The following is a 113,613-nucleotide window of genomic DNA, read 5'->3' as shown; positions in this document are numbered from 1 at the left end:
CGAGACCGCCTGGGCGCCGCGGCCTGCGCGGCGGCGGCGTCCGTGGATTATCGCGGCGCCGGCACGGTGGAGTTCCTCGTGTCCGGCGACCGGCCCGACGAATTCTTCTTCATCGAGATGAACACGCGGCTGCAGGTGGAGCATCCCGTCACCGAGCTGGTGACGGGCGTGGACCTCGTGGAGCAGCAGGTGCGTGTGGCGGCGGGGGAGCGGCTCGGCATCGCGCAGCACGACGTGCGGCTGACCGGACACGCGATCGAGGCGCGCGTGTACGCGGAGGCGCCCGAGCGCGGCTTCCTGCCCGCGACGGGCGACGTGCTGCTGTGGCAGGCGGCGCCGCACGCGCGCACCGACAGCGCCGTCGAGACCGGCAGCGCCGTCACAGCGGACTACGATCCCATGATCGCCAAGGTCATCGCGGTCGGAGACGACCGCGATGAGGCGCTCCGCCGTCTCGACGACGCCCTCGCCGAGACGGTCGTGCTCGGCGTCGACACGAACATCGCGTTCCTCCGGACGCTCATCGCCCACGCCGACGTGCAGGCCGGTGCGATGGAGACCGGACTGATCGACCGCATGCCGCCCTTCGCATCACCGCCTCCCGACGACAGCGTCCTCCACGCCGCCGCCGCGGCGTGGGACCGCCTCGGCGGCGCGGCATCCGCGCAGTCGGAGGCCGGGGTCCGAGCGCACGGCGGCGCCGCGCACCACGCGAGCGCCCTCTGGCGCTCGCGCAGCGGATGGCGCCTGACCGGTCCCGTGCCGCCCGTGCAGCGGTTCGAGACGGATGCCGGTCAGCTGGTGTCCGCAGCTGCGCCGACGGGAGACGGCTCGGGCATCGGCGCGGGATCTGCGGCATCCGGCCCGCGCATGACAGGCGCGGCGCCCTCCGACGCGCTCACGACAGTCGACGCCGACGGATGGGTGTGGATCCATGCCGCCGGCCGCACCCACCGCCTGCGCCCGGTGTCGCGGCGCGCAGCGATGCAGCGGCGGCTCGCCGAGCGCGAGCGGTCGACCGCGGCCGCCGACCCCGAGCTGCGCGCCCCCATGCCGGGCGCCGTGGCCGCCGTCCACGTCGCCCCCGGCGACACCGTCGCGGCCGGCCAGCGCGTCGTCACCATCGAGGCCATGAAGATGGAGCACCCGGTCACAGCGCCGCACGAGGGCGTCGTCCGCATCGACGTCGCCGTCGGCGACCAGGTGCGCCGCGATCAGGTGCTCGCGCACGTCGCCTCGCACGAGGCATCCTCACCCGCACCCGCTGCCGACTCCGCCCACGAGGCGGCGCCGGCACCCTCCTGAGACCCCGAGGAGCATCATGGACACCTACGACCTCAGCGATGACGAGCGCGAGCTCGCCGCGATGGTGCGACAGTTCGCCGACGAGATCGTCGCGCCGCAGTCGTACGAGGCGGACCGCACGCACACGCTTCCGCTCGACGTCGTGGCGCAGATGGGGGAGCTCGGCCTGTTCGGGCTGCCCTTCCCCGAGGAGTACGGCGGGCAGGGCGGCGACTACTTCGCCCTGTGCCTAGCCATCGAGGCTCTCGGGCGGGTCGACCAGTCGATCGCCATCACGCTGGAGGCGGGCGTGAGCCTGGGCGCCATGCCGGTGTTCCGGTTCGGCACCCAGGAGCAGAAGCGTGAACTGCTGCCCGACCTGCTGGCAGGGCGGGCGCTGGCCGGCTTCGGCCTGACCGAGCCCGAAGCCGGGTCCGACGCCGGCGCGACGCGCACCACGGCGCGCCTGGATGGTGACGAGTGGGTCCTCAACGGCTCCAAGCAGTTCATCACCAACTCCGGCACCGCGATCACCCGCTTCGTCACCGTGACAGCGGTGACCGGCGAGCGCGAGGGCGCGAAGGAGATCTCCACCATCATCGTCCCCAACGGCACACCGGGCTTCACCGTCGAGCCGGGGTACGACAAGGTCGGCTGGCGCGCATCCGACACCCACCCGCTCTCGTTCCAGGACGCGCGGGTGCCCGCCGGCAACCTCCTCGGCGAGCGTGGTCGCGGCTTCGCGAACTTCCTGCACATCCTCGATGAGGGGCGTATCGCGATCGCCGCGCTGGCCACGGGCGCGGCCGAAGGATGCCTTGAAGCGGCCGTCGACTACGCCCGCAAGCGCACGGTGTTCGGGGAGGCGCTGGCCACCCGGCAGAGCATGCAGTTCCTCCTGGCCCGCATGCACGCACGCGTCCACAACGCACGCCTGGCCTGGCACCATGCAGCGCGCCTGCGGGATGCCGGCCGGCCCTTCAAGACCGAGGCGGCGATCGCGAAGCTCACGGCCAGCGACGCCGCGATGGACAACGCGCGCGACGCGACGCAGGTGTTCGGCGGCAACGGGTTCATGAACGAGTACCCGGTCGCCCGGCACTACCGCGACTCGAAGATCCTCGAGATCGGCGAAGGGACCACGGAGGTCCAGCTGCTCGTGATCGCGCGGGCACTCGGCGTCGCGTGAGGACGGTAGCGTGAGCAACGTGGACGACGACGGCGCGGAGGGCATCGTCCAACGCGGCCTCTACTACGACGAGCTGGACGTCGGGGCGCGGTATCTGCACCGCCCCGGCCGGACGGCGACCGAGGCCGACAACGTGCTGTTCTCCTCACTGACGATGAACGCGCAGGCCCTGCACCTGGACGCGGCCTACGCGCAGACCCAGCCGTTCGGTCAGCGGCTCATGAACTCGATGTGGACGCTGTCGACCATGGTGGGCGCATCCGTCACGCAGATCACTCAGGGGACCCTCGTCGCGCAGCTCGGGCTCTCGGACATCTCGTTCCCGGCGCCGCTGTTCCACGGCGACACCCTGTACACCGAGACGGAGGTCGTCGACAAGCGCCTGTCCGCCTCGCGGCCGGGGCAGGGGATCGTGACGCTCCGCCACACCGGACGCAACCAGCGCGGCGAGATCGTGGCCGTCGCGACGCGCGTGGCACTGATGTGGCGTGCACCGGACCGAAAGGACTCCGCATGAGCTTCGCACTCGGCCCGGCGCTGCTGTTCTGCCCGGCGGACCGTCCCGAGCGCTACACGAAGGCGCTCGAGCGCTCCGACGGTGTCATCCTCGACCTCGAGGATGCCGTCGCTCCGGCCGACAAGACGGCGGCACGCGGCCACCTCATCGAGTCCGAGCTCGATCCTTCGCGGGTCATCGTGCGGGTCAACCCCCTCGGCACCGACGACTTCACGGCGGACCTGGCGACGCTGTCGCAGACCGACTATCGGCGCATCATGGTCGCCAAGGCGGACTCGCCCAAGCGCCTGGCGCGGATCGACGCCCGGTTCGAGGTGGTCGCGCTGTGCGAGACGGCGAAGGGCGTCGCGCAGGCGGACCGGATCGCCGCGCTGGGCAACGTGGTCGCCCTGATGTGGGGCGCGGAGGACCTCGTGGCAAGCCTCGGCGGCACATCCAGCCGCAAGCCCAACGGCCGCTACCGCGACGTCGCGCGGTATGCCCGCTCGCGCGTGCTGATCGCGGCCGGCGCCCGCGGCAAGGCAGCGATCGACGCGGTGCATCTGGACATCGGCGACAGCAAGCGCCTGGCCGCCGAGGCCGCCGATGCCGCGGCATCCGGCTTCGCGGCGACGGCGTGCATCCACCCGAGCCAGGTGGCCGTCATCCGCGACGCCTATCGCCCTGACGACAAGGCGGTCTCGTGGGCGGAAGGCGTGATCGCCGCCGCGCGCGGTCAGCGCGGCGTCTTCGCGTATGAGGGCCGCATGATCGACGAGCCGGTGCTCCGTCATGCGCGCGTCGTGCTGGCGCGGGCGCGGCGGTGAATTCGAAGGATCCCTCGGCGAGGGGCGCGTCTTTCGCCGAGGGGATGGCGCCGGCTCAGGCGACGAGGCCGGCGTAGGCGACCAGGCGAAGCTCGTCGCCTTCGAAGACGAAGTCGTGCGCGGATCCGTTCGCCAGACGCTCGCCCACAGGCGGGAGCGTGCCGGCCGTGGCGTGGCGGATCACTTCGCGGATGAGCGCGCCGTGCGCGACCACGACCAGCGTGGTCCCAGGCGTCGATGCGGTGGCGCGGCGGTGTTCTTGCACGGCCGAAGCGAGCGCCGACAGGGCACGCGCCCGGAGGTCGGGCCACGATTCGGCGCCCGGCACCTCAGCGGTGTGCCAATCGCCCCAGCGGGCGCGGAAGTCCTCGACGTGCATGCCCTCCGCCTCGCCGTAGCGGCGCTCGCGCAGACCCGGGTAGACGAGAGGTGCCCCGGCCCCGAGCTCGGCGGCGATGATCTCGGCCGTCTCCCGCGCGCGGGCGAGGTCGCTGGAGGCGACCGTCAGGGGAAGCGTCCGGTCCAGACGCGCCCGCAGCGCCTCGGCGGTCTCGCGCGCCTGCGCACGTCCCGTGTCGTTGAGGGGGATGTCGGTGGTGCCCTGAATGCGCCGATCACGGTTCCAGTCGGTCTCGCCATGGCGGATGAGGATCAGCGCAGTCACCTCTCGAGCCTAGGGGCCGTCGCCTTGACGGACGCTGAGCCCCCACGCCGCGCGCGGCACGGGAAGGTCAGGCCGGCGCGGGAAGGACGTCGACGAGGGCGCTGAGGACCTCGCTGGCGCCTGCGTCGATCTTCACCGTCGCGCGGGCGTCGGCGCGCGTCGCACCCCGATTGACGATCACGACGGGCAGCCGGCGTCGACGTGCGCGCTCGAGCAGGCGGATCCCGGAGTTCACCACGAGCGAGGAGCCGGCGACGATGAGCGCGTCGCTGGTGTGCACGAGCTGCTCGGCCTCCCGGAACTTCTCCGCCGGGATGAACTCGCCGAAGAAGACGACATCGGGCTTGAGCATCCCTCCGCACACGGTGCACTCCGGGATGCGGAAGCCCTCGGTGGATTCGGGCAGCACGTCGCCGTCGGGACCCAGCGCGACGTTCTCGGGCACGCGGATCCACGGGTTGTCGCGCTCGACGCGCAGCGCGAGGTCGCGTCGATCGAACACCTGGCCGCAGTGCGTGCAGAACACCCGCCGCATCGTGCCGTGCAGCTCGACGACCCGCCGGCTCCCGGCGCGCACATGGAGGCCGTCGACGTTCTGCGTGATCACGCCGTTGGCGATGCCGCGGTGCTCGAGCTCGGCGATGGCGCGGTGACCGGCGTTGGGCTCGGCGGCCGCGAAGGCGCGCCAGCCGAGATGGCTCCCCACCCAGTAGCGACGGCGCGAGGCGTCGCTGGAGAGGAACTCCGTCACCGTCATCGGGGTGCGCACCGGCGCGCCCTTGCCGCGGTAGTCGGGGATGCCCGAATCGGTGGACAGCCCCGCACCGGTCAGCACGGCGACGCGGCGGCCCGCGAGTGCCTCCGCGGCCGCGGAGACCGCGTCCGCGGTCACCGCGTCGAAGGCGGTATCGATCGTCGTGGTCACGCGGCACACCCCTCTCGCGTCGAGTGTAGGCGTCGAGCATAGACCCGGCGCTTTTCGGGGATGTTTCCGCGCTCTGCGAGAGTGGGACGGTGAGGATCGAATGGATCGCATCTGCCGACGACGAGCGCCTCGGCGACTACCGGGACCTCACGGATGTCGCGCTGCGGCGCGTGCTCGAGCCCGAGGGAGGGCTGTACATCGCCGAATCGGCGAAGGTGATCGCGCGGGCCATGGCGGCAGGACATCGACCCCGCTCGGTGCTCGTCCAGGAGAAGTGGCTGCCCGATATGGAGGCGCTTCTGGTCGGTGCCGACGTCCCGGTCTACGTCGTGGATGCCGCCGTCGCGGAACGGCTGACCGGCTATGCCGTGCACCGGGGCGCCCTCGCGTCGATGCACCGCCCGGTCCTGCCGGAGGTGGCCGAGGTCGTCGAGGGCGCCCGGGTCGTCGTGGTCCTCGAAGACATCGTGGACCACACCAACGTCGGCGCGATCTTCCGGGCCGCCGCCGGCCTGGGCGCCGACGCGGTGCTGGTGAGCCCGCGGTGCGCCGACCCGCTGTACCGTCGCAGCGTGCGGGTGAGCATGGGCACGGTGTTCCAGGTGCCGTGGACACGCCTTCCGCAGTGGCGGCAGGCGCGCGGCATCCTGCACGAGAGCGGCTTCCACCTCGCGGGACTCGCGCTCGCCGAGGACGCCGTGCCGCTCGACGTGTTCGCCGCCGCCGGGCACGAGCGGATCGCCCTGCTGCTCGGAGCCGAAGGCGATGGCCTCACGCGCGCTGCGATCGAAGCCGCCGACACCGTGGTCACCATCCCGATGCACGGCGACGTCGACTCGCTCAATGTCGCCGCAGCCAGCGCCGTCGCGCTGTGGGAGCTGCGCGCCCGCTGAGGGGTCAGGCTCCGGGGCGCACGGTGAGCTCGGTCAGCTCGGCGTCGCGGGGAAGCTCGAGCGCGGCGAGGATCGTGGCAGCGACCGACCGCGGCTCGATCCAGCGCGACGCGTCGTACGCCGAGCCCTCCTGCTGGTGGACCTTCTCCTGCATCGGCGTCGCCGTCCGTCCGGGGTAGACGGTCGTCACGCGCACCCGGTTGGGGCGCTCCTCTTCACGCAGCGCGTCGGCGATCGCGCGGACGGCGAACTTGCTCGCGGCGTAGGAGCCCCATTCCGGGCTCGCGCGCAGACCCGCCCCCGAGTTGACGAACACGACGTGCCCTCGTGCGGCGCGCAGCGCCGGCAGCATCAGGCGCGTCAGCTCCGCCGGAGCGACCGCGTTGACGTTCAGCTGCTGCTGCCACGTCGCCACCGGCGTCTCGCCGACCGGGCCGAGCTCGACCACTCCGGCGACGTGCACGAGAGCGTCCACGCGCGGCGGAACGGGCTGGTGGCTGAAGGCCCAGGACAGCCGCGCGGGGTCGGCGAGGTCGCCCACCAGGGTGTGCGCGGTCGGGAAGCGCTCGCGCAGCTGCGCAGCGCGCCCGGCGTCGCGGGCGAGGAGCCAGAGCTCGTCGCCACGGGCGGCCAGCATCTCGGCGAGGACCGCGCCGATCCCCGATCCCGCGCCGGTCACCACGCTGCAGCTCACGAGTCCATCCCTTCACGCGTCTGCGACGCGGCATCCGCGCGGGGCGCCGACATGACCACCGGCAGGGGATCGGGCCGCTTGGCGGTGATGTGGTCGCCGGACGACTGCTGCCGCAGACGACGCAGCACCCAGGGCACGAGGTGCTCCCGCGCCCACACCAGATCGCTCGTGCGGGCCTTCCGCCACGTCCGATGCGGCAGCGGGTCGGGTTGCATCGGTCGCAGGTCGTTGGGCACGTTCAGGGCGCGCAGCACCATCCGGGCGATCTCATGATGGCCGAGGGCGTTGTAGTGCAGCCGGTCGTCGTCGAAGAAGCGCATGTCCTGCACCTCCTTGAGGGCCCACTGGTCCGCCACGATGCAGTCGTACCGGTCGGCGATGGCGCGGATGTTCTCGTTGTAGATCGCCACCTTGCCCCGGATCCCACGGAACACCGGCGTGAACGCGGTGTCGATGCCGGTGAAGACGACGACGGTCGCACCATCGCGGGACAGCCGCACCACGGCGTCCTCGAACTGCTGCGCGACGGCGTCGGGGTCGGAGCCCGGCCGGATGACGTCGTTGCCGCCGGCGGAGAAGGTGATGAGATCGGGCTTGAGCGCGATGGCCGGCTCGACCTGCTCGGCGATGATCTGCCCGATCAGGCGCCCGCGGATGGCGAGGTTGGCGTACGCGAAGTCGTCAACCTGCTGCGAGAGCACCTCGGCGACGCGATCGGCCCATCCCCGCAGGCCGTTCGGTGAGGAGGGCTCCGGGTCGCCCACGCCTTCGGTGAAGGAGTCGCCGAGGGCGACGTAGCGGCGCCAGGGGTGCGGACCCGCGTTGTCGACGAAGGGGCTGCGGTGATCGTCTTTCGTAGGCATCGTTGTTCCTCGGCTCGTGACCGAAGTCAGGCTACCGCGCCGCGCCGACACGCGCCGCGAGGCGGTCGCCCGAGCGCATCCGTCGGCACGGCGGCGTCCCCGGGATGACTTAGGGTGGTGACTCGTCGTCCACGGGGAGGAGTGCATTCGGTGACAGACGAAGCCGCGCTGGAAGCACCGCCCGCGCCGGAGCCGTCGACCCGACAGCACGCCGAATCGCCGCACGGCGGATCGCCCCACGGCGAACCTCACATCGGCAGCTTCGCCGCGGAGCATCTGAGCCCGTCCTACCCGCAGCGGGCGCCATGGGGCACCGCTCAGCGCCTGCGCGCGTGGCAGGCGGAGGCCCTGGATCTCTACTTCTCGCTCGACGGGCCCGACGGTCCCGGAGGCGGCCCACGCGACTTCCTCGCCGCCGCAACCCCCGGCGCCGGCAAGACGACGTTCGCGCTGCGCCTGGCGAGCGAGCTGCTGCGCCGCCGGATCGTGGACCGGATCGTCGTGGTCGCGCCGACGGAGCATCTGAAGACCCAGTGGGCCGATGCCGCCGCGCGCGTCTCGATCCGGCTCGACCCCGCCTTCAGCAACAGGCACGTCGCCCCCTCACGGCAGTACCACGGCGTCGCGGTCACGTATGCCCAGGTGGCGGTCAAGGCGTCGGTGCACCAGCGACTGACGATGGACGCCCGCACGCTGGTGATCCTCGACGAGGTGCACCATGGCGGCGACGCCCTCAGCTGGGGCGAGGCGCTGCGGGAGGCGTACAGCCGGGCGACGCGGCGGCTGCTGCTGTCGGGCACGCCGTTCCGCAGCGACACGGCGCCCATCCCGTTCGTGGAGTACCACCCGGATGAGAAGGGCATCCGCGTCTCGCGCACCGACTACGCCTACGGGTACCGCCGGGCGCTCGAGGACGGCGTCGTCCGCCCCGTGATCTTCCTGGTGTACGCCGGCAAGATGCGCTGGCGCACCAAGACCGGCGACGAGATGGAGGCCCACCTCGGCCAGGACAACACCAAGGACATCACGTCGCAGGCCTGGCGCACCGCCCTGGATCCGGAGGGGGACTGGATCCCCGCAGTGCTGCGATCGGCCGATCGTCGCCTGACCGAAGTGCGGGAGCACGTGCCGGACGCCGGCGGCCTCGTCATCGCGACCGACCAGACGGCGGCGCGCGCCTACGCGGCGATCCTGCACCAGATCAGCGGAGAGGCGCCCACGGTGGTCCTGTCCGACGAGGCGGAGGCCTCCAGCCGCATCGAGGAGTTCTCCAAGTCCACCACCCGCTGGATGGTCGCGGTGCGGATGGTGTCGGAGGGTGTCGACGTTCCCCGCCTCGCCGTCGGCGTGTATGCCACCAGCGCCTCCACACCACTGTTCTTCGCCCAGGCGATCGGTCGCTTCGTGCGCGCCCGGCGTCGAGGGGAGACCGCGAGTGTGTTCCTGCCGAACGTGCCGCAGCTGCTCGCCCTCGCCGGCGAGATGGAGCGACAGCGCGACCACGCGCTCGATCGCGACAGCGACGGCGAGGACGACTGGAACGCCGAGGAAGACCTCATGAACGCCGCGGAGCGCGAGGACAAGGCCTCCGACGCGCTGACCGAGGAGTTCTCCTATCAAGCGCTGGGATCGCTGGCCCACTTCGACCGCGTCCTGTACGACGGCAAGGAGTTCGGCCAGCTGGCCGTTCCGGGCACGCCGGAGGAGGAGGAGTTCCTGGGGCTTCCCGGCCTGCTCGAACCCGAGCATGTGCACGAGCTGCTGATGCAGCGCCAGGCTCGGCAGAGCCGGCATCGGCGCGCGCGCGAGGCCGAAGAGGCACAGGCGCCGCCGGACGAGGAGCAGGCCCTCCCGCCGGCGCTGCATCGCTCGCTGAAGGAGCAGCGCCAGCTTCTGAACAGCCTGGTCGGCCTCTACGCGCGCCAGACGGGGGAGCCGCACGGGCTGATCCACGCCGAGCTGCGCCGCATCTGCGGGGGGCCCGCGGTGTCGCATGCGACCGTGGCCCAGCTGCAGGCGCGCATCGACACGCTGCGCAAGCGGGTGCGCTCCTGACGGCGGCTTAGACTCCCGGCATGGCCGCGCACTACGCGTTCGTGTCGCGCTGGCGTCTGCCGGTGCCGGCGGCACGCGCGTGGGAGGAGCTCGAGGGGATGCTGCGGCCGCGTGCAGACTTCTCGTGGTGGCCGGGTGTGCAGGTCGACATGCCGCCACGACGCCTCGCTCCCGGAGAGCGTCTGGTGATGTCCGTGCGCACTCCGCTCGGCTACCGCCTCCGCATGCTGCTGACGATCACGGACGTCGATCCGCCGCGCGCGATCGCCGCGGCCGGCGACGGCGACCTCCGGGGCATCGGCCGCATCGTCGTCGCGGGCGACCCACCGGCGGCATCCGTCGTCACCATCCACTGGGATGTCGCCACACGCCGGAGGTGGATGAACGCCACCGCCTGGGCGCTGCGGCCCGCCTTCACATGGGCACACGCGCACGTCATGCGCCGCGGCGGGGAAGGGCTCGCGCGGAGGCTCGGCCCGGCCCGTTCGGATCTCCGAAATGCTGGCAATTCCGGGGTTCGGGACGTTTCGGGGGAGGCGGCTGACTAGCGTTGACGGGTTCCCGCATCGAATGGAGACCGTCGTGACCGCCCTCGCCGCCCCCACCGACCGTGATCGCCGGCGCTGGGCACAGTATCTGGTGAACGAGAGGGCGGAGGCCCGCGTGTACCGGGAGCTCGCCGCGCGGCGCAGCGGGGAGGAGCGGGACATCCTGCTGGCGCTCGCCGACGCGGAAGGCCGCCACGAGGCGCACTGGCTCGACCTGCTCGGCGGCGAGCCGACGCGCCTTCCGCGCCCCGACGTCCGCACGGTCCTGCTCGGCTCGATGGCCAAGCGCTTCGGCTCGATCTTCGTCCTCGCCCTCGCCCAGACCGCCGAAGCCCGCTCGCCCTATGACGACGAGCCGTTCGCGACCCCGGCGATGGCGGCCGACGAGAAGATCCATCACGAGGTGGTGCGCGGCCTCGCCGCACGCGGGCGGCGACGCCTGTCGGGCACGTTCCGCGCCGCGGTGTTCGGCGCCAATGACGGGCTCGTGTCGAACCTCGCCCTGGTGATGGGCGTCGGCGCGACGGGCGTCTCGCCGCAGTTCGTCCTCTTCAGCGGCATCGCGGGGCTTCTCGCCGGCGCCCTCTCCATGGGAGCGGGCGAGTTCGTGTCGGTGCGATCGCAGCGGGAGCTTCTCGCCGCGACGCGACCCAGCGACTACGCCGATCACGCCCTGCCGGACCTGGACCTCGACGCGAACGAGCTGGCGCTGGTGTACCGCACTCGCGGGATGGCGGAGGACGAGGCCCTCGAGCGCGCGCGCCGCGTGGTGTCCACCGCGCAGGCGGCCGACCGCTCGCAGCCGTACCGCCTGCCGGCCGAGCACGCGCAGGAGCACGATGTGGTCGGGAGCGCGTGGGGCGCGGCGCTGTCGAGCTTCCTCTTCTTCGCGTCGGGCGCCGTGATCCCCGTCCTGCCGTGGATGCTCGGGCTGTCGGGCCTCGCGGCCGTTGCGACGGCGCTCACCCTCGTCGGCGTCGCGCTCCTGGCGACCGGCGCCGCCGTGGGCGTCCTGTCAGGTGCCTCGCCGCTGCGACGCGGCCTGCGTCAGCTCGCGATCGGGTACGGGGCGGCCTTGGTGACCTACCTGCTCGGACTGCTGTTCGGGGTGTCCGTCGCGTAGCCCGCGGATTCGTTCGCGGGGCCCTGACGTGGTAGTGTCGTTCCTCGGTTGCGAAACCGGAAACCACCTGCGCGGGTGGCGGAATAGGTAGACGCGCTAGCTTGAGGTGCTAGTGCCCGTATAGGGCGTGGGGGTTCAAGTCCCCCCTCGCGCACAGTGAAGAAGGCCCCCGGAAGGGGGCCTTCTTGCGTACAGCCGTACCGGGCGCCGCGTCAGATCCACCCCCGTTCCTCTGCGAGCATGATGGCCTGCTGACGGGTCGCGACGCCGAGCTTGGTCAGAACAGCCGACACGTGGTTGCGCACGGTCCCCGGAGCGAGGGACAGCTTCTTGGCGATCTGCCCTGTCGTCTCACCGCGCCGGCCGGCGCGCAGGACATCCAGCTCCCGGTCGGTGAGCGGGGAGCGCTCGTCGCTGAGGGCGTCGGCGGCGACCTCGGGATCGACGTAGCGCGTCCCGGCGGCGACGCGGCGGATCACCGCAGCCACCTCCTCGGCCCCCCGCGACTTCGGGATGAACCCCGCGACGCCCGATGCGAGGGCGCGCCGCAGGACCCCCGGCCGTGCGTGGCGCGTCACGACGACGCATCGGGTGGCGATCGCGCGGTGAAGCCGATGGGCCACCTCGACCCCATCGAGGAAGGGCATCTCGAGGTCCAGCAGACACACGTCGGGCTGAAGCCGCATCGCTGCCGCCAGCGCGGCCTCTCCGTCGCCGCACTCGGCGACGACCTCGATGTCGCTCTCGAGCCGCAGGAGCGCGGCAAGCGCGGAGCGGATCATCGCCTCGTCATCGGCCACCAGGACGCGGATCACGAGGGCGCCTCCGCCGACGCCGGCACGGTCACGGTGACGGTGAAGGATCTGGCGTCCCGGCGCACCTCCGCCGCGCCCCCGGCGCTGGCCGCACGCCGACGGATGCCGTCGAGCCCAGCGCCGCTGCCCGTGCCTTCTTCCTCGCCCGATCGGGCGTCATTGGAGATGCTGTAGCGCCACAGACGCCCGTCGCGGGTCAGTGACATGCGCACCCATCCGCCGCCGCCGTGCCGGAGGATGTTCGTCGTCGTCTCCCGCACCACCGGTCCGAGTGTCGCGGCGGGCGCGTGCTCGAGCCCGGAATGCACGTGCGCGTCCACGCGCGCGCCGGCGGCGCGCAGGAGATCGACGGCGTTGGCCACTTCGTCCTCGAGAGCGACCGCTCTGACTCGTGTCGCCAGGTCTCGCGTGCCCTGCTGCGCGTCCCGCACGGTGGCGCGGGCGGCGCGCAACTGCTCGAGAGCACCCTCGGAGTCCTGTGTCATGAGACGCTCCGCGAGCTCGAGCTGCAACGCGATCACCTGCAGGTGATGCCCCTGCAGGTCGTGCACGTCCGTCGCGATGCGAAGGCGCTCCTGCGTGGCGGCCAGGCGCGCCTCCGAGACGCGCGCCCGGTTCAGGGCGATGAGCACATCCCACCACCACAGCGACAGCACGCTCATCGCGGGTAGACCGATGGAGTAGAACCCCGTCATCCACCAGCTGAGGTTCGGCCCCTCGGACAGTCCGGTGCCGGTGTCGACGGTCCACAAGGCGGCCAGGACGGTCGTGGCGGCCAGGACGACGCGGATGCGGATGCCGCTCGGCCAGTTCAGCAGCGCGAGCGACTGCACGAGCGGCAGCACTCCGAGGATCCACATGCCCAGCAGCGGGCCCGCGACGCACCCGTACGCGACGGCGATCAGCAGGGGCGCGATCGTGCGCCACGCCGCCACGGGTCCGTCGACCGGGCGGTTCCGGTACTCGAGGAGAAGCGGCAGCGTCGATGCCCACCAGAGGGCTCCGCCGATGCCGATGGGAGGTGCCGCGCTCTCCGCGATCGAGATGCTGCTTCCGGTCCACAGGAGCACCAGCATGCCCTCGAGGAAGAGCACGCCGGTTGCGGTGTACCACCACGTGGCCGTGATGCTGCGCGTCAGACGACGCGCCCCGAGGTCCGCACCGCCCCCTTGCTGCGCACGGGGCCGATGAGTCATCCGTCCACCCTACGGGCGTGACAGATGTCACCCGTCCGACGTGCGCATCGTCGTCCCAGCGCTGACACCCCGACACTTCCCGACGACGATCTGGACCGCTGGACTGGCTGAACCGAACGACAGGAGCACCGTGAGCCTCATCGACACCTTCCAGGATCTGGTCGCCCAGGTCCCCGACTTCGTGCAGCCGCTGATCGTCGCCGCGGCAGGGGCGGTGCCCTTCATCGAGGGGGAGGGCGCGGCGACCATCGGCATCGTCGGGGGCATCCACCCCGTCCTCGCCGTCGCAGCCGGTGCCCTGGGGAACTTCGTGTGCGTCGCCGTCCTCGTGCTCCTGAGCTCTGGCGCCCGCACCGCCGTGGTCACGCGGCATCGCGAGCGTGTACGGGTGCGCGCGGCCGCGGAGGACCAGCAGGGCGACGACGCGCAGTCCGGTATCCTCTCTGCGCCCGAGCCGCGCAACGGCGCGTCGGCGCGTCGTGCGAAGTTCCAGCGTGCGTTCGAGCGCTATGGCGTCCCGGGTGTGAGCCTGCTGGGGCCACTGCTCCTGCCGACGCAGTTCACGGCGACGATGCTCGCCGCCGCCGGAGTCGGACGCGTACGCATCCTCGTGTGGCAGGCGATCGCCATCGTCGGCTGGACCTGTGTCGTGGCGGTGCTGGTGAGCGGCGTCGTGTTCGCAGTGCGGTGAGCGCCACGCCCGGCGCCAGCCATCCGATGCGGCCACGGTAGGTTAGTCGGCATGTCTGTCCCCGACGCCGACCTCCCCGAGGTCGCCCGGATCGCACGAGATCTCATCCGGTTCGACACCACGAACCACGGCGGCGGACGCGCCGTCGGCGAGCGGGAGGCCGCCGAGTACGTCGGCGCCTACCTGGAGGGTCTCGGGCTGAGCCCGGCCTACTACGAGCCGATCGCGCGGCGCACCAACGTCTCGGCGCGCGTGCCGGGCCGCAACCCCGACAAGCCGGCGCTGGTCCTGCACGGGCATCTCGACGTCGTGCCCGCGATCGCGGAGGACTGGAGCGTCGACCCGTTCGGCGGCGTCGTGCGCGACGGGATGCTGTGGGGCCGGGGGGCGGTGGACATGAAGGACATGGACGCCATGATCCTGACCTCTGTCGCCGACATCCTCCGTTCGGGCGGCCAGCCCGAGCGCGATCTGGTGCTGACGTTCTTCGCCGACGAGGAGAACGGCGGGGTCGAAGGCTCGGCGCTGGTCGTGAGGGACCATCCCGAGTGGTTCGAGGGAGCGGCCGAGGCGATCAGCGAGGTCGGCGGCTACTCGATCACGCTCGCTGATCGACGCGCGTATCTGCTGCAGGTGGGGGAGAAGGCGCTCGTCTGGATCAAGCTCGTCGCGCGCGGTCGCGCCGCGCACGGGTCGAGCCTGCACGCCGACAACGCCGTGACGAACCTCGCCGCCGCGGTGGCGGCGCTGGGCCGCACCGCATGGCCGGTCACCCTGACCGAGACCACCCGTCAGATGGCCGAGCGCCTCGCCGAGCTCACGGGAGCCACCACTGACGACCCGGATGCCGTCGCTGCGGCCGCCGGCGCCGCATCCGGGTTCCTCCGGTCGACGCTGCGGACCACGACCAACCCCACCGGGCTCGTCGCCGGATACAAGCACAACGTCATCCCCGACCGCGCCGAAGCGCTCGTGGACGTGCGCGTCCTTCCTGGCACCGAGGACGAGGCGCTGGCCGACATCCGGCGGATCGTCGGTCCGGGCGTAGATGTCGAGGTCGTGCACCAGGACATCGGGTTGGAGGTGCCGTTCTCAGGTGACCTCGTCGACGCGATGGTGAGCGCTCTGGGCCGGCATGACCCGGGTGCGCCGGTCATCCCGTACCTCATGGGCGGCGGGACCGACAACAAGGCGCTCGCGACCCTGGGCATCGCCGGCTACGGCTTCGCGCCGCTGCGGCTTCCCGCCGATCTCGACTTCACCGGAATGTTCCACGGCGTCGACGAGCGGGTCCCCATCGACGCCCTGGTGTTCGGGCAGACGGTCCTCACAGACCTGCTCCGCACCTACTGACAGGTCCGAACCGAAGCGCGCCCTCCGGCGCGCCGGAATGAAAGGCGCCCATGCAGTTCATCGAGGCGATCATCCTCGGGCTCGTCCAGGGTCTCACCGAGTTCCTCCCGATCTCGTCGAGCGCGCACCTGCGCATCGTCGGCGAGTTCCTCCCCTCGGCGCAGGACCCGGGCGCCACCTTCACCGCGATCACCCAGATCGGCACCGAGGCGGCGGTGCTGCTGTACTTCTGGGGGACGATCGTGCGGATCATCGCCCGGTGGGCGCAGTCGCTCGCGGGCCGCGTGCCGCGCAACGACCCCGACGCGCGCATGGGATGGCTCATCATCCTCGGGACCATCCCGATCGGGGTGCTCGGGTTCCTCTTCCAGGACGTGATCCGCAACACGTTCCGCAACCTCTGGCTGGTGGCCGTCGTGCTCATCGTGTTCGGGCTGCTGCTGGGCGCCGCCGACCGATGGGGTCGGCGTACCCGCGAGCTGCCCGACCTGACATACCCGCATGGACTCGCACTGGGATTCGCCCAGGCCCTCGCGCTCATTCCGGGCGTGTCCCGCTCGGGCGCGACGACCACTCTCGGACTCGCGCTGGGCTACACCCGCCCCGCGGCAGCCGAGTACGCCTTCCTGCTGGCCGTGCCGGCGGTGTTCGGCAGCGGCTTCTACGAGCTGCTGCAGAGCTTCGAAGAGCCCGGCGGCCCGTACGGGCTCGCCGAGACGGCCGTCGCGACGATCGTCGCCTTCGGCGTCGGCCTCGCGGTGATCGCGTTCCTGATGCGCTACCTCAAGCGCGGCAGCTTCCTGCCGTTCGTCATCTATCGCGTGCTGCTGGGAGCGGTGCTCATGGTGCTGCTGGCGGTCGGCGTGCTGCAGCCGTACTGACGTCGGGGCCGCGACGCGGCCGGAGTCACCGGCGGGGGTCGTCGCGTCCGGGCTTGTTCGGTCCCTCTCCGCCGCGCCGCAGGTACCGCTCGAACTCCTGCGCGATGGCGTCGCCGGACGCCTCCGGGGAATCCCAGGTGTCGCGGGTGCGCTCCAGCTGGCGGATGTACTCTGTCATCTCCTCGTCGTCCGCCGCGGCGGCGTCGATGGATGCCTCCCAGGCGGCCGCCTCGGTGGCGAGATCGCCGCGGGGCACGGGCGCGCTCGTGAGGTCCTCGAGCCGGTCGAGCAGCGCGAGCGTCGCCTTGGGCGAGGGGGTGTGCCCCGCGACGTAGTGGGGCACGCTCGCCCAGAGGCTCGCCGCAGGGATGCCCGCGGCATCCGCGGCGCTGCTCAGCACGCTGAGGATGCCCACCGGCCCCTCGTAGGTGCTCCGCTCGAGGCCCAGCGAGCCGCGAAGGGCTTCGTTCTCGCTGCCGGCGAAGACGGAGATCGGACGGGTGTGGGGGACGTCGGACATCATCGAGCCGATCGCGACGAAGCCGGTGATGTCCTCCCTCAGCGCCACGTCGATGAACTCGGACGCGAACGCCTGCCAGGCGCGGGCCGGCTCGACGCCGGTCAGCAGCCACAGCTGGGTGCCGCGCGTGGCACGCGAGGGTCGCAGGAGCGTCGCCTCGGGCCACCGCAGCACGCGTCGGCCGTCGGCGTCCACGGCGACGTGCGGGCGGGTGTACTGGTAGTCGAAGTACAGCTCGGGGTCGACCGAGAACACCGGCTCGTAGGAGCCGGCGTCGCGCAGGTGGGCGATCGCCGACGAGGCGGCCTCGCCCGCGTCGTTCCAGCCGTCGAAAGCGGCGACGAGCACACGACGACCCAGTCCGTCCACGAGACCTCCTCCGCGCCTGCCGGCTTGTTCCAGGATAGGCCCGCGCCATCGCACCGGGCCCATCCGCGACCGTCGGGCACGTGTGACCGCTCGCCCCGAGAGCCGGAAGTCCGCTCGGTAGGATTGCACGGTGAACGCACCACGCCTTGCCGCCGTCCTGTGGGATATGGACGGCACCCTCGTCGACACCGAACCGTACTGGATGGCTGCGGAGACACCGCTGGTCGAGAGGTTCGGCGGCACGTGGTCGCACGAGCAGGCGCTGAGCCTGGTGGGACTGGCGCTGGAGGACTCGGCGCGGATCTTCCAGGCCGCCGGGGTGCGCATGAGCGTCGACGACATCATCGATCATCTGACCGACGAGGTCATGCACCGGCTGTCGACGACGGGTGTGCCGTTCCGCCCCGGAGCACGCGAGCTGCTCGCGGGCCTGCGCGCCGCGGGCATCAAGACCGGCCTCGTCACGATGTCCATGCGTCGGATGGCCCAGTCAGTGGTCGATCTGATCGACTTCGACGCCTTCGACGTCATCGTCGCCGGCGACGACGCCACGCGTCCGAAGCCCTTCCCCGACCCGTACCTGCAGGCCTGTGAGGCGCTGGGGGTCACGCCGGAGGAGACGGTGGCGATCGAGGACTCGCCGAACGGGCTGCGCTCCGCTGTCGCCTCGGGCGCATCGTCGATCGGGGTCCCGCTGATGGTGTCGCTGGCCGGCGCCGGTGCGCACGCCGTATGGCCGACGCTCGAGGGTCGCACCGTGGAGGATGTCATCGCCTTCCACGCCGCGCATCGCGCCGGCCTCCACCGTGAGGTCGTGCGATGAGCGGGCGGCCCAGCGGTCCCTTCCGCCTCGGAGACCGCGTGCAGCTGACCGGACCGAAAGGTCGCCTGCACACGATCACCCTGCGCGAAGGCGGCGAGCTCCACACGCACCACGGCGTCCTGCGACACGCCGACCTCGTAGGCCAGCCCGACGGATCGGTCGTCGCCAACAGCGGCGGCCACGAATACCTCGCGCTGCGTCCGCTGCTGCGGGACTTCGTGATGTCGATGCCGCGTGGCGCGGCGATCGTCTATCCGAAGGATGCCGCGCAGATCCTCGCGGAGGCGGACGTGTTCCCGGGCGCAACGGTCGTCGAGGCGGGCGTCGGCTCCGGGGCGCTGTCGCTGTGGCTGCTGCGGGCGATCGGCGCCGAGGGGCGCCTCATCTCGTTCGAGCGGCGCGAGGACTTCGCCGCGGTGGCGCGCGCGAACGTCGAGACGTTCGTGGGGGAGGTGCCGGCGAACTGGGACGTCGTGGTCGAGGACCTGGTCGAGGCGCTGCCGTCGGCGGTGGCGCCGGGAACCGTGGATCGGGTGGTGCTGGACATGCTGGCGCCGTGGGAGTGCATCGACGTCGTGGCGGACGCGCTGACCCCGGGCGGCGTGGTGGTGTGCTACGTCGCGACCGCGACGCAGCTCAGCCGTGTCGCCGAGTACATCCGCGGCACGGGACTGTTCACCGAGCCCGACGCCAACGAGACGATGGTGCGGGGCTGGCACGTCGAGGGGCTCGCGGTGCGTCCGGACCACCGCATGGTGGCGCACACCGGCTTCCTGGTGTGGGCGAGGCGGTTGGCGCCCGGTGCGATCCCGCCCGAGGTCAAGCGCCGCGCGTCGAAGTCCAGCTACTCCGACGAGGACGTCGAACTGTGGACGCCCGGTGCCGTCGGCGACCGCGAGATCACCGACAAGAACCTGCGCAAGCGCGTGCGGGAGGCCGAGCGCGCAGCCGAGGGCGCGCGGCTGGCGGCCGGGCGCACCAGCGACGACGCGCCGAACGCCTAAACTGATCCGGTGCGCAAGATCCCCGCTGCCCTCGCCGTCCTGGGCCTGACGACCGTCGGCCTGGCCGGCTGCTCGCTGCCCGGCTCCACCGACTGCTCGCGCCCCGCCGTGTCCGATCGCGAGGTGATGGACCTCATCGACGTGACGGGCAGCACGGACGCCGAGCCCGAGGTCGACGTCTTCACCCCGCTGCACGCCTCCACGCTCGCCTTCGAGGACGTCGAGCAGGGGAACGGCACCGTCATCACGACGGCCGACCAGCTCGTGGTGATCGACGTCGCGCTGTTCAGCGGCACCACGGGAGAGCCGCTCGTGTCCACGCCCTACGATGGCGACCTGTCGCGAGTGTTCCCGCTCTCGCAGTGGACCCAGGGCTTCCCCGGGTTCGAGGAGGCGCTGACCTGCGCCGCCGAGGGATCCCGCGTCGCGGTCGCGCTCGCGCCCGAGGACCTGACGCCGGAGTCGGCGGCGAGCCTGGGGCTCGAGCAGAACGACTCCGCCGTCGCGGTGATCGACGTCCGCAAGGTGTACCTCGCCGCGGCGGACGGGCAGGACCAGTTCACCGCCGGTCACGGGCTGCCCGCGGTGGTCCGCGCCCCCGACGGCCGTCCCGGCCTCATCGTTCCGGACGGCGCGCCGCCGCAGGACATCGCCGTCCAGACGCTGAAGAAGGGGTCGGGCCCCGCGGTCACCGGCGACGAGCCGGTGCGCGTGCACTACACCGGCGTCGTCTGGGGCGAGGACGACCCGTTCGACTCCACCTGGGGCGCAGAGCCGGCGTCGTTGACGCTCGACGGCGTCGTTCCGGGCTTCGCGCAGGCGCTCGAAGGCCAGACGGTGGGCTCTCAGGTGCTGGTCGTGATCCCGCCCGATCTCGGGTACGGCGATGAGGAGCAGGGTTCCATCCCGGCCGATTCGACGCTCGTCTTCGTCATCGACATCCTGGGCCTGGACGCCGAACCGCAGCAGTAGGCGGGGATCCGCGGCGGCGTGCAGACGGCGCTCTAGGATAGGCGGGTGCCTGCCAACCCGTCCGCGAAGATTCCGCCCGAGGAGCGGCTCGTCAATCTCGTCGTCGCGCTGATCGCGACCGATCAGGGGCTGACGAAGGACACCATCCTGACCTCGGTCGCCGGGTACCGGGAGCAGAGCGCGTCGGGCGCGTCGAAGGACGCCCTCGAGAAGATGTTCGAGCGCGACAAGGAGAGTCTGCGCGGGCTCGGTGTGCCGATCGAGACGATCGGCGACTTCGCCGATCCCGACGATCTGCGCGAGGCGCGATACCGGGTGCCGAGCGCGGAGTACGAGCTCCCCGACGACATCGAGTTCACGCCCGCCGAGCTGGCGCTGCTGAACCTCGCAGGAGGCGTGTGGAGCGAGAGCTCCATGTCGGACGACGCACGCAGCGGCCTGCGCAAGATCCGCGCCCTCGGCGACCTCGTCGACGAGCCGATCATCGGGTTCTCACCCCGGCTCAGCCTGCACGACCCCGCCTTCTCGCCGCTGCAGCAGGCGATCGAGCAGAGCCGCGTCGTCACGTTCCCCTACCTGAAGCCGGGGGAGGACCGGCCGCGCACCCGGCGGCTGCAGCCGCTGGCGCTCGTGGAGTACGAAGGTCGCTGGCACGTCTTCGGGATCGACCTCGACATCGGCGCCGACCGCACCTTCCTTCTCGCCCGCATCGTCGGGCCCGTGACCGTCACCCGCCACACCTTCGACCCGGCGCTGCGCGACGGGGCGGGGGAGCGGGCACTGTCAGGACTGGAAGCGGTGGCCGCGCGCAACACCGCGCTGCTCGAGGTCAACCCCGGGACGGAGGCCGCGCTCCGCCTCGCGCGACGTGCCCGTCCGGCCGAGCAGGGGATACACGTGTCGTACGTGGACGCGCACATCTTCGCCGACGAGCTGGCCTCGTACGGCCCGGAGGTCCGGGTCGTCTCCCCGGCGGACCTGCGCGACCGCGTCATCGAGCGCCTCGCGGCCACCCGCGACCTGCACCGGAGCGAACCATGACCGCCCGCCGCCCCCTCGTCGCGACCGACCGCGCCGCCCTCATGCTCCAGCTCGTGCCGTACCTCATCGGCAAGGGCGAGGTGTCGATCGCGGAGGCGGCCGACGAGTTCGACGTCACACCCGAGCAGATGCGGGCCATGGTCGAGAAGCTCACCGTGATCGGGCTCCCGGGGGACCGCGGCTACTGGCAGATGGCGAACGACCTGTTCGACATCGACTGGGACCTCCTGGACGAGCAGGACCTCATCGTCATCACCAATGCCGTCGGCCTGGAGCGGGCGCCCAAGCTCACCGCGCGCGAAGCCGCCGCCCTGCTCGCGGGCCTCCAGATGGCGCGCTCGATCCCCGGCGTCGGCGACACCGAGCTGTATGCCGGACTGCTCGCCAAGCTCGCGCGGGGCGCGTCGAGCACGCCCGCCGAGGTGATCCTCGTGCCCGAGCCGGTCGACGCCGTCCGCGACCGCGTGGCAGCGGCGGTGCGCCGCGGCGTCGCCGTCTCGTTCACCTACAAGGCGCCGGATGCCGCACCCACGACCCGCACGGTCGACCCGGTGAAGGTCCACATCGCCAGCGGCCAGTGGTACCTGCAAGGCTGGTGCCACCTGCGCGAGGCGATGCGGACGTTCCACCTGGACCGGGTGAGCGAGCTCGAGCTCACCGACATCCCCATCACCCACGCCGGCGAGCCGGAGCCCGGCTGGTTCGAGCCGTCCGACGCCGATGTGGTGGCCCGCGTCCGCTTCCCCGAGGCGGTCGCCCCGCTGCTGGGCGACTACCTCAACCGCGCCGAGCTCGAGACGCACGACGGGATGACGATCGCGACGATGCGCGTCGCCGACGAGCTGAGCCTGCGCCGACTGGCCGCCCGCCGCGGCGGCACCGTCGAGGTGCTCGAACCCGCGGGCGCCCGCCGTGCGGCGTTCGAATGGGCGGAAGCCGGTCTGGCGCAATACCGCTGACACCGGCGCGGCGGGTCCGACGCCGTGGTTAGACTGGAGTGACTTTCCGCTGACGCGACACGACGGAGCATCTCATGTTCGGCAATCTGACTGGCTGGCACCTGCTGATCGTGCTCGTGGTGATCCTTCTGCTGTTCGGGGCGGCCAAGCTCCCCGCACTGGCCAAGAGCATGGGCCAGTCCGCCCGTGTGTTCAAGGGCGAGATGAAGGCCATGAAGGAGGAGGACGCAGCGAGCACCACCGCGCCCGACACCACCTCGAGCACGGCATCCACGACGCCGAACACCAGCGACGGCACTCCCGACCGCAAGCCCTAGCGCATGGTCGCGACAGCCGGTTCCGCGCCCGTGAACGGGCCGGAGGCGCCGAAGCGCGACAAGCGCATGTCGCTGGGGCAGCATCTTCTGGAGCTGCGCAAGCGGCTGATCATCGCCGCGATCGCGCTGATTCTCGGCATGGTGGTGGCCTTCCTCATCACCGACCCGATCATCCACTGGATCACCGGTCCGATCCGCGAGATCGCCGAACGTCGAGGCGACGACTTCGCCAAGCTCAACTTCGGCACCGTCACCTCCGCCTTCGACCTGCGGATGAGGATCGCCTTCTCCATCGGCATCTTCCTGTCGGCTCCCGCATGGCTGTGGCAGATCTGGGCGTTCATCATGCCCGGACTGACGCGCAAGGAGGTCCGGTACACCGTCGGATTCGTCGCGGCGGCCGTGCCGCTGTTCTTCGCCGGATGCTACGTGGGCGTCCTGATCGTTCCGCACGTGATCGAGCTGATGTGGGGGTTCACGCCGGAAGGCGGTGTCAACTTCTACAACGCCGCCGAGTACTACGACTTCGTGTTCAAGCTCATGATCGTGATCGGCGTCGCGTTCGTGCTGCCGGTGTTCCTCGTGGCGCTGAACCTGGCGGGCGTCGTCTCGGGGAGAGCGATCCTCCGGGGCTGGCGGGTCGCCGTCCTGGTCGCGACGGCCTTCGCCGCCCTCGCCACCCCGGCCGCCGACGTCGTGAGCATGCTCATGCTGGCCGGCATGCTCGTCGTGCTGTTCTTCGCCGCCGCGGGCCTGTCGCTCCTGTTCGACCGCCGCAGAGCCAAGCGCGACGCCACGCTGCTGCCTCCCGGGGCCGGCTCATGAGCGAGCCCGGGCCAGCGGAGCGCTATGCGCGTGCGCGCGCGGCCGCGCAGCTGGACCGGAGCCACCCGATCACGGCGGAATTCGCCGAGTCCCAGCGGTTCTCGCTCGACCCGTTCCAGCTGGAGGGCTGTCGCGCCCTCGAGGAGGGTAGGAGCGTGCTGGTCGCAGCGCCCACGGGCGCAGGCAAGACCATCGTCGGCGAGTTCGCGGTGCACCTGGCGATGCGGGAACCGGGCGACAAGGCGTTCTACACCACGCCGATGAAGGCGCTGTCGAACCAGAAGTTCCGTGAGCTGCAGGACGTCTACGGTCCCGACGACGTGGGCCTGCTGACCGGCGACACCAACATCAACGGCGGCGCCCGTGTCGTGGTGATGACCACCGAGGTGCTCCGCAACATGCTCTACGCCGACTCGCCGGCGCTGCGAGGCCTCCGGTACGTCGTGATGGACGAGGTCCACTACCTCGCCGATCGCTTCCGCGGTGCGGTGTGGGAGGAGGTCATCATCCACCTCCCTCCGAGCGTGCGACTGGTGTCGCTGTCTGCGACCGTCTCCAACGCCGAGGAGTTCGGCGACTGGCTCGACACCGTCCGCGGCGACACCGAGGTCATCGTGTCCGAGACCCGGCCCGTCCCACTCGAGCAGCATGTCCTCGTGCGCGGCGACCTGCTGCCGCTCTTCGACGACCGCGCCGGCGTGGCCACGGCGAAGGTGAACCAGGAGCTCCTGCGTATCCGGTCGCTCCGAGGACCGACCTACGAGAACAACCGCCGCGCGCAGAGCCTGAACAGCGCCCGTCACGCGGGGTACGAGGCATCCCGGCGACGCCCCAAGAGGGGCGAGAGGCGACCGGTCCGCGCCGCGAACGTCCAGCGCATCGAGCGCCTGGACCGTCCGGACGTGGTGGAGCTCCTCGGCCGATCCAACCTCCTCCCGGCGATCTTCTTCATCTTCAGCCGCGCCGGCTGCGACGCCGCCGTCAAGCAGGTGCGGCGCTCGGGCGTGCGCCTGACCGATCAGGACGAGCGTCGTGAGATCCGCGAGATCGTCGAGGAGCGCACCCGCACGCTGCTCGAGGAGGACCTCGCGGTGCTGGGGTACTGGGAGTGGCGGGACAACCTCGAGCGAGGCATCGCCTCTCACCACGCCGGCCTCCTCCCGGCGTTCAAGGAGGTCGTCGAGGAGCTGTTCCAGCGCAAGCTGGTCAAGGTCGTCTTCGCGACCGAGACACTCGCGCTCGGCATCAACATGCCCGCGCGCACGGTCGTGCTGGAGAAGCTCGAGAAGTTCAACGGCGAGGCGCGCGTGGCCATCACCTCGGGGGAGTACACGCAGCTCACCGGGCGCGCCGGTCGCCGCGGCATCGACGTGGAGGGCCACGCCGTCATCCAGTGGACCGAGGGCCTGGACCCTCAGGCGGTGGCGGCGCTGGCGTCACGGCGCACCTACCCGCTGAACTCGAGCTTCCGTCCCACCTACAACATGGCCGTCAACCTCATCGACCAGTTCGGCCGGTCGCGGGCCCGCGAGATCCTGGAGTCCTCGTTCGCGCAGTTCCAGGCGGACCGGTCGGTCGTCGGCCTCGCCCGCGAGGTGCGCGAGAAGGAGGACTCGCTCGCCGGCTACGAGAAGGCGATGACCTGCGACCGCGGCGACTTCACGGAGTACTCGGCCATCCGGCGCGAGCTCAGCGACCTCGAGAAGCTCAACCGCAAGGACGCCGGAGCGTCCCGCCGCACACGCGACGAGCGGCTCGATCGGATCGCCGACCTGCGCACGCGCATGCAGCGTCACGCGTGCCATCGCTGCCCCGACCGTGAGAACCATGCACGCTGGGCGGAGCGGTACTGGAAGCTGAGGCGGAGCATCGACAAGGTGCGCGGTCAGATCCAGGCGCGCACCGGCACGGTGGCCCGTGTGTTCGACCGCGTCGTCGACGTCCTCTCCGAACTCGACTACGTCCGGATCGACGACGACGGGGTCACCGCGCTCACGCCCGCTGGGCGCACGATGAAGCGCATCTACGGTGAGCGCGACCTGCTCGTCGCCGAATCGCTCCGTCGTGGTCTGTGGGAGAAGCTCGATGCGCCCTCGCTGGCCGCGCTGGCGTGCTGTCTGGTCTACGAACCGCGCCGCGATGAAGCCGGCGTCGGGGAGCGCGGCCTGCCGCGTGGACCCTTCCGTCCGGCCTTCGAGGCCACGTCGGATCTCTGGCAGGCTCTGGATGACCGCGAACGCGAACATCACCTGCCCGGGTCGGAGCCGATCGCTCTGGGACTGGCCACGGCGATGCACACGTGGGCGCGCGGCGGGATGCTCGACCGGGTGCTGCTGGAAGCGGACATGGCCGCCGGCGACTTCGTGCGGTGGGCGAAGCAGACCATCGACCTGCTCGACCAGCTGTCGCTGGTCGCGGATGCGTCGGTGGCCTCGACAGCGCGCAGGGCGCTGGAAGCCGTGCGCCGCGGGATCGTCGCATACTCGGGCGTGTGAGAACGTCTCAAGCCGTCGTTCAGACACCGCCATCTAGGGTGGTGCTCGTGTCCTCCGCCGCCCGCGCGCGTCCGCTCCTCCCGCTGTGGGCAGCGGTGCCGGCATCGGCGATCGCGGGCGTCCTGCTCGACGTCGCGTTCCCGGCCGTGGGCTGGTGGCCGATGGCATTCGTCTCGGTCGCGGTGGCACTGGTCTGCCTGATCGGCCGGCGCTTCGGCGGCGCCTTCCTCGCGGGCCTGGCGTACGGTCTGGCGTTCTACCTCATGAACGTCGACTTCACGGCCGCCTGGGTCGGACCGGTGCCCTGGCTGGCACTGGCCGGTTTCGAGTCCCTGTTCGTCGCTGGTGGCGCCGCGCTCATCGCTCTGGCGTACCGCTGGGTGCCCCTCATCGTCCGCCGCCCGGGTGGGCGGATCATCGCGACGGCCCTCCTCGTCGCCGGACTGTGGACGGCCCGTGAGGCGGTGACCGGCGGCTTCCCCTACGGGGGCTTCCCATGGGGTCGCGTGGGCACCAGCCAGGTGAGCGGGCCGTTCGCGGAAGTCGTGTCGTGGACCGGGACCTCGGGTCTGACGTTCCTCGTCGTCGGCATCGCCGCCGCCGGGATCGAGCTGGTGCGCGGGGCCGGCCGATCGCGGCGCCGGATGAGATGGGCGCCCGCCGCGGCGCTGCTTGCGGCGGCGGCCGCCCTGGCGGTCCTTCCCGCGTGGGGCACCACGCCGACCGGCAGCATCCGGGTCGCCGGCATCCAGGGGAACGGGCCCGCGGGGTACTTCGACACGCGACAGGCCGGCGACATCCTGAAGTCCCAGCTGGATGCGACCCGTCCCGTCTTCGACGCCTCGGATGTCGATGTGGTGCTCTGGCCGGAAGGGAGCGTCGACCTCGACCCCCGCACGTCGCCCACCGCGGCCGCCGCGCTGGACCTGATCACCCGCGAGCTGGATGCGCCGCTGCTCGCCAACCGCATCGAGCAGCGCGGGGAGGCGTACTTCAACACCTCGTTCCTCTGGAACGACGGCATCGAGCAGACGTATGACAAGCGCAACCCCGTGCCGTTCGGCGAGTACGTGCCCGACCGCGCGTTCTACGCCGCACTGGCGCCCGACCTCATCGGGATGATCGGGCGGGACTACACGCCGGGGAGCAACTCGCCGGTGTTCGACGTGAACGGCGTGCGAGCCGGCCTGGCCATCTGCTTCGATGTCATCTACGACGCTCTGGTCTGGGAAGGCGCACACGCGGGCGCGGAGGTGTACCTCTTCCAGACCAACAACGCCGACTTCCGCGGCACCGACGAGAACCTCCAGCAGCTGGCCGTCGCACGACTGCGCGCGATCGAGACGGGCCGGGCCGTGGTCAACCTGTCGACGGTGGGGACGAGCCAGGTGATCGGCCCGAACGGGGCCACCATCCAGGGGCTCCCGGCCGACGAGCCGGGTCACCTGCTGACGGATGTGCCGCTCCGGGCAGGACTCACCCCCGCCGTGGTGCTCGGCGCCGGCATCGGCGCCGTCCTGTCGTGGGGGAGTGTGGCCGCGCTTGCCGCGGCGGGCGTTGTCGTGCGCATGAGGGCTTCCCGCGCCGGGAATGCGGAAACGCCGGCCCCGTAGGGCCGGCGTCGCATCGTCGGGGTTCGGTCAGGCGCTCATCTTGTCGACGGACATGTCCTCGCCGGCGCCGCGGCGGGCGCGGACGTAGGCGAGCCGCTCCTCGAGGAGCTCCTCGAGCTCGGGGATGGTCCGCCGCTCCAGCAGCATGTCCCAGTGGCTGCGAGGCGTCTTGTCGCCAGAGTGGTCGACCGTCTCGGTGCCCTCGCCGACGCGCCGCAGCGCCTCGCCGCCGCACGTGCGGCACTCCCACGACGGGGGCACCTCGGCGTCGGCCGCGAAGGTCAAGGTCGTGTCACGGCCGCATGCCGTACACGTATAGGTGTGCTGTGCGCGCTCATGGAACACGACGCCCTCTTCGCTCTGTAGGCTCTGGGCGCCGAGTCGGATGCCGCGGAGACTCCGGTCTGCCATTGTGTGGTCCTCTCGTCGCTGTACAGGTATAACCAAGCGACCTGTGCGGATCATCCGAGCGGCCCCCGCTGGACCCGCATTCACAGTGGATGCTCAGCCCCGGCGAGGGCGGCGGCGATACGGCGGCGCGGACCTGTCAGCCTAGCGCCTCGAGGGCTACGTCGGCGCGGTCGGTGACGATGCCGTCGACGCCCATCCCGACGAGGCGGCGCATGTCATCCACGTCGTTCACAGTCCACACATGCACCTCGACGTCGTGCCGGTGCGCCGCTTCGATGAGACGCGGCGTGACGATGCGCAGCCGGCCGCGACGCTCAGGCACCTGCAGCGCATCCAGACCCGCCAGCGAGCGGCCGATCGCGCGGCGCGAGCGCGACGCGACGGCGGCGAGCACGCGCGCGACCGCGCCCCGACCGGCCGAGGTGGCCGGCAGCGACGCTGGAGCATCGCCGGCGGGCGCGTGCAGGACCTCGCGGGCGGCGGCCAGCGCGGTGCGACGACGCGCATCCGAGAAGCTCGTCACGAGCACCCGGTCGGCATGGGGAGCGACCAAGCGGCCCACGGCCTCGGCGGCGGCGTCGACCTTGACGTCGAGGTTGAACCGGAGCGTCGGGAAGGCCTCCAGCGCCTGGGCCAGCGCGATGAGGCCGCCCCGTTCCGCCATCAGCTGTTCGAGCTCTGCGGCCGCGACGCGGGCGACTTTCCGGGGGTCTCCCGTGACGCGTGACAGATCCTCGTCGTGGAACAGCACGACCACGCCGTCCGCGGTCACATGACAGTCGGTTTCGACGTACGCGACCCCGGCCGCGTGGGCTGCCGCGACCGCCGCGAAGGAGTTCTCGACGACACCGTCTCTGGCGGCATCCGCCGTGACGAGTCCTCGATGGGCCAGGACGCGAGGCGTCGCGACGCCCCGGAACCACGGGTGGCTCATACCTCTGCTCAGGCTCAGCGGACGATATCGCCCGACGACTCTCCCGGTGCCGCGCCGACACCACCCGGTGTCGCGTCCATCGCCTGCGTCGCGATCTCGTCGGCTGCCGAGGCGGCCTCGTGCGCGGCGGCCACCGCCTCGTCCGCCGCCGAGCTGGACCGCGGACGCGCACGGCCGGGCGTCGACGCGGGACCTGCGGACGTGGGCGCCGCGCGGCCACCGAAGGCGTCGCCGATGCCCTTGAGCGCCTCGGTGAGCTCGCTTGGGATGATCCACAGCTTGCTGGACGGGCTTTCGGAGATCTTGGGCAGTGTCTGCAGGTACTGGTACGCCAGAAGCTTGTCGTCCGGTCCGCCGGCGTGGATGGCGTTGAACACCATCTCGATGGCCTCCGCCTCGCCCTGCGCGCGCAGGACCGCGGCCTGCTTGTCTCCTTCGGCGCGAAGGATCTCGGCCTGCCGGCGCCCCTCGGCCTCGAGGATCTGCGACTGCTTCGACCCCTCGGCGGTGAGGATCGCCGCGCGCCGATCGCGCTCGGCGCGCATCTGCTTCTCCATCGAGTCCTGGATCGACAGCGGCGGATCGATGGCCTTGAGCTCCACACGCGACACCCGCAGGCCCCACTTGCCCGTCGCCTCGTCGAGCACGACGCGCAGCTGCCCGTTGATGTTGTCGCGACTGGTGAGCGCCTCCTCCAGGTTCAGCCCGCCCACCACGTTGCGCAGCGTCGTGGTGGTGAGCTGCTCGACCGCGCTCAGGTAGTTCGCGATCTCATAGGTCGCAGCCCGGGCGTCGGTGACCTGGAAGTAGACCACCGTGTCGATCGAGACCACGAGGTTGTCCTCGGTGATCACCGGCTGCGGGGGGAACGACACCACCTGTTCCCGCATGTCGACGAGGGGACGCAGGCGGTCGATGAACGGCACGAGCAGGTTCAGGCCCGGCTGCAGGGTGCGCTGATAGCGGCCCAGGCGCTCCACGACGCCGGCGTACGCCTGGGGGATGATGCGGATCGAACGGAAGATCACGACGATCACGAAGATCGCCAGGACGACCAGCAGGACGATCACGAAGATCTGGCCGATGAAGGCGCCGACGTCAACCATCGTGGGGGTTCCTTTCAGGGGGGTCGGTGGCGACCTCGACGGTCGCTCCGAGGACGGCGACCACGTTGACCCGGGCGCCGACCTCGAGTGTCGGGGGAGCGGTGGGAGCGAGCTTGGCGGTCCAGGTCTCGCCGTTGTCGAGCTTGACGGAGCCGTAGCCGTCGACGAACGGCGCGAGCACACGCGCACCCATGCCGTAGAGCGCATCGACGTTCGTGCGAGCCGGCTCTGCGCCGCGGTGCAGCGTGCGAAGCAGCAGCGGCCTGATCGTGAAGAGCAGGATGGCCGACAGCGCGGCGGCGGCGCCGATCTGCAGCCACCACGGGCCGCCCAGGAGATTCACGCCCAGGCCGCCGATCAGCGACCCCGCGGCCAGCATCAGGAACGTGAACTCCAGCGTGAGCAGCTCGACGATGACGAACAGGAGTGCGAGCACCAGCCAGAGGATCCACATGTACTGCGTGAGATCTGGCAGCATCGCCTTCCCTTCCCGAGTCCCTTGATGGAACCCTACACGCGCCTGCGCGCGGCGCGTTGATAGGGTCGACACGGCCCGCCCACCCGCGATCCGGGCCCACATCCACAGGAGCGTCATCCATGACTCAGACCCTCGAGGCCGGCTCTCTGCGCGGCAAGACCGCGCTCGTCACGGGTTCGTCCCGCGGCATCGGCGCCGACACCGTCCGCTATCTCGCCGAAGCGGGAGCCGATGTCGTCGTGAACTATCGCAACAAGGCTCCGCGGGCGGAGAAGCTCGCGGCAGGCCTGCGGGAGCTCGGCGTCGAGGTGCTCGTCGTCGGCGCCGACCTCACCGACGCCGCATCCGTGCAGGCGATGTTCGACGAGGTGGAGCGGACCTTCGGCGGCCTCGACATCCTGGTGCTCAACGCCTCCGGCGGCATGGAGTCCGGCGTGGCCGAGGACTACGCGCTGCAGCTGAACCGCGATGCGCAGGTGCGCGTCCTCGAGACGGCGCTGCCGCTGCTGCGCGAGGGCTCGCGCGTGGTGTTCGTCACCAGCCACCAGGCCCACTTCATCCGCACGACGCCGACCATGCCCGAGTACGAGCCGGTGGCCCTGTCCAAGCGAGCCGGCGAGGACGCCCTGCGCGAGCGCATCCCCGCGCTCACCGAGCGGGGGATCGAGTTCGTGGTCGTCTCCGGCGACATGATCGAGGGGACGATCACCGCGACGCTGCTCGAGCGCGCCAACCCGGGCGCGATCGCAACCCGGCGGGAGTCGGCCGGCAAGCTCTACAACGTGTCGGAGTTCGCCGCCGAGGTCGCCGCCGCAGCCGTGGAGCCTGTGCCGGCCGATCACACACGACTCGTGGGCGACGTCTCGTCGTTCGCGGCGGAGTGACCGATGCGCGCGGAAGACATCACCACCCTCATCGCCGTCAGCCGTCCGACGATCGCGCCGGACGCGTCGTTCGCGGTCTTCGCCACCTCGCGCCCCGATATCGAGGCCAACCGCGCGGTCGGGCAGCTCTGGCGCGTCGAGCTTCCTGACGGATCGCCACGCCGGCTCACCCGCGGCACGGCCGATGCCGCGCCGCGCCTGTCGCCGGACGGCACACGCATCGCTTTCCTCCGCGGGGATGCGAAGGGCAAGCCGCAGGTGCACGTCGTCGCCGCCACGGGAGGCGAGCCGGTGCAGGCGACCGACGCGCCGCTGGGTGTCGAGGACTTCGCATGGTCGCCCGAGGGTGGCCGCCTGGCATATCTCGCCCGCGTCCCGGAGAAGGGGCGATACGGCAGCGTCGAGGGCCTGGATGCCTCCGCGGAGGCGCCGCGGCACATCACCGGCATCCGGTGGCACGCCAACGGGCTGGGGTACGTCTCCGATCGCCCGGCTCACGTGTTCATCGTCGACGCGCCGTCACCCGAGTCGGAGCCGTTCTACGAGCCGGCGCCGGCCGTGCGCGCCGAAGGGGAGGACGCGCCCAAGAAGAAGCTCGTCCACGCCGCCGCTGAGCAGCTGACGGACGGCACCGCGTCGCACGGCGGCGTCGTCTTCACCGCCGACGGCGCCGAGGTCCTCACCGTGCCCGACGAGATCGAGCCGGATCGCCGGGACCTGCGCTCGCGCCTGATCGCCGTGTCGGTCGACGGCTCCGGCCAGCGCGAGGTCCTCGCTCGCGAGGCCGGGCTGACCGTCTTCGGCGCCGAGGTCGCCGGCGACGGCGCCATCGCGCTGCTCGCACACGAGGTGGGGGACGACGGGGTCGACTTCATCGCACCGGGCGTCGGCCTCTGGCTGCTCGAGGCGGACGGGCCGCGCCGGCTGACGGACGCCGAGTCGATCGACCTGGGCGAGGTGGGCAGCCACATCACGGCCGTCGGCGACGACTTCCTGGTGCAGGATCGCACTCGCGGACGGGTCCGGCTCGTGCGGGTCGCACGCGACGGAGCGCTGACGGAGGTGCTCGGCGGCGATCTCGAGGTGGCCGGCCACGCCGCCGCGGGGGAGCGGGGGGTCGCTTCGGTCGCGCGACCGGACTCGTACGGGGAGCTCGTGCTCCTCGAGGGCCCGGACCAGAAGACGCTGACGGCCTTTGGGGCGGCTGCCGCCGCGTCGGGCATCGCGCTGCCGCGCGAGCTGACCGTCACCGGCCGTGACGGCTACCCCGTGCACGGCTGGGTCGCCGCGCCGGACGGGGAGGGGCCCTTCCCCGTCATCCTGCAGATCCACGGCGGACCGTATGCGGCGTACGGCGTGCACCTCTTCGACGAGACCCAGGTCCTCGTCGATGCCGGGTACGCCGTGGTGTACTGCAACCCTCGCGGCTCCGCCGGCTACGGCCGAGCCCACGGTCGCAGCATCCGGCAGGCGATGGGGACGGTGGACTTCGCCGACGTGATCGACTTCCTCGAGGGGGCCGTCGCCGACGATGCCCGGCTCGACGGCGCACGCGTCGGCGTCATGGGCGGCTCGTACGGCGGATACCTCACCGCATGGGTGATCGCGCACGATCACCGCTTCGCCGGCGCCATCGTCGAGCGTGGCTTCCTCGACCCGGCGACGTTCCAGGGAACGAGCGACATCGGGACGTTCTTCGGCGACGAGTACGTCGGCGTCTCGGCGGAGGACATCGCCCGGCAGAGCCCCATGGCGGTCGCCGACCAGGTGAAGACGCCGACTCTGGTCCTGCACTCCGAGCTGGACTTCCGCTGCCCGCTCGAACAGGCCACCCGGTACTTCTCAGCCCTGAAGCGCAACGGGGTCGAGGCGGAGATGCTCATCTTCCCCGGTGAGAACCACGAGCTCACCCGATCGGGCCAGCCGCGTCACCGCGTGGAGCGCTTCGCCGCCGTGCTGGACTGGTGGAGTCGCAGGCTGCCGGTCGACTGACGCGCGAGGGTCGACTGACGCATGTGAGAGGGGGCACCGGACGGATCCGGTGCCCCCTTCACGTGGCCTGCGTTCAGATCGTCCGCGAGCCGAAGGTGAAGGCCCGCACGATGTTCATGACGCCGAGCACGAGCAGCGAGATGCCCAGCAGCCACCACAGCACCAGCGTGCCCCACACCGGAGCGAAGAGGATCACGATGCCGGCGACGATGCTGAGCACCGCGAAGACGACGGTCCAGGGTCTGGACCGTCCCGTCTCGAGCGTGGACAGCGAGACCACGCCTTCGATGATCCACATGATGCCCACGAGGACGCCGACGAAGAGCAGCAGCCAGTCGCGGGTCAGGGTGATGTTGAACAGCGCCACCACACCGGCGATGACGAAGAGGACGCCGAGCACGATGTGGCCGACGCGGGACCACCCGCCGCGCACCGTCGAGAAGATGCCGAGACCGGCGTAGACAAGGCCCGCGGCGATCGCGTAGATCGCGATGATGACGGTCACGAAGGACAGCGTCTTGCCCGGCCACAGCAGGATGAGGACGCCCACGACGGCGGCGAGGACGCCGCCGATGCCGAGGGCGGTACGGAGCGCGTTGACGGCGGGCCTCCCGATGACGGGTTCGGTGGACATCACGGTCCCTTCTGCATGTTCCCTGAGAAGACGCGGCTAAAGCTTAGACCGCGTCGGATCCCGTCATGTGATGCCTCGCCCGTCGCGGCGCCCCTCGCGTCACGCGCGCCGAGCCGCTGCGGGCCGCCGCTGGGGCGGCCCAGTATGCCGGCGTCGTCGGCGGGATGCTGTTGCCGTACGCAAGACACGATATATCGTGACTCCGCTGACGGAGGCGCCGCCAACGGGGGAGTGGCGCTCGCCTGCGCCGCTCCGCTGAGCGGTCAGCCCAGCAGCAGCGTGACGGCGAAGAGCACCGGGATGCAGCCGACGGTGGTGAGGAAGACGGTGTCACGCGAGATCGTCTCGCCGACGTCGTAGCGTTGGGAGTAGTTGAAGACGTTCTGCGCCGTCGGCAGCGCGGCGAGCACCGTCACGATGAGGACGTCGTGCGGGTGCAAGCCGAACACGAACTCCGCGACCGCCCACGCCACGACCGGCATCGCCACGAGCTTCAGCACCGTCGCCAGCACGATGTCACGCCGGCGCCCGGAGGAGCCGAGCACCCGCTGGCCGTGCAGCGAGATCCCGTAGGCGATGAGGAGGATCGGCACGCACGCGTTCGCGATGAGCTGCGCCGGTTCCATGACGATGGGGGGCAGGTCGACGCCGAGCACCGACACGAGGGTGCCCAGCACGGAGCCGAGCACGATCGGGTTGCCGACCACGCGTCCCACCGACTGCCACAACGACGACCGGCCCGCGGTGACGGCATCCAGGATCGCCATCGTGATCGGGGTGAACAGCAGCAGCTGCATCAGGATGACGGGCGCGGGATAGGCGGCACTGCCCAGAAGGTACAGCGACAGGGGGATTCCGATGTTGTTGGAGTTGACCTGACCCGCGCTCAGCGCTCCGATGACGATCTCGCCGAGGGGGCGTCTCCACACCAGACGGGCGATGAACGCGTACACGGCGATGACCGCCACCGCGGCGATCGCCGAGACGGGGAGCAGTGCCGAGAAGAGCGTCCGGACGTCGGCCTGCGCGAGCACGACGAACAGCAGGAACGGCGACAGGACGAAGAACGTGAGCCGAGCGAGCACCGGCCGGGCATGCTCGCCGAGCAGGTCGATGCGTCCGAGGATCCACCCCACGATGATGGCGACGCCCACCACGACGAACCCGGTGAGCGATTCCAGCATTCTTCGAGCCTAGAGCGGCGCCGGGCCGGCTCTTCTCAGCGACCGGGCACGCATCCCGCAGGAATCGAGAAGCGGGACGATGGGGGCTTGGCTAGCGTGGCGGCATGAGTGTGAACATGCCGCAGCCCCGGGACCGCGCGACGAGGAGGGCCGACGCGCTGACGAGACTGAGCGAGCCGGCGGTCGACGTCTGGGTGTCGACGGCGTCGCCCGCCGGGACGCCGTATCTGGTCCCGCTGTCACTGGCGTGGGTGACCGAGCGCGCCGTCATCGCCGTCGATGAATCGTCGCCGACGGCGACGAACCTGGCGTCGACGGGCAGGGCGCGGCTCGGGGTGGGTCCGACCAGAGACGTCGTCGTCATCGACGCCGTCGTCGAGCGCACCGTCGGGGTCGACGAGGATGAGACGCTCGGCCGAGCGTATGCCGGCCAGGCCGACTGGGACCCGCGAGGCCTCGCCGGCTACCAGTTCGTCGTCCTGCGACCGGACCGCATCCAGGCGTGGCGCGAGTCGAACGAGCTCGGCGGGCGGCTGCTCATGCGGGACGGGCGCTGGCTCGCCTGAACCATCCCGCATCCGATAATCCACATTATGTCAACTCGTAAATCATCATCCATCACAACTTGCGCGTTGTAGAAATCTGGCCAATCGTGAGCCACTCCCCGCGACGGAGTTCAACCGTGTCAAGCACTCACAGGAGAGTGAGAAGCGGCCGGAGAAGCGAGCGTTCACACGGCGTGAGTTGCAGCAGCTCTTCGATCTGATGGATCTCGAGTACGAGCGAAGGCTGGATTCCGGACGCAGCGGCGCGCTCACTGCTCTCCGCGACGCCGCCGCGTTCAAGACGGCCTTCAGCTGGGGCCTCCGAAGGTATGAAGTCAGCCATCTGCAGATCGTCGACCTCTCCCCCAACGGCCGAGCTCCTCAGTTCGGTGACTACGGCAACCTGCACGTCCGCTTCGGGAAAGGCACGGCCGGCCAACCGTTCAAACCCCGACCGTCCTCACGGTATTCGACTGGTCCGCCGAGATGATGAACGACTGGGTCAACGTCGGTCTGCCACACTACGGCCAGCCGCTGACGGACCTCTTCCCCACCAACCCGGGCTCTGTGGTGTCGGGCTCCCATCTCTGGCGGAAGATGGACGAGTTCCTCGACGAACTGGGCTTCCCGCGGGTCTCGACTTTCACTCCCTCAGACGCTCCTACACGACGATCCTGCTCACCGAGTACCGATACGACCTCAAGTTCGTCCAGTACCAGCTCGGGCATGTACACGCTGCGACGACGTCGATCTACACGCTGCCCGCGCCAGACTTTCAGGTGCGAGAACTTGAACGCGTCCAGCGCGAGACCCTGGCGGCGCTAAGCACGCCACCGCCGAAGCCACGACGGACGCTCAAGCTCCCACCGCCCCCACCTCTGCGCCGCAGGGGCACAACGAAACGAGGCACATCATGAAGCGGGAGATCACCTACGAGTGCGCATCCGCGAGCTCATGGCCAAGCATCGGATGAAGAGCAGCACGGACCTCGTCCAACCGCTCAGGGATCGAGGCATCACGTTCTCGGCGTCGCAGGTCTACCGGCTGGTGGCGACGGAGAATCCCGACCGCATCGCCTTCAAAGTGCTGTTCGCGCTCTGCGACATCTTCAACTGCAGCGTCGAGGAACTCGCACCATGGACGGTCGCGGACGCCCGCACGTCGCGGCGCAAACTCGCAGCGAACGGCAACCCCGGCATCCCAGATCTCCGCGACTACCGCCCCACCCGCGCCCGAGTATTCGACGACGACGATGGCTAGGCCGCGCGAGAACGGCAACCCCCGCAGCGCATCCGTTCACAGCGCGGTGCCTCCGCAACCGCGAGGGCGCCCCCGGAGCACCGGGGATAAGCGATGCGACAGATGCCAGCGAATGGTCCCGAAGATCCGAATCCATTGGCCGGACGGCGCCATCTGCGGAATCTGCTTCACCGAGGCCATGCGGACACACGGGCGTTGCCCCAGCTGCGGCGATGAGCGGCTGCTTCCCGGCCGAACAGCCGAGGGGAAAGCCATCTGTCGAGACTGCGCCGGCATCTCAAAGCCCCTCATGACCTGCGACCAGTGCGGCACGGAGACGGAGCGGTTCCGGGGCGGCGCATGCATCAGATGCGTGCTCACTGACGATTTGACCGCCATCCTGCGGTCGTCAGATCCGCCCGATCTGCGCCTCCACAGACTCATTGACATCCTCGTCACGTCATCCAGGCCCGAGAGCATCTACACCTGGCTACGCGGCGCGAAAGCTCGCGAGCTGCTCAGGAGGATAGGCAGCCGCGAGGTCGAGCTCACACCGCAGGCATTCGACGCGCTCCCCCGTTCAACAGCCCTCGAGCACCTGCGGGAGTTGCTCATCCATCATCGGATTATGACCGCGCCGGCGGACCGTCATCTCGCCATATTCGAGCGGTGGCTTAGCCAGCGGCTGAACGAGCTGCGGACACGGCCCGACGTCGTCACGACCATTGAAAGCTACGCCAGGTGGGCACATTTGCAGCGGCTGCGACAGCTCGCCGGGACCGGCGCGAACATGGACATCGCATGCCGCAACGCGCGACAATCCATCACCGAAGCCGGAAAGTTCCTCATCTGGCTCGAGGATGACCAGAACAGCTCCGTCGCGACCTTCGCCCAGGTCCACATCGACCGCTACCTGGACGATGGAGTGACCACCCGCTTCCACATCAAGCACTTCATATCCTGGTTCGCCCGCGGCCGCGGCGGGAAGCGACGTTACTTCGTTCCCGCACACTCAGCGCGGACAATCCCGACGCTTAGCCAGCGGGATCGACTGCAGGTCATCCGCAATGTCATCGAGTTAGAGGATGTCGCGACTAGCACCCGGGTCGCAGCGCTCATCCACCTGCTCTGGGCAACGCCGCTCACAAGGATCGCCGGCATGAGAATGTCACAAGTCGACGTTCGTCCCGACGGCATCTACCTCGCGCTCGGAGTCACTCCCACGCTGGTTCCCGAGTTCCTCGCTCCGCTGTTCTGGGCACACATCTCGCACCGCAGCAACCAACAGACCGCGAACCGTGACACGGACTGGCTCTTCCCCGGCTACCGCGCAGGCAGACCCATCTCTGTCCCGACGCTGCAACAACGCCTCAAATCGTTCGGCCTAGACCCTCAACGGACACGAAACTCAACCCTCAAGCTGCTAACCGCGCAACTTGACCCCCATACCCTCGCGGACACCCTCGGCTACTCCATCACGACGATGGCGAGGCATGCCGCCTACTCCGGCTCGCTGTTCGGATCCTACGTCGACGCAAAGCAGGCGGAGCAAGCAGCTCACGGCTAGAGATTCTCTCTCAAGCGAACGCGCTGGCTCACCCGGTCGATGCCGTGGTCTATATACGCGCTGCCGCTCGAGGGATCAAGCCGACTCGGACACGTCAGGCCGTTAGGGACCGGGCTCACCGATGAGGAAGGTGGCGGTGACTTCCGGCGTCGCCACGTCAACGTCGACCGTCGCGGATACGACCGCGCCCTTGTGCTCAACGAGCGGAAGCTGAGCTGAGTACCGTTCCCCGTCCCCCTCGCGGGCCGCAGCGGTGAGATCGTCCTGGAGATGGCTAAGGTCGGCGTCCGTCCAGCCCCAGAAAGACGCGACCCGCTGCAGATCCGGGAAAACCGTGAGCCAAGCACCGTTGGCCTCGCGCACGAGTTCCACCGACTCCACGCGATTGTTCGTCGTCGTCAAGGTGAACGACCGGACCAAATCCACATGGAACGAGCCATCCGCCGCGACCGCCACTGCGCGAATGGGAGTGATCGGCTCGAACGTCTGCGCACCGTCCGCGTCGAGCCCCAGCTCGGTCGCGGGAAGCGAATCCGGCCCGATCCGGACCCGCACCACACCCTGTCGAGTGAGGTAGTCCATCCCTGGCTCCGTGAACACAGACATGCCGTCAGGCGCTTGCTGACTTGCATCGGCGGGACGGTCAGGATCGGTCCACCATGAGTTCTGCATCCATAAGGCGCCAACGACGAAGCCAATGCAAATCACGGCGGCGACGGAGATCGGAATCCATGACCGCAGGCGGCGCCTTGAGTGCGTCCGCGCCACTGAGCTCGGCAAGCCCGCCCCGCTTCCCAGCCCCAGAGTGAGGCTGCACGTCGTTTCCGAAGACCATAGCAAGACGCGAGCGGGTTACCTCAGCGTCTAACCCAGGAACCAATGGCACCGACGGAATCGCGCTAGGAAAGACAGACTTGTCGGCCGGTTTACGGAACAGCGTTGTTGAAAACTCCCCAATCGTCTTCACCATCAGCATGCGGAAGCGCTGCTTCCTCCGCTCCCCGCCCTGAGGCCGCAGCGCCTCACCCGCGGCGGTGCGGTCCCACGCCGTCCGGGATGCCGGTGTGGACGTGCGGCACGTACACGAGCTTGAGCGTGCGGCCGTCGAGGACCTTCGAGTCGACGAGTTCCAGGTCGAACTCGGGCCCGTCGTGGAACAGCGACGCGTAGCCGACGCGTCCGGTGATCGCCGGAAACAGCATCACTTCGAGTCGGTCCACCAGGCCCGCCGCCAGCAGCGCCCGATTCAGCGAGATGCTGCCGTGCGAGCGCAGCGGCACGTCGCTCTCGCGCTTGAGCCGCTCCACCGCTGTGACGGCGTCCTCCCGGACCAGTGTCGAGTTCTGCCAGCCCAGCGGCTCCTCCAGCGTGCTCGAGAAGATGATCTTCGGCAGGGCGTTCAGGCTCTCGTAGTACGGCTCGTCGTACTCGCGCACGAACCGGCGGAACTCCCGGAAGGTGGTCGCGCCGAAGACCAGCGCCTGCGGCTGCGCGAACGTTTCCACGCGATCCCGGCGGAGCTCCGGCCCCTCCTTGCCCCAGTAGCCGGGCCACCCTCGCGCCGAGCCGTTGCCGTCGAGACTGCTGAAGAAGTCCACCGTGAACGTCGCCATGACGCCACGGTAGCGATGTCCCCTGGGCGCGGTAAGGCGGAACCGCTCCCCCCTTGGTCGGTATCGTTTGGCGCGTGATCCCCCGTCGCACCCCTCGCCTCCGCTTCCGCGAGATGACGACGGCGGACCTGGACGACATGGCGCGGCTGCTGGGCGACCCGGACGTGATGCGCTTCTATCCCGCGCCGAAGACGCGGAACCAGGCGGCGGCCTGGATCGCGTGGAATCAGAGGAACTACGCCAACCACGGTCACGGTCTGTGGATCGTCGAGACGCTCGAGGGCGACTTCGTCGGCGACTGCGGGTTGACGTGGCAGGACGTCGACGGCGTCAGCATGCTGGAAGTGGGCTATCACGTCTCCCCCGCGTGGCAGGGACGCGGCTTCGCCACCGAAGCGGCCGCCGCATGCCGTGACCTCGCCCGCGAGCGCCGCCTCGCCGACGAGCTCGTCGCGATCGTCCAGCCCGACAACCGCGCGTCGGAGCGAGTGGCGGAGAAGCTCGGCATGCGGCGCCTCCACGACGGCGACCGCCGGAATGACGGACCGCTGCGCAGGGTCCTCGGCATGCCGCTGTGACGGGCTCGGCGGGGACAGGAACTACGGTGGAAGGGTGGCGCGACTGACCCGAACCCTCCTCGCAGGGCCGGGATTCCGGGCCTGGCTCGTGTGGTCGGTCGGCGTCGCCGCGTATGTGCTCGCGGTCGTCAACCGCTCGTCCCTGAGCGCCGTCGGTGTGGACGCCGCGGCCCGCTTCGATGCGGATGCCTCCACCCTGTCGCTCTTCGCGGTGGTGCAGCTCGCCGTGTACGGCGGCATGCAGATTCCGATCGGCGTGCTCCTGGATCGTTACGGCGCACGCCCGATCATGACGGTCGGCATGGTGCTCATGGCGGTCGGGCAGCTCGTCATGACGCTCTCCCCCAGTGTCGGCGTGGCGATCGTCGCGCGCATGCTGCTGGGCGCCGGCGACGCCGCCGTGTTCCCCGGGGTCCTTCGCCTGGTCGCGACGTGGTTCCCGGCCCAGCGCGGACCGCTCATGGTTCAGCTGACCGGCATCATCGGGCAGTCCGGACAGCTCGTCGCGCTCGTGCCCCTGGCGGCGCTGCTGCATGCGACGACCTGGACGATCACCTTCGGCAGCGTCGCCGGCCTCGGTGTGCTGTTCGCAGTGCTCGTCTTCCTCATCATCCGCAACCATCCACCCGACCGCGACGACGACGTGTCGGTCGACACCGACACCGGCGCGATCCGCGTCGTCACATCGACGGTCGACACGGGTGCGGGCATCCGCGCAGCCTGGGCGCATCCGGGAACGCGGCTGGCCTTCTGGTCGCACTTCACGACGCCCTTCGCCGGGACCGCCTTCGTGCTGCTGTGGGGCATGCCGTTCCTCACCGCCGGCGAAGGGCTCTCCACGGCCGAGGCCGCAAGCGTCATGTCGGCGTACGTCGTGGTCGGCATGGCGCTGGGACCGGTGATGGGCGAGCTCTCGCGACGCGTCCCCACGATGCGATCGCGCGCTCTCGTGCTGCCGACGGTCGCGGTTCAGCTGATCGCGTGGCTCGCGGTGATCCTCTACCCCGGTCCAGCTCCGCTGTGGCTGCTGCTCATCCTCGCGTTCGCCCTCGGAACGGGCGGGCCGGCATCGATGATCGCGTTCGACCACGCCCGGACCCACAACCCGACGCATCGCCTGAGCACCGCGACCGGCGTGACGAACGCGGGCGGCTTTCTCGCCGCGCTCCTTGCGATCTTCCTCATCGGCCTCGCCTTGGACCTCCAGGGCGCGGGAACGCCGGAGACGTATTCGCTGGATGCCTTCCGCGTGGCGTTCCTCGCGCAGGTGCCGCTGTGGCTGCTGGGTGCGAGCTTCATCGTGGTCGAGCGCAAGCGCACGCGCATCCGGATCGGGATGGACCCGCCGCGCCCTCCACGTGGATCGCGCCGGCGCCGCTGAGTGCGGCGCCGGCGCGATGCGGTCGCGTCGGTCAGAGACCGACGGCGTCGTCGGTCGAGCTGCTGCTCTGGCGCGTGACCCGCTCCGTTCCCGCCGGGTCGACGGCCGATCGGGTGACCGTCTCGGACCGGCGACGGCGCGCCAGCAGAACGATGCCGACCAGGAAGATCACTAGTCCGGCGCCCATCAGGATGTACCCGATCATGTCGAGGTTCACCCACTGCACCTCCACGTTCACGGCGAACGCGAGGATGGCGCCGATGGCGAACAGCGCGATTCCAGCTCCGATACTCATGCGGGTTCCTTTCCGGGGCACGGCGAAGCCGCCCTCCCCTGCTCCGGGACGTCGGTCCCGGGTTCACCATCCCGTGGCCGGATCGGCGACGGCAAGGGCTTGACAAGCGACAGGCGCTGGGGCATCCGAGCGCCGCGGATGTCGGAGCATCACGCTAGCGTGCGGACATGCCCCGCGTGATCTTCTACACCGCAGCGACCCTCAACGGCTTCCTCGCCGACGACCAGGATTCCCTCGACTGGCTCTTCGCCGCCCCCGGCGGCGAAGGCGGCGACTACGACTTCCAGCGGTTCCTGGACGGGATCGGCGTGCTCGTGCAGGGCTCGTCGACCTACCGGTGGGTGGTCGAGCACGAGGACCTCATCGCCCATCCGGAGAAGTGGCCGGCGTACTACGGCGACCGGCCCACATGGGTGTTCTCGCGCCGCGACCAGCCTGTCGTGCCGGGCGCCGACGTCCGCTTCGCCAGCGGCGATGTGCGCGAGATGTGGCCGGCGATCCGGGATTCGGCGGGCGGACGTGACGTCTGGGTGGTCGGCGGCGGCGACCTCGCCGGGCAGTTCGACGATGCGGGGCTCCTGGACGAGATCCGCGTGTCCATCGCCCCCGCCACGCTGCCGTCGGGCAAGCCCCTGCTCCCCCGCCGTATCGGCGCCGACCGCCTGACCCTCACCGGGGTGCGCCAGATGGGGGCGTTCGCGGAACTCAGCTACTCCGTCGCGCACCCGACAGAGTGAGCTCAGTGGGTCTGCGGCACGAACGTCGCCCATTCCGGGAACTTGGGTTCCCGCCCGTCGCCGGACGATGCTCCCGTCAGACGCCGACGCACCCAGGGGCCCAGGTGGTCGCGGTAGTACATGGCACCGCGAGTCGTCGTGAGCGCGAGGGGCGGCAGCGACCACCAGCCGGCAGGCGGCTCGAAGCCGAGGGCCGTCAGGACCCGCGCAGCCACCCGATGGTGACCGCGCGCGTTCATGTGCAGTCGGTCTTCGGACCAGTACGGCGGGGTGGCGAGCTCGCGGTCGAACCAGTTGTAGGCCCGCACGATATCGGTGCGTTCGGCGAATCGGGCCTCGACCGCGCGCGAGAGCACGTCGCCACGGCGCTGGATGACCCGGCCCAGCGGAAGCTGCGACGACGGGTTCGCGCCCGAGAGCATGATCAGCCGCACACCCTCCTCGTCGCAGCGCCGGACCACCGTCTCGAACGCCTGCACCACACGCGAGATGCTCGTGCGCGGACGCAGCATGTCGTTGCCGCCACCGTTGAACGACAGGTGCGTGGGCTTCAGCGCCAGCGCCGGCTCGAGCTGCTGCTCCACGATCGGCCAGACGAGCCTGCCGCGGATGGCGAGGTTGGCGTACTCGATCGGCTCGCCGGCGGCGTCCGCCCATCCCTGAGCTACGAGGTCCGCCCAGCCGCGCACGTGTCCGTCGGGCAGCTCGTCGCCGACACCCTCGGTGAACGAGTCGCCGATGGCGACGTAACGCACGGATGCCACGTGCCCAGCCTACGGCGCGTCAGCGATCGTCCAGCGCCACGCCCCGTCGATCGATGAGTCCCCACGTGGCGACGGCACCCACAGCGAAGAAGGCCGCGAACACCGCGAACAGCATGGAGGCGCCGCCGAGGGTCAGCAGCGGAGGCACCGCGAGGGGCGCGACGATCGAGGCGATGCGGCCGACCCCGGCGGCCCACCCGGCGCCGGTGCCGCGCAACGATGTGGGGTACATCTCGGGAGTGACGGCATAGAGGGCGCCCCATGCTCCGAGGTTGAAGAACGACAGCGCCATCCCGGCGCCGATGACGAGCGCTTCGCTCGAGGCGGTCCCGAAGACCACGGCGGCCGCGGCCGATCCGATCAGGAAGACCGACAGAGTCGCGCGTCGCCCCCACACCTCGATGAGCCAGGCCGCCACGGCATAGCCCGGCAGCTGCGCCAGCGTGATGATCAGGGTGAAGCCGAAGGACCGCACCAGGTCGTAGCCCTGCGTGACGAGGATCGACGGGATCCAGATGAACGCGCCGTAGTACGAGAAGTTCACACAGAACCACACCAGCCAGAGCGACGCGGTACGGGCTCGGAACTCGGGCGTCCACAGCGCGCCGAGGCGTGACCGCGCATCGGATGCCGCGGCGCTCGGGGCTCCCCCGTCGACGGGTGCGACCTCTGCAGCGGGCGAGAAGCCCCTCCCCTGCGTGCGAGCCGCCTCCTCGAATGTCGCCACGACGGCGTTGGCCTCGGCACGTCGTCCGCGGCGCTGCAGCCACCGGGCGGATTCCGGCAGGCCCCAGCGCACCACGACGGCGTAGATCGCCGGCACGGCGCCCAGCGCGAAGGCCCACCGCCAGCCGTCGGCGGATGCGGGGATCACCAGGTAGCCGATGAGCGCGGCGGCGGTCCAGCCGACCGCCCAGAACGCCTCCAGGATCACGATCAGCCGTCCCCGCATGCGGGCGGGCGCGAACTCGCTCACGTACGTGCTGGCCACCGGCAATTCCGCTCCGAGTCCCAGTCCCACGAAGAAGCGCAGCACCAGCAGCGCGACGAGCCCGCCCACGAGAGCGCTCGCGCCCGTCGCCAGGCCGTACACCAGCAGCGTCACGGCGAACAGCTGCCGGCGTCCGTAGCGGTCGGCCAGCAGTCCACCCAGGCTGGCGCCGATCGCCATGCCGACGAACCCGATCGACGCGATCCACGCCGTCTCATGCTGCTGCAGATCCCACTGCACCGCGAGGGCGGCGATGACGAACGAGATCAGTCCCACGTCCATCGCGTCCAGCGCCCAGCCGATGCCCGAGCCGGTCAGAACGCGCAGATGGCGTCGGGTGAAGGGCAGGTGGTCCAGGCGTGCGGGAACGCTCCGCGCACGCGTGTCGGCATCGGTCATAGCGTCATGCTACGGATCTCAGGCGAGGCACGCGTCACGCGAGCAGGTCGCGGACCATCGGCGCGACCCGCGTGCCATACAGCTCGATGGACCGCATCAGCTTGGCATGCGAGAGCGTTCCCGTGGAGAACTTCATGTCGAAGCGGGCGGCACCCAGGGTCCGGATCGTGGCGGCGATCTTGCGGGCGACGGTCTCCGGGGCGCCGATGTACAGCGCGCCCTCCGGTCCGACGTCGTGCTGGAACCGCAGCCGGTTGTACGGCGGCCACCCGCGCTCCCGGCCGATGGTGTTGTTCATCGCCTCGAATGCCGAGTACGCCTCATCCCACGCCTGCCCGTCCGTCTCGGCGATGTGACCCGGCGAGTGCACCCCGACCGGGAGCGGGTCGCGCTCGAAGGTGTCCAGCGACCGCCGGTAGAGGTCCGCGAAGGGTCGGAACCGTGCGGCCGGACCGCCGATGATGGCCAGCATCAGGCCGTACCCGTATCGCGCGGCGCGCACGACGGATTCCGGCGTCCCGCCCACGCCGACCCATGCCCGCAGCCCGTGCTCGGTCTTCGGGAACACGTCGGCGTCGGTCAGCGGCGCGCGCAGCGTTCCCTGCCAGGTGACGGGCTTCTCGGTGAGCAGCCGGGAGAACAGATCGAGCTTCTCGTCGAACAGCGTCTCGTAGTCGCGGAGGTCGTAGCCGAACAGCGGGAACGATTCGATGAACGAGCCGCGGCCGAGGATCACTTCGGCGCGACCGTTGGAGATGGCATCCAGCGTCGCGAAACGCTCGTACACGCGCACCGGATCGTCGCTGGAGAGCACCGTGACGGCCGTGCCCACGTGGATGCGCTCGGTGCGCGCTGCCGCGGCGGCGAGCACGATCTCGGGGCTGGAGACGGCGAACTCGCGGCGATGGTGCTCCCCCACGCCGAAGAACGACAGCCCGACCTCGTCGGCGAGGACCGCCTGCTCGACGACGTTGCGGATCGTCTGCGCGTCGCTGAGGCGCTCGCCGGCGTCGTCGATCGTCACATCGCCGAACGTGTCGAGTCCCAGCTGGATATCGGTGTGGTCAGCCATCGGGGCATCCTTCCATTCGCCTGCATGCAACCTGCGTCGGTGGCACGGCATTCCTCGACGGATGCCGCGAGCGTACCGTGGGGCCATGGCCCTCTTCGCGGATCGGACGGCCGCGGGCCGCGAGCTCGCGGGATCCCTTCTGCCGTGGAAGGGATCGGATGCCGTCGTCCTGGGCATTCCGCGAGGCGGCGTGGTCGTCGCGGCCGCTGTGGCGGACGCCCTCGCCCTGCCGCTGGACGCCGTTGTCGTGCGCAAGCTCGGCGCGGCCGGTCACGAGGAGTTCGCTGTCGGAGCGATCGCGGACGGTGTGCGCATCGTGGCTCCCGACGCCGTGCGCTGGGCCGGGATGTCCGCTCGCGACGTGGACGAGGTGGAGGCGGCGGAACGCGACGAGCTCGCCCGACGGACGGGCGCCTTCGGATCAGGGTCCGCCGATCTGAGCGGGCGGCCGGCGATCGTCGTGGATGACGGCGTGGCCACCGGGTCGAGCGCCGTCGCGGCGTGCCGAGCGCTGCGTGGCCGCCATCCGTCACGCATCGTCCTCGCCGTGCCCGTCGCCCCAGCTCGGTGGCATGCTCCCGCGGATGTCGTCGACGAGTTCGTCTGCCCGCATCCGCGGCGGGACTTCTGGGCGGTCGGGCAGTTCTACGACGATTTCACGCAGACCGGCGACGAGGAGGTCGTTCGGCTGCTCGCCGAGCGGCGCCCTCCGTCCGTCTGAGCGCGCGGCGACGGGCGCGCCGGTCGCGCGCTGCCCGCTCGGTCGCCGAGCGGGCAGCGCGCGTCGCCTGTCAGGTCAGCGCGAGAGCGCGAAGCGGAGGGTGTCCAGGCCCACGCCGCCGATGTCGAGCGCGCGCTTGTGGAACTGCTTGATCGAGAAGGCATCGCCTTCGCGCTCGGCGACCTCGTCGCGCAGCTGCTCCCAGATCCGCTGGCCCACCTTGTACGACGGCGCCTGCCCCGGCCACCCGAGGTAGCGGTTCACCTCGAACTTCACGAACTCGTCCGGCATGTTGACGTTGCGGCGCATGAAGTCCAGGGCGAAGTCCGCGTCCCACGTGCCGTTGCCGTCCGGCCGCTGCTTCTCGAGGTGCACGCCGATGTCGAGGACCACGCGGGCCGCGCGCATGCGCTGGCCGTCGAGCATCCCGAGCCGGTCGGCGGGGTCGTCGAGGTATCCGAGCTGCTCCATCAGGCGCTCGGCGTACAGCGCCCAGCCCTCGGCGTGGCCGGAGGTTCCGCCGAGGAGTCGGCGGTAGGAGTTGAGCTGTGCGCGGTTGTACACGGCCTGCGCGATCTGCAGATGGTGACCCGGCACGCCCTCGTGGTACACCGTCGTGAGCTCGCGCCACGTGTCGAATGAGTCCACACCCTCGGGCACCGACCACCACATGCGGCCGGGCCGCGAGAAGTCGTCGGTCGGGCCGGTGTAGTAGATGCCGCCCTCTTTGGTGGGGGCGATCATGCACTGCAGCCGCCGGATCGGTTCGGCGATGTCGAAGTGGGTCCGGCCGAGCTCTTCGACGGCACGGTCGCTGGTCTCCTGCATCCACTTCTGAAGAGCCTCGGTGCCATGGAGCTTGCGTGCCGGATCCTGTTCGAGGAAGGCGACCGCCTCCTCCACCGTCGCGCCCGGCTTGATCTCGTGGGCGATCGACTCCTGCTCGGCGACCATGCGCGCGAGCTCCTCGACGCCCCACTCGTACGTCTCGTCGAGGTCCACGGTCGCGCCGAGGAACCGGCGCGAGTGCAGCGCGTAGAGTTCGCGACCGACCGCATCCTTCTCCGACGCCGCGGGCGCGAGGTCGTTGGCGAGGAACTGGGCGAGCTCGTCGTACGCCACGCGGGCCGCGTTGGCGCTGTCCGCCAGCTCGCGGGCGAGGCTGGCCGGCAGCTGGCCTTCGGCCGGGGCGGCGTCGGCCGCGAACGCCGAGAAGAAGCCGCCGTCCTCGGTGTAGCGGCCGATCTGCGTGACGACCTCGACGACCTGACGGCGCGCCGGAACGATCCCCTGGGCGATGCCCTCGCGCAGCGTCTGGATGTAGCCGTCGATCGCGCCGGGCACCGCCTGCAGACGCGTGGCGACGACGGACCAGTCCTCGGGGGTGTCGGTCGGCATGAGGTCGAAGGCGGAGCGGATGTCCTGGGCCGGGGATGCGATGACGTTGAGGTCCCGCAGGTGCCACTTCGCCTCGTGCAGTTCGATGCCGAGCTGGATCTCACGCGCGAGGTCGTCCTTGGTCACCTCGTCGATGTCGTCGACGGCGGTGGCCTCGGACAGCGCCGCGAGGGTGCGGCGCCCCTCCGCGATGAGACGCTCCTGGCCGGCGGGGCTGTAGTCGCCGAAGCGGTCGTTGTACTCCGAGCGTCCGATATAGGTCGCCAGCGTCGGCTCGAGCTCGGCGAGGGTGTCGACCCACGCATCAGCGATCTTGTCGATCTGCGTGGGCGTGCGGGTTTCGTCAGTCATGTGGATGAGCCTAGGGATGAGTCCGACTGTGACAAAACGACGGGTTCAGTGGCCGGCGGCGTTCCAGTCGCCACCGCGACCGATCTGCACGTCGAGCGGCACCGAGAGGGTCGCTGCCCCGCCCATCCGCGTGCGAACGATGCGCTCCGCCGCGTCCCACTCCCCCGGGGCCACCTCGATGACGAGTTCATCGTGGATCTGCAGCAGCACGCGTGAGCGGAGCTCCTGGGCGGCGAAGTCGTCGTGGATGCGGAACAGCGCGATCTTCATGATGTCGGCCGCGCTGCCCTGGATGGGCGCGTTCAGCGCCGCACGCTCGGCGTTCTCACGCAGCACGCGGTTGGGGCTCGCGAGGTCCGGGAAGGGGCGGCGCCGGCCGAAGATCGTCTCGGTGTACCCGTCGATGCGGGCCTGCTCGACCGACGAGCGCAGGTAGTCCCGGACGGCGCCGAAGCGCGCGAAGTACTCCATCATGAGCTGCTTCGCCTCGGCCTGCTCGATGCGCAGCTGCTTGGACAGGCCGAACGCCGACAGCCCGTACACCAGGCCGTACGACATCGCCTTGACCTTCGTGCGCATCGCCGGCGTGACGTCCTCGGGTGCCACGGCGAAGACGCGCGCGCCGACGAACCGGTGCAGGTCCTCGCCGGAGTTGAACGCCTCGATGAGGCCGGGATCCTCGGACAGGTGCGCCATGATGCGCATCTCGATCTGCGAGTAGTCGGCCGTCAGGAGCGTCTCGTAGCCCTCGCCGACGACGAACGCCGAGCGGATGCGCCTGCTCTCCTCGGTCCTGATCGGGATGTTCTGCAGGTTCGGATCGGTGCTCGAGAGTCGACCGGTCTGGCTTCCCGTCTGCAGGTACGTGGTGTGGATGCGGCCGTCCGGACCGATCGCCGTGTCGAGCGACTCGATGATCTGGCGCAGCTTGGTGGCCTCGCGATACTGCAGGAGCAGATCCAGGAACGGATGCGGGTTCGTCTCGAGCAGGTCCGCGAGAACGGCGGCATCCGTCGAATAGCCCGTCTTCGTCTTGCGGGTCTTCGGAAGCTGCAGCTCGTCGAAGAGCACCTCCTGCAGCTGCTTGGGAGAGCCGAGGTTCACCTCGCGGCCGATCGCGGCGTACGCCAGCTCGGCCAGTGCGTCCGCGCGTTCACCGAGCTCGGACGAGAACGCCGAGAGCGAGTCGTGCGAGACGGCGACGCCGGCGAGCTCCATGTCGGCCAGCGCCTGCAGCGTCGGCAGTTCGACCTCGCTCAGAACCCCGGCGACGCTCGCGGGCAGGTCGGCGCGCAGTGCCTCGGCGACGCGCATGACGTACCAGGCCAGCTGCCCCGGCGTGGCCCCCTCCGTCTCGTGAACGAGCTGCGTGGGATCGGCCTCGGGGAGCTTCTCGTCGAGGAAGCGCTCGACGAGGTTCGCGAGGGTCTTGTCGGGGAAGCTCGGACGCAGGAGCCAGCCGGCGAGCAGGACGTCGAAAGCCAGACCGCCGAGCCGGATGCCGGCCCGACGGAGCGCCTTGACCTGCGGCTTGGCGTCGCTGAGCACTTTCGGCGACGGCGAGGCGAGCCACGGCGTGAGCGCCTCGGCGACTTCCGGAGTCCAGGTGGCTTCAGCCGCGGCATCCTCGGTGGCGAAGCCGATCCGCTGCGGCAGGCCGGCGGCGGACACGACCGTGACCCCGACCTCGCCCTCCACCGCCTCGAGCCAGGCTCGCAGATCCGCGGGCGCGGGCTCGACAGGTGTGGGCATCGGCACCGCCGCGGCCGACGTCACCGCCGCCATCTGCTGCTCGATGCCGGCGAGCTCCGCGACGCGCGGGATGAGCGTCTTGAACTCCAGGCGCGAGAAGATGTCGCGCACCGCTTGGGCATCCATGGGCTTCACCTCGAGGTCCCGCGGACCGATGGGCAGCTCCACGTCCGTCAGGAGGCGGTTCAGCATGCGGTTGCGACGCACGTCGTCGATGTGCTCGCGCAGGTTGTTGCCGACGACGCCCTTGATGGCGTCGGCGCTCTCGAGCAGCGCGTCGAGCGACCCGAACTGGGTCAGCCACTTGACCGCCGTCTTCTCCCCGACCTTCGGCACTCCCGGAAGGTTGTCGCTCGTCTCGCCCACGAGCGCCGCGATGTCGGGATACTGCTCGGGCGGCACGCCGTACCGGTCGATCACCGCCTGGCGGTCGTAGCGCTTCAGCTGGGACACCCCCTGAACGTTCGGGTACAGCAGGGTGATCTGGTCGTTGACCAGCTGGATGGTGTCGCGGTCCCCCGAGCAGACGAGCACCCGGTATCCCTCTGCGGCCCCCTGTGTGGCGAGCGTGGCGAGGATGTCGTCGGCTTCGATGTCCTCCTGCTGGAGCACCGGGATGCTCATGGCGGCCAGGCAGTCCTGCAGGAGGGCGATCTGGCCCTTGAACTCGCTGGGCGTCTCGGAGCGGTTCGCCTTGTACTCGGCGTACTGGCGCGTGCGGAACGACTGCCGGGACGTGTCGAACGCCACCGCCAGGTGCGTGGGCTTCTCGGCTTTGATCAGGTTGATCAGCATCGCGAGGAACCCGTAGATCCCGTTCGTGTGCTGCCCGTCCTTGGTGGAGAAGTTGTCCACCGGCAGGGCGTAGAACGCCCGGTACGCCAGCGAATGGCCGTCCACGACCAGAAGGGTAGGCTTTGCGGAGTCCGTCACCCTGCAAGCCTAGTCAGCGTCGCCGACAGCGCCCGGCGCTCCCGACCGAAGGTGAGACATGCTCGAACACTCCCCCACAGACGTCGACGGCCTCGCCTGGGCGGCCGAACGCGGGATGGGTGCCCTCGCCGAGAAGATGGGGGTGCGGTTCGTCGAGTTCTCGGTGCAGCGCGCGGTCGCCACGATGCCCGTCGAGGGCAACACGCAGCCGGTCGGGCTGCTGCACGGAGGCGCGTACGTCGTCCTCGGCGAATCGCTCGGCTCGATGGCGGCGAACCTGCACGCCGGTCCGGGAAGGCTCGCCGTCGGTGTGGACATCAATGCCACCCACACCCGTTCGGCGACGTCCGGCATGGTCACCGGTGTGTGCACGCCGCTGCACCTCGGCCGCACTCTGACCGTGCACGAGATCGTCATCACCGACGAGCACGGCAGGCGGTGCTCGACGGTGCGCATCACCAACCACATCAAGGACCTTCCGACTCCCTGACGCACACGAAAGCGGATGTCACACGGGGGTGGCATCCGCTTCTCGTCGAGGTTCCTGTCAGCCCTTCTTGGGTGCCAGCTGCTCGATGATCGCCTTTGCGACGTCCTGCATCGTCAGGCGGCGGTCCATCGACGCCTTCTGGATCCAGCGGAACGCCTCGGGCTCGGTCAGGCCCATCTTCTCGTTGAGGAGGCCCTTGGCGCGGTCGACGAGCTTGCGGGTCTCGAAGCGCTCGACCATGTCGGCGACCTCGGCCTCGAGCGTGATGATCTGCTCGTAGCGGGCGAGGGCGATCTCGATCGCCGGCAGCAGGTCGTTGGGCGTGAACGGCTTCACCACGTACGCCAGTGCGCCGGCCTCGCTCGCGCGCTCGACGAGCTCCTTCTGACTGAACGCGGTCAGCAGCACGACCGGAGCGATGTGGTTCTTGCTGAGCTTCTCGGCCGCCGAGATGCCGTCGAGCTGCGGCATCTTGACGTCCATGATGACGAGGTCGGGGCGCAGCTCGGTGGCCAGCTGCACCGCGGTCTCGCCGTCGCCGGCCTCGCCGACGACATCGAAACCGTTGTCGCGGAGGATCTCGACGATGTCGAGTCGGATCAGCGACTCGTCTTCGGCGACGACGACACGACGGGGGGTGGCCGCCGCCACGGCTGCGTTCTGCTCCTGCTCAGTCACCTTTAGATCCTAAGGTATGGTCGATCGCGGACGCGCGGCGGCGCGAGCCGGTGTGGCGGAATGGCAGACGCGACCGACTCAAACTCGGTTGCCCGAAAGGGCGTGTGGGTTCGACTCCCACCACCGGCACGAAGGTCCGGGAGCCGCCCGCAGGGTGCCTCCCCTTCTTCGTGCCCACCACCGGCACAGCGAGTCGCATGCGCCCTCTCGGCGCAGATCGCAACCCCCCTGCGTCACGGCCTGAGATGCCCGAGGCTGGCGGTATGACCGATCGCGATGACATCAAGCAGCCCTCGGACCACCTTCCACCCAAGGACGAGCGCGACCCCGGCACGGAGGTCGAACAGCCGCACTACCCGGGCACCGAGGCACCCGATGGCGTTTCCCCCGTCTCTCCCGCCACGGCGGCCGATCCGCGGATCGGCGACGCGGACCGTCACGACGTCGACACCATGCCTCCGAGCTGAAGCGGCCGACCCTCGGGGCGGGTCGTGTCAATCCCCCACGGCGAGCATCGGGCCGATGCGAGGATGGCCGCTCGCCATATGAAGGGATGCCGATGCCTGACTCCGTCATCGTCGAGACCGCCCGCGAGAGCTTCGGCTTCGAGGCGCTGCGCGAAGGGCAGCGTGAAGCGGTCGACGCGCTCGTCGAGGGTCGCGACGTCATCGGCGTCCTGCCGACGGGCGCCGGCAAGTCCGCGGTATACCAGCTCGCCGGGACGCTGCGTGACGGCGTCACTGTGGTCGTCTCACCGCTCATCGCACTGCAGAACGATCAGCTGGCACAGCTGGAGGACGCGCCGGACGCCCCGCGCGGCATCGTCCTCAATTCCACTCTCGGGGAGCGCGCGACCGCCGACGCGTGGGAGGCGCTCCGCACGGGCACGGCGCGCTTCGTCTTCCTCACGCCCGAGCAGCTGGCCAAGGATGCCGTCGTCTCGGCCCTGCGGGAGATCGGCGTGGGCCTTCTCGCGGTGGACGAGGCGCACTGCGTGGCCAGCTGGGGGCACGACTTCCGGCCGGACTACCTCCGGCTTGGCGCGGCGCGCGACCGACTGGGCAGACCGCCGGTCGTCGCCCTGACGGCGACCGGCGCGGAACCGGTCCGTGAGGAGATCGCCGAGCGGCTCGGGATGCGCGACCCGCTGCTGGTCGTGCGCGGCGTCGACCGCCCCAACATCGAGCTGACGGTGCACCGGGCGACATCCCCCGACGACAAGCGCCGCGCGGTGCTGCAGCTGGTTCCCGAGCTGCCACGGCCGGGCCTGGTCTACACCGCGACGCGCCGGGAAGCGGAGGAGTACGCGGAGGCGCTCGCCGAAGAGGCGGGCCTGCGCGCCGGCGTGTACCACGCGGGCCTCTCCGCCGCCGACCGTGCGGAGGCGCATCGGGCGTTCCTGCACGACGAGCTCGACGTCGTGGTGGCCACCAACGCCTTCGGCATGGGCATCGACAAGCCCAACGTCCGCTTCGTCGTGCACGCGTCCGTACCGGAATCGCTCGACGCGTACTACCAGGAGTTCGGTCGCGCCGGTCGGGACGGCGAGCCCGCCGACGCCGTCCTGTTCTACCGCTCCGAGGATCTCGGCATCCGGAAGTACTTCGCCTCGCGGAGCGTCGATCGCGACATGCTCGTCCGGATGCACCGCGCGATCGCCTCGGCGTCCGCGCCCCGGCGGATGAAGGGGCTCGCCGAGGAGCTGGGCATCTCGCCCCGCACGGCCACCGGACTGGTCAACCTCCTCGTCGAAGGCGGCGTCGGGCGGATGACCCGCCGCGGAGCCGCCGGCGACGCATCCGTCCCGCCGGAGGAGGCGGCTGCGCTCGCCGAGGCGGCGTCGGAGCGCCGGGAGCGGATCGAGCAGTCACGCCTGGAGGTCATGCGGCGCTACGCCGAGACGCGCGACTGCCGCCGTCGAGCGCTGCTGCACTACTTCGGCGACGACCTGCCCGACCCCTGCGGCCACTGCGACACCTGCCGGGCGGGCACCGCGCAGCGCGCGGCGGTCGACGAGGCGGCCGCGCCGTTCCCGACGGGCTCGGAGGTCGAGCACGTCGAGTGGGGTCGCGGGACCGTCTCGGCTGTCGAGGACGATCGCCTCACCGTGTTCTTCGAGGAACAGGGATACAAGACGCTCGCCCTCGACGCCGTGACCGAGAACCGGCTGCTCATCCTCGTCGAGTGATCGCCCGACGCGGTGCGGGTCAGCGGGACTGGTAGATCGGCGCCTTGCCGTGCACCGCGTCGCCCACCTTGTGGATGCGGATGTCGTTCGTCGAGCCGATGATCCCGGGAGGTGACCCGGAGATCACGACCACCTTGTCGCCGACCTTCGCGAGGTCGTTCGACAGCAGGTAGTCGTCGACCTGGAGGAACATCAGGTCGGTGTGGGCCACGTGCTCGACGAGCGAGGACTGCACGCCCCACGTGACAGCCATGCGGCGTCGGATGGCCGGGTCCGGCGTGAAGCCGAGCATCGGGATGCGCGGTCGCAGGCGCGACATGCGCCGTGCGGTGTCACCGGACTCGGTGAAGATGCACAGGTACTTCGCCTCGACGAACTCGGCCACCTCCATGGCAGCCAGCGTGATGGCCCCGCCCTGCGTCCGAGGCTTGGTGCTGAGCGGCTGGATGCGCTCCAGTCCGTGCTCCTCGGTGGAGTCGATGATGCGCGCCATCGTCTCGACGACGGTCACCGGATACTTGCCGACGCTCGTCTCGCCCGACAGCATGACCGCATCGGCGCCGTCGAGGACGGCGTTGGCCACGTCGCTGGTCTCGGCGCGCGTGGGAACGGGGTTCTCGATCATGGACTCGAGCATCTGCGTGGCCACGATGACCGGCTTGGCCATGCGGCGGCACAGCTCGACGGCGCGCTTCTGCACGATCGGCACGGCCTCCAGCGGAAGCTCGACGCCGAGGTCGCCGCGCGCGACCATGATGCCGTCGAAGGCGTCGATGATCTCCTCGAGATTCTCCACGGCCTGCGGCTTCTCGATCTTGGCGATGACCGGGACGTGGCGTCCCTCCTCGGCCATGATGACGTGGACGCGCTGGACGTCCTTGGCGTCGCGCACGAACGACAGCGCGATGATGTCGGCGCCCGCGCGCAGACCCCAGCGGAGGTCGGCCTCGTCCTTCTCGGACAGGGCCGGCACATTGACGGCCACACCCGGGAGGTTGATGCCCTTGTTGTTCGAGACCGGTCCCCCGACGACGACCTCGGTCGTCACGACGGTGCCGTCCGTCTCGATCACCTTGACGCGCACCTTGCCGTCGTCGATGAGCAGGAAGTCGCCCGGCTTGACGTCCTGCGGCAGGCCCTTGAACGTCGTCGAGACGATCTCCTTCGTGCCGAGGATGTCTTCCGTGGTGATCTTGAAGATGTCGCCGACGGCGAGATCGTGCGGGCCGTTCTCGAACTTGCCGAGCCGGATCTTCGGGCCCTGCAGGTCGACGAGGATCGCCACCGCGCGGCCGGCGTCGTCGGCCGCCTTGCGGACGTTGGCGAAGTTGTTCTCGTGGACCGAGTAGTCCCCGTGGCTCAGGTTGAAGCGGGTGACGTCCACGCCGGCGTCGATGATCGCGCGGACCATCTCATACGTCGATGTGGCCGGACCCAGGGTGGCGACGATCTTGGCGCGTCTCATCCGTGGTTTGTCTCCGGGGTATGTGGTGAAGGGGGCGAAATGCCTCGGCAAGCCTACGCGGGCTGCAGTCCGATGGCGACATCGTGCGGATGGACGGGAGCGGGCAGCTCGGTGTCGCCCATGAGGTACCGGTCGACCTCAGCGGCGGCGGCGCGGCCCTCGGCGATGGCCCACACGATGAGCGACTGCCCACGGCCGGCGTCGCCCGCGACGAACACGCCGGGGGTGGTCGTCTGGTAGTCCTTCTCGCGCCGGACGTTGCCACGGTTGGTGAACCCCGCGCCCAGCTGCTCCTGCAGCAGCGCCTGCTCGGGACCGGTGAAGCCCATGGCGATGAGGACGAGATCCGCCGGGATCTCGCGCTCGGTGCCGCTCTTGGGCACACGGCGCCCGTCGACGAACTCGGTCTCGGCCACGCGCAGCGCGCGGACCTCGCCCGCCTCGTTGCCGAGGAACTCGACGGTGGAGGCGAGGAAGCTGCGCTCTCCGCCCTCCTCGTGCGCGGACTGCACCTCGAACAGCGTCGCGGCCATCGGCCACGGCTGGTCCTCGGGGCGCTCCCCGGGTGGGCGGCGTCCGATCGCGAGGTTGGTGACGCTCAGCGCGCCGTGGCGGTGCGCGGTGCCGATGCAGTCGGCGCCGGTGTCGCCGCCGCCGATGACGACGACGTGCTTGCCCTCGGCGGTGATCTGGTTCGGCACGGCGTCGCCGGCGACGGCCCGGTTCGACTCGACGAGGTACTCCATCGCGAAGTGCACACCGGCGAGGTCGCGACCCGGGATGGGAAGGTCCCGGGGCACCGTGCTGCCCGTCGCGATGACGACCGCGTCGTAGCGCGCCCGCAGGTCGCTCCAGGAGATGTCCTTGCCGATCTCGACCCCCGCCCGGAACCGCGTGCCCTCGTCCTGCATCTGGCGCAGGCGCGCCTCGAGATGCCGCTTCTCCATCTTGAAGTCGGGGATACCGTAGCGCAGCAGTCCGCCGATGCGGTCGTCGCGCTCGAACACCGCCACGGTGTGCCCCGCCCGGGTGAGCTGCTGCGCGGCCGCGAGACCGGCAGGGCCGGAGCCGACCACGGCGACGGTCTTGCCGGTCAGGCGCCCCGGCGGCTCGGGCTCGACCCAGCCGTTGGCGAAGGCCTCGTCGATGATCGAGACCTCGACCTGCTTGATGGTCACGGCGGGCTGGTTGATGCCGAGCACGCAGGCGCTCTCGCAGGGCGCCGGGCACAGGCGACCGGTGAACTCCGGGAAGTTGTTCGTCGCATGCAGGCGCTCGATCGCGGCACGGCCCTCACCGCGCCACATCAGGTCGTTCCACTCGGGGATCAGGTTCCCCAGCGGGCAGCCCTTGTGGCAGAACGGGATGCCGCAGTCCATGCAGCGTCCGGCCTGACGGCGCAGTACCGCCGAGTCGCCCGGCTCATAGACCTCTTTCCAGTCCATGATGCGCACCGGCACGGGCCGCCGCGGCGGCAGCTCGCGCTCGGTGACCTTGAGAAAGCCTTTCGGGTCAGCCACCCGTCACCTCCAGGATGCGGTTCCAGACGACGTCGCCGTCGGGGTCCAGCCCCTGAGCGACCGCCTCCTGGCGCGTCTGCAGCACCGCGGCGTAGTCGCGGGGCATGACGCGGACGAAATTCTGCAGCTCCGCCTCGAAGTTCTCGAGGAGGTCGCGTGCGAGTGTGGATTCGGTTTCGGCGAGGTGGTGCTCCAGCAGGTCGCGGAGGATCTCGGCGTCGCCGGAGCCGAGCTCGCCGAGCTCGAGCTCGCCGGTCGACAGCGCCTCGCGGTTGACCAGCTTCTGGTCCAGCCGATAGACGTACGCCGTGCCGCCCGACATCCCGGCGCCGAGATTGCGCCCTGTCGCGCCGAGGATGACCGCGAGACCGCCCGTCATGTACTCCAGCGCGTGGTCGCCGACACCCTCGACGACGGCGGTCGCACCGGAGTTGCGCACGAAGAAGCGCTCCCCCACGACGCCCCGCAGGAACATGGTCCCCTGCGTCGCGCCGTAGCCGATGACGTTGCCGGCGATGACGTTCTTCGACGCGTCGAACGCGGCGCCGCGCGGGGGCCGGATGACGATCTGCCCGCCCGAGAGCCCCTTGCCGACGTAGTCGTTCGAGTCGCCCTCGAGGCGGAGTGTGATGCCTGCGGGCATGAAGGCGCCGAAGGACTGTCCCGCCGACCCGGTGAGGTTCACCACGATGCTGCCCGAGGGCAGCCCGTTCTCGCCGCGGGCGCGGGTCACATGGTGTCCGAGCAGGGTCCCGACGGCGCGTTCGGTGTTGCGGATCGGCAGGTCGATGGTGACGTGACCGCCGTTGTCGATGACATCCCGCGCGCGCTCGAGAAGCGCCACGTCGAAGTGCTCGTCGAGCTCGTGCTTCTGGCTCGTGGTGTTCCTGCGCGGCTCGTCCTCCGAGAAGCGCGGGCCTTCCAGGATCGGCGTGAGGTCGAGGCCGTTGGCCTTCCAGTGCGCGACGGCGCCCTCGGTGTCGAGCAGGTCGCTGCGGCCGATGGCTTCATCGAGCGTGCGGAAGCCGAGCTCGGCGAGGTACTCGCGCACCTCCTGCGCGACGAACTCCATGAAGTTGACGACGAACTCCGGCTTGCCGGTGAAGCGCGAACGCAGCACCGGGTTCTGCGTCGCCACGCCCACCGGGCAGGTGTCCAGGTGGCACACGCGCATCATGATGCAGCCCGAGACGACCAGCGGCGCCGTGGCGAAGCCGAACTCCTCGGCGCCCAGCAGCGCGCCGATGATGACGTCGCGGCCGGTCTTCAGCTGGCCGTCGACCTGCACGACCACACGGTCGCGCATGCCGTTGAGCATCAGGGTCTGCTGCGTCTCGGCGAGCCCCAGCTCCCACGGCGTTCCGGCGTGCTTGAGCGAGTTCAGCGGGCTCGCACCGGTGCCGCCGTCGTGACCCGAGATGAGGATGACGTCGGCCAGCGCCTTCGCGGTGCCCGCGGCGACGGCACCGATGCCCGACTGGCTGACCAGCTTGACGTGCACGCGTGCGTCGGGGTTCGCCCGCTTCAGGTCGAAGATCAGCTGCTTGAGGTCCTCGATGGAGTAGATGTCGTGGTGCGGCGGCGGCGAGATCAGTCCCACGCCGGCCGTCGCGTGGCGCGTGCGGGCGACCCACGGGTACACCTTGGTGGGCGGCAGCTGACCGCCCTCGCCCGGCTTGGCGCCCTGCGCGAGCTTGATCTGGATGTCGTCCGCCTCGGTGAGGTACAGGCTCGTCACGCCGAACCGGCCGGATGCCACCTGCTTGATGGCGCTGCGCCGCTCGGGATCGAGGAGCCGCTCGACGTCCTCGCCGCCCTCACCGGTGTTCGACTTCGCACCCAGGCGGTTCATCGCGATGGCGAGCGTCTCGTGCGCCTCCTTCGAGATGGACCCGTAGCTCATCGCGCCGGTCGAGAAGCGCTTGACGATCGACGACACCGGCTCGACCTCGTCGATCGGCACAGGGGGGCGGGCGCCGGTGCGCAGGCGGAACATGCCGCGCAGCGTCTTCAGCTCCTCCGTCTGGTCGTCGACCAGCTTGGTGTACTCGCGGAAGATGTCGTACCGACGGGTGCGCGTGGAGTGCTGCAGCCGGAACACCGTGTCGGGGTTGAACAGGTGCGGCGAGCCGTCGCGGCGCCACTGGTACTCGCCACCGGTCCACAGTCGCTCGTGAGCGCGGGCTGCGGCATCCGCCGGGTAGGCGAAGGCGTGGCGCGCCTCGTTCTCGGCGGCGATCTGCTCGATGCCGATGCCGCCCAGCTTCGTCTCCGTGCCGGTGAAGTACGCGTCGACGAACTCCTGGCTGAGCCCGATCGCCTCGAAGATCTGGGCGCCCGAGTACGACGCGACGGTCGAGATGCCCATCTTCGACATGATCTTCAGCACGCCCTTGCCGAGCGCGTAGATGAGGTTGCGCACCGCCTTCTCGGGTGTGATGCCCGTGATGAAGCCCGTGCGGACCAGGTACTCGACGGTCTCCATCGCGAGGTACGGGTTCACCGCCGACGCGCCGTATCCGATCAGCATCGCGACGTGGTGCACCTCGCGGACGTCACCGGCTTCGGCGACGAGACCGACCTTCATCCGGTTCTCGTTGCGGATCAGGTGGTGATGCACCGCCGAGACGAGCAGCAGCGACGGGATGGGGACGAGGTCCTTGTTGGAGTCGCGGTCGGACAGGATGATGAACTCCACGCCGCGGGCGATCGCCTCATCGACCTCGGTGCAGATCTCGTCCAGGCGCGCCTTCATCGAGCCGGGACCGGCGTCGAAGTGGTACAGCCCGCGGATCGTGACGGCGGACCGCTCCGGGAGGGCGCGGTCGATGTGCTGGATCTTGGCCAGCTCGTCATTGTCGATGACGGGGAAGTCCAGCGTGACGCGACGAGCGTGATCCGGGCCGGAGGCCAGCAGGTTCGGCTCGGGCCCGAGTCCTGTCTTCAGGCTCGTGACGACCTCTTCGCGGATGGAATCCAGCGGCGGGTTGGTCACCTGCGCGAACTGCTGCGTGAAGTAGTCGAACAGCAGACGCGGGCGCTCGCTGAGCACGGCGACCGGCGTGTCGCTTCCCATCGCGCCCAGCGGCTCGGCGCCGGTCTGCCCCATCGGGGTGAGGAGGATGCGCACTTCTTCCTCGGTGTATCCGAAGGTGCGCTGGCGACGGGTGATGGAGGCGATCGGGTGCACGATGTGCTCGCGCTCGGGGAGGTCCGCGAGACGGACGCGTCCGGCGTCGAGCCACTCCTGCCACGGCTCGAGCTCGGCGAGCTCCGCCTTGATCTCCTCGTCCTCGACGATGCGGCGCTGGGCCGTGTCGACGAGGAACATGCGTCCGGGGCGGAGCCGTCCGCGACGCTTGATCCGCTCGGGCTCGAAGTCGAGCACACCGGTCTCGCTGCCGATGACGATCAGCCCGTCGGTGGTCTCGGTCCACCGGCCCGGGCGGAGTCCGTTGCGGTCGAGCGTCGCTCCCACGAGCGTGCCGTCGGTGAAGATGAGCGCGGCCGGGCCGTCCCAGGGCTCCATCTGCATCGAGTGGTACTCGTAGAACGCCCGCAGCTTCGGGTCGATGTCGGCCTGCTTCTCGTAGGCCTCGGGCACCATCATCATGATCGCGTGCGGGAGGCTGCGGCCGGTCAGGGTCAGCAGCTCGAGCACCTCGTCGAACGACGCCGAGTCGCTTGCTCCCTCGGTGCAGATGGGCAGCAGCGGCCGGATGTCGCCGAGCAGCTCGGACTCCAGCTGCGACTGCCGGGCGCGCATCCAGTTGCGGTTGCCGTTGACGGTGTTGATCTCGCCGTTGTGCGCGAGCATCCGCAGCGGCTGGGCGAGGGGCCAGGACGGGAAGGTGTTGGTCGAGTAGCGGGAGTGCACCACCGCGAGCTCGGACGCGAACCGCTCGTCCTGCAGGTCGGGGTAGAACGGCTCGAGCTGGAGCGTCGTCACCATGCCCTTGTAGCCGAGCGTCCGCGCCGACAGCGACACGAAGTAGGCGTCGAGCTCGGTGCGGGCGCGCTTGCGCAGCCGGTAGGTGCGGCGGTCCAGGGCGATTCCCGACAGCGCGGGTGCGTCCGCGACGGCAGGGCGCGACACGAACAGCTGCTCGAAGGCCGGGCGCGCTTGGAAGGCGAGCTTGCCCAGGTTCTCCTCGGCGGTCGGAACCTCGCGCCATCCGAGCACCGTGAGGCCCTCGGATGCCGCGATCTGCTCGATGCCGGCCTTCTGAGCCGCGCGCGCCTGGTCGTCACGGGGCAGGAACACCATGCCCGCGGCGTACTCCCCCACCGGCGGGAGATCGAAGTCGACCACCGCGCGCAGGAACGCGTCGGGCATCTGCGTCAGGATGCCCGCGCCGTCGCCCGTGCCCGCGTCCGAGCCGATCGCTCCGCGGTGCTCGAGGTTGCGAAGCGCCGTGAGCGCCAGGTCGATGATGTCGTGACCGGCATGGCCGCGAAGGGTCGCGACCATGGCCAGGCCACAGGCGTCCTTCTCGAAGGCAGGGTTGTACATCCCCTGCTTCCGCGGGAAGCCTGCGGTACCCGACGATGCGGGGGCGTGCGCCTGGGAAAAGGCGCCGTGACGGGGGCTCGAAGCCATACCTACCGTCCTCACGTTGATGCTCAAGATGGGACGACGTCGGCCCGGGACACGCGCTCCCGGCGGGAGGAGCGCGCTATTTCGTGGCGGGTGTGCTTGTGGCGCTGGCGCTGTCGACCTCGGACGCCGGGGGTTCGCTGACGTCGACGAAGTCGTCGGTGTCCTGCGATTGTACAGAACCTTCCTGGGCCCATTCGCGCCCCGGCACATATGGGGACGGTTCGATTCCGGGATGCCGGCGCTTCTGGGCCACGAGGATGACCAGTCCCAGGAGAACGCCGAGGATCGCCGCCCACACGTTGGTGCGCAGCCCCAGGATGATCTCGCTCGGGTCGATGCGGATCGACTCCCACACGATGCGCCCGGCGCTGTACCACACGAGGTAGAGCCCGAACAGGCGTCCCCACTGCAGACGGAGGCGTCGACCGGCCCACACCAGCACGACGACACCGGCGAGGTTCCAGACCACTTCGTAGAGGAAGGTCGGGTGGAAGAGGGTGCCCTCGGGAAGACCGATCGGCCACGCCGGGTTCGGGTACTCGATCTCCAGGCCCCACGGCACGTCGGTGGGCCACCCGAACAGCTCCTGGTTGAACCAGTTGCCGAAGCGGCCGACGGCCTGGGCCAGAAGCAGACCGGGCGCGAGCGCATCGGCGAAGGTCCAGAACCGGATGCCGGTCCACCGGCATCCGAGCCACGCGCCGATCGCGCCGCCGATGAGGGCGCCGTAGATCGCGATGCCGCCTTCCCAGATGAACAGCGCCGAGAGCGGGTTCGCGCCCTCGCCGAAGTAGAAGTCCCAGTGCGTCACGACGTGGTAGACGCGTGCGGCGATGATCGCCAGCGGCACGGCGAGGAGCGCGATGTCGATGACCACCCAGGGCTCGCCACCGCGCTTGGTGAGCCGGTGGTTGGTCCACAGCACGGCCAGGACGATGCCGGCGATGATGCACAGCGCGTAGATGTGGATACGGAGCGGCCCGATGTCGAAGTAGCTGATCGGCGGGCTCGGGATGCTGGCGACGACGCTCGCGGCGGCGTTGATCATGGGAGAACCGTGTCCTTGCTGGTGGTGTGTCGGCGGCGACCGACGTCAGAAGTCTAGTTCGCGGGGCGGGCCGTGCCCGCGGCCAGTCTCCTGGCCGTGTCGGCGAGCCCCTCGAGGCCGCCGTCGCGCAGCGCCCGCACGAGTGCGGTGCCGACGATCGCGCCGTCGGCGTACTCCAGCACGCCGGCGACCTGTTCGGGCGTGGAGATCCCGATGCCGACGCACGCGCGTTCGGCGCCGCGCTCCCGCAGGCGGCCGACGAGCGTCCGGGCGGCCGCGTCCAGCTCAGCCCGCTCACCGGTGATGCCCATCGTCGAGACGGTGTAGACGAACCCGGTGGAGCTCTGGACGATCAGATCGAGCCGCTCGTCGGTCGAGGTCGGCGCGGCGAGGAAGACGCGATCGAGTCCGGTGCGTCGGCTTGCCGCGATCCACTCCCCCGCAGCCTCCGGGGTGATGTCCGGCGTGATCAGGCCGGCGCCGCCGGCGGCGGCGAGGTCGTCGGCGTAGCGGTCGACGCCGTACTGGAGCACGGGGTTCCAGTACGTCATGACGAGGACAGGGACATCCACGCGGCTGGTGATCTCCGCCAGCGCGGTGAACGTGTCGCGCAGCCGGAAGCCCGCGGCCAGGGCCGCCTGCGTCGCCTCCTGGATCACCGTGCCGTCCATCACTGGGTCGGAGTACGGCGGTCCGAGTTCGATGACGTCGGCACCGTTCTGCGCGAGCGTGACGGCGGCTTCGATGCTGTCACGGAGGCTCGGGAAGCCCAGCGGCAGGTAGCCGACGAAGGCGCCGCGCCCGGCGGCGTGCGCCGCGTCGATGGCGGCGGCGACCCGCGAGGTCATAGGTTGGTGCCCTCTCCCTTGGCCGCTTCGTCCGGCGGCGGCGTGTCCACCGGGCCGTCCTGGTCGTCGTACAGCCCGAAGTAGCGGGCGGCGGTGTCCATGTCCTTGTCCCCGCGCCCCGAGAGGCAGACGGCGAGCACGGCGTCCGGTCCCAGCTCGCGGCCGATCCGCAGCGCGCCGGCCAGGGCGTGCGCCGACTCGATGGCGGGGATGATCCCCTCGGTCTCGGACAGCAGTCGCAGGGCCTGCATCGCCTCGTCGTCGGTCGCCGGGATGTACTCGGCCCGCCCGATCGAGGCGAGCCACGCGTGCTCGGGCCCGACGCCGGGGTAGTCCAGGCCCGCGGAGATGGAGTGCGACTCGATGGTCTGCCCGTCCTCGTCCTGCAGGACGAAGGTCCTCGCCCCGTGCAGCACGCCGGGGCGACCGCGCTCGATGGAGGCGGCGTGGCGGTCGGTGTCGACGCCGTCGCCGGCCGCTTCCACGCCGTACAGCTTCACCGATTCGTCATCGAGGAACGCGTCGAACATGCCGATGGCGTTGGAGCCGCCGCCGACGCACGCCAGGACGGCGTCCGGCAGGCGGCCGGTCTCCTCGAGCAGCTGCGCGCGAGCTTCTTCGGAGATGACCTTCTGGAAGTCGCGGACCATCGCGGGGAAGGGATGCGGGCCCGCGGCGGTGCCGAAGATGTAGTTGGTGGTCTCGACGCTGGCGACCCAGTCACGGTACGCGTCGTTGATCGCGTCCTTGAGGGTGCGTGAACCGGTGCGGACGGCAACGACCTCCGCGCCGAGCAGGCGCATGCGCGCGACGTTCAGCGCCTGACGCTCGGTGTCGACCTCTCCCATGTAGATCGTGCAGTCCAGCCCGAACAGCGCAGCGGCGGTCGCCGTGGCGACACCGTGCTGCCCCGCGCCGGTCTCGGCGATGACCCGGGTCTTGCCCAGCCGCCGGGTCAGCAGCGCCTGTCCGAGCACGTTGTTGATCTTGTGGGACCCGGTGTGGTTGAGGTCCTCGCGCTTGAGGAACACCCGGGCGCCGCCGGCATGCTCGGCGAAGCGCGGCACCTCCGTGATGGGCGAGGGACGCCCCGCGTAGGAGTGCAGCAGCCGGGCCAGCTCGGCACGGAACGGGGGGTCGGCCATGGCCGCCTCGTACTCGGCGGTCAGCTCGTCGATCGCCGCGATGAGCGCCTCGGGCATGTAGCGTCCGCCGAAGTCCCCGAAGAAGGGACCGGACGCGTCGCGGAGTCTCACTCCGACTCCTTCCGTTCGCTCGCGCCCTCGGGCGCGCCGGCGTCGAGGAACGCCCGCAGCGTCGTGACCGGGTCGTTGGTGACGAGCGCCTCGCCCACGAGCACGACGTCGGCGCCGGCCGCGCGGTAGTGCGCGACATCCTGCGGCGTCAGGACGGCCGATTCGGCGATCTTGACGGCACCGGCCGGGATGCGGTCCACCAGCCGCCCGAACAGATCCCGGTCGAGGTGGAAGGTCGACAGGTCGCGTGCGTTGACGCCGACGAGCGAGGCGCCGAGGTCCGCCGCACGATCGATCTCGTCGGCCGAGTGGGTCTCCACCAGGGGCGTCATCCCGAGGTCCAGGGTGAGCCGGTGCAGCCGCGCCAGCAGATCCTGCTCGAGGGCGGCGACGATGAGCAGCACCAGATCGGCGCCCGACGCGCGCGCCTCGAGCACCTGGTACTCGGTCGCGATGAAGTCCTTGCGCAGCACGGGGAGACCGACCGCGGCCTTGACGGCCTCGAGGTCGGCGAGGCTGCCTTTGAAGCGGCGGCCCTCGGTGAGCACCGAGATCGCACTCGCCCCGCCCTCCTCGTACCGCCGCGCCTGCTGTGCGGGATCGGGGATGGCCGCGAGGTCGCCGCGTGAGGGGCTGGCGCGCTTGACCTCGGCGATGATCTTCACGCGGTCGGACGGGGCCAGAGCGGCGAGGGCGTCGAGGGCAGGGCGCTGCGCGAGCGCGGCGGCCTCGACCACAGCCGTCGGCCGCTCAGCCGCACGTGAGCGGGCGTCCTCCACCGCGCCGGCCGTGAGGTCGGCGAGCATGATCAGTGCTCTTTCGCGATGTACTTGGACCCGTTCGCGCCGTATCCGGCCTTGGCCATGATCCACCCCACGATGAGGCCGACGATCAGGAGCCCGGCAGACACCCATACCAGCAGCGGCATGTCGAGGAAGAAGAAGAGCGTGCCGAGGGCGACCGCGACGAGCATGATCACGACGGCCGTCCAGGCGGCGGGAGAGTGTCCGTGGCCGGGGTCGCCGATGTTGTTGCTCATAGGTGTCTCCTGGTTCAGCCGGGGGATGTCGCGGATTGCCGCTGGCCAGTCTATCGGTCAGGCGGTCGGATCCTCGCCACGCGACAGGTCGTCCCAGTCATCGATGGCGTCGTGCGGCCGTGAGCCCGCCGGCCCTGCCGCGTGCGCCGCGTCCTCGGTGCGGTACCGTCGCCCGACGCCGCCCCAGGAGCGGGCCGTGATGAGCGTGAAGATCCCGGATGCCGTCAGCACGATCCACACCGCGAGGGCGATGGGCGGCCATGCCGTGGCGGTGATGGTCGCGATCATGTCGGCGACACCGGGTGCGCCCGCGATGCCGGTGGACTCGGTGACGGTCGAGGCGACGGCGGCGGCCGGGTCGGCGAACACCACCTGCCCGCTCGTCCATGCCAGGATCCCGCCGATGGCCGTCGACAGCACCCCGAAGACGGCGCGCAGCACGACGCCCACGATCGCCAGTGCGGCGCCGAGCGCCAGCACGGCCAGGCTCAGCGGCGCCAGCACCGGGATGGCCGCGGCGCCGGGCACCTCGAGGGCGTGTCCCGCGCCGTCGTCGAGCACGACGGTCAGCCACGTCTGCGTCGAGGAGATCACTCCGAGGGCCCCGCAGGCCACGGTGGCGACGACGGCGACCAGGCGCGCGCGCCGCTTCACCCGTCTCGCTCCGGTCCGGCCACGGGCTCGAGGTCGTCGGCGTCGAAGCACGTCCGCGTGCCGGTGTGGCAGGCCGGCCCCACCTGATCCACCTCGACCAGGATGGCGTCGCCGTCGCAATCCAGCCGGGCGCCGCGCACGAGCTGGATGTGGCCCGAGGTGTCGCCCTTGCGCCAGTACTCGCGGCGGGAGCGCGACCAGAACGTGACGCGCCCCTCGGTGAGCGTCCGGCGCAGAGCCTCGGCGTCCATCCAGCCCAGCATGAGCACCTCGCGGGTGTCCCACTGCTGGATGATCGCCGCGACGAGGCCGTCGGCGTTGAACGCGACCCGCGAGATGCGCTCCTGGACCGTCTCGCTCATGCCGCCGCCACCTCCCGCACCGCGATGCCGTCGGCGGCCATCGCCGCCTTGACGTCGCCGACGGTCAGCTGGCCCGAGTGGAAGACGGATGCCGCGAGCACCGCGTCGGCGCCGGCGGCGATCGCCGGACCGAAGTGGGCGGCCTCGCCCGCTCCGCCCGACGCGATGACCGGCACGCTGGACAGCTCGCGCATCAGGCCGACCAGTTCCAGGTCGAAGCCCTGCTTCGTCCCGTCCGCGTCGATCGAGTTGACCAGGAGCTCGCCGGCACCGCGGTCGATCGCCTCCCGCGCCCACGCGAGCGCGTCCAGCGTCGTCTCGGTGCGGCCGCCGTGCGTGGTCACGACGAAACCGGACGGTGTGCGAGGCGACCGCTTGACGTCGAGCGAGAGCACGAGGACCTGCGCGCCGAACCGGTCGGCGATCTCGTCCAGCAGCGGAGGGCGCGCGATCGCGGCGGAGTTGACGCCGATCTTGTCCGCTCCGACGGCGAGCAGCCGGGCCACGTCATCGGTGGAGCGCACCCCTCCCCCGACCGTGAGCGGGATGAAGACCTCTTCGGCGGTCCGGCGCACGACGTCGTAGGTCGTCGCGCGGTCATCGACGGTCGCGGTCACATCGAGGAAGGTGATCTCGTCGGCTCCCTGTCGGAAGTACTCGCGGGCGAGCTCGACGGGATCGCCCATGTCGCGCAGATTCTGGAAGTTGACGCCTTTGACGACGCGGCCGGCGGCGACGTCGAGGCACGGGATGACGCGGCAGACCAGACTCATCACAGCCTCGCGTTGTGGATCGCCGTCACGAGGATCGCGCGTGCCCCGATGGCGTAGAGCGCGTCCATGACGTGGTTGACGCCGGAGCGCGGAACCATGACGCGCACCGCGACCCACTCCGGGTCGCGCAGCGGCGAGATGGTGGGCGATTCGATCCCCGGGGCGATGGCGACCGCGTCGTCCACGAGCCGCGCGGGCAGGTCGTAGTCCACCATCACGTACCGGCGCGCGACCATCACACCGCGCAGCCGACGCAGCAGCGTCTGCGTTCCGTCGGCCTCGTCGGGCGACGAGATGAGGACGGCCTCGGATTGCAGCAGCACGGGTCCGAAGATCTCGAGCCCCGCCTGGCGCAGCGTCGTGCCGGTGGACACGACGTCGGCGACGGCGTCGGCGACGCCGAGCCGCACCGCCGACTCGACGGCGCCGTCCAGCGGCACGAGGTCCACGGCCACGCCGTGCTCGTCGAGGAATCCGTCCACGAGCCCCGGGTAGGCCGTCGCGACGCGCATCCCCTCGAGGTCGGTCACGGCGGAGAAGCGGCCGGGAGGACCGGCGAAGCGGAAGGTCGAGTCACCGAATCCCAGCGCTTCGATCTCGCGTGCGCCCGGCATGCGCGCGTCCAGGAGCAGGTCGCGTCCGGTGATGCCGACATCCAGCGCCCCTGAGCCGACGTAGGTGGCGATGTCCTTGGGGCGCAGGTAGAAGAACTCGACGTCGTTGTGGGGGTCGATGACGTGCAGGTCCTTGGGGTCGCGACGACCCGTGTAGCCCGCCTCCCGGAGCATCTCGGAGGCGGTTTCGGCGAGCGAGCCCTTGTTGGGCACGGCGATTCGCAGCATGACGGCGGAACTTTCGGGTCGGAGGGCGGACGGGGACGCGCTCACAGATGTCGGTAGACGTCCTCGAGCGAGAGTCCCTTCGCGAGCATGAGGACCTGCAGGTGATACAGCAGCTGCGAGATCTCCTCCGCCGCGGCCTCCGTCGACTCGTACTCCGCCGCCATCCAGACCTCGGCGGCCTCCTCGACGATCTTCTTGCCGATCGCGTGGACGCCCGCGTCCAGCTGCGCCACGGTGCCCGATCCCTCGGGGCGCTCGGCCGCCTTGACGGCGAGCTCGGCGAACAGCGTGTCGAACGTCTTCACCATGCCAGGGTAGCGAACCTGAGACGGGTGGCGTCTCAGTACCGGTGGGCGGCCGCCGCCGCGCGGAGTGCGGCGATGGCCGCGGACGGGTCTCCGGCGCCGAAGACCGCCGACCCCGCGACGAACGTGTCGGCGCCGGCCTCCGCCGCCTGCGCGATCGTGCTCTCGCCGATGCCGCCGTCGACCTGGAGCCACACCGAAGACCCCCGCCGCCGCGCCTCCTCGGCGAGAAGGCGCAGCTTCGGCATGGTCTCGGGCATGAACGACTGTCCCCCGAACCCCGGCTCGACCGTCATCACGAGGATCTGGTCGAACTCGTCGAGCACGTCGAGCAGCCCGTCCACGGGGGTTCCCGGCTTGACCGCCACACCTGCGCGCGCGCCGATGGCGCGCAGCCGCCGCGCCAGCGCCACGGGCTCCTGCGCCGCCTCGAGATGGAACGTGACCGACGCGGCGCCCAGCTCGGCGTAACCCGGGGCCCAGCGGTCGGCATCCGTGATCATCAGATGCACGTCCAGCGGGATCGGGCTCGTCGCCTGGATGCGCTGGACCATCTGGGGGCCGAACGTGAGATTCGGCACGAAGTGGTTGTCCATCACGTCGACGTGCACGAAGTCGGCGGCGGCGATCCGGGCGAGCTCGGACTGCATGTTGACGAAGTCGGCGGCCAGGATGCTGGGATTGATGCGTGTGCCGATGTCTCGGCTCAGGTCGTCACTCGAAGGCACACGGTCCATTATCGCCGAGCCGCCAGGCGGCCCCCCGGCCGGGGCCGGGGTCAGGTCCGGCGGAGCAGACTGATCGACATCGCGTCGGTGTTGTGCCGATGCGGCCACAGCTGCGCCCGTCCGCTGCCGTCGGCTTGCGGCAGCAGCCCCGGGTCGGCGTCCGACAGTCCCGCGACGACGTCGCGCGCCGACATCTCCTCGAGCGCGTCGCCCCATTCCCGGCGCACCTCCGCGACGACCCCGGCGGTCTCCGCCAGGTGGGGCGAGCAGGTCACGTACGCCACGATGCCGCCGGGCTTGAGAGCCTTGATGGCGGCGTCGAGCAGCTCCTGCTGCAGGTCGACGAGAGCCGCGACATCGCTGGGCGCCTTGCGCCAGCGCGCCTCGGGGCGCCGTCGCAGCGCACCGAGGCCGGTGCACGGGGCGTCGACGAGGATGCGGTCGTAGGTGGCCGGCGCGCCGCCGGCGCGCGTGCGGCCGTCCTCCTCCGAGACGGGCACCTCCAGCGGCACGCCCGCGAGAGCCTGCCGCACCAGGCCCGCGCGCGACGGTGAGATCTCGTTGGCTTCGAGCCGGGCGCCGTGGGCGAGGGCCTCCGCAGCCAGGACCGCGGTCTTCCCGCCCGGCCCCGCGCACAGGTCCAGCCACCTCTCCCCCTCGGAGATCGGCACCGCACGGGAGAGGGCGAGGGCGGCAAGCTGGGAACCCTCGTCCTGCACACGGATGCGACCGTCCGACCCGCGCACGACGGCGTCGGGATCCCCGCCGCCCAGCCGGAAGCCGATCGGCGAGAACGGCGTGCGGCGCGCGTCCTCGGGCGGCTCGGCGATGCCGGGCAGGGCTGCCATGGTCACGCGCGGAGCGGCGTTGTCGGCCGTGAGCAGCGCCTCCAGCTCGTCGGCGCGGTCCTCCGCGGCCAGGGCGCGCCGCAAGGCGCGCACGACCCAGACCGGGTGGGAGAAGAGCAGCCCCAGCTGCTCATCGTCGGAGCGCGCGGTGGCCGCCACCCGGGTCATCCAGTCCCCCGGCGTGTCACGCGAGACGCGTCGGAGCACCGCGTTGGCGAATCCCGCTGCCCCGCGGCCGCCCGCCCGACGCGCGAGCTCGACGGATTCGTTGACCGCGGCGTGCGAGGCCACGCGCGTGGACAGCAGCTGATGGACGCCCAGTCGCAGCGCGTCCAGCACGGCGGGATCGATCTCGTGCACCGGCCGGTCCGCGGCGATCGCGATCACCGCGTCGTACGTCCCCTGCCGTCGGAGCGTGCCGTACGCCAGCTCGGTCGCAAGCGCCGCGTCGGCGCCCGACAGGCCGGCGCGCGCGATCGCGGTCGGCAGCAGCAGGTTGGCGTACGCGTCCGACTCGTTGACGGCCCGGATCGTCTCGTACGCGACGCGACGCGCGCCGACGGTGCCGTTCATGCGCCCGCCACCGGCGCGTCCGAACGCAGCCCGCGCCACCAGTCAGCCGCCCGCATCGGGCCCTTGCCCGCCGGCTGGACGACCTCGAGCACGACCGGCGCATCCCCGGTGCCCACGAGCACCGCCTTGCCGTGGGAGGCGAAGTGCCCCGGCGCCGGAGCCGGCGCATCGGCCGGCGCCCGCCGCGCGCCGAGGATCTTCAGCCGCGTCCCGTCCAGCGTCGTGTGCGCGCCGGGCTCCGGCGTCACGCCGCGGATGCGCGCGAGCACCGCCTCGGCGCCGTCGGTCCACCGGATCCGGCCGTCGTCGTCGGCGAGCTTGCCGGCATACGTCGGGGTGCCCTCCTGCGGACGCGCGACCGCGGTGCCGTCGGCGATCGCGTCGACCACCTCGGCGAGCAGATCCGCCCCGGATGCCGCGAGCTCGTCCAGCAGCTCTCCGGCGGTGACGTCGGCCGGGATGTCGCAGGACCTCTCCGCGTACACCGCGCCGGCATCCAGCTCCGGCACGAGCTGGAAGACGCTCACGCCGGTGCGACGGTCGCCGGCGATGAGCGCGTGCTGCACCGGCGCCGCGCCGCGCCAGCGCGGCAGCAGGGAGAAGTGCAGGTTGATCCAGCCGTGACGGGGCGCGGACAGCAGCGGCTCGCGCACCAGTCCTCCGTACGCCACGATCACGCCGAGGTCGGGGTCTCGGGCCGTCAGATCGGCTGTCACATCGGCGTCCAGTCGATCGGCGCGCAGGACCTCCAGCCCCAACTCCTCAGCCGCCGCGGCGACCGGCGACGGCGTCAGCACGCGCTTGCGCCCGAGCGGCGCATCCCTGCGGGTCACGACGGCCACGATGTCGTGGCCGGAGGCTGCGAGCCGGCGCAGCGACGGAACCGCAGGCGCCGGCGTGCCGGCGAAGACGAGACGCATGAAGTCCTTCACAGGTCGAGGTCGGGCACGTCGACCCGAACCCTCAGTGTATTCGCCGGCGCCGGCTGCCGACCCTTCCCCGGGCGGCGGGCGCCGACCGCCTGGCTGACCACGGACGCCCGCAGCGACGCCGCGACCCGCGCCCCCAGCGCGTACTCGAACCGCACCAGCGCGCGGACGCTCTCGTCTCGCGCGAGCGGACCCAGCACCGCCTCGTGGTCGAGCTCGGGGACGGCCCGCCGCAGCTCCTCCAGCGCCGTGTCCACCGCGCGCCGCGACCCCTCGACGGCGGCGACGCGGACCGTCGGAGGCATCCGCAGCGGGGCGCGGTCGGCGAGCTCGGCCCGCGCGTAGGCCGGCTGCGTCCACGTCGCCAGCGCACGGGCCACCGGCCCGGTCACCCCCACGAGATGGACCGGCGCGTCCGGGGCCGCCAGCGCCGCGGCGTTGGACCACCATCGCAGGCACGACTCCCCGATCCGCAGATCCTCGGCCAGCAGCATCCGGTCCCCGTCCAGCAGGATGACCGCCCGGTAGCCGCCGACGGCGAGCGGCTCGGCCCCGCGTGTGGCGACCACGAGCGCGGGCCGGTCGTCGATCGTCGCGACGGGATGGTCGCCGTCGGCGACGATCACGCGGGTGCCGGGGAACGCGCGCCCGAGTTCGTCCGCCGTGCGCTCGCTGCCGGAGGACGCCATGCGCACCCGCGTCGAGGAGCACTCCGGGCACGCCCAGCCCGTCGCCGAGCGTCCGCACCACGAGCACGCGGGCACGGCGCCGTGGCGCGCCGCGTGCAGCGGCCCGCCGCAGTGGGCGCAGCGCGCGGGATGGCGGCACTGCGCGCACACCAGGACCGGAGCGTAGCCCGGGCGCGCCACCTGCACGAGCACGGGGCCGGACTCCAGGGCCTCGCGGGCGGCCGCGAACGCCGACGAGGGCACCCGCGCGCCCCGCGACTCCCCCTCGCGGGTCGCGCTGAGGACCACTCGGGGACTGCGCCGCCGCGCCGCGGGCACCTCTCGAAGCCACCCGACGGCCACGAGCCGCTCGACGTCCGTGGTGCGGGTGTGCCCGGCGAAGAGGAGGGCGCCGCCATCGAGCTCCTGACGCAGCAGGGCGGCGTCACGCGCGTGCACCCCGGGACTGAGCGGCTCCGCCAGCAGCGGGTCGCCGTCGTCCCACACGGCGATGAGCCCCACATCCGCCGCCGGAGCGTACACGGTGGAGCGGTTGCCGATGACGATGCACGGCGCGTCGGCGATCGTCCGCAGGTAGGCGGCGTAGCGGGCGGGACCGCTCTGCTTGGCATCGTCGCGCACCAGCGCATCGGAGGGCACACGGCTCGCGAGGGCCGCCTCGAGCTGCGCGCGGTCGCGATGATCGGGAACCGCCACGACGGCGCTCCTGCCGCGCGCGAGCGTGTGGACCGCGGCGGCGGCCAGCAGCAGCGCCCACGAGCCCACCGGCGTGCCGTCCTCGAGAAGCGCCGGCGCGGGCGGCGCGTCGACCGCGACCCGTGCACCCTCGTCGAGCGCGTCGGGGAGCGCCGGGAACTCCGCGAGCACGGATGCGCACCAGGACTGCGCCTGCGGCGAGACCGCCGGCGGCGCCGGCGGGTCGGAGGCGAGCCACGCCTTCTCGGCCCGCACCATCCGCCGCGGGATCGCCAGCCGCAGGATGTCTCCGGCGGAGCCCGCGGCGCGGTCGGCCGCCCTCCGGGCGAGCGCGTACAGCCGAGGCGTCAGGACCGGCACCGGCGAGACGACCGCGTCGAGCTCGGAGAGCGGCCGGTCGGAGACGTCCGGCTCGCCCACCTCGACGAGGTACCCCTCCACCACGCGACCGGCTGTGCGCAGCGGCACGCGCACGCGCACGCCCGGCACGGCCGCATCCGCCAGCTCGGCGGGGATGGCGTAGTCGAAGAGGCGGTCCAGCTGCGGAAGCGGCGAGTCGATGAGCACGCGGGCGACGCGGCGCGCGGTCATGCTGCCGCCCGCCGAGGCATCCGCTTCCCGCTCACCGCGCTCACGCGGCCGTCGTCAGAGCCCGGCGGCCGCGCGCAGGGCCTCCGCGCGATCGGTGCGCTCCCACGTGAACTCGGGCAGCTCACGGCCGAAGTGCCCGTAGGCGGCCGTCCGCGCGTAGATGGGCCGGAGCAGATCGAGCTGATCGATGATCGCCTTCGGCCGCAGATCGAACACCTCGAGGATGGCACGGGTGATCGCCTCGTCGGAGACACGGCCGGTGCCGAAGGTCTCGACGTACAGGCCGACCGGCTTGGCCTTTCCGATGGCGTACGCGACCTGCACCTCGAGGCGCTCGGCCAGCCCGGCGGCCACGGCGTTCTTGGCCACCCAGCGCATCGCGTACGCAGCGGAGCGGTCGACCTTCGACGGGTCCTTGCCGGAGAAGGCTCCGCCGCCATGGCGGGCGGCGCCGCCGTAGGTGTCGATGATGATCTTGCGGCCGGTGAGCCCCGCGTCGCCCTTGGGGCCGCCTGTCACGAACGGACCGGCGGGGTTGATGTAGTACTTCACATCCGGAAGATCCAGTCCCGTCGCCTCGAGGACCGGATCGATGACCTCGGCCCGCACGGCGGCGCGCAGCGCCTTCTGCGAGATGTCCGGGTGGTGCTGCGTCGACAGCACGACCGACTCCACCGTCTTCGGCGTGGCGCCGTCGTACCCGAGCGTCACCTGCGTCTTGCCGTCGGGACGCAGGAACGGCAGCTCGCCGGAACGGCGGACCTCGCTGAGGCGCTCGGCCATGCGGTGGGCGGTCCACGACGCCATCGGCATGAGCTGCGGCGTCTCAATGGTCGCGAAGCCGAACATGATGCCCTGGTCGCCGGCGCCCTGCAGATCGTGCGGGTCCTCGGACCCGTCCTCCCGCCGCTCGAACGCCTTGTCGACGCCGGCGGCGATGTCGGAGGACTGCGCGCCGATCGACACGCTGACACCGCACGAATCGCCGTCGAACCCGGTGTCGCTGGAGGTGTAGCCGATGCGATTGACCACGTCGCGCACGATCGCGGGGATCTCGACATAGGCGGACGTCGACACCTCGCCTGCGACGTGGACGAGTCCTGTCGTCACGAGGGTTTCGACGGCCACGCGCCCTCGGGGATCGTCAGCGAGGATCGCGTCGAGGATCGAGTCGGAGATCTGGTCGCAGATCTTGTCGGGATGCCCCTCGGTGACGGATTCGGACGTGAACAGACGCAGGTCGGTCATCGATGCTCCAGGTCGGGATGGGCCGGCACCAGTATGCCCCCGAGGGCGGACAGCGCCGCCTCGGGGGCATCGGGACGTCAGGGGCTACTCGGCGGCGCGCAGGCGCAGCTTGTCCTCGTTGATCTCGTGGAGCGCGATCGTCAGGGGCTTGTCCTCGACGGTGGAGTCGACGAGCGGGCCGACGTTGTCGAAGAGGTTGCCCTCGTGCAGGTCGGAGTAGTAGTCGTTGATCTGGCGCGCGCGCTTGGCGGCGTAGATGACGAGCTGATACTTCGAGTCGACCTTCTCGAGCAGGCTGTCGATGGGGGGCTCGATGATGCCCTGGTTCGTTCCGGCCATGGCGAAACCTCCTGGATCGGATGACGGCGTGGAAGTCTGAGCGCCCCGATGTGCCGGGGCATCCCACCATTCTACGGGAGGGGGCGGCGGTCAGCGCGCCAGCCGCGCGACCTCCTCGGCGGCGCGGGCCACGTCGTCGTTGACGACGCGATAGTCGAACTCCCCCTGCGCGGCGAGCTCGGTCTTGGCGGTCCGCAGCCGACGGGCGCGTTCGGGGCCGTCCTCGGTTCCGCGGCCGACGAGCCGCTGGACGAGCTCGTCCCAGCTGGGAGGCAGCAGGAACACCAGCGTCGCGGACGGATCGGCGGCCCTCACCTGGCGCGCACCCTGCAGATCGATCTCCAGCAGCACCGTCCGCCCTTCGCCGAGGGCCTTCTCGATCGGCGCGCGCGGCGTCCCGTAGCGGGAGGCGTTGTGCACCGTGGCGTACTCGAGCAGCTCGCCCTGGGCGATCATCCGGTCGAACTCCTCGTCGTCCACGAAGAAGTAGTGCTCGCCGTCGACCTCGCCCGGACGAGGCGTGCGGGTCGTCGCCGAGACCGAGAGGTGGATCTCGGGGTGGTGCTCCTTGATGTAGGCCGCGACCGTCCCCTTGCCCACCGCCGTCGGCCCCGCCAGGACGATCAGGCGGCTGCGTCCGGCGCGCGGCTCCAGTTCGGGCCACCGCGCGTCCAGGAACCGGCGCAGCGCGTCCCGCTGGCGCGTGCCCAGGCCGCCCAGCCGTTTGACGGGCGAGATCTGCAGCTCGCGCAGGATCCGGTCGCGCTTGCCCTCGCCGATCGCCGGGATGGCGGTGAGGAACTCGGTGACCCGCATCGCGCCGGCGGGCGACTCGGGCTCGTCGAGGGCGCGCCGCAGGAGCTCTTGCGGCGTGATGACCCGCATCGCGACGTCCTTCTTCAGGGCGGCGCGCTCTCGCCGCGCGGCGACGGCGCGGCGCGACGCGGCGATGCGATCGACTTCGGGCGGGGTTCGTGAATCAGGCATCGGAACCACCACGGTACATCGCGGCGCGCTCGGCGATCCGTTCCGCGAGCCGCCCGGGACCCGCCGACAGGACGCTTCGGCTCTCGGATGCCACCACGTTGGGGGCGGCGTCGCCGAAGAGGCCGGAAAGGTCTGCGGGCTGCGCGCCCTGCGCGCCGAATCCTGGTGCGAGGATCGGCGCGCCGCGCAGCGCGTCGTCGCTCAGCCCCACCGCGGCGCGGTCCACGGTCGCGCCGACGACGAGACCGATGGGGCCGAGGCCGCCCTGGAAGGCGGCGGAGGCGTTGACCCATGCGATGTCGCGCGCCACGCGCTCGGCCACGGACTGGTCGTCCGTGGCGGCGACGTCGACGGTGCGCGCGCTCTGCAGGGCGAACGCCTCGGGATTGCTCGTGGCCGCCAGGACGAACGCGCCCTTGTCGGCGCGCACGGCGGCGGTGAGGGCGGGGCGCAGCGCGTCGGCGCCGAGGTACGGGCTGAGGGTCACCGCGTCCGCTTCCAGCGGCGAGCCAGGCGTCAGCCACGCGGCGACGTAGCCGTCCATCGTCGAGCCGATGTCCCCGCGCTTGGCGTCGGCGATCACCACCAGCCCCGCCGCGCGCGCGGCCGCGAGCACGGCTTCGAGCGCCGCGAAGCCGGCGGAGCCGTACCGCTCGAAGAAGGCGACCTGCGGCTTGACGATCCCCACGCGGCCGGCGGCGGCCTCGACGACTCGCAGCCCGAAGTCGCGGGCGGACGCCGCCGAGGCATTCAGCCCCCACTCGCCCAGGAGGTGCTCATGCGGATCGATCCCCACGCACAGCGGCCCGTGGTCGTCGAGCGCGCGGCGCAGTCGCGTGCCGAAAGACGTCACGCGCCCGCCCCGCGCTCGGCGGCGTACTCCTGGAGGCTCTTGACGGCGAACCCGTCCCGCAGCACCGGCAGTGCGCTCACCGCGGCGCCGAGCACGGCCATGGTGGTGAACAGCGCCTTGTCGCCCGCCACCGCCGCCGCGCGGATCTCGTAGCCGTCGGCGCGCGCTGCGCCGCCGCTGGGGGTGTTCACCACGATGTCGATCTCTCCGGCGTTGATGAGGTCGACGATGTTGGTGCCCCCCGACTCCTGGGTCTCGGAGAACTTCTCCACGACGCGGACCTCGATGCCGTTGCGTGCCAGGATCTCCGCGGTGCCCTCGGTGGCGACCAGGTCGAAGCCGAGCTGCCGCAGCCGGTGCGCCGGAAGGATCACCGCCCGCTTGTCGCTGTCGGCCACCGAGATGAACACCGTGCCCTGCAGCGGCATCCCGCCGTACGCGGCCTGCTGGGACTTCGCGAATGCGGTCGGGAAGTCGCGGTCGATGCCCATCACCTCGCCGGTCGAGCGCATCTCCGGGCCCAGGACGGAGTCCACCGTCTGACCGTCGGCGGTGCGGAACCGCTTGAAGGGCAGCACAGCCTCCTTGACGGCGACCGGCGCGTCCAGCGGCACCCGCGATCCGTCCTGCGCGGGCAGCATCCCCTCGGCCTTCAGCTCGGCGATGGTCGAGCCCGCCATGATGCGCGACGCGGCCTTGGCCAGCGGAATGCCCAGCGCCTTGGACACGAACGGGACGGTGCGGCTCGCCCGGGGGTTGGCCTCGATGACATAGAGCACGCCGGCCGAGATCGCGAACTGCACATTGAGGAGCCCCCGCACCCCCACGCCATCGGCGATCGCGTGCGTGGCCTCGCGCACCCGGTCGATGTCCGTGCGTCCCAGGCTCACCGGCGGCAGCGTGCAGCTGGAGTCGCCGGAGTGGATGCCGGCCTCCTCGAGGTGCTCCATGACGCCGCCGATGTAGAGGTCCTGCCCGTCGTACAGCGCATCGACGTCGATCTCGATCGCGTCGTCGAGGAACCGGTCGACCAGGAGCGGCATGCCGGGCCCGATGATCGCCTGATCGGCGACCCGCACGAAATAGTCGCGCAGCGCCGGGGTGGAGTAGACGATCTCCATGCCGCGGCCGCCCAGGACGAAGCTGGGGCGGACGAGCACCGGGTATCCGATCTCCTCGGCCACGGCGACGGCGCCCTCGACGTCGATCGCCGTGCCGTTCCGGGGCGCGACGAGGCCCGCCTGGTCGAGGAGTCGGGCGAACTGCTCGCGCTCCTCCGCCAGATCGATCGCGGCGGGACCGGTGCCGAGGATCCGGTAGCCGGCGTCCTCGATGCCCTTGGCGAGCCCGAGCGGCGTCTGGCCGCCGAGCTGGCAGATGACCCCGAGGATCTCGCCGGACTGCGCCTCGGCGTGGAGCACCTCGAGCACGTCCTCGAGCGTCAGCGGCTCGAAGTACAGCCGGTCCGAGGTGTCGTAGTCGGTGGACACCGTCTCGGGGTTGCAGTTGACCATGATGGTCTCGTAGCCGGCATCGGCCAGCGCGAACGACGCGTGGACGCACGAGTAGTCGAACTCGACGCCCTGCCCGATGCGGTTGGGGCCGGAGCCGATGATGACCACCTTGGTGCGCTCCGACGGCGAGACCTCGGTCTCGGCGTCGTAGCTGGAGTAGTGGTACGGCGTGAGCGCCGGGAACTCCCCCGCGCAGGTGTCGACCGTCTTGTACACCGGCCGGATGCCGAGGCCGTGCCTGATCCGGCGCACCTCGGCCTCGGTGAGGCCCCGCAGCTGCGCGAGCTGGGCGTCGCTGAAGCCGTGCTCCTTCGCGATGCGGATGGTCGCGGCATCCAGCTCGTCCGCCTGCCGCACGTACTCGGCGACGTCGTTGATGAGCACGATCTGGTCGAGGAACCACGGGTCGATCTTGGTCGCCTCGAACGCCTGCTCGACGGTCGCCCCCTTGCGCAGTGCCTGCTGCAGCACGACGATGCGTCCGTCGGTCGGGGTCTTCGCGATCTCGAGGAGCTCCTCCACCGAGCGCGGCTCGTCGCCCCAGTGGAAGCTCGACCCGCGCTTCTCGAGGGAGCGCAGCGCCTTCTGCAGGGCGGTGGCGTAGTTGCGGCCGATCGCCATCGCCTCGCCCACGGACTTCATGGTCGTGGTGAGCGTCGCGTCGGCGGCCGGGAACTTCTCGAAGTTGAATCGCGGCACCTTCACGACGATGTAGTCCAGCGTCGGCTCGAAGCTCGCCGGCGTCACCTTCGTGATGTCGTTGGGGATCTCGTCGAGGCGGTAGCCGATGGCGAGCTTCGCGGCGATCTTGGCGATCGGGAAGCCCGTCGCCTTCGACGCCAGTGCCGACGATCGCGACACGCGCGGGTTCATCTCGATGACGATCACGCGACCGGTCTCGGGGTCCACCGCGAACTGGATGTTGCAGCCTCCGGTGTCCACTCCCACGGCGCGGATGATGTCGATGCCGATGTCACGCAGCTTCTGGTACTCCCGGTCGGTCAGCGTGAGCGCGGGCGCGACGGTGATGGAGTCGCCGGTGTGGACCCCCACCGGGTCGACGTTCTCGATGGAGCACACCACCACCGTGTTGTCGGCGGTGTCGCGCATGAGCTCGAGCTCGTACTCCTTCCAGCCGAGGATCGACTCCTCCAGCAGCACCTCGCTCGTGGGCGAGTCGTGCAGACCGGCACCGCCGATCCGGCGGAGGTCCTCCTCGTTGAAGGCGAAGCCCGAGCCGAGGCCGCCCATGGTGAACGAGGGGCGCACGACCAGCGGGTAGCCGAGCTTCTCGGCGCCGGCGAGCAGGTCCTCCATGGAGTGGCAGATGACGGATGCCGCAACGTCGGCGCCGGCCTCGAGGACGAGCTCCTTGAAGATCTGGCGGTCCTCGCCCTTGCGGATCGCGTCGACCTTCGCGCCGATGAGCTCGACGCCGTACTTGTCGAGGATGCCGCGGTCGTGCAGGGCCATCGCGGCGTTCAGGGCCGTCTGGCCGCCGAGGGTCGGCAGGATGGCGTCCGGCTTCTCCTTGAGGAGGATCGTCTCGATGACCTCGGGCGTGATCGGCTCGATGTAGGTGGCGTCGGCGAAGTCGGGATCCGTCATGATCGTGGCGGGATTGGGGTTCACCAGGATCACGCGGATGCCCTCGGCGCGCAGCACGCGGCACGCCTGGGTGCCCGAGTAGTCGAACTCGGCGGCCTGGCCGATCACGATCGGACCGGAGCCGATCACGAGGACGCTGCGGATGTCGGGGCGCTTGGGCATCAGTGGGCGTCCTTCTTGGTCGCGAGGTGCTCCACGACCAGGTCGCGGAAGCGGTCGAACAGGTAGTTGGCGTCGTGCGGGCCGGCAGCGGCCTCGGGGTGGTACTGCACCGAGAAGGCCGGGATGTCCAGGGCGCGCAGGCCCTCGACGACGCGGTCGTTGAGGCCGACGTGGCTCACCTCGACGCGCCCGTAGCCGTTCGGGCTCTCGAACGCACCCTCCAGCGGCGCGTCGACGGCGAAGCCGTGGTTGTGGGCGGTGATCTCGACGCGACCGGTGGTCTTGTCGAGCACGGGCTGGTTGATGCCGCGGTGACCGAACGGCAGCTTGTAGGTGCCCAGGCCCAGGGCGCGCCCGAGGAGCTGGTTGCCGAAGCAGATGCCGAAGAACGGCAGTCCCTCGTCGAGCACGCCGCGCAGCAGGTCCACGTGGTCGCCGGATGCGGCCGGGTCGCCCGGGCCGTTGGAGTAGAACACCGCGACCGGGTCGATCGCGCGGATCTGCTCGATCGTGACGTCCTGTGGCAGCACGTGCACGTCGAAGCCTCGCGCCGCGAGGTTGTTCACCGTCGCCTGCTTGACGCCGAGGTCCAGCACGGCGAGATTCCCGATGCGCTCCCCCGTCGCCGGCGTGATCTGCACCGCGGGGACGGAGACCGAGGCGGAGAGGTTCCGTCCTGCCATCTGCGGTGCCTCCTGCACGAGGCGAAGCTGCTCGTCGGGGTCGAGCGCGGCCGCCTCGCCCGAGAAGATGCCGCCGCGCATGCTGCCGGCCGAGCGGATGTGGCGGGTCACGGCGCGCGTGTCGATGCCGCTGATGCCGACGACGCCATCGCTCACGAGGGCATCGTCGAGCGACTCCTCGGCACGCCAGTTCGACACCACGCGGGAAGGGTCGCGCACGATGTAGCCCGACACCCAGATGCGACGGGACTCGGTGTCCTCGCCGTTCATGCCGGTGTTGCCGATGTGCGGCGCCGTCTGCAGGACGATCTGTCCGGCGTACGACGGGTCGGTGAGGGTCTCCTGATAGCCGGTCATGCCGGTGGCGAAGACGACTTCGCCGAGCGTGGTGCCCCGCGCTCCGTACGCGCGGCCGGTGTGACGCGTGCCGTCCTCGAGGACGAGAACGGCGGGATCGTTCTGGAAGAGGGAGGTCATGAGGAGGTTCCCGTCTGGTTCGGGTGGCGGATGCCGGCGATCGCGTCCGCGAGGGCGCGGGCCGAGGCATCCTGCGGGCGGAAGTAGGAGTCGACGATCGTGGCGTCGTCGATGCGCCATGACAGGCGCACGAGGCCGTCGCGTTCGACGACGCGGTCGATGGTCACGGTGGCCTGCGCGACGTCGGCGATGCGGTCCACGGTCACGACGATGCGGGGCCGGCCGGTGAGGTCGATCGCCACCCCGGCGTCGGTCACGGTGACCTCGGCGCGCGAGCGGAAGCCCAGGCCCTTGATCGCGAGCCGCTCGAGCGGCTCCCCGTGACGGGTCGTGGCGACGTACAGGCTCGGGAAGACACCGGTCACAGCGGCCCCCGAGGGCAGGTCGCCGCCGGGCGGGACGAGGCCGGCGTCGCGTCGGGTGCGTCGCCACCACGCCCAGGCCAGCAGACCCAGCAGCGCCAGGGCGACCAGGACGATGACGAGGAGGGCGGCTTCGCGGGTCATGCGCGCACCCCGGGGATCTCCAGCAGCGCCCCGTCTGCGACGGTCACCGTTCCCCGGTGCAGCGTCCAGCGGACCTCGCCGGGCAGGTCGCGGCCGACGTAGGGCGAGTTGACGCTGCGGCCGCGGAGATCCTCGGTGGTGAACGTGCGCACCGGAGACGGGTCGTACAGGGTGACCGAGGCGGGCTGACCAGCCGTGAGCGGGGTGCCGTGCCCGGCGAGCCGGCCGATGCGCGCGGGCTCGCGGGACATGATGCGCGCGACGTCGCCCCACGTGATCAGGCCGGTGTCGACCATCGCCTGCTGCACCACGCGCAGCGCGCTCTCGAGACCCACCATGCCGTTCGCGGCGGCGTGCCACTCGCACGCCTTGGCCTCGGCGGGGTGCGGCGCGTGGTCGGTCGCGACGATGTCGATCGTGCCGTCGGCGAGGCCCTCGCGGACCGCGAGCACGTCCTCCTCCCGGCGCAGCGGCGGGTTGACCTTGAATCGGGCGTCGTAGTCGCGCACGAGCTCCTCCGTCAGGAGCAGGTGATGAGGTGTGACCTCGGCGGTGACGTCGACACCGCGCTTCTTCGCCCAGCGGATGATCTCGACAGAGCCCGCTGTGGACAGATGGCACACGTGCAGGCGCGAGCCGACGTGCTCGGCCAGCAGCACGTCGCGCGCGATGATCGACTCCTCCGCGACCGCCGGCCATCCGGCGAGCCCCAGCTCGGCCGACACGGCGCCCTCGTTCATCTGGGCGCCCTCGGTCAGGCGCGGGTCCTGCGCGTGCTGCGCGATGACACCGTCGAACGCCTTTACGTACTCCAGCGCGCGTCGCATGATGAGCGGATCCCACACGCAGAAGCCGTCGTCGCTGAACACGCGGACGCGCGCGCGCGAGTCCGCCATGGCGCCCAGCTCCGCCAGGCGCTCGCCCCGCTGCCCGACGGTGACGGCGCCGATCGGCTGCACGGTGACGAAGCCGGCCGCCTCGCCGAGCGCGAGCTCCTGCTCCACGACGCCGGCGGTGTCGGCCACCGGCGAGGTGTTGGGCATCGCGAACACGGCGGTGTAGCCGCCCGCCGCGGCCGCGCGCGACCCGGTCAGCACGGTCTCGGAGGCCTCGTACCCGGGCTCGCGCAGGTGCGTGTGCAGGTCGACCAGCCCGGGCAGCAGCACGAGGCCGTCGGCGTCGACGACCGTCGCCCCCGACCGGCTCAGGCCGGCGCCGATCTCGGCGATGACGCCGTCTCGGACGAGGACGTCCGCGGAGGCCGAGCCTTCGACGACGGCCCCGCGGAACAGCAGGACCTCCCCCGCCGCGACGGTCGTGGTGTCGTGTCCGGACGCGCTCATCGTGTGGTCCCCTTCCGCGTGGCATCCGTCGAGTCGGCATCGCGCTCCGCGCCCGCCAGCAGCAGGTAGAGCGCGGCCATGCGCACCGAGACGCCGTTCGCGACTTGCTCGAGCACCGTCGAGCGGGGCGAGTCCGCGGCTTCTGCGGAGATCTCGAGCCCCCGGTTCATCGGCCCGGGATGCATCACAATGCTATCGGCTCCGAGACCCTGCAGACGCCGGGCGTCCAGGCCCCACCGGCGGGAATACTCCCGTTCAGTGGGGAAATAAGCGGCGTTCATGCGCTCCAGCTGGATTCGCAGCATCATGAGAGCGTCCGGCTGCGCCGCGATCGCCTCGTCGAGGTCGTACAGCACGCGGACGGGCCAGGTCGAGACGTCCTGCGGGATGAGGGTGGGTGGGGCGACCAGCGTCACGCGTGCGCCGAGCGTGTGCAGCAGCCAGACGTTCGAACGTGCCACGCGCGAGTGGAGGATGTCGCCGACGATCGTGACGCCGACCCCGGAGAGGTCGCGCCCGCGGCTGTCCTCCCCGAAGCGGCGCTTGCGGATCGTGTACGCGTCCAGCAGCGCCTGCGTGGGGTGCTCGTGCGTGCCGTCGCCGGCGTTGACCACGCCGGCCGAGATCCAGCCGCTCGTGGCCAGTGTGCGAGGGGCTCCGGAGGCTCCGTGGCGGATGACGACCGCGTCGGCCCCCATCGCCTGCAGCGTCTGCGCGGTGTCCTGAAGGGACTCCCCCTTGGACACGCTCGAGCCCTTGGCCGCGAAGTTGATGACGTCGGCCGACAGCCGCTTCGCCGCAGCCTCGAACGAGATGCGGGTGCGCGTGGAGTCCTCGAAGAAGAGATTGACGACGGTTCTGCCCCGCAGCGTGGGCAGCTTCTTGACCTCGCGCTGCTGGGTGTCGGCCATGTCCTCGGCGACGTCGAGGATGCGCAGCGCCTCGGCGGGGCTGAGCGACTTGGTGTCGAGCAGGTGCCTCATGACGCGATCGTCACCTCCTCGCTGCCGTCGACCTCGGCCAGGCGGACGTTGACGCGCTCGTCCCGCGCGCTCGGCAGGTTCTTGCCGACGAAGTCAGGGCGGATGGGCAGCTCGCGGTGGCCGCGATCGACGAGGATCGCCAGCCGCACGGCGGCGGGGCGGCCGATGTCCTGCAGGGCGTCGAGCGCCGCCCGGATGCTGCGGCCCGAGAACAGCACGTCGTCGACGAGGACGACGACCTTGCCGTCGACGCCGCCGGACGGGATCTGGGTGGGCTGGGGCGCGCGTGTGGGATTGCGATGCAGGTCGTCGCGGTACATCGTGACGTCGAGCGATCCGACCGGCACGGGCGCCTCGCCGAACTGCTGGACGAGCCGGCCGATGCGGTGGGCGAGCGTGACGCCGCGGGTGGGGATGCCGAGGATCACCAGACCATCCGGGCCCTTGTTGGACTCGAGGATCTCGTGGGAGATCCGAGTCAGGGCTCGCGCGATGTCGGCCTCATGCAGCACGGTGCGCGTGCTCATCCGCCGCTCCCTTCTCCGCCTCACGGGACGGGGTTAAAGGTTGCTGTGGTCGTCGTCCAGTCTATGACACGGCGAGACCGGCTCCCAATCGGAAGCCGGTCTTTGCGCGAGGCTGCGTCAGCGCCGTACCCGACCGCGCAGCACGCGCGAGGCGACGACCAGGGCGGCCGCGATGAGCACGACGTTCTTGAAGATGTACTGCCCGGTCAGCGTGGGACCCACGGGACCGAAGACCTCGCCGGGCAGGAGCACGATCGGCGACATGATGCCGACGAAGGCGAAGGCGAGCACGACAAGCCCCGCACGGGCGAACGCGCCGCCGAGGATGAGGAGCAGGCCCGCAGCCACCTCGATCACCGCGGTCGCCACGAGCGCCGCGTGGCCGCTGACGAGGCCGAAGGTCAGCTTCTCCCACGTGGCGCTGACGAGAGCCTCCACGGGGCTCATCCCGGGGATCAGCTTGAGTGCACCGAACGCGACGAAGACGGCGCCGAGGGCGACCCGCAGCGCGGGCACGCTCCAGCGCACCAGGAGATTCTTGAGCGCGGACTCCGCGCGGGCTTCGAGGGCGAGGGCGGCGCGCAGCGGGTGCGGGCGACGGACGCGGGCGGGGACGACGCCGGCGGCGCCGTGGACGGAAACGGTGGTCATGGCGTGACTCCTTCGGTCTGATCGCCCGCGGTCGCGGGCACGGTGATCTAGACCGGGGAGCGAGGTCCCTGATACGCACGGCGCCGATTCAGCACCTGACAGACAGCGATATCGCCGGGACCGGGCCGATCGGTTGTCGGAAGGCTACAACCGGGGGTCGCCTCGCCGCCGCGAGGACGTCAGGCTGCCGGTGCCGCTGCCGCCCGATGCAGGTCGTCCTCCACCTGGCTGGCGCGGATCGGGTGACCGTGGGTCGTGAGGCACCGACCCGAGGTGAGATCCCACTTCCAGTCGTGCAGGCTGCACGTGAGCACGCCGTCCTGGATCTTGCCGGTCTTGGACAGGTCGGCGCGCAGGTGCGGACAGCGTCGCTGCACGACCCAGTCCTCGAGCTGGATGTCCTCCGACACGTCGGACTGCTCCGCGTACCAGTTCTCGACGTACTCGATGCGGTCGCGCGAGAGGCACTTCATGAACGTGTAGATGAACTCGTTGAACTTGCCCACGCGCCCGGCGGCGAACTGCATCGAGAGGAAGATCGAGTTCGACCAGTCGATCTCGCGATCGGCGATGTTGGTCGAGACGAGGTCGGCCGGGATGGTGAACCAGTAGCTGGTCTCCTCCCCCGCGTACTCGCGCACCTTTGCCTTCGGGAAGTCCACGATCATGTCGAGGTCGCCGATCGTGTAGCGCACCGGCCCGCCGACGCCCTCGCGGAAGATCCGCCCCCGACGCAGCAGCGGCTCCCACCACTCCTTGATGGCCTGCAGCATCTCCGCCGGCGGAAGCGTGGCCGGTCGCGAGGCCTCCTCCTCGGCGATCTCGGCCTGCCGGGTGGCGCGCTGCTGCTCCAGGTAGCCCCACTTGTCCTCGAACATCGCCTGGATCTCGGCATCCGTGTAGAGCGTCTGCTCGATGGTCTGCACGCCGTTCTCGATGGTGACCACGGTGCCGGGGATGAAGACGTGACCGGTGTACTGCGGAGCCTCCTTCTGCATGCGACGGATGAACTCCACCTGATCGGTGAAGATCGAGTCGTTCGCGGCGCCGAGGCCGTTGTAGCGGAACAGCTCGTCGCGAAGGAACATCGGCGGCCCTGCCATGGGGAAGACGTGCGGTGCGTCCACCTTCTCGATGTAGTACATCGCCCGCTTGTGCTGCGCCTCGCGCTTGAGGTGGGCGAAGTTCTCCTTCGCGTCCTGCGGCAGGTCGTACACCATCGGCCACCAGATGGCGCCCGAGAACTGGGTGAAGTACGCCTCGGGCTTCGAGAACGACAGCAGCTTGTCGAGATCGAGGGGGTGCGAGTCGTTCTGGTTGAGGATCGACGCGGTGCCGTCGTCGATCGAGAGGCTCGAATCGCCGATGGGTCCGTCGGAGGGGGCGCGCAGCGGCGTGATCATCATGCGCAGCGGCCCGTACTCGAGGACCTCGCCGGCCTGGGTGTAGACGATGTTGTCGTACCCGAGCCTGCGCAGGTCCTGCTCGAGGTCATCGGTCGGGTACTCGGGAAGGAGGACCTTGATGTCCTTGGGCACGTAGGTCTCCAGCAGCCACGGGTCGAAGTGGTCCCGGTGCCGGTGGGAGATGTAGAGGAAGTCGGCCTTGCCGTACCGCTCCCAGTCGAGCCCGCGGTTGTCGGGGAACGGGAACCACGATCCGAAGAACGCCGGCTTCACCCAGGGGTCGCAGAGGATGCTTCCTCCGGCCGTCTCGATGAACATTCCGGCGTGGCCGAGCCCCGTGATGCGCATGGGAGTCCTCCTGTTCGAACCAGTCGATTCTAGGCGAGTGCTCGCTGAGAGCCCGCGGGACGAGCCGGGCCTCGCGATCCCGGTCGCTCTCACGGCTCGAACAGCGCGCGTATGTCCTCGGCGGTGAGCGTCTGGCTGAAGAGCGCGTCGTCGTCGAGGACCGAGCGGAACAGGCGGGCCTTGCGCTGCTGCAGCGCCATGACCTTCTCCTCGATCGTCCCGGCCGCGATCATCCGGTACACCAGGACGCTGCGGTGCTGGCCGATGCGGTGAGCCCTGTCGACGGCCTGCGCCTCGGCCGCGGGGTTCCACCACGGGTCGAGCAGGAAGACGTAGTCGGCTTCGGTGAGGGTGAGACCGAACCCCCCGGCCTTGAGACTGAGGAGGAACACCGGCGCCTCACCGCCGCGGAACGACGCGATCGCGGCGTCGCGGTCACGTGTGGAGCCGTCGAGGTAGGCGTACGGGATGCCACGCTGCTCCAGGCGCGCCGCGACGAGCCCGAGGAAGGACGTGAACTGGCTGAAGATCAGCGCACGGTGACCCTCGGCGAGGGCCTCGTCCAGCTGCTCGAAGAGCACGTCGAGCTTGCTCGGCGCGATGTGCGCATGCGCGGGATCGACGAGCTCGGGTGCCAGGCTCAGCATCCGCAGGAGGGTCAGCGAGCGGAACACGATGAAGCGGTTCCGATCGAGGTCGTCCAGGAGCCCCAGCACCTTCTGGCGTTCGCGCTGCAGCACGGTGTCGTACAGCGCGCGGTGCGCCGCGCCGAGCTCGATCTGCAGGGCCTGCTCCTGCTTGGCGGGCAGATCGGGGGCGACCAGCTCCTTCGTGCGCCGGAGCACGAACGGGCGGATCCGGCGACGCAGCCGCGCGAGACGCTGCGCCCGGTACGCGCCGCCTTCCCGGTTCTCGGGCACCTTGCCCTTCTCGATCGGACCGACGAACTCCTCCCGGAAGCGGCGCGCGGACGGGAAGAGCCCCGGCGCGACGAGGGACAGCAGCGCCCACAGCTCCGTCAGCGTGTTCTCCAGCGGTGTGCCGGTGATGGCGTAGACCACGTCGGCGCTCAGCGCCTGCGCCGCTCGGTAGGCCTTCGTCGCGCTGTTCTTGACGAACTGCGCCTCGTCCAGCACGAGGCCCGCCCATCCCACGTCGGCGAACTCGCGCTCGTCCAGTCGGAGCACCGCGTAAGAGGTGATCACGAGATCGGCCGAAGCGGCGGCGTCCGCGACCGCGGTCCCCCGCCTTGCGCGTGTCGCGTCGATCACCGCGACGCGCAGGCCCGGAACGAACCGGGCCGCCTCGGCGCGCCACGTCGAGAGCACCGACGTGGGGGCGACGACGAGGAAGGGTCGGCGCTCACCGTCAGCGCGGGTGTGCGAGATGAGCGTCAGCATCTGAAGCGTCTTGCCCAGGCCCATGTCGTCGGCGAGGATGCCACCCAGTCCGTGCTTCCACAGGAACGCCAGCCAGTCGTAGCCGGCTCGCTGGTACGGGCGCAGCTCGGCGCGTACGTCGGGAGGGACCGGCGCCGTGGGGACGCCGTCGGCGTTGCGGAGCCCCGCGATCGTCTCGCGCCATGTCACCGCCGGCTCCGCCTCATCGGCGAGGTCTTCGAAGTCGGACCACAGCGCCGTCTGGTATCGGCTGAGGCGCGGGCCGGTCTCCCACTCGTCGAGATCGCCGGCCTCGTCGATGAGGTCGCGCAGGCGCTGCAGCGAGGGATGGGTCAGCGAGAAGTAGGCGCCGTCGCTGAGCAGGACCTTCTTGCGTCCGAGCGACAGCGCCGTGAACAGCGTGGCGAACGGGATGCGCCGACCGTCGATCGTGACGACGAACCCGAGATCGAACCAGTCGGGATCCGTGGACTCGACGGTCGTGACGGCGATGCGGGGGTCGCCGCTCAGTTCCCGGTAGTGGGGCCGCTCGCCCGAGATGCGCACCTCGATGCCGTGCTCGCCGTCCAGGCGCGGCAGCAGGCGCGCGGCGAACTCCGCCGCGACCAGGCCCGAGAGCGCGTCGCGTGCGGAGAAGGGAACGGGCGAGTACTCGTGCCAGAGTCCCCGCAGGCGCTCGCGGATCGCCTCCTCCGCGGACGGATCGCCATCGGCCGCGTGCTGCCCCTCGGGCACCGGTGGGTGTTCGCCGTAGCGCCATGACAGCTCGTACTCGAGCCGGTGCGACGGCAGGAACCGCACGTCGAGGACCGCGGTCGGAGCGGGCGCCGCGGGAACGTCGATACCAGGCGCGTGCACGTCGACACGCCGGGCGATCCGCGGCAGGTGCTGCCGCACGAATTCGTCGGCGTCCTCACGCGGCACGAGCACCTCGCCGCCGGCGGCGAGCAGCGCCGGCACCGGGTCCGGGAGCGCCACCTCGGCGAGGGTGAGCTCGATCCGTTCGCCGCGGACGACGAACCGGTAGACCCCGGTGCGCCCGACCGGCCGCATCCGCGAGGCGCTCGTCGGCTCGCCGTCGATGGTGACCGCCGCCGACACCCGGAGCCCCGCACCGTCCCGTTCGGTGCGCACGGCGATCGATGCCTCATCGGCGATCGTCAGCGTCGTCGTCCGCTTGGTGGGAACGATCGGGATGCCCTCTCCGACCGCGGCGGCCAGGTGCGACCACACGAGGCGCGACTCCACGTCGTCGAGGGTGAGCCACTCGGACGCATCCGAGAAGGCGCCGAAAAGGCGCACGTCGCGCGCAATGCTGTACAGCTCGGCGAACCACCGCGTCTGTGCGAGTCGATACGGGCCGCCCGGCCGGCGCACCGCCTCCCACGAGACGGCGCCCTTGATCCAGGCATCCGAGCGGCTGCTGCGCTCGAGCGGGCGAAGACCGATCAGGACGTCCTCGCCGTGCATGTGGAGCCCCCGTGCGGTCGCCGTCTCGACGCGCGCCGGCGCCCATGTGGACGCGCCCCGCCGGACCCTCTGCCGCAGCTCGACGCCGAGGGCGAGCGGCGTCGCTTCCAGGTCGCCGGGCGGCGATCCCGGCGACGGCGACAGCACGTCGCGCCACGACGGCCTTCCGGAAGCAGGAGCGGCCTCGGCCAGGCGGTTGCCGGCCAGCAGCGTGGCCACCGTGTGCTTGCAGTCGAACTGCACGGGGCACGTGCACGAGGTCGCGGCGACCGGGCGGTCGGTGCGACGCGGATCCAGCCGGACGCGGCACCGGTACGGCGTGGGGCCGCTGCCGAGGACCGTCGCCTCGACGACCGAGGTCTCCGCGTCCCACGCCACGTGCAGGACCGCGCCGTCGGCGAAGTACGCCACCCCTCGCTCGTACGTGGCGCCGTCGACGAGGCGCCGGATGTGGGCGGCATCGACGAACGGAGGGGTCACGGCATCCATCCTGGCAAGACCGGCCGACGTTCCGGCCGGTGGCCGGCGCCGGTCAGGAGGAGCGGGCGATGCGGGCGAGCACTCCGTGCACGAAAGGTCCCGACTCGTCGGACGAGAACTCCTTCACCAGCTCCACGGCCTCGTCGATCGCCACGGCGGTGGGCACCTCGTCGTTGTAGAGGATCTCCCATGCGCCGATGCGCAGGACGGCGCGGTCGACGGCGGGCATGCGGGCGAGCGACCAGTCCTTGGCGAACGTGGTGATCTGCTCGTCGATCGCCTCGCGATTGTCGATCACGCCGTCGACGATCTCGCGCGCGTACAGCCACGAGGCCTGGCGGGCGGGCTCGCCGGCGGCGCGCTTGGCCTCCGCGGCGAGGATCACCGCGATGTCGTCCCCGCGGACATCGGCCTGGAACAGGATGTCCAGCGCGCGCTTGCGCGCCTTCGAGCGTGCGCTCATCGGTTTCGTGCAGTCATGGGCGGGCGCGTGGCGGCGCTCAGTTGACGCGACCGAGGTAGTCGCCGGTGCGGGTGTCGACCTTCACCTTGGTCCCGGTCTCGAGGAAGAGCGGCACCTGGATCTCGTAGCCGGTCTCGACGGTGGCGGGCTTGGTGCCGGCCGACGAGCGGTCGCCCTGCAGACCCGGCTCGGTGTAGGTGATCTCGAGCACCACGGACGCGGGCAGGTCGATGTACAGCGGGTTGCCGTTGTTGAGCGCGATCGTGACCTGCTGGTTCTCGAGCAGGAAGTTCTTGGCGTCGCCCACGGTCGCGGCGGGGACGGTGATCTGGTCGTAGTCGGCCGTGTCCATGAACACGAAGCCTTCGCCGTCGTTGTAGAGGTACGTGAAGTCGCGGCGGTCGACGTTCTCGATCTCGACCTTCGCACCGGCGTTGTAGGTCTTGTCGACGACCTTGCCGGTCATGACGTTCTTCAGCTTCGTACGGACGAACGCGCCGCCCTTGCCGGGCTTGACGTGCTGGAACTCCACGACGCTCCAGAGCTGACCGTCGATGTTGAGGACGACGCCGTTCTTGATGTCTGCGGTGGATGCCATGAGGTGAGGAAGTCCGTTCGTGTGAGGAGAGCGCGGCTCGCGCGGTCGCGGAGCCTGTCGAAGCGCCGACGGTCGATTCTACGGGATGCCTCGTCCGGTGCCGTCCGTCAAGCCGGCGCCCTCGCCGGCGATGATCCCGATGAGCCGGTCCACCGCCGACGCGTACCCGGCGACGCCCTCGCCGATGACGTGCACGACGGCGACGTCCGCGATGTAGGAGTGGTGCCGGAAGGGCTCGCGCTTCGAGACGTCCGAGATGTGGACCTCTGCGACGGGGAGCGCGACGCCGGAGAGCGCGTCGCGCAGGACCACCGAGGTGTGCGTGAGTCCGCCGGGGTTGATCACGATTCCGGCGCAGTCCTCGCGCGCCGCGTGGATCGCGTCGATGAGGACGCCTTCGTGGTTGCTCTGCACGGCTCGGATCTCGAAGCCGCGGGAGGCCGCGGCATCCGTCACCAGACGCTCGACGTCGGCGAGGGTCTGCGACCCGTAGATCTCGGGCTCGCGCGTGCCCAGCAGGTTGAGGTTGGGTCCGTTGACCAGGAGCAGTCGGCGTGGCGGGTTCACGCTGGCACGATATCGCGCCCGCTCAGAGCGAGCGGACCATCTCCAGCTCCCGCCCGATCGGTCCCGTGAAGGTCACGCCGGTCGGAACGAACCCGGCGCGGCGATAAGCGGCCTGTGCGCGCGCGTTGTCGACGTGGACGTCCAGGCTGAGGCGGGTCTGTCCGCGCTCGGCCGCCCACGCCGCGGCTGCATCCAGCAGCGCGTCGATGAGGCCGGAACCGCGGTGCTCGGCGCGCACGAAGACGCCGACCACGTCGGCCCGCGAGATGTACACGGTGCGACCGGTGTGGTCGACCACTCCCGCGGGGCGCACGAGCACCGTCGCCGTGCCCACCCAGTCGTCGGCGACGGCCGCGACGAACTGCGCCGCGTCATCGCCGGCTGCGGCTTCGGCGGCGCGCTCACGCCAGAACGCGTCATCGTGCTCGAGCTCTTGCTCGCGCGTCGAGAGGAACGCGATCGACGCGTGGGGATCGCTCACGGCCTCGATGCGGAGACCTCGCACCCGCTCCCACTCATCGGCGAGGATGCGTCGGACGACCCAGCCGGGATTCACCCGGCGACCTCCTGGTAGGCGGCGAACAGCAGCGACTCGTCCGGCGCCTGCAGCACCGTCGGCTTGGCGATGTCGTCCAGGACGATGAAGCGGAGCATCCCGCCGCGGCTCTTCTTGTCGCGCTGCATCGTCGCCAGCAGCTGCTGCCAGGCGCCGGCGCGGTAGGTCGTCGGCAGGCCGAGGGTGGTGAGGATGTCGCGGTGGCGCTGGACGGCGGCGTCCGGAAGACGTCCCGCCAGGCGGGACAGCTCAGCGGCGAACATCATGCCGACGGAGATGGCCGCGCCGTGGCGCCACCGGTACCGCTCCGCGTGCTCGATCGCGTGGCCGAGGGTGTGGCCGTAGTTGAGGATCTCGCGCAGGCCCGCTTCGCGGAGGTCCTCCCCGACCACACGCGCCTTCATGTCGATGGCCAGCTCGATGGTGCGGCGGAAGGCGTCGCTGCGAGGATCGACCGCTCGCGCGGGGTCCGCCTCGATGAGCTCGAGGATCTCGGGCGCCCAGATGAAGCCCGCCTTCACGACCTCGGCGTAGCCGGCGACGCGTTCGTTCGGCGAGAGCGAGTCGAGCAGATCTAGATCGCACACGACGGCGCGGGGCGTCCAGAAGGCGCCGACGAGATTTTTGCCCTCCGCGGTGTTGACGCCGGTCTTGCCGCCCACGGCGGCGTCGACCATGCCGAGCACCGTCGTGGGGACCTGGACGATCTCGACGCCGCGCAGCCAGGTGGCCGCCACGAAGCCGGCGAGGTCCGTCACGGCTCCGCCGCCGAATCCGATGACGGCGTCCGTGCGGGTGAAGTCGGCGCGCCCCATGATCTGCCAGCAGAACGCTGCGACCTCGATGCGCTTGCCCTGCTCGGCATCCGGGATCTCGGCCAGGAGCACCTCGCGGTCGGCGAGCAGCTGCTCGCGCAGCCGCTCCGCCTGCTCGGTGAGCGTCGGCGGATGGATCACCAGGACCTTCCGGGCGGCGGGCGGAAGGGCGTCGCCGACCGACGGCAGGATGCCCCGCCCCACCGTGATGTCGTAGCTCGCGTCGCCGCTCACGGCGATCGTGGTCGCATCGGTCATCGCTCCTCCTCGGGCTGGTTCTCGCGCACCCACGCGACGATGGCATCCACCACGTGCTGGAGGGGCCCGCTCGATGTGTCGAACGTGACGTCGGCGAGCTCCTCGTACAGCGGCAGCCGTTCGCGCAGGATCGCCGTCCACCGCTCGATGGCGTCGTCGCCCTGCAGCAGCGGACGCGTCGAGTCGCGGAAGCGGCCGGCGACGACGCGCGGCGAGACCGTGAGCAGGACGACCAGGTGTCCGGCGAGGTCGGCGCGGGTGTCGGGGTGCAGCACGGCTCCGCCGCCGAGGGAGACCACACCGCCGGCGGCCAGACCGTCGACCACGGCGTCCCGCTCGAGTTCGCGGAAGCGGCGCTCGCCCTGCTCGGCGAACAGCGTCTCGATGGGTCCGTGGGAGCGGACGATCGCCGCGTCGGAGTCATAGAAGGGGCGACCGAGGGCGCGGGCGACCTTCCGTCCGACGCTCGTCTTGCCGGCCCCCATGGGACCGATCAGGACGACCGCCTCAGAGCGCGAGGTCATGCTCGCCCAGCGCCGCGTCGCTGGAGGTGGCGGTGCGCAGGGTCTCAGGGATCGCCGCGAGGTACCCCTCGAGGTTGCGGCGGGTCTCGTCGACGCTGTCTCCGCCGAACTTCTCCAGCACCACGTCGGCGAGCACGAGCGCCACCATGGCCTCGGCCACCACACCCGCCGCCGGCACCGCGCACACGTCGGATCGCTGGTGATGCGCCGAGGCCGCATCGCCGGTGGACACGTCGACCGTCCGCAGTGCGCGCGGCACCGTCGCGATGGGCTTCATGCCGGCCCGCACACGCAGCACCGTGCCGGTGGACATGCCGCCCTCGGTGCCGCCCGCCTTGTCGCTCGAGCGGGTGATGCCCTGACCGGCCAGGTGGAGCTCGTCGTGAGCCTGAGACCCGCGTCGCGTCGTGGTCAGGAAGCCGTCGCCGACTTCGACGCCCTTGATGGCCTGGATGCTCATGAGCGCCTGCGCGAGCTTGCCGTCGAGCCGGCGGTCCCAGTGCACGTGGGAGCCGAGCCCGGGCGGCAGCCCGTACGCCAGCACCTCGACGATGCCCCCGAGGGTGTCGCCGTCCTTGCGCGCGGCGTCGACCTCGGCCACCATCGCCTCGCTCGTGGCGGCGTCGAAGCAGCGCAGCGGGTCGGCGTCCAGCGCGTCGACGTCGTCGGGGGTCGGCAGCGCGGCGCCCTCGGGCACGCGCACCGGCCCGATCGACAGGGTGTGGCTGACCAGGCGGATGCCGAGTTCGGCGAGGAACGCGCGGGCGACGGCGCCGAGGGCCACGCGGGCGGCGGTCTCACGCGCGCTCGCACGCTCGAGGATCGGCCGGGCCTCGTCGAAGCCGTACTTCTGCATGCCGACGAGGTCGGCGTGGCCCGGACGAGGCCGGGTGAGAGGGGCGCCTCGGCCACGTGACTTCTCGGTGAGCTCGGTCGGCTCGGCGCTCATCACCTCGACCCATTTCGGCCACTCGGTGTTGCCGATCCGCAGCGCGATCGGGCTTCCCAGCGTCAGTCCGTGACGGACACCGGTGGAGATGGTGAGCTCGTCCTCCTCGAACTTCATGCGCGAGCCTCGCCCGTAGCCGAGCTTGCGGCGCGCGAGATCCGCTTGGATCGCGGAGCGCGAGACCGGGACGCCCGCGGGCAGTCCTTCCATGACGGCGACGAGTTCGGGGCCGTGGGATTCGCCGGCCGTGAGCACGCGGAGCATTGGTCTAGTCTCCCACGGCCGCAGAGGCCGTTACGCGCTCACCGGCTCCTCGAGCACCGCCCGCATGGCCGAGACGACCCGCTCCTCATCGGGGAGCGCGGTGTCGGCGTCGCCGTGGGCGAAGATGCGGATCTGCAGCACCGCCTGATGCAGCAGCATCCCGAGCCCTGAGCGCGCCGGTCGCCCGGTCCGCTCCCAGGCGGCGGACACGGCGGTCGGCCAATGTCCGTAGACGACGTCGAGCAGCAGGCCGCCCGAGCGCGCGAGGGCGTCGGCGGCTCCGGCCGGGACCTGCGCGTCCCCGGGGAGTGTGGCGATCGTCAGCGGCACCTCGTCGTGAGTGCCCGGGCTGAACGGTCGGGCGGTCACGTTCACGCCGATCCGCTCGCCCAGGCTCCGGAGTCGCTCGACGGACTCCGGGCGGCGGGCGACGACCTCGACCTCGTCGGCGCCGAGGTCGCCGAGCGCCACGAGCGCCGACGTGGCCGTGGCACCGGCGCCGAGCAGACGCGCGCCCGCAACGGCGGTGATGCCGTCGTCCGCGAGAGCACGGGAGATGCCGCCCACGTCGGTGTTGAAGCCGCGGATGCCGTCGGGATCCAGCAGCAGCGTGTTGACGGCGCCGGTGAGCGTCGCGTGCCCGTCCAGCACGGCGGCCGCGCGGTGCGCCGCGGACTTCAGCGGCATCGTGAGGGACAGACCCCGCCACCCGTCATCCAGCGACGCCAGTTCGCGTGGGAACGAGTCCTCCGCCACACGGCGGCGCCCGTAGCGCCAGTCGAGCCCCAGCACCCGGTACGCGGCCGCGTGCAGCTCGGGTGAGCGGCTGTGGGCGATGGGGTCGCCCCACACCTCCAGCTTGCGGGCGCGGGCGCTCAGCACCCCGAGCCCGGGTTCTCGGAGCACCACCGCTGCATCTGCTCGACGTAGCGCAGGTGCTCGCTGTAGGTCTCCGTGAAGATGGTCTCCCCGGTGTTGAGATTGACCGTGACGAAGTACAGCCACGGCCCGGGCTCGGGATTCACGGCGGCGTCGATGGCGTCGTCGCCGGGGTTGGCGATCGGCCCGACGGGCAGCCCGGTGTGCACGTACGTGTTCCACGGGTTGTCGTCGTACTGCGCCTCCTCCGACGTGCTCGCCGACCCGGCGTGAAGCTCGCCGTAGCCGTACTGGGCGGTCGAATCCATCTGCAGGAAGCCGTTGGTCTCCGGGTTGCTCGGGTCCAGGCGGTTCTGGATGACCGTCGAGACCTTCTTCATGTCGGCGACGTAGCGCGCTTCGCGCTGGATGATCGACGCGATGGTGAGGATGCGCTGCCGGTCGTCGGCGGGCACCCCGGCCGCGTCCAGCGACTGCACCGTGCGGTTCACGAGCGTCTGCACGACGTCCTGGGCGGTGACGCCGGGATCGAAGGTGTAGGTCGCCGGGAACAGCCAGCCCTCGAGGCTCTGGGCCGCCACGCCGTAAGCCGCCGGATCGGCGATCGCCGCTTGATAGTCCTCCAGCGGGATGCCGGTCCCCTCGGCCAGCCGCTCGATCGTCTGCTCGACCGTGAGCCCCTCGGGCACCTGAGCTGTGTTCTCCATCTTGTTCGCCGGATCCAGCAGCGCATCGAGAGCCGCCGCGGATGTCATCTGCTTCTGCAGCCGGTAGACACCGGGCTGGAAGGGCGGGTTGAGATTCTCCTCGATGAGGTAGTCGTAGAACGCCTCGGGGGTCTTGGTCACGCCGGCGTCGTACAGCGCCTGCGAGATCGGAGAGCCGGTGTCACCGGAGGCGATGGTCACGAACGCCTCGCCGTTGGCCAGTCCCTCTTCGTAGTCCTTGGGCGCCTGCCAGCCCATCACCTCGCGGATCTTGTCCTCGTACGTCGTCCACACGTACCAGCCGCCGCCGGCGATGCCGCCGAGGATCACGAGGACGATGCCCAGGGCGATCCAGCCGCCGATGCGGCGCCGGCGCTTGTTCTTCGGCGGCGGGACGGCGCCGAGCTCATCCGTGGAGCTGTCTCCGGTGAACAGGTCCTCGAGCGTCGCGGTCGCCCGCCGAGCAGGCGTCGCCTCCCGCTCCCCTGCGGCGTGCTCGCCGGCCCCGGGAGCCTGGATGGCGACGTCGCCGGTACGGCTGTAGGCCGGCGCGACGGACCCCGCCTGTGTGGGAAGAAGCGGCGGCTCGTCGCTCACGGACGCGGCCGTGGCGGCATCGACCGAGCGGGGAGCGGGAACAGTCCCCGCGGAGGTGTCGACCGGGATGCTGTGCGAGGTGACGGACGCCTGCTCCGCCGGCGCCGGAGAAGACGGCGCTGCGGGCGTTCCCGCCGTTCCTGCCGACGTGACCGGCGCCTCGCCCGAGGTGACCGGCGTCTCGCCCGTGGCGGCGCGCCGGGCGGCCTCACGAGCCTCGCGGCGCGACTTCGGGGCGGCGTCGACGCCTCCCGGCGCAGGAGGCGTCACCTGCCCGGAGCTGCTCCGGACCGGACGGATGTCCCGGGAGCGCGGATCGGGGAGTTTTCCGTACAGATCCGCGAAGGGATCATCGGACGTTGATTCGGGCATGTCAGGCGGGCTCCTGAGGGACGGGGGTTCCGGGCGGGCGGCCGGTGCTCTTCTCGACGTCGAGGGCTTGCTGGAGGAGGACGACCGCGGCGACCTGGTCAATGATGCTACGGGAAGTGCGCTGTGATCTGCCCGAAGTGCGAAGAGCAGCGTGTGCGGACACCGTCGAGAGTCGCTCGTCGACCAGCCGGACGGGAAGTCCGGAGGCGGCCGCGAGCGCGGCGGCGAAGCCGCGCGCATCGGTCGTCGACGCCGTGTCCTCGCCGCGCAGATTCAGCGGCAGGCCGACCAGAAGCTCGATCGCGGCGTGCTCCTCGGCGAGCGAGACGATCCGTGCGACGGCGGCGTCGTCCCGCGGCACCGTCTCGACGGGCGTGGCCAGGAGTCCGTCGGGGTCGCACCGCGCGACGCCGACGCGGGCCTTGCCCACGTCGATGCCGAGCCGCACCCCGCGGCGGAAGCCGCTCACGCGCCGAAAGCGTCCTGCACCGCGGCGAGGGCTGCCGGCAGCGCCGAGGCATCCGTCCCGCCGCCCTGTGCCACGTCGTCGCGACCGCCGCCCCCGCCTCCGAGGATCGAGGCGGCGGTCTTCGCGAGCACCCCCGCCTTGGCGCCGGCCGAGCGGGCCGGCTCGTTGGTGACCACGATGACGACCGGACGACCGTTGGCCTCCGCGCCGAGGGCGACGACCGCCGGCTCGGAGCCCAAGCGCTCACGCACCTGCAGCGCGAGCGATCGGACGTCGTCGGGCGAGGCCACGGTACCGAGCGACTGCGCCACCACCAGCGTGGAGCCGCGACGGGTCGCGGACTGCGCGAGGGCGGGGATGCGCTCGGCGAGGGCCTTGGACTCCAGTGCCGCGATCTTCTTCTCGGCAGCCTTGAGGCTGGCCTGCAGCTCCGCGATGCGGGCGGGCAGCTGGTCGCGCGGCGCCTTCAGAGTCGACGTCAGCTGCGACACGATGGCACGCTCGGCGGCGAGGGAGCGGAACGCGTCCAGTCCCACGAGGGCTTCGACGCGGCGGTTCGAGGCACCGACGGACGACTCCCCCACGAGGCTGATCAGGCCGATCTCGGCGCTCGCGGACACGTGGGTTCCGCCGCACAGCTCGCGAGACCACGGTCCCCCGATGTCGACCATGCGGACGGTGTCGCCGTACTTCTCGCCGAACAGCGCCATCGCGCCCAGTGACTTCGCCTCCTCGAGCGGCAGCACGCGCGTGGTGACCTCGAGGTTGTCGCGGACGGCGTTGTTGGCGATCTCCTCGATCTCGGACTTCGTCGCGTCCGACAGCGCCTGCCCCCAGGTGAAGTCGAAGCGCATGTACCCGGCGCGGTTCAGCGAGCCCGCCTGCGTCGCGGTCTTCCCGAGGGTGTCGCGCAGCGCCGCGTGGACGAGATGCGTGGCCGAATGCGCCTGGCGCGCGGCGCGCCGGTTCGCGGCATCCACGATGGATGTCGCCGACTGCCCCACGGCCACCTCGCCGGTGGTGACCTCGACGGTGTGGCTCACCAGGCCGGGGACGGGCTTCTGCACATCGAGGACGTCGAGCTCGTAGCCGGGGCCGACGATCACGCCCTTGTCGGCGACCTGGCCGCCGGACTCGGCGTACAGTGCGGTCTCGGCCAGGATGACCTCGGCGATCTGGCCTGTTCCCGCGCGGTCGACAGAGGCGCCGTCGACCAGGATCCCGAGCACGGTCGACTCCGTCTCGAGGTCGGTGAATCCGGTGAAGACCGTCTCGCCCTTCGCGCGGAGGTCGCGGTACACGCTCGTGTCGGCGAGCTGGCGCTTGCGCGCCCGCGCGTCGGCCTTCGCCCGCGTGCGCTGCTCCTGCATGAGGCTGTCGAACGCCGCACGGTCGACGCTGAGCCCGGCCTCCTCCGCGATTTCGAGCGTGAGGTCGATCGGGAAGCCGTACGTGTCGTGCAGCAGGAACGCCTCGGAGCCGGGGATCGTCGTTCCGCCGCTCGCCTTGGTCTGCGACAGGGACTCGTCGAGGATGCTCTCCCCCGCCGCCAGTGTGCGCAGGAACGTCGCCTCCTCGGCGAGGGCGTACTGCGAGATGCGGGGCCAGTCCGCCTCGACGATCGGGTACGCCTCCTTCATGGCGTCCCGCGAAGCCGCGAACAGCTCGGCGAAGGTCGGCCCCTCGACGCCGAGCAGGCGCATCGAGCGGATGGCGCGGCGCATGAGACGGCGCAGGATGTAGCCGCGGCCGTCGTTCGACGGCGTCACGCCGTCGGACATCAGCATCAGCGACGAGCGGATGTGGTCGGCCACGACGCGGAAGCGCACGTCGTCCTCGTGGTTCGCACCGTAGGTGCGTCCCGACAGCGCGACAGCCTTGTCGAGGACCGGGCGCACCTGATCGGTCTCGTACATGTTGTCGACGCCCTGCTTGATGAACGCGATGCGCTCCAGGCCCATGCCGGTGTCGATGTTCTTCGCGGGCAGCTCGCCGACGATGTCGAAGTCGTACTTCGACTTCACGTTGGTGATCTCGTACTGCATGAACACGAGATTCCAGATCTCGACGTAGCGGTCGTCGTCGGTCGCCGGTCCCCCGTCGATCCCGTACGCCGGCCCCCGGTCGAAGAAGATCTCCGAGCACGGGCCGGCGGGGCCGGGCAGGCCGGTGCTCCAGTAGTTCGTGTCCTTGCCCAGGCGCTGGATGCGCTCCTCCGGGAAGCCCGCGATGCGCTGCCACAGCTCGTGCGCCTCGTCGTCCTCCTCGTAGACGGTGACCCAGAGGTCCTTCGGGTCGAAGCCGAGCCCGCCGTCCGCCTCGGACGTCGTCAGCAGCTCCCACGCGAAGCGGATCGCGCCTTCCTTGAAGTAGTCGCCGAAGGACCAGTTGCCGAGCATCTGGAAGAAGGTGCCGTGACGCGGCGTCTTCCCGACCTCTTCGATGTCGTTGGTGCGGATGCACTTCTGGTTGTCGGCGGCCCGCGGGTACGGAGCGGGCACGTCGCCGCTGAGATACGGGATGAACGGCACCATCCCGGCCACGGTGAACAGCAGCGCCGGGTCGTCGGTGACCAGGGATGCCGACGGCACGATCGTGTGCCCGTTCTTCTCGAAGTAGTCGAGGAAGCGCTGTGCGATCTCGGCGGTCTTCATTCGGGTCCTCGCAATGGCACGATCCTCCGTCCCGGGGCATCCCGGGCCGGTCGGTCGTTGGGTCAATCGGTGAGCTTGCGGGCGACGTCGCCGGCGGAGTCGACGGCTTCGGTGACCGCGTCGTGGACGGCGGCAGCGCCCCCGGCCGCGGCATCGCGCACCTCGTCGACGATCCCGGTGAACCGGGCCTCCTGCTCGCGGTAGGCGTCGGCGATGCGGTCGGTGAACTGGGTGATGCGGGCGTCGACGTCGGCCAGGATCTCCTGTCCGCGCGGGTCCTTGTTCACGAGGTGCGCCAGCACGAAACCACCGGCGATACCGAACAGGAACCACACCAGCTTCTTCATGACCACTCCTCGGTTGTCGAGCAGGTCGCGGCGCGACCGTATCGAGACACGGCTGTCAGGATGTGTGCGCGGCCGCATCCGGGCGCGCGGGCCGCGGACGCGGCATCCTCCCCATCGTAGGGTGAAACGACGAAGGGCGCCGGTTGCCCGGCGCCCTCCTCGCTCGCCCGCTGAGCGGTTATCGAGCGGCGTAGTACTCGACGACGAGCTGGACGTCACAGACGACCGGGACCTCGGCGCGCTTGGGACGACGCACGAGACGGGCCTGCAGCTTGTCGAGCTCGACCTCGAGGTAGCCGGGAACCGGGGGCAGCACCTCGGCGTGACCGCCGGCCGCCGCCACCTGGAACGGCTCGAGGGCCTCGCTCTTGGGCTTGACGTGGATGAGCTGACCCGGCTTCACACGGAACGACGGGCGGTCGACCAGCTGGCCGTCGACGAGGATGTGACGGTGCACCACGAGCTGGCGCGCCTGCGCCGTGGTGCGGGCGAAACCGGCGCGGAGCACGAGCGCGTCCAGGCGCATCTCGAGCTGCTCGACCAGGTTCTCACCGGTCAGACCCTGCGTGCGGCGGGCCTCGTTGAACTGGATGCGCAGCTGCTTCTCGCGGATGCCGTACTGCTCGCGCAGACGCTGCTTCTCGCGCAGGCGGACGGCGTAGTCGCTGTCGGCCTTGCGCTTGGTGCGGCCGTGCTCACCGGGAGCGTAGGGACGCTTCTCCAGGTAGCGGGCGGCCTTCGGGGTGAGCGCGACGCCGAGGGCGCGCGAGAGGCGGACCTTGCGGCGGTCCTGGGACTTCGTTGCCACGAAGTGTTCCTTCCGTTGACGTGGACGTGTCTTTCACGACTCACGGGCGTATCTCCCCCGCTCCACCCTGTCCGGACTGCACGCCGGGGCATGCCGGAAGGTCGTTCAAGGAGGGAGGGGATGCCCGAAAACTCGGTTTCGAGCCGGTCAAGGCTACCAGATCCCGCCTTCGGGCGAGCTGGACGCGCTCGCGGTCACCGTCCGTCGAGGATCCGGCGGATCTTCTCCAGCCGCGCCTGCACGTCGCGCTCGGCGCCCAGCGCCTTCGGCTCGTAGTAGCGGCGGCCGCGCAGCTCGTCCGGAAGATACTGCTGCGGCGACACACCGACCTCCGAGTCGTGCGGATACACGTACCCCTTCCCGTGCCCGAGCCGCTTGGCCCCGGGATAGTGGGCGTCGCGGAGGTGGATCGGCACGCGACCGAACCCGCCGTTGCGCACATCGGCGATCGCGGCGTCGATGGCGAGGTATGCCGCATTGGACTTGGCCGTGGTCGCCAGATACGCCGTCGCCTCCGCGAGCGGGATGCGGCCTTCGGGCATCCCGATGAACTGCACCGCCTCGGCCGCGGCGACAGCGAGGGGCAGCGCCTGAGGATCTGCCAGCCCGATGTCCTCGGCGGCCGAGATGATGAGGCGCCGCGCGATGAACCGCGGGTCCTCGCCCGCCTCGATCATCCGCGCGAGGTAGTGCATCGCCGCATCCACGTCCGAGCCGCGGATCGACTTGATGAAGGCGCTGATGACGTCGTAGTGCTCGTCACCCTGCCGGTCGTATCGCAGCAGCGCGCGATCGACCGCCTGGGCGACCTGCTCGGAGGTGACGACGGGAACGGTCGAGGCATCCGTCTCCCCCTCGTCCTCGTGCTGCTCGTCGTCGGTGGGGGCAGCGAGGGATGCCGCCGCTTCGAGCGCCGTGAGCGCTCGCCGGGCGTCGCCGGACGAGAGGCGCACCAGGGCATCGCGTGCGTCGTCGCCCAGCGAGACCGCCCCGCCGAGGCCGCGAGGATCGGTGACGGCGCGATCGATCAGCATCCGCAGGTCGTTGTCGGAGAGGGGCTTCAGCGTCAGCAGGAGCGATCGCGACAGCAGTGGCGAGATCACCGAGAACGACGGATTCTCGGTCGTGGCGGCGATGAGCACCACCCAGCCGTTCTCGACGCCCGGCAGCAGCGCGTCCTGCTGCGCCTTGGTGAAGCGGTGGATCTCATCGAGGAAGAGGATCGTCGACTGCCCGTACAGATCGCGCTGGGTGAGGGCCTCCTGCATCACCTCGCGGACATCGCGCACACCGGCCGTGACGGCCGACAGCTCGACGAAGCGCCGCCCCGAGGATCGGGCGATCGCCTGGGCCAGCGTCGTCTTCCCGGTGCCGGGCGGGCCCCACAGGATGACCGAGGTGGCGGCGCGCGTCGACGCGTCGGGATCGGCGAGGGTCACCAGCGGAGATCCCGGGCGCAGCAGGTGCGACTGACCGGCGACCTCGGCGAGCGATGTGGGCCGCATGCGCACCGCCAGGGGCGTCTGCCCCTGGAACAGCGCGGTGGGGATCGTCACGATCCCAGGCTATCCCGGGGCTGCGACGCCGGGTCGGAGCGGGTTTGGTCGCCGTCGATCCCGCCCCATAGGATCATCCCGGCCCGGGCGCCGACCCGGATTCGAGGAGGTCCCGTGGCGACCGGTGGCAAGGATCGCGATGCGCGCGCAGCGCGAGAGCGTGCTCGGCTCTATCAGGCGCGGCGCCAGTTCCATCAGGATCAGGCCCGCCGCCGTCGCCGCGACAACCTGATCGGAGGGATCGCCGGAGGCCTTCTCATCCTGGGGCTCGCCGCTGTCCAGACCGCCTACTTCGTCGCCGGGCCGGGCGCGCCCGAGCCCACGCCCACCTCGACGCCGTCGCCCTCGCCGTCGGGCATGACCCCCGCCCCGACCGACTCATCCACGCCTGTCCCCGACACGACCGGGACGCCGACGCCGACGCCGTGAAACCGGCCGCCGAGGCATCGGAGCGGACGGCCCCGCCGTACTAGGCTTGGGATCCGTCCATCCCCCACAGGCGGCCCAAGCCGCGATGAGGTGCATCCCGTGACTGCCGCAGCAGAGTCGAACTCCGACACCACCGTGCCCGAGAGCCACGACGACCAGTCCCCCGAGTCGCTCGACGTCGAGCCCACCGACTCCACCGCCGACGCCGTCGACGCCGACGCCGTCGACGCCGTCGACGGCGCCGACACGTCCGGCGGCGAAGCGACGGAGCCCGAGCCGGCCACGGAGACCGCTGAGACGAGCGCCGTCGGCGGCGATGAGCCGTGGGGTCGTGTCGACGCCGACGGAACCGTGTCCGTGCGCGAGGCGACCGGCTGGCGGGTGGTCGGCCAGTTCCCCGACGGCCCTCCTGCCGAGGCGCTGGCCTACTTCGAGCGCAAGTACGCAGACCTGGCCGGCGAGGTCACGCTCCTCGAGGTGCGTCACCGCCGCGGCGGCGCGTCGGCCGCGGATCTGCGCTCCACGGCCCGCACCATCCGCGGGAAGCTGGAGAACGCCGCAGCCGTCGGCGATCTCGCCGCGCTCGAGACCCGCATCACGACGCTGCTCGAGGCGCTCGAGGCGGCGTCCGAGACCGAGGCGGCAGCCGCCCGCCAGGCCGTGGACGACGCCGTGCGCGCGAGGACGGAACTGGTCGAGAAGGCAGAGGCGCTCGCCGCGCGCGACCCCCGGACCGTTCAGTGGAAGCAGGCGACGGCGGAGATGACCTCTCTGTTCGACCAGTGGCAGGCTCAGCAGCAGAACGGCCCGCGCCTGCCCAAGTCCACCGCGCAGCAGCTGTGGAAGCGGTTCCGCGACGCCCGAGCGACCGTCGACAAGCACCGTCGCGCGTTCTACGCCGAGCTGGACGAAGCCCACAAGGCCGTGCGGGATCGCAAGACGCGCCTGGTCGAGAAGGCGGAGTCGCTCGCGGCGAAGGGCGAGGACGCGATCCCCGCCTACCGCGAGCTGCTCGACCAGTGGAAGGGCGCCGGACGCGCCGGCAAGAAGGTCGACGACGCCCTGTGGGCCCGCTTCAAGGCCGCCGGCGACGCGCTGTACAGCGCCCGCTCCGAGCGGGAGGCGGCGGATGCCGAGGCATCCCGCGAGAAGATCGAGGCCAAGCGCGCGCTCCTCGAAGAGGCGAAGGCCGTCGCCGACGAGCGCGACCTCGGCAAGGCGCGGTCGCTCCTGACCGGCATCCAGCGCCGGTGGGACGAGGTCGGCCGGATCTTCCCGCGCGACGCGGAGCGGTCCCTGGACGACGAGCTGCGCAAGATCGAGCAGGCGCTTCGCACCCGCGAGGAGGCCGACTGGAAGCGCAACGATCCCGAGACGAAGGCGCGCGCCAACGACATGACGCGCCAGCTCACGGAGGCGATCCAGAAGCTCGAGGACGAGCTGGAGACCGCCAGGAAGTCCGGCGACGCTCGCGCGATCGCGCAGGCGTCCGAGGCGCTCGAGGCACGTCGGTCGTGGCTGAAGGCGCTCGGCGGCTGACCGACGGTCCTCACAGCGTCGCGGGCCTCTCGCGCGACGTGACCGGGTGACGCCCCGGAGCCGTGATGTCCTGCGGCCGGTTCTCCACAGCGACGCCGGACGGCTCCGCGGCGGAAGACCGGGTGCGGCACACTGCCTCCATGAGATCGGTGTTCCTGTACTTCGTCGATGACCGGCTGTCGCGGGCGGAGCTGTCCGCGGCGCGGCTGGACGGGGACATCGTCGAACTCGGGGACGCGTACATCCCCGCTGACGCGGTCGAGACGGCCGCGCTCCGCGCCGGATCGCTCGCGCGCCTCCTGGGCGACTCCCTCGCCGCCACCCACCTCTCGGCCGCCTGGATCCACGGCACCTCTCCCTTCCCGCCTGCGCGGCACACCGTTCAGCGCGCGGTGCCGCGCCGCGTGCACATGGCGCCGGAGCGCCAGGTCGTCTACCGCGACCTCGCGGTGGCCCAGAGCGATCTGCTCATCCTCGGCGGCGTGCGAGTGACCTCGCACGCGCGGACGCTGATGGATCTGGCGCGCGTGCCGGATGCCGAGCACGAGCTGGCTGCCCGCCGACTCGCCGCGGCATCCCCGGATGCGCGCGACGCCGCGATCGAGCGACTGGAGCGCGGGGCGCTGCCGCACAAGCGGCGGGCGCTGTCGTTCCTGCGCGGGCTCGCGCCGGATCAGCTCGACGTGACCCGGTAGACGTCGTAGACGGCGTCGATCCGCCGCACCGCGTTGAGGACCCGGTCCAGGTGCACGATGTCCCCCATCTCGAACACGAACCGGCTGAGCGCCAGGCGGTCGTTCGTGGTGGACACGGTGGCCGACAGGATGTTCACGTGGTGCTCGCTGAGCACCCGGGTGACATCGCTGAGCAGACCCGACCGGTCGAGCGCCTCGATCTGGATCTGCACGAGGAAGACGCTCTTCGTCGTCGGCGCCCACTCGACGTCGATCAGCCGGTCGGAGTCCTCCATGAGGGACTTCACGTTCGTGCAGTCGGCGCGGTGGACAGAGACGCCGCTGCCGCGCGTGACGAAGCCGACGATCTGATCACCCGGCACGGGCGTGCAGCACTTGGCGAGCTTCACCAGGATGTCGGGCGCACCGCGGACGAGGATGCCGGAGTCGCCGCCGCGCGGCGTCCGGGACCGTCCGACGGCGGGCAGGTCGATCGGCCCGGTCGCGGTGTCGCTGGAGGCGACGAGCGCCGTCACCTTCTCGATCACCGACTGCGTCGAGACGTGCCCCTCGCCCACCGCGGCGTACAGGGCCGAGACGTCCTCGTAACGGAGCTGATGGGCGACCTCGGCGAACGAATCCTGGTTCATCAGGCGCTGCAGGGGCAGATTCTGACGGCGCATCGCTCGTGCGATGGATTCCTTGCCCTGCTCGATCGCCTCTTCGCGACGCTCCTTGGTGAACCAGCCGCGGATCTTGTTGCGCGCGCGCGTGCTCTTGACGAAGCCGAGCCAGTCCTGGCTGGGACCTGCGTCGGGGTTCTTCGACGTGAAGACTTCGACCACGTCGCCGCTCTTGAGCTCGGACTCCAGCGGCACGAGCCGGCCGTTGACCTTCGCGCCCATGGTGCGGTGGCCCACCTCCGTGTGCACCGCGTATGCGAAGTCGACCGGGGTCGCGCCGGCGGGAAGGCCGATCACGCGGCCCTTCGGCGTGAAGACGTAGACCTCCTTGGCGCCGATCTCGAAGCGCAGAGAGTCCAGGAACTCACCCGGGTCGGCCGTCTCCGCCTGCCAGTCGGAGATGTGGGCGAGCCACGCCATGTCGGTGTCGGTCGCGCGGGCGTCGGCCTTGCCGCCGTTCATCCGCTCCTTGTACTTCCAATGCGCCGCGACGCCGTACTCGGCCTGCTGGTGCATCTCATGGGTGCGGATCTGGATCTCGACCGTACGCCCGCCGGGCCCGATCACCGTCGTGTGCAGCGACTGGTAGAGGTTGAACTTCGGCGTGGCGATGTAGTCCTTGAACCGGCCGGGAAGGGGCGTCCAGCGCGCGTGGATCGCGCCGAGCACGGCGTAGCAGTCCCGCACGCTGCCGACGAGGATGCGGATGCCGATGAGGTCGTAGATGTCGTCGAACTCGCGTCCCCGGACGACCATCTTCTGGTACACGGAGTACAGCTGCTTGGGCCGGCCCATGACGCGGCCGCGGATCCGCAGCTCCCGCAGGTCGCTGTCGACCGCTTCGATGACGTTCTGCACGTACTGCTCGCGCTGCGGCGTGCGCTGCTTGACGAGGCTGTCGATCTCGGCGTAAAGCTTGGGATGCAGCACCGCGAAAGACAGGTCTTCGAGCTCGGACTTGATGGCCTGGATGCCGAGCCGGTGGGCCAGCGGCGCGTAGATCTCGAGCGTCTCGGTGGCCTTCTTGCGGGCCTTCTCCGGGGGGACGAAGCCCCACGTGCGCGCGTTGTGCAGGCGGTCGGCGAGCTTGATGAGCAGGACGCGGATGTCGCGCGACATCGCGACGATCATCTTGCGGACCGTCTCGGCCTGGGCGCTCTCGCCGTACTTGACCTTGTCGAGCTTGGTGACCCCGTCCACCAGCATCGCGACCTCGTCGCCGAAGTCGGCCGTGAGCGCCTCGAGGGAGTACTCGGTGTCCTCGACGGTGTCGTGCAGCAGCGCCGCGGCGATGGCGCGGGGACCGAGGCCCAGGTCGGCGAGGATCTGCGCGACAGCGAGGGGATGCGTGATGTACGGCTCGCCGCTCTGTCGGGCCTGCCCCGAGTGAGCGCGTTCGGCGACGGAGTACGCCCGCTCGATGATCGACAGGTCGCCCTTCGGATGATGCGTGCGCACCGTGCGAAGAAGCTGCGCGACGTCGTCGCGTCGTGCCGCGCGCGAGAAGATGCGCGGAACGAGGCGCCGCAGCGACGATGTCTGGGCGGGCGGGACGATCTCGGTCATCCGATCGCCTCCCCTCCGCTGGACCTCACAATCCTACGCCCGCGCTCCCAGGCCTCAGGCCGGGGTGCCGGCCAGTTCGCGGGCCGCGAGCACGCGGGCGTCGCGGGTCTTGATGGCCGGCTCGTTCTCACGCAGCAGCGAGTACAGCGGCGCGGCCACGAAGATCGTCGAGTACGCGGCCACGATGGTGCCCACGAAGATCGACAGCGAGAGGTCCGTGAGGGTCTGAGCGCCCAGCCACAGCGCGCCGATGAACAGGATCGCGCCGGTGGGCAGGATCGCCACGACGGTCGTGTTGATCGAGCGCACGAGGGTCTGGTTCACGGCGAGGTTCACCGACTCGCCGAACGTGCGACCCGACACCTCGCCGTCCTCGCTGGTGTTCTCGCGGATCTTGTCGAACACGACGGTGGTGTCGTACAGCGCGTACGAGAGGATCGTCAGGAAGCCGATGACCGCAGCCGGCGAGATCTCGAAGCCGAACAGCGCGTAGACGCCGATCGTGATCACGAGCACGTCCACGAGGCCGATGATCGCCGACACCGACATCTTCCAGGTGCGGAAGTACAGCGCGAGGATCAGGAAGGTCAGCGCGAGGAAGATGGCCAGGCCCCACAGCGACTGGCGCGTGACGTCCGCTCCCCAGCTGGGTCCGATGAAGGAGTAGCTGACCTCCGACTCGGGAACGTCGTAGGCCTGAGCGAGGGCTGCGGACACTTCCCGGCTCTCGGCATCCGTCATCTGATCGGTCTGCACGCGCACGGCGTCCTCGCCGATCGTCACGACCTTCGTCGCCGCGTCGGGGACGACCGACTGCACCGCGTCGGTCGCGATCAGCTGGTCGGTGGTCGCCACGCCGTTGACGGTGAACTGCGATCCGCCGGTGAACTCGATCGAGAACTGGATCGGGCGGAACAGCGGCACGAGCGCCGACCCGATCACGAGGATCAGTGCGATCAGGAACCACAGCCGCCGCCGCCCGACGAACGGGAACGAGGTCTTGCCGGTGTAGAGGTCGTTGCCGAGCTGGCTCATGGAGCGCATCAGTCGTCTCCCTCCTTGCCGGGCGTGCCGGGTCTGCTCTGGTCACCGGTGGTCGCCGCCGCGAGCTCGGCCTGCTTGCGCTCGGCGATCGTCTGCCGCCGCTCCGCCTCGCCGCGCGACCTGGCCGCGCGGCGCGCCGCGGCGGTGCCACCGGCCGCGCCGACGGGCGCGCGGAACTGCGCACGGCCGCGATAGACCGCCCCGAGCGCCGTGGGGTCGAGCCCCGACAGCGCGTGCCCGGAGCCGAAGAACTTCGTGCGCGCGAGCAGCTGGAGCATCGGGTGGGTGAACAGGATGAAGATGAGGACGTCGATCGCGGTCGTGAGGCCCAGCGTGAAGGCGAAGCCCTTGACCGTCGAGTCGGCGAGGATGTAGAGCACGACGGCCGCGAGGATGTTGATCGACTTCGAGATGTAGATCGTCCGCTTGGCGCGGCCCCAGCCGTCCTCGACGGCGCCGGTGATCGACTTGCCGTCGCGCAGCTCGTCGCGGATGCGCTCGAAATAGACGATGAACGAGTCGGCGGTGAAGCCGATCGTCACGATGAGGCCGGCGACACCGGCCAGCGACAGGCGGAAGCCCATGCGCCACGCGAGGATGCACAGCGTGATGTAGGTCAGCACGGCCATCACCGCGAGCGACGCGATGATGATGAATCCGAGCGCGCGGTAGACGATGAGCGAGTACACCGCGACGAGCGCGAGGCCGATCAGACCCGCGATCAGGCCGATCTGCAGCTGCTGCGATCCGAGGGTCGCCGAGATGGAGTTCGAGCTCTCGACCGTGAAGCTCAGCGGCAGCGCGCCGTACTTCAGCTGGTCGGCGAGGATCTTCGCGGTCTCCTGCGTGAAGCTGCCGGTGATGCTCGGCTTGCCGTCGACGATGACGCCGTTCATCGACGGCGCGGACAGCACGTAGCCGTCCAGCACGAAGGCGAACTGGTTCAGCGGCGGGTTCGCTCCGAACAGGCGCTGGCTGATGTCGCCGAAGATCTCGGTGCCCTCGGCGTCGAACTGCAGGTTGACGGCCCACTGGCCGTTGTTCTGCTGCAGGCCGAAGGTCGCGTCGTCGATGGACGAGCCGTCGAGCTCGACGGGACCGAGGATGTACTTGACGGTGTTGTCGGGGTCGCACGTGATCAGCGGCTCGTCCGCCGGCGCATTGGCCGGGTCGTTCGCCGGGTTCGCGCAGTCGTACGCGAGGAACTCCGCCTGGAGCGCCGGCGTGATCCACGACGTGTCGCTGCCGTTGGTGGGCGACGCCGTCGGCGTGGCCTGAAGCGACGGGTCGGGCGTGGGGTACGGCGTTCTGCTGCCGTCCTCGCCGACGAACGTGTTGGCGGGCTCGCCGGCCAGGAGCACCGCGCGCAGCTGCAGCTGGGCCGAGGCCTCGATGCGGTTCCGCGTCTCCTCGTCGGCCTGACCGGGGATCTGGACGACGATCTGGTTGCCGCCCTGCGTCGTGACGTCGGCCTCGCCGACACCCGAGGCGTCCACGCGCTGGCGGATGATGGTGACCGCCTGCTGCATCTGCTCGGTGGACGGGCTCGCGCCCCCCTCGGTCTGCGCTTCGAGGACGATCTGCGTGCCGCCCTGGAGGTCGAGGGCGAGCTCGGGCAGCCACGAGCTGCCCTTGAACACGTACACGCCCAGGGCGTTGATGCCGAACAGCACGGCGGTGATGGCGAGGAGGCCGATCAGCGCACGCCACGCATGCCGGACAGGAGTGGATGTCGCCACTTCTTCGCTTTCTCGAAGTGCCCGTGAGGGCGGACGGTCAGGCCTTGGGCTTGTTGTCGGCGTCGGGGTCGCGCTCGCCGCTCTCGGCGGCACGGCGGTCGTCGCTGATCGAGGTGATGTCGCCGCCGGCGACGCCGTCGACGTACTCGGCGCGGCTCTCCTCGGCCTCGATGAACTCGTCCTCGCTCACGGCGCCGGTCACGGGGTTCACGATGCGCAGGATCGCCTGGCTGTGCACCTTGATCTCGACGCCCGGGGCGAGCTCCACGATGGCCGGCTGGTCGAGGTTGTCGGGGTCGTACCGAACGATGGTGCCGTAGAGGCCGCCCTGCAGCAGCACCTCCGCACCGGGCACGGTCTGACGGGCGCGCTCCTCCTGCTCGAGCTTCTGCTTCTGCATGCGCCGACGGGAGCTCCAGAACATGAAGACGAGCAGGATGACCAGCAGCAGGATGAGACCGTACTGCTGGAGGAACAGGGCGAAGTCCATGGGAGCTGAGCGCACCTTTCAGGTGTGGCGTGCGCCCATGCGGCGCTGCCTTGGAGGTGGGAGGGGAGGCGTGAAGCCTTCAGCGATTATAGGTCATCGAATCCGAGCACCGATTCGGCGGCCGGCACGCCGAGGTGCCCGTACGCGGCAGGCGTGGCGACGCGACCTCGAGGCGTGCGGCCCATGAAGCCGATGCGCACCAGGTAGGGCTCGACGACCGACTCGATGGTGTCGGGCTCCTCGCCGACGGCGACCGCCAGCGTGCTGAGGCCGACCGGGCCCCCGCGGAACCGTCGCACCAGCGCGTCGAGGACGGCGCGATCGAGGCGGTCGAGTCCGATCGCGTCGACGTCGTAGAGGTCCAGCGCCGCGTCGACGGTCACCTCGTCCGCGCCGACCCCGTCGCCGTGCACCACGAGGTAGTCGCGCACGCGTCGCAGCAGCCGGTTGGCGATGCGCGGCGTGCCGCGGGACCGTCGCGCGATCTCGGCGCGCGCGGCAGGCGGCAGGGAGACGCCCAGCATGGCGGCGGAGCGCTCGACGACGCGCTCGAGCTCCTCCGGCT

109 protein-coding genes and 2 tRNA genes (2 of these 111 running past the window's edge) are annotated in these 113,613 nt (G+C 70.7%); 39 read left to right on the top strand and 72 right to left on the bottom strand.

The genetic code is table 11. From position 1 onward, the window contains the following. The 4 genes in view from AC5RVZ_RS15730 to AC5RVZ_RS15715 are tightly spaced (at most 16 nt apart) and all read left to right on the top strand, a layout consistent with a single transcriptional unit that may run on beyond the window. Positions 1-1,305, top strand: the 3' portion of a protein-coding gene (locus AC5RVZ_RS15730) for an acetyl/propionyl/methylcrotonyl-CoA carboxylase subunit alpha (RefSeq protein ID WP_494066701.1). The gene continues 792 nt to the left of window position 1, outside the view; 1,305 of the gene's 2,097 nt are visible here — the last part of the coding sequence; its start codon lies beyond the left edge, outside the window; its stop codon occupies positions 1,303-1,305. Between the two features lie 16 nt (positions 1,306-1,321). Next, complete coding sequence (locus AC5RVZ_RS15725; RefSeq protein WP_494066700.1) at positions 1,322-2,473, top strand: acyl-CoA dehydrogenase family protein; 1,152 nt, start codon at positions 1,322-1,324, stop codon at positions 2,471-2,473. A 10-nt stretch (positions 2,474-2,483) separates the two neighbouring features. Continuing rightward, positions 2,484-2,990, top strand: coding sequence for a MaoC family dehydratase (locus tag AC5RVZ_RS15720; RefSeq protein WP_494066699.1), 507 nt, complete (start codon positions 2,484-2,486; stop codon positions 2,988-2,990). Further along, complete coding sequence (locus tag AC5RVZ_RS15715) at positions 2,987-3,796, top strand: HpcH/HpaI aldolase/citrate lyase family protein (RefSeq protein WP_494066698.1); 810 nt, start codon at positions 2,987-2,989, stop codon at positions 3,794-3,796. Before AC5RVZ_RS15720 ends, AC5RVZ_RS15715 begins: the two co-directional genes overlap by 4 nt. A gap of 55 nt (positions 3,797-3,851) precedes the next feature. On the opposite strand, the gene AC5RVZ_RS15710 is transcribed toward AC5RVZ_RS15715, so the two are convergent. Both AC5RVZ_RS15710 and AC5RVZ_RS15705 read right to left on the bottom strand, forming a co-directional pair. Then, positions 3,852-4,460 carry a histidine phosphatase family protein gene (locus AC5RVZ_RS15710; RefSeq protein WP_494066697.1) on the bottom strand — a complete coding sequence of 203 codons (609 nt, stop codon included), beginning with the start codon at positions 4,458-4,460 and terminating at the stop codon, positions 3,852-3,854. A gap of 67 nt (positions 4,461-4,527) precedes the next feature. Next, positions 4,528-5,385 (bottom strand): Sir2 family NAD-dependent protein deacetylase, encoded by an 858-nt coding sequence (locus AC5RVZ_RS15705; protein WP_494066696.1) that lies wholly within the window; start codon positions 5,383-5,385, stop codon positions 4,528-4,530. 89 nt (positions 5,386-5,474) lie between these two features. On the opposite strand from AC5RVZ_RS15705, the gene AC5RVZ_RS15700 reads away from it, so the two are divergent. After that, on the top strand, positions 5,475-6,278 hold the full coding sequence (locus AC5RVZ_RS15700; RefSeq protein ID WP_494066695.1) for a TrmH family RNA methyltransferase: 804 nt from the start codon (positions 5,475-5,477) through the stop codon (positions 6,276-6,278). Between the two features lie 4 nt (positions 6,279-6,282). Here AC5RVZ_RS15700 and AC5RVZ_RS15695 read toward each other — a convergent pair whose 3' ends face one another. Together AC5RVZ_RS15695 and AC5RVZ_RS15690 are read right to left on the bottom strand one after the other, a co-directional pair. Then, entirely contained in the window at positions 6,283-6,972 is a 690-nt protein-coding gene (locus AC5RVZ_RS15695) for an SDR family oxidoreductase (protein ID WP_494066694.1), read from the bottom strand. After that, a complete protein-coding gene (locus AC5RVZ_RS15690; protein ID WP_494066693.1) occupies positions 6,969-7,835 on the bottom strand; it encodes an SGNH/GDSL hydrolase family protein in 867 nt (288 codons plus the stop codon). Before AC5RVZ_RS15690 ends, AC5RVZ_RS15695 begins: the two co-directional genes overlap by 4 nt. A gap of 252 nt (positions 7,836-8,087) precedes the next feature. On the opposite strand from AC5RVZ_RS15690, the gene AC5RVZ_RS15685 reads away from it, so the two are divergent. The 4 genes from AC5RVZ_RS15685 (at position 8,088) to AC5RVZ_RS15670 (ending at position 11,715) form a co-directional block, all read left to right on the top strand. Further along, positions 8,088-9,890, top strand: a complete 1,803-nt coding sequence (locus AC5RVZ_RS15685; RefSeq protein WP_494066997.1) for a DEAD/DEAH box helicase — start codon at positions 8,088-8,090, stop codon at positions 9,888-9,890. 20 nt (positions 9,891-9,910) lie between these two features. After that, positions 9,911-10,438 carry an SRPBCC family protein gene (locus AC5RVZ_RS15680; protein WP_494066692.1) on the top strand — a complete coding sequence of 176 codons (528 nt, stop codon included), beginning with the start codon at positions 9,911-9,913 and terminating at the stop codon, positions 10,436-10,438. 34 nt (positions 10,439-10,472) lie between these two features. Next, positions 10,473-11,561, top strand: a complete 1,089-nt coding sequence (locus AC5RVZ_RS15675; protein WP_494066691.1) for a VIT1/CCC1 transporter family protein — start codon at positions 10,473-10,475, stop codon at positions 11,559-11,561. Positions 11,562-11,630: 69 nt separating this feature from the next. Continuing rightward, positions 11,631-11,715, top strand: a tRNA-Leu gene (locus AC5RVZ_RS15670). A 58-nt stretch (positions 11,716-11,773) separates the two neighbouring features. On the opposite strand, the gene AC5RVZ_RS15665 is transcribed toward AC5RVZ_RS15670, so the two are convergent. Both AC5RVZ_RS15665 and AC5RVZ_RS15660 read right to left on the bottom strand, forming a co-directional pair. After that, entirely contained in the window at positions 11,774-12,376 is a 603-nt protein-coding gene (locus tag AC5RVZ_RS15665; RefSeq protein ID WP_494066690.1) for a response regulator, read from the bottom strand. After that, positions 12,373-13,572 (bottom strand): sensor histidine kinase, encoded by a 1,200-nt coding sequence (locus AC5RVZ_RS15660; protein WP_494066689.1) that lies wholly within the window; start codon positions 13,570-13,572, stop codon positions 12,373-12,375. Before AC5RVZ_RS15660 ends, AC5RVZ_RS15665 begins: the two co-directional genes overlap by 4 nt. 130 nt (positions 13,573-13,702) lie before the next feature. On the opposite strand from AC5RVZ_RS15660, the gene AC5RVZ_RS15655 reads away from it, so the two are divergent. The 3 genes from AC5RVZ_RS15655 to AC5RVZ_RS15645 are packed head-to-tail and all read left to right on the top strand — an operon-like array spanning position 13,703 to position 16,497. Further along, complete coding sequence (locus tag AC5RVZ_RS15655) at positions 13,703-14,263, top strand: small multidrug efflux protein (protein WP_494066688.1); 561 nt, start codon at positions 13,703-13,705, stop codon at positions 14,261-14,263. A 51-nt stretch (positions 14,264-14,314) separates the two neighbouring features. Next, a complete protein-coding gene (locus AC5RVZ_RS15650; protein ID WP_494066687.1) occupies positions 14,315-15,616 on the top strand; it encodes a M20/M25/M40 family metallo-hydrolase in 1,302 nt (433 codons plus the stop codon). 50 nt (positions 15,617-15,666) lie between these two features. Then, positions 15,667-16,497 (top strand): undecaprenyl-diphosphate phosphatase, encoded by an 831-nt coding sequence (locus AC5RVZ_RS15645; RefSeq protein WP_494066686.1) that lies wholly within the window; start codon positions 15,667-15,669, stop codon positions 16,495-16,497. A 25-nt stretch (positions 16,498-16,522) separates the two neighbouring features. Here AC5RVZ_RS15645 and AC5RVZ_RS15640 read toward each other — a convergent pair whose 3' ends face one another. After that, positions 16,523-17,386 (bottom strand): PAC2 family protein, encoded by an 864-nt coding sequence (locus tag AC5RVZ_RS15640; RefSeq protein WP_494066685.1) that lies wholly within the window; start codon positions 17,384-17,386, stop codon positions 16,523-16,525. Between the two features lie 130 nt (positions 17,387-17,516). On the opposite strand from AC5RVZ_RS15640, the gene AC5RVZ_RS15635 reads away from it, so the two are divergent. From AC5RVZ_RS15635 to lnt, 9 genes are all read left to right on the top strand, one after another. Then, positions 17,517-18,209, top strand: coding sequence for an HAD family hydrolase (locus AC5RVZ_RS15635; RefSeq protein WP_494066684.1), 693 nt, complete (start codon positions 17,517-17,519; stop codon positions 18,207-18,209). Further along, a complete protein-coding gene (locus AC5RVZ_RS15630) occupies positions 18,206-19,213 on the top strand; it encodes a tRNA (adenine-N1)-methyltransferase (protein WP_494066683.1) in 1,008 nt (335 codons plus the stop codon). Before AC5RVZ_RS15635 ends, AC5RVZ_RS15630 begins: the two co-directional genes overlap by 4 nt. A gap of 9 nt (positions 19,214-19,222) precedes the next feature. Then, positions 19,223-20,185: an FKBP-type peptidyl-prolyl cis-trans isomerase gene (locus AC5RVZ_RS15625; protein ID WP_494066682.1), complete on the top strand. Its 963-nt coding sequence runs from the start codon at positions 19,223-19,225 to the stop codon at positions 20,183-20,185. 45 nt (positions 20,186-20,230) lie between these two features. Next, the gene (locus AC5RVZ_RS15620) at positions 20,231-21,226 is read left to right on the top strand and encodes a helix-turn-helix transcriptional regulator (protein WP_494066681.1); all 996 of its coding nucleotides are present in this window, start codon (positions 20,231-20,233) and stop codon (positions 21,224-21,226) included. Beyond that, on the top strand, positions 21,223-22,185 hold the full coding sequence (locus AC5RVZ_RS15615) for a helix-turn-helix transcriptional regulator (protein WP_494066680.1): 963 nt from the start codon (positions 21,223-21,225) through the stop codon (positions 22,183-22,185). The genes AC5RVZ_RS15620 and AC5RVZ_RS15615 overlap by 4 nt, the downstream gene beginning before the upstream one ends. Before the next feature lie 74 nt (positions 22,186-22,259). After that, on the top strand, positions 22,260-22,502 hold the full coding sequence (tatA, locus tag AC5RVZ_RS15610; RefSeq protein ID WP_494066679.1) for a Sec-independent protein translocase subunit TatA: 243 nt from the start codon (positions 22,260-22,262) through the stop codon (positions 22,500-22,502). A gap of 66 nt (positions 22,503-22,568) precedes the next feature. Then, positions 22,569-23,327: a twin-arginine translocase subunit TatC gene (tatC, locus tag AC5RVZ_RS15605; protein ID WP_494066996.1), complete on the top strand. Its 759-nt coding sequence runs from the start codon at positions 22,569-22,571 to the stop codon at positions 23,325-23,327. Then, complete coding sequence (locus tag AC5RVZ_RS15600) at positions 23,324-25,822, top strand: DEAD/DEAH box helicase (RefSeq protein WP_494066678.1); 2,499 nt, start codon at positions 23,324-23,326, stop codon at positions 25,820-25,822. The genes tatC and AC5RVZ_RS15600 overlap by 4 nt, the downstream gene beginning before the upstream one ends. Before the next feature lie 47 nt (positions 25,823-25,869). Beyond that, positions 25,870-27,435: an apolipoprotein N-acyltransferase gene (lnt, locus tag AC5RVZ_RS15595; protein WP_494066677.1), complete on the top strand. Its 1,566-nt coding sequence runs from the start codon at positions 25,870-25,872 to the stop codon at positions 27,433-27,435. 27 nt (positions 27,436-27,462) lie between these two features. Here the strand turns inward: lnt and AC5RVZ_RS15590 are convergent, their stop codons facing one another. The 4 genes from AC5RVZ_RS15590 to AC5RVZ_RS15575 all read right to left on the bottom strand — a co-directional run bounded on the left by AC5RVZ_RS15590 (position 27,463) and on the right by AC5RVZ_RS15575 (position 30,364). Beyond that, a complete protein-coding gene (locus AC5RVZ_RS15590; RefSeq protein WP_494066676.1) occupies positions 27,463-27,846 on the bottom strand; it encodes an RNA polymerase-binding protein RbpA in 384 nt (127 codons plus the stop codon). A gap of 136 nt (positions 27,847-27,982) precedes the next feature. Then, positions 27,983-28,780, bottom strand: coding sequence for a glycerophosphodiester phosphodiesterase family protein (locus AC5RVZ_RS15585; protein ID WP_494066675.1), 798 nt, complete (start codon positions 28,778-28,780; stop codon positions 27,983-27,985). 14 nt (positions 28,781-28,794) lie between these two features. Next, a complete protein-coding gene (locus AC5RVZ_RS15580) occupies positions 28,795-29,886 on the bottom strand; it encodes an SPFH domain-containing protein (RefSeq protein ID WP_494066674.1) in 1,092 nt (363 codons plus the stop codon). After that, on the bottom strand, positions 29,879-30,364 hold the full coding sequence (locus AC5RVZ_RS15575) for an NfeD family protein (protein ID WP_494066673.1): 486 nt from the start codon (positions 30,362-30,364) through the stop codon (positions 29,879-29,881). Before AC5RVZ_RS15575 ends, AC5RVZ_RS15580 begins: the two co-directional genes overlap by 8 nt. 119 nt (positions 30,365-30,483) lie before the next feature. On the opposite strand from AC5RVZ_RS15575, the gene AC5RVZ_RS15570 reads away from it, so the two are divergent. Together AC5RVZ_RS15570 and AC5RVZ_RS15565 are read left to right on the top strand one after the other, a co-directional pair. Continuing rightward, entirely contained in the window at positions 30,484-31,248 is a 765-nt protein-coding gene (locus tag AC5RVZ_RS15570) for an SDR family oxidoreductase (RefSeq protein ID WP_494066672.1), read from the top strand. A gap of 3 nt (positions 31,249-31,251) precedes the next feature. After that, positions 31,252-33,240, top strand: coding sequence for a S9 family peptidase (locus AC5RVZ_RS15565; RefSeq protein WP_494066671.1), 1,989 nt, complete (start codon positions 31,252-31,254; stop codon positions 33,238-33,240). Between the two features lie 73 nt (positions 33,241-33,313). Here AC5RVZ_RS15565 and AC5RVZ_RS15560 read toward each other — a convergent pair whose 3' ends face one another. Both AC5RVZ_RS15560 and AC5RVZ_RS15555 read right to left on the bottom strand, forming a co-directional pair. After that, positions 33,314-33,874, bottom strand: a complete 561-nt coding sequence (locus tag AC5RVZ_RS15560; protein WP_494066670.1) for an HdeD family acid-resistance protein — start codon at positions 33,872-33,874, stop codon at positions 33,314-33,316. Positions 33,875-34,137: 263 nt separating this feature from the next. Beyond that, positions 34,138-35,058 carry an AEC family transporter gene (locus AC5RVZ_RS15555; protein WP_494066669.1) on the bottom strand — a complete coding sequence of 307 codons (921 nt, stop codon included), beginning with the start codon at positions 35,056-35,058 and terminating at the stop codon, positions 34,138-34,140. 104 nt (positions 35,059-35,162) lie between these two features. On the opposite strand from AC5RVZ_RS15555, the gene AC5RVZ_RS15550 reads away from it, so the two are divergent. The 5 genes from AC5RVZ_RS15550 (at position 35,163) to AC5RVZ_RS15530 (ending at position 38,409) form a co-directional block, all read left to right on the top strand. Then, a complete protein-coding gene (locus AC5RVZ_RS15550; RefSeq protein WP_494066668.1) occupies positions 35,163-35,624 on the top strand; it encodes a pyridoxamine 5'-phosphate oxidase family protein in 462 nt (153 codons plus the stop codon). A gap of 178 nt (positions 35,625-35,802) precedes the next feature. Continuing rightward, positions 35,803-36,093, top strand: a complete 291-nt coding sequence (locus AC5RVZ_RS15545; protein WP_494067012.1) for a hypothetical protein — start codon at positions 35,803-35,805, stop codon at positions 36,091-36,093. Then, the gene (locus AC5RVZ_RS15540) at positions 35,993-36,520 is read left to right on the top strand and encodes a tyrosine-type recombinase/integrase (RefSeq protein WP_494066667.1); all 528 of its coding nucleotides are present in this window, start codon (positions 35,993-35,995) and stop codon (positions 36,518-36,520) included. The genes AC5RVZ_RS15545 and AC5RVZ_RS15540 overlap by 101 nt, the downstream gene beginning before the upstream one ends. A 52-nt stretch (positions 36,521-36,572) precedes the next feature. Continuing rightward, positions 36,573-36,863, top strand: coding sequence for a helix-turn-helix domain-containing protein (locus AC5RVZ_RS15535; RefSeq protein WP_494066666.1), 291 nt, complete (start codon positions 36,573-36,575; stop codon positions 36,861-36,863). A gap of 112 nt (positions 36,864-36,975) precedes the next feature. Then, positions 36,976-38,409, top strand: a complete 1,434-nt coding sequence (locus AC5RVZ_RS15530) for a hypothetical protein (protein WP_494066665.1) — start codon at positions 36,976-36,978, stop codon at positions 38,407-38,409. Positions 38,410-38,511: 102 nt separating this feature from the next. Here AC5RVZ_RS15530 and AC5RVZ_RS15525 read toward each other — a convergent pair whose 3' ends face one another. From AC5RVZ_RS15525 to AC5RVZ_RS15515, 3 genes are all read right to left on the bottom strand, one after another. Continuing rightward, positions 38,512-38,991, bottom strand: coding sequence for a hypothetical protein (locus AC5RVZ_RS15525; RefSeq protein WP_494066664.1), 480 nt, complete (start codon positions 38,989-38,991; stop codon positions 38,512-38,514). Between the two features lie 61 nt (positions 38,992-39,052). Continuing rightward, a complete protein-coding gene (locus AC5RVZ_RS15520; protein WP_494066663.1) occupies positions 39,053-39,385 on the bottom strand; it encodes a hypothetical protein in 333 nt (110 codons plus the stop codon). Positions 39,386-39,431: 46 nt separating this feature from the next. Beyond that, on the bottom strand, positions 39,432-40,022 hold the full coding sequence (locus tag AC5RVZ_RS15515; RefSeq protein WP_494066662.1) for a dihydrofolate reductase family protein: 591 nt from the start codon (positions 40,020-40,022) through the stop codon (positions 39,432-39,434). Positions 40,023-40,096: 74 nt separating this feature from the next. Here AC5RVZ_RS15515 and AC5RVZ_RS15510 point away from each other — a divergent pair, with 74 nt between their 5' ends. Both AC5RVZ_RS15510 and AC5RVZ_RS15505 read left to right on the top strand, forming a co-directional pair. After that, the gene (locus tag AC5RVZ_RS15510; protein ID WP_494066661.1) at positions 40,097-40,600 is read left to right on the top strand and encodes a GNAT family N-acetyltransferase; all 504 of its coding nucleotides are present in this window, start codon (positions 40,097-40,099) and stop codon (positions 40,598-40,600) included. Between the two features lie 43 nt (positions 40,601-40,643). After that, a complete protein-coding gene (locus tag AC5RVZ_RS15505) occupies positions 40,644-41,981 on the top strand; it encodes an MFS transporter (protein WP_494066995.1) in 1,338 nt (445 codons plus the stop codon). 31 nt (positions 41,982-42,012) lie between these two features. Here AC5RVZ_RS15505 and AC5RVZ_RS15500 read toward each other — a convergent pair whose 3' ends face one another. Further along, the gene (locus tag AC5RVZ_RS15500; protein WP_494066660.1) at positions 42,013-42,276 is read right to left on the bottom strand and encodes a DUF6458 family protein; all 264 of its coding nucleotides are present in this window, start codon (positions 42,274-42,276) and stop codon (positions 42,013-42,015) included. Positions 42,277-42,443: 167 nt separating this feature from the next. Here AC5RVZ_RS15500 and AC5RVZ_RS15495 point away from each other — a divergent pair, with 167 nt between their 5' ends. Further along, on the top strand, positions 42,444-43,013 hold the full coding sequence (locus AC5RVZ_RS15495; RefSeq protein WP_494066659.1) for a dihydrofolate reductase family protein: 570 nt from the start codon (positions 42,444-42,446) through the stop codon (positions 43,011-43,013). A gap of 2 nt (positions 43,014-43,015) precedes the next feature. Here AC5RVZ_RS15495 and AC5RVZ_RS15490 read toward each other — a convergent pair whose 3' ends face one another. Genes AC5RVZ_RS15490 through AC5RVZ_RS15480 form a run of 3 tightly spaced genes read right to left on the bottom strand, consistent with a single transcriptional unit; the run spans position 43,016 to position 46,239 of the window. Beyond that, positions 43,016-43,777 carry an SGNH/GDSL hydrolase family protein gene (locus AC5RVZ_RS15490; RefSeq protein ID WP_494066658.1) on the bottom strand — a complete coding sequence of 254 codons (762 nt, stop codon included), beginning with the start codon at positions 43,775-43,777 and terminating at the stop codon, positions 43,016-43,018. A 19-nt stretch (positions 43,778-43,796) separates the two neighbouring features. Beyond that, positions 43,797-45,167 (bottom strand): MFS transporter, encoded by a 1,371-nt coding sequence (locus AC5RVZ_RS15485; RefSeq protein ID WP_494066657.1) that lies wholly within the window; start codon positions 45,165-45,167, stop codon positions 43,797-43,799. Positions 45,168-45,201: 34 nt separating this feature from the next. After that, positions 45,202-46,239, bottom strand: coding sequence for an LLM class flavin-dependent oxidoreductase (locus AC5RVZ_RS15480; RefSeq protein ID WP_494066656.1), 1,038 nt, complete (start codon positions 46,237-46,239; stop codon positions 45,202-45,204). An 85-nt stretch (positions 46,240-46,324) separates the two neighbouring features. Here AC5RVZ_RS15480 and AC5RVZ_RS15475 point away from each other — a divergent pair, with 85 nt between their 5' ends. Next, entirely contained in the window at positions 46,325-46,960 is a 636-nt protein-coding gene (locus AC5RVZ_RS15475; protein WP_494066655.1) for a phosphoribosyltransferase, read from the top strand. A 75-nt stretch (positions 46,961-47,035) separates the two neighbouring features. On the opposite strand, the gene AC5RVZ_RS15470 is transcribed toward AC5RVZ_RS15475, so the two are convergent. Both AC5RVZ_RS15470 and polA read right to left on the bottom strand, forming a co-directional pair. Next, positions 47,036-48,709, bottom strand: a complete 1,674-nt coding sequence (locus AC5RVZ_RS15470) for a DUF885 domain-containing protein (protein ID WP_494066654.1) — start codon at positions 48,707-48,709, stop codon at positions 47,036-47,038. Positions 48,710-48,754: 45 nt separating this feature from the next. Further along, on the bottom strand, positions 48,755-51,394 hold the full coding sequence (gene polA, locus AC5RVZ_RS15465) for a DNA polymerase I (RefSeq protein ID WP_494066653.1): 2,640 nt from the start codon (positions 51,392-51,394) through the stop codon (positions 48,755-48,757). Between the two features lie 58 nt (positions 51,395-51,452). On the opposite strand from polA, the gene AC5RVZ_RS15460 reads away from it, so the two are divergent. Beyond that, on the top strand, positions 51,453-51,884 hold the full coding sequence (locus AC5RVZ_RS15460; RefSeq protein WP_494066652.1) for a hotdog fold thioesterase: 432 nt from the start codon (positions 51,453-51,455) through the stop codon (positions 51,882-51,884). 57 nt (positions 51,885-51,941) lie between these two features. Here AC5RVZ_RS15460 and AC5RVZ_RS15455 read toward each other — a convergent pair whose 3' ends face one another. Continuing rightward, positions 51,942-52,562 carry an ANTAR domain-containing response regulator gene (locus AC5RVZ_RS15455; RefSeq protein WP_494066651.1) on the bottom strand — a complete coding sequence of 207 codons (621 nt, stop codon included), beginning with the start codon at positions 52,560-52,562 and terminating at the stop codon, positions 51,942-51,944. A 46-nt stretch (positions 52,563-52,608) separates the two neighbouring features. Between AC5RVZ_RS15455 and AC5RVZ_RS15450 the strand changes: the two genes are divergently transcribed. The 3 genes from AC5RVZ_RS15450 (at position 52,609) to AC5RVZ_RS15440 (ending at position 54,750) form a co-directional block, all read left to right on the top strand. Beyond that, positions 52,609-52,691 (top strand) — tRNA-Leu (locus AC5RVZ_RS15450). Between the two features lie 134 nt (positions 52,692-52,825). After that, positions 52,826-53,029 carry a hypothetical protein gene (locus tag AC5RVZ_RS15445; protein WP_494066650.1) on the top strand — a complete coding sequence of 68 codons (204 nt, stop codon included), beginning with the start codon at positions 52,826-52,828 and terminating at the stop codon, positions 53,027-53,029. Between the two features lie 92 nt (positions 53,030-53,121). Then, positions 53,122-54,750 carry a RecQ family ATP-dependent DNA helicase gene (locus AC5RVZ_RS15440; RefSeq protein ID WP_494066649.1) on the top strand — a complete coding sequence of 543 codons (1,629 nt, stop codon included), beginning with the start codon at positions 53,122-53,124 and terminating at the stop codon, positions 54,748-54,750. Between the two features lie 19 nt (positions 54,751-54,769). Here the strand turns inward: AC5RVZ_RS15440 and pyk are convergent, their stop codons facing one another. The 44 genes from pyk to AC5RVZ_RS15220 form a co-directional block, all read right to left on the bottom strand. Next, positions 54,770-56,215, bottom strand: coding sequence for a pyruvate kinase (gene pyk / locus AC5RVZ_RS15435; protein WP_494066648.1), 1,446 nt, complete (start codon positions 56,213-56,215; stop codon positions 54,770-54,772). Between the two features lie 53 nt (positions 56,216-56,268). Next, positions 56,269-57,735, bottom strand: coding sequence for a glutamate synthase subunit beta (locus tag AC5RVZ_RS15430; protein WP_494066647.1), 1,467 nt, complete (start codon positions 57,733-57,735; stop codon positions 56,269-56,271). Then, positions 57,728-62,335, bottom strand: coding sequence for a glutamate synthase large subunit (gene gltB, locus AC5RVZ_RS15425; protein ID WP_494066646.1), 4,608 nt, complete (start codon positions 62,333-62,335; stop codon positions 57,728-57,730). The genes AC5RVZ_RS15430 and gltB overlap by 8 nt, the downstream gene beginning before the upstream one ends. 76 nt (positions 62,336-62,411) lie before the next feature. Beyond that, on the bottom strand, positions 62,412-63,383 hold the full coding sequence (gene lgt, locus AC5RVZ_RS15420; RefSeq protein ID WP_494066645.1) for a prolipoprotein diacylglyceryl transferase: 972 nt from the start codon (positions 63,381-63,383) through the stop codon (positions 62,412-62,414). A 53-nt stretch (positions 63,384-63,436) separates the two neighbouring features. Then, on the bottom strand, positions 63,437-64,231 hold the full coding sequence (trpA, locus tag AC5RVZ_RS15415; RefSeq protein WP_494066644.1) for a tryptophan synthase subunit alpha: 795 nt from the start codon (positions 64,229-64,231) through the stop codon (positions 63,437-63,439). Further along, positions 64,228-65,487, bottom strand: coding sequence for a tryptophan synthase subunit beta (trpB, locus tag AC5RVZ_RS15410; protein WP_494066643.1), 1,260 nt, complete (start codon positions 65,485-65,487; stop codon positions 64,228-64,230). The genes trpA and trpB overlap by 4 nt, the downstream gene beginning before the upstream one ends. Beyond that, positions 65,484-66,293 (bottom strand): indole-3-glycerol phosphate synthase TrpC, encoded by an 810-nt coding sequence (trpC, locus tag AC5RVZ_RS15405; RefSeq protein WP_494066642.1) that lies wholly within the window; start codon positions 66,291-66,293, stop codon positions 65,484-65,486. The genes trpB and trpC overlap by 4 nt, the downstream gene beginning before the upstream one ends. 2 nt (positions 66,294-66,295) lie before the next feature. Further along, entirely contained in the window at positions 66,296-66,526 is a 231-nt protein-coding gene (locus AC5RVZ_RS15400; protein ID WP_494066641.1) for a DUF6704 family protein, read from the bottom strand. A gap of 57 nt (positions 66,527-66,583) precedes the next feature. Continuing rightward, on the bottom strand, positions 66,584-67,180 hold the full coding sequence (locus AC5RVZ_RS15395) for a Trp biosynthesis-associated membrane protein (RefSeq protein ID WP_494066640.1): 597 nt from the start codon (positions 67,178-67,180) through the stop codon (positions 66,584-66,586). Next, positions 67,177-67,542 (bottom strand): phosphoribosyl-AMP cyclohydrolase, encoded by a 366-nt coding sequence (hisI, locus tag AC5RVZ_RS15390; protein WP_494066639.1) that lies wholly within the window; start codon positions 67,540-67,542, stop codon positions 67,177-67,179. Before hisI ends, AC5RVZ_RS15395 begins: the two co-directional genes overlap by 4 nt. After that, on the bottom strand, positions 67,539-68,315 hold the full coding sequence (gene hisF / locus AC5RVZ_RS15385) for an imidazole glycerol phosphate synthase subunit HisF (protein ID WP_494066638.1): 777 nt from the start codon (positions 68,313-68,315) through the stop codon (positions 67,539-67,541). Before hisF ends, hisI begins: the two co-directional genes overlap by 4 nt. Then, a complete protein-coding gene (gene hisG, locus AC5RVZ_RS15380; RefSeq protein ID WP_494066637.1) occupies positions 68,315-69,157 on the bottom strand; it encodes an ATP phosphoribosyltransferase in 843 nt (280 codons plus the stop codon). The genes hisF and hisG overlap by 1 nt, the downstream gene beginning before the upstream one ends. A gap of 41 nt (positions 69,158-69,198) precedes the next feature. Further along, positions 69,199-69,462 (bottom strand): phosphoribosyl-ATP diphosphatase, encoded by a 264-nt coding sequence (locus AC5RVZ_RS15375; RefSeq protein WP_494066994.1) that lies wholly within the window; start codon positions 69,460-69,462, stop codon positions 69,199-69,201. 35 nt (positions 69,463-69,497) lie between these two features. Then, on the bottom strand, positions 69,498-70,199 hold the full coding sequence (rpe, locus tag AC5RVZ_RS15370) for a ribulose-phosphate 3-epimerase (RefSeq protein ID WP_494066636.1): 702 nt from the start codon (positions 70,197-70,199) through the stop codon (positions 69,498-69,500). Positions 70,200-70,240: 41 nt separating this feature from the next. Beyond that, complete coding sequence (locus AC5RVZ_RS15365; protein WP_494066635.1) at positions 70,241-71,611, bottom strand: RsmB/NOP family class I SAM-dependent RNA methyltransferase; 1,371 nt, start codon at positions 71,609-71,611, stop codon at positions 70,241-70,243. After that, positions 71,608-72,531: a methionyl-tRNA formyltransferase gene (gene fmt / locus AC5RVZ_RS15360; protein WP_494066634.1), complete on the bottom strand. Its 924-nt coding sequence runs from the start codon at positions 72,529-72,531 to the stop codon at positions 71,608-71,610. Before fmt ends, AC5RVZ_RS15365 begins: the two co-directional genes overlap by 4 nt. Positions 72,532-72,539: 8 nt before the next feature. Beyond that, a complete protein-coding gene (locus AC5RVZ_RS15355) occupies positions 72,540-74,516 on the bottom strand; it encodes a primosomal protein N' family DNA-binding protein (RefSeq protein WP_494066633.1) in 1,977 nt (658 codons plus the stop codon). A gap of 54 nt (positions 74,517-74,570) precedes the next feature. Further along, complete coding sequence (gene metK, locus AC5RVZ_RS15350; RefSeq protein ID WP_494066632.1) at positions 74,571-75,764, bottom strand: methionine adenosyltransferase; 1,194 nt, start codon at positions 75,762-75,764, stop codon at positions 74,571-74,573. An 84-nt stretch (positions 75,765-75,848) separates the two neighbouring features. Then, positions 75,849-76,103 carry a DNA-directed RNA polymerase subunit omega gene (rpoZ, locus tag AC5RVZ_RS15345; protein WP_494066631.1) on the bottom strand — a complete coding sequence of 85 codons (255 nt, stop codon included), beginning with the start codon at positions 76,101-76,103 and terminating at the stop codon, positions 75,849-75,851. 90 nt (positions 76,104-76,193) lie between these two features. Then, positions 76,194-77,090 (bottom strand): guanylate kinase, encoded by an 897-nt coding sequence (gmk, locus tag AC5RVZ_RS15340; protein ID WP_494066630.1) that lies wholly within the window; start codon positions 77,088-77,090, stop codon positions 76,194-76,196. Continuing rightward, positions 77,083-77,943, bottom strand: a complete 861-nt coding sequence (pyrF, locus tag AC5RVZ_RS15335; RefSeq protein WP_494066629.1) for an orotidine-5'-phosphate decarboxylase — start codon at positions 77,941-77,943, stop codon at positions 77,083-77,085. The genes gmk and pyrF overlap by 8 nt, the downstream gene beginning before the upstream one ends. Continuing rightward, positions 77,940-81,227 carry a carbamoyl-phosphate synthase large subunit gene (carB, locus tag AC5RVZ_RS15330; RefSeq protein ID WP_494066628.1) on the bottom strand — a complete coding sequence of 1,096 codons (3,288 nt, stop codon included), beginning with the start codon at positions 81,225-81,227 and terminating at the stop codon, positions 77,940-77,942. The genes pyrF and carB overlap by 4 nt, the downstream gene beginning before the upstream one ends. Further along, positions 81,227-82,387: a glutamine-hydrolyzing carbamoyl-phosphate synthase small subunit gene (carA, locus tag AC5RVZ_RS15325; RefSeq protein WP_494066627.1), complete on the bottom strand. Its 1,161-nt coding sequence runs from the start codon at positions 82,385-82,387 to the stop codon at positions 81,227-81,229. The genes carB and carA overlap by 1 nt, the downstream gene beginning before the upstream one ends. Further along, a complete protein-coding gene (locus AC5RVZ_RS15320; RefSeq protein ID WP_494066626.1) occupies positions 82,384-82,893 on the bottom strand; it encodes a PH-like domain-containing protein in 510 nt (169 codons plus the stop codon). The genes carA and AC5RVZ_RS15320 overlap by 4 nt, the downstream gene beginning before the upstream one ends. Then, positions 82,890-84,236: a dihydroorotase gene (locus AC5RVZ_RS15315; protein ID WP_494066625.1), complete on the bottom strand. Its 1,347-nt coding sequence runs from the start codon at positions 84,234-84,236 to the stop codon at positions 82,890-82,892. Before AC5RVZ_RS15315 ends, AC5RVZ_RS15320 begins: the two co-directional genes overlap by 4 nt. Continuing rightward, positions 84,233-85,219, bottom strand: coding sequence for an aspartate carbamoyltransferase catalytic subunit (locus AC5RVZ_RS15310; protein ID WP_494066624.1), 987 nt, complete (start codon positions 85,217-85,219; stop codon positions 84,233-84,235). Before AC5RVZ_RS15310 ends, AC5RVZ_RS15315 begins: the two co-directional genes overlap by 4 nt. Continuing rightward, positions 85,216-85,746 (bottom strand): bifunctional pyr operon transcriptional regulator/uracil phosphoribosyltransferase PyrR, encoded by a 531-nt coding sequence (pyrR, locus tag AC5RVZ_RS15305; RefSeq protein ID WP_494066623.1) that lies wholly within the window; start codon positions 85,744-85,746, stop codon positions 85,216-85,218. Before pyrR ends, AC5RVZ_RS15310 begins: the two co-directional genes overlap by 4 nt. Before the next feature lie 117 nt (positions 85,747-85,863). Beyond that, a complete protein-coding gene (locus tag AC5RVZ_RS15300) occupies positions 85,864-86,397 on the bottom strand; it encodes a DoxX family protein (RefSeq protein WP_494066622.1) in 534 nt (177 codons plus the stop codon). Positions 86,398-86,576: 179 nt separating this feature from the next. Then, complete coding sequence (locus AC5RVZ_RS15295; RefSeq protein WP_494066621.1) at positions 86,577-88,151, bottom strand: Rieske 2Fe-2S domain-containing protein; 1,575 nt, start codon at positions 88,149-88,151, stop codon at positions 86,577-86,579. Positions 88,152-88,240: 89 nt separating this feature from the next. Then, entirely contained in the window at positions 88,241-91,501 is a 3,261-nt protein-coding gene (locus AC5RVZ_RS15290; protein WP_494066620.1) for a DEAD/DEAH box helicase, read from the bottom strand. Positions 91,502-91,553: 52 nt separating this feature from the next. Then, positions 91,554-91,964, bottom strand: a complete 411-nt coding sequence (nusB, locus tag AC5RVZ_RS15285; RefSeq protein ID WP_494066619.1) for a transcription antitermination factor NusB — start codon at positions 91,962-91,964, stop codon at positions 91,554-91,556. Between the two features lie 37 nt (positions 91,965-92,001). Beyond that, entirely contained in the window at positions 92,002-92,562 is a 561-nt protein-coding gene (gene efp, locus AC5RVZ_RS15280) for an elongation factor P (protein WP_494066618.1), read from the bottom strand. A gap of 78 nt (positions 92,563-92,640) precedes the next feature. Beyond that, positions 92,641-93,129, bottom strand: a complete 489-nt coding sequence (aroQ, locus tag AC5RVZ_RS15275) for a type II 3-dehydroquinate dehydratase (protein ID WP_494066617.1) — start codon at positions 93,127-93,129, stop codon at positions 92,641-92,643. Positions 93,130-93,151: 22 nt separating this feature from the next. Next, on the bottom strand, positions 93,152-93,685 hold the full coding sequence (locus tag AC5RVZ_RS15270; protein ID WP_494066616.1) for a GNAT family N-acetyltransferase: 534 nt from the start codon (positions 93,683-93,685) through the stop codon (positions 93,152-93,154). Continuing rightward, positions 93,682-94,758 carry a 3-dehydroquinate synthase gene (aroB, locus tag AC5RVZ_RS15265; protein WP_494066615.1) on the bottom strand — a complete coding sequence of 359 codons (1,077 nt, stop codon included), beginning with the start codon at positions 94,756-94,758 and terminating at the stop codon, positions 93,682-93,684. Before aroB ends, AC5RVZ_RS15270 begins: the two co-directional genes overlap by 4 nt. Beyond that, positions 94,755-95,282: a shikimate kinase gene (locus tag AC5RVZ_RS15260; protein WP_494066614.1), complete on the bottom strand. Its 528-nt coding sequence runs from the start codon at positions 95,280-95,282 to the stop codon at positions 94,755-94,757. The genes aroB and AC5RVZ_RS15260 overlap by 4 nt, the downstream gene beginning before the upstream one ends. Then, a complete protein-coding gene (gene aroC, locus AC5RVZ_RS15255; protein WP_494066613.1) occupies positions 95,266-96,495 on the bottom strand; it encodes a chorismate synthase in 1,230 nt (409 codons plus the stop codon). The genes AC5RVZ_RS15260 and aroC overlap by 17 nt, the downstream gene beginning before the upstream one ends. A gap of 30 nt (positions 96,496-96,525) precedes the next feature. Next, the gene (locus AC5RVZ_RS15250) at positions 96,526-97,404 is read right to left on the bottom strand and encodes a shikimate dehydrogenase (protein ID WP_494066612.1); all 879 of its coding nucleotides are present in this window, start codon (positions 97,402-97,404) and stop codon (positions 96,526-96,528) included. Further along, the gene (gene mltG, locus AC5RVZ_RS15245) at positions 97,371-99,050 is read right to left on the bottom strand and encodes an endolytic transglycosylase MltG (RefSeq protein ID WP_494066611.1); all 1,680 of its coding nucleotides are present in this window, start codon (positions 99,048-99,050) and stop codon (positions 97,371-97,373) included. The genes AC5RVZ_RS15250 and mltG overlap by 34 nt, the downstream gene beginning before the upstream one ends. Before the next feature lies 1 nt (position 99,051). After that, positions 99,052-99,519, bottom strand: coding sequence for a Holliday junction resolvase RuvX (ruvX, locus tag AC5RVZ_RS15240; protein ID WP_494066610.1), 468 nt, complete (start codon positions 99,517-99,519; stop codon positions 99,052-99,054). Next, complete coding sequence (alaS, locus tag AC5RVZ_RS15235; protein ID WP_494066609.1) at positions 99,516-102,173, bottom strand: alanine--tRNA ligase; 2,658 nt, start codon at positions 102,171-102,173, stop codon at positions 99,516-99,518. Before alaS ends, ruvX begins: the two co-directional genes overlap by 4 nt. 62 nt (positions 102,174-102,235) lie before the next feature. After that, the gene (locus AC5RVZ_RS15230) at positions 102,236-102,520 is read right to left on the bottom strand and encodes an ATPase (protein ID WP_494066608.1); all 285 of its coding nucleotides are present in this window, start codon (positions 102,518-102,520) and stop codon (positions 102,236-102,238) included. A 178-nt stretch (positions 102,521-102,698) separates the two neighbouring features. After that, entirely contained in the window at positions 102,699-103,328 is a 630-nt protein-coding gene (gene rpsD / locus AC5RVZ_RS15225; RefSeq protein WP_494066607.1) for a 30S ribosomal protein S4, read from the bottom strand. 194 nt (positions 103,329-103,522) lie between these two features. After that, positions 103,523-104,833 (bottom strand): replication-associated recombination protein A, encoded by a 1,311-nt coding sequence (locus tag AC5RVZ_RS15220; protein ID WP_494066993.1) that lies wholly within the window; start codon positions 104,831-104,833, stop codon positions 103,523-103,525. Positions 104,834-104,998: 165 nt separating this feature from the next. Between AC5RVZ_RS15220 and AC5RVZ_RS15215 the strand changes: the two genes are divergently transcribed. From AC5RVZ_RS15215 to AC5RVZ_RS15205, 3 genes are all read left to right on the top strand, one after another. Continuing rightward, complete coding sequence (locus tag AC5RVZ_RS15215; RefSeq protein WP_494066606.1) at positions 104,999-105,313, top strand: dioxygenase; 315 nt, start codon at positions 104,999-105,001, stop codon at positions 105,311-105,313. A 99-nt stretch (positions 105,314-105,412) separates the two neighbouring features. After that, entirely contained in the window at positions 105,413-106,852 is a 1,440-nt protein-coding gene (locus AC5RVZ_RS15210; protein ID WP_494066605.1) for a DUF349 domain-containing protein, read from the top strand. Between the two features lie 140 nt (positions 106,853-106,992). Then, positions 106,993-107,547: a type IV toxin-antitoxin system AbiEi family antitoxin gene (locus AC5RVZ_RS15205; protein WP_494066604.1), complete on the top strand. Its 555-nt coding sequence runs from the start codon at positions 106,993-106,995 to the stop codon at positions 107,545-107,547. On the opposite strand, the gene AC5RVZ_RS15200 is transcribed toward AC5RVZ_RS15205, so the two are convergent. From AC5RVZ_RS15200 to ruvB, 5 genes are all read right to left on the bottom strand, one after another. Then, a complete protein-coding gene (locus tag AC5RVZ_RS15200; RefSeq protein ID WP_494066603.1) occupies positions 107,526-109,775 on the bottom strand; it encodes a RelA/SpoT family protein in 2,250 nt (749 codons plus the stop codon). The genes AC5RVZ_RS15205 and AC5RVZ_RS15200 overlap by 22 nt on opposite strands. Before the next feature lie 54 nt (positions 109,776-109,829). Further along, the gene (gene secF, locus AC5RVZ_RS15195) at positions 109,830-110,819 is read right to left on the bottom strand and encodes a protein translocase subunit SecF (RefSeq protein WP_494066602.1); all 990 of its coding nucleotides are present in this window, start codon (positions 110,817-110,819) and stop codon (positions 109,830-109,832) included. Then, complete coding sequence (gene secD, locus AC5RVZ_RS15190; RefSeq protein ID WP_494066601.1) at positions 110,819-112,558, bottom strand: protein translocase subunit SecD; 1,740 nt, start codon at positions 112,556-112,558, stop codon at positions 110,819-110,821. The genes secF and secD overlap by 1 nt, the downstream gene beginning before the upstream one ends. Before the next feature lie 37 nt (positions 112,559-112,595). Then, a complete protein-coding gene (locus AC5RVZ_RS15185; RefSeq protein WP_494066600.1) occupies positions 112,596-113,048 on the bottom strand; it encodes a preprotein translocase subunit YajC in 453 nt (150 codons plus the stop codon). A gap of 86 nt (positions 113,049-113,134) precedes the next feature. Next, positions 113,135-113,613 carry the end of a Holliday junction branch migration DNA helicase RuvB gene (gene ruvB / locus AC5RVZ_RS15180; RefSeq protein WP_494066599.1) on the bottom strand. The gene runs 550 nt beyond the window's last position, so the window shows 479 of its 1,029 coding nt (coding positions 551-1,029); its start codon lies off the right edge, out of view; it ends in the stop codon at positions 113,135-113,137.

It is taken from the genome of Arthrobacter sp. Cza30 (assembly GCF_059090765.1).
Note: the sequence above shows the minus strand (reverse complement) of the source record. Positions and strands in the feature narration are given on the sequence as shown.

Coding starts and splice junctions, on each gene's coding strand:
- AC5RVZ_RS15725 (WP_494066700.1), top strand. CDS start 1,322: ATGGACACCTACGACCTCAGCGATGACGAGCGCGAGCTCGCCGCGATG.
- AC5RVZ_RS15715 (WP_494066698.1), top strand. CDS start 2,987: ATGAGCTTCGCACTCGGCCCGGCGCTGCTGTTCTGCCCGGCGGACCGT.
- AC5RVZ_RS15690 (WP_494066693.1), bottom strand. CDS start 7,835: ATGCCTACGAAAGACGATCACCGCAGCCCCTTCGTCGACAACGCGGGT.
- AC5RVZ_RS15680 (WP_494066692.1), top strand. CDS start 9,911: ATGGCCGCGCACTACGCGTTCGTGTCGCGCTGGCGTCTGCCGGTGCCG.
- AC5RVZ_RS15660 (WP_494066689.1), bottom strand. CDS start 13,572: ATGACTCATCGGCCCCGTGCGCAGCAAGGGGGCGGTGCGGACCTCGGG.
- AC5RVZ_RS15650 (WP_494066687.1), top strand. CDS start 14,315: ATGTCTGTCCCCGACGCCGACCTCCCCGAGGTCGCCCGGATCGCACGA.
- AC5RVZ_RS15645 (WP_494066686.1), top strand. CDS start 15,667: ATGCAGTTCATCGAGGCGATCATCCTCGGGCTCGTCCAGGGTCTCACC.
- AC5RVZ_RS15630 (WP_494066683.1), top strand. CDS start 18,206: ATGAGCGGGCGGCCCAGCGGTCCCTTCCGCCTCGGAGACCGCGTGCAG.
- AC5RVZ_RS15615 (WP_494066680.1), top strand. CDS start 21,223: ATGACCGCCCGCCGCCCCCTCGTCGCGACCGACCGCGCCGCCCTCATG.
- tatA (WP_494066679.1), top strand. CDS start 22,260: ATGTTCGGCAATCTGACTGGCTGGCACCTGCTGATCGTGCTCGTGGTG.
- tatC (WP_494066996.1), top strand. CDS start 22,569: ATGTCGCTGGGGCAGCATCTTCTGGAGCTGCGCAAGCGGCTGATCATC.
- AC5RVZ_RS15600 (WP_494066678.1), top strand. CDS start 23,324: ATGAGCGAGCCCGGGCCAGCGGAGCGCTATGCGCGTGCGCGCGCGGCC.
- AC5RVZ_RS15590 (WP_494066676.1), bottom strand. CDS start 27,846: ATGGCAGACCGGAGTCTCCGCGGCATCCGACTCGGCGCCCAGAGCCTA.
- AC5RVZ_RS15585 (WP_494066675.1), bottom strand. CDS start 28,780: ATGAGCCACCCGTGGTTCCGGGGCGTCGCGACGCCTCGCGTCCTGGCC.
- AC5RVZ_RS15580 (WP_494066674.1), bottom strand. CDS start 29,886: ATGGTTGACGTCGGCGCCTTCATCGGCCAGATCTTCGTGATCGTCCTG.
- AC5RVZ_RS15575 (WP_494066673.1), bottom strand. CDS start 30,364: ATGCTGCCAGATCTCACGCAGTACATGTGGATCCTCTGGCTGGTGCTC.
- AC5RVZ_RS15570 (WP_494066672.1), top strand. CDS start 30,484: ATGACTCAGACCCTCGAGGCCGGCTCTCTGCGCGGCAAGACCGCGCTC.
- AC5RVZ_RS15565 (WP_494066671.1), top strand. CDS start 31,252: ATGCGCGCGGAAGACATCACCACCCTCATCGCCGTCAGCCGTCCGACG.
- AC5RVZ_RS15560 (WP_494066670.1), bottom strand. CDS start 33,874: ATGTCCACCGAACCCGTCATCGGGAGGCCCGCCGTCAACGCGCTCCGT.
- AC5RVZ_RS15555 (WP_494066669.1), bottom strand. CDS start 35,058: ATGCTGGAATCGCTCACCGGGTTCGTCGTGGTGGGCGTCGCCATCATC.
- AC5RVZ_RS15550 (WP_494066668.1), top strand. CDS start 35,163: ATGAGTGTGAACATGCCGCAGCCCCGGGACCGCGCGACGAGGAGGGCC.
- AC5RVZ_RS15535 (WP_494066666.1), top strand. CDS start 36,573: ATGAAGAGCAGCACGGACCTCGTCCAACCGCTCAGGGATCGAGGCATC.
- AC5RVZ_RS15530 (WP_494066665.1), top strand. CDS start 36,976: ATGGTCCCGAAGATCCGAATCCATTGGCCGGACGGCGCCATCTGCGGA.
- AC5RVZ_RS15525 (WP_494066664.1), bottom strand. CDS start 38,991: ATGGACTACCTCACTCGACAGGGTGTGGTGCGGGTCCGGATCGGGCCG.
- AC5RVZ_RS15520 (WP_494066663.1), bottom strand. CDS start 39,385: ATGCTGATGGTGAAGACGATTGGGGAGTTTTCAACAACGCTGTTCCGT.
- AC5RVZ_RS15515 (WP_494066662.1), bottom strand. CDS start 40,022: ATGGCGACGTTCACGGTGGACTTCTTCAGCAGTCTCGACGGCAACGGC.
- AC5RVZ_RS15500 (WP_494066660.1), bottom strand. CDS start 42,276: ATGAGTATCGGAGCTGGAATCGCGCTGTTCGCCATCGGCGCCATCCTC.
- AC5RVZ_RS15495 (WP_494066659.1), top strand. CDS start 42,444: ATGCCCCGCGTGATCTTCTACACCGCAGCGACCCTCAACGGCTTCCTC.
- AC5RVZ_RS15485 (WP_494066657.1), bottom strand. CDS start 45,167: ATGACCGATGCCGACACGCGTGCGCGGAGCGTTCCCGCACGCCTGGAC.
- AC5RVZ_RS15480 (WP_494066656.1), bottom strand. CDS start 46,239: ATGGCTGACCACACCGATATCCAGCTGGGACTCGACACGTTCGGCGAT.
- AC5RVZ_RS15475 (WP_494066655.1), top strand. CDS start 46,325: ATGGCCCTCTTCGCGGATCGGACGGCCGCGGGCCGCGAGCTCGCGGGA.
- AC5RVZ_RS15470 (WP_494066654.1), bottom strand. CDS start 48,709: ATGACTGACGAAACCCGCACGCCCACGCAGATCGACAAGATCGCTGAT.
- AC5RVZ_RS15460 (WP_494066652.1), top strand. CDS start 51,453: ATGCTCGAACACTCCCCCACAGACGTCGACGGCCTCGCCTGGGCGGCC.
- AC5RVZ_RS15445 (WP_494066650.1), top strand. CDS start 52,826: ATGACCGATCGCGATGACATCAAGCAGCCCTCGGACCACCTTCCACCC.
- AC5RVZ_RS15440 (WP_494066649.1), top strand. CDS start 53,122: ATGCCTGACTCCGTCATCGTCGAGACCGCCCGCGAGAGCTTCGGCTTC.
- pyk (WP_494066648.1), bottom strand. CDS start 56,215: ATGAGACGCGCCAAGATCGTCGCCACCCTGGGTCCGGCCACATCGACG.
- gltB (WP_494066646.1), bottom strand. CDS start 62,335: ATGGCTTCGAGCCCCCGTCACGGCGCCTTTTCCCAGGCGCACGCCCCC.
- lgt (WP_494066645.1), bottom strand. CDS start 63,383: ATGATCAACGCCGCCGCGAGCGTCGTCGCCAGCATCCCGAGCCCGCCG.
- trpA (WP_494066644.1), bottom strand. CDS start 64,231: ATGACCTCGCGGGTCGCCGCCGCCATCGACGCGGCGCACGCCGCCGGG.
- trpC (WP_494066642.1), bottom strand. CDS start 66,293: ATGCTCGCCGACCTCACGGCCGGCGCGGTGGAGGACGCCCGCTCACGT.
- AC5RVZ_RS15400 (WP_494066641.1), bottom strand. CDS start 66,526: ATGAGCAACAACATCGGCGACCCCGGCCACGGACACTCTCCCGCCGCC.
- hisI (WP_494066639.1), bottom strand. CDS start 67,542: ATGAGCGAGACGGTCCAGGAGCGCATCTCGCGGGTCGCGTTCAACGCC.
- hisF (WP_494066638.1), bottom strand. CDS start 68,315: ATGAGTCTGGTCTGCCGCGTCATCCCGTGCCTCGACGTCGCCGCCGGC.
- hisG (WP_494066637.1), bottom strand. CDS start 69,157: ATGCTGCGAATCGCCGTGCCCAACAAGGGCTCGCTCGCCGAAACCGCC.
- rpe (WP_494066636.1), bottom strand. CDS start 70,199: ATGGACCGTGTGCCTTCGAGTGACGACCTGAGCCGAGACATCGGCACA.
- AC5RVZ_RS15365 (WP_494066635.1), bottom strand. CDS start 71,611: ATGAACGGCACCGTCGGCGCGCGTCGCGTCGCGTACGAGACGATCCGG.
- fmt (WP_494066634.1), bottom strand. CDS start 72,531: ATGCGTCTCGTCTTCGCCGGCACGCCGGCGCCTGCGGTTCCGTCGCTG.
- AC5RVZ_RS15355 (WP_494066633.1), bottom strand. CDS start 74,516: ATGACCGCGCGCCGCGTCGCCCGCGTGCTCATCGACTCGCCGCTTCCG.
- metK (WP_494066632.1), bottom strand. CDS start 75,764: ATGACCGACCTGCGTCTGTTCACGTCCGAATCCGTCACCGAGGGGCAT.
- rpoZ (WP_494066631.1), bottom strand. CDS start 76,103: ATGGCCGGAACGAACCAGGGCATCATCGAGCCCCCCATCGACAGCCTG.
- gmk (WP_494066630.1), bottom strand. CDS start 77,090: ATGCCTGATTCACGAACCCCGCCCGAAGTCGATCGCATCGCCGCGTCG.
- carB (WP_494066628.1), bottom strand. CDS start 81,227: ATGCCCAAGCGCCCCGACATCCGCAGCGTCCTCGTGATCGGCTCCGGT.
- carA (WP_494066627.1), bottom strand. CDS start 82,387: ATGACCTCCCTCTTCCAGAACGATCCCGCCGTTCTCGTCCTCGAGGAC.
- AC5RVZ_RS15320 (WP_494066626.1), bottom strand. CDS start 82,893: ATGACCCGCGAAGCCGCCCTCCTCGTCATCGTCCTGGTCGCCCTGGCG.
- AC5RVZ_RS15315 (WP_494066625.1), bottom strand. CDS start 84,236: ATGAGCGCGTCCGGACACGACACCACGACCGTCGCGGCGGGGGAGGTC.
- AC5RVZ_RS15310 (WP_494066624.1), bottom strand. CDS start 85,219: ATGAGGCACCTGCTCGACACCAAGTCGCTCAGCCCCGCCGAGGCGCTG.
- pyrR (WP_494066623.1), bottom strand. CDS start 85,746: ATGAGCACGCGCACCGTGCTGCATGAGGCCGACATCGCGCGAGCCCTG.
- AC5RVZ_RS15300 (WP_494066622.1), bottom strand. CDS start 86,397: ATGACCACCGTTTCCGTCCACGGCGCCGCCGGCGTCGTCCCCGCCCGC.
- AC5RVZ_RS15295 (WP_494066621.1), bottom strand. CDS start 88,151: ATGCGCATCACGGGGCTCGGCCACGCCGGAATGTTCATCGAGACGGCC.
- nusB (WP_494066619.1), bottom strand. CDS start 91,964: ATGAGCGCACGCTCGAAGGCGCGCAAGCGCGCGCTGGACATCCTGTTC.
- efp (WP_494066618.1), bottom strand. CDS start 92,562: ATGGCATCCACCGCAGACATCAAGAACGGCGTCGTCCTCAACATCGAC.
- aroB (WP_494066615.1), bottom strand. CDS start 94,758: ATGACCGATGCGACCACGATCGCCGTGAGCGGCGACGCGAGCTACGAC.
- AC5RVZ_RS15260 (WP_494066614.1), bottom strand. CDS start 95,282: ATGACCTCGCGCTCTGAGGCGGTCGTCCTGATCGGTCCCATGGGGGCC.
- aroC (WP_494066613.1), bottom strand. CDS start 96,495: ATGCTCCGCGTGCTCACGGCCGGCGAATCCCACGGCCCCGAACTCGTC.
- mltG (WP_494066611.1), bottom strand. CDS start 99,050: ATGCCCGAATCAACGTCCGATGATCCCTTCGCGGATCTGTACGGAAAA.
- alaS (WP_494066609.1), bottom strand. CDS start 102,173: ATGAAGACCGCCGAGATCGCACAGCGCTTCCTCGACTACTTCGAGAAG.
- AC5RVZ_RS15230 (WP_494066608.1), bottom strand. CDS start 102,520: ATGAAGAAGCTGGTGTGGTTCCTGTTCGGTATCGCCGGTGGTTTCGTG.
- AC5RVZ_RS15220 (WP_494066993.1), bottom strand. CDS start 104,833: ATGCGGCCCACATCGCTCGCCGAGGTCGCCGGTCAGTCGCACCTGCTG.
- AC5RVZ_RS15205 (WP_494066604.1), top strand. CDS start 106,993: ATGAGATCGGTGTTCCTGTACTTCGTCGATGACCGGCTGTCGCGGGCG.
- AC5RVZ_RS15200 (WP_494066603.1), bottom strand. CDS start 109,775: ATGACCGAGATCGTCCCGCCCGCCCAGACATCGTCGCTGCGGCGCCTC.
- secF (WP_494066602.1), bottom strand. CDS start 110,819: ATGCGCTCCATGAGCCAGCTCGGCAACGACCTCTACACCGGCAAGACC.
- AC5RVZ_RS15185 (WP_494066600.1), bottom strand. CDS start 113,048: ATGGACTTCGCCCTGTTCCTCCAGCAGTACGGTCTCATCCTGCTGCTG.